Raw genomic sequence first — 115,343 nt, 5'->3', positions numbered from 1 at the left:
TGAGGAGTTTGTCCTTCATGAGTGTGCCTACTTTTGCTGGGTCGAGTTGTTTGAAGCTGTCGTGGCTTGTTAAGATGACGACTGCTGATGCGTCTTTTAGGGCTTCGTCTAGGTCTTGTGTTTGCACGTCGATGTTGTTGGATTTGATGTGCGGGTCATATGCTGAGACAGTTAGGCCTTTTTCTGTCATTTGTTCGATGACGTCGAGTGATGGGCTTTCACGCATGTCGTCGATGTTGCCTTTGAAGGCTAGTCCTAGTACAGCCACTTTCGGATGCTCCGCATTCAATGCTGACAACAAATCTACAGTGAGTTGTGCGGTGTATTCTGGCATTCCGTCGTTTGTTTTACGAGACAAGTGGATGAGTTTCGCAAGTTCCGGATTCAGTTCAACAAGGAACCATGGATCTACTGCGATACAGTGTCCGCCTACACCTGGTCCTGGTTGGTGAATGTTGACTCTTGGATGGAAGTTTGCAAGACGAATCGCTTCCCAAATGTCTACGTCGATCGTTTCTGCAAGTTTCGCAAGTTCATTGGCAAATGCGATGTTGACGTCTCGGTATGTGTTTTCCATTACTTTTACTAGTTCTGCAGTTGTATCATCAGTTTCGTGAAGTTGCCCTTTTACGAATGAGCGATATAACTCTGATGTTGCACGTGCTGATTCTTTGTTAACGCCGCCGATGATTCGGTCGTTTGTAACGAGTTCTTCGAATACTTTACCTGGGATGACGCGTTCAGGTGAATGGGATACGAGAACGTCTGTCCCGATTTCTAGTCCTGTTGGAACGAGCTCAGGGATTACGATATCTTGGACAGTCTTTGGTGGAACCGTTGACTCCAAGATAACGAGATTGCCTTTTTCGACAAACGGCGCAATCGATTTCGCCGCTGAACGGATGTATTCAAGATTTGCCGTTTTGTCTGGTTTAATCGGTGACGGAACTGCAAGGATGAAGACGTCTGCTTTTTGTGGAGTTGTCGATACTGTCAACATGCCACTGTCGATCGCTTCGTTCAAATATTCTTGAAGTCCATTCTCTTCTATATGTAACTCTTTGTTACTGATTTTCTTTACGACAGGTTCGTTAATATCGACGCCGTGTACTTGGTGGCCGTGGTTGGAAAACATAACGGCAGTTGGGAGTCCAATATAGCCAAGACCTACGATACAAATGCTTTTTTTCATTGGATTTTGCCTCTTTCCTTCATTAATGGGTAGTGTAATGTTTACTGCGATTTGTCCGTTAACACACGTACGAGAAAGCGCGGCAAGTTGAGTTGCCGTTTGATGCGTTTTGGATCGCTGCACAGTCGGTAGAACCATTCCGTGCCCGTTTTCCTAAAAAATGACGGCGCTCGTTTAACGGTTCCAGAGAACACATCAAAACTGCCACCGACACCTTGAAAAACTAGGACGTTTTGGAGTCGCTCCATGTTGCGGCGAATCCATAATTCTTGTTTTGGACTTCCTAATGCGACGAATAGGATGCGTGCTCCACTGTCATGGATACGCTGGACGAGTGCTTCTTCGTCTTGTTCATAGCCATCCGTCATTCCAGCAATCGGAATACCGGGATAGTCTTTTTGGATGTTCGACACGGCTTTTTCAACGACTTCTTTTTTTGCTCCGTATAAATAGATGGGTTGCTGATCGTCTGCTGCAAATTTTAACAAGCGCGCCATCATGTCTACCCCAGTTACGCGGGATGTAATCGTGCCTTTTTTCAATTTCGACGCAAGCAAAATCCCGACGCCGTCCGCGATTTGGAACGTTGCGCCGTTAATGAGGTCGCGTACTTGTGGATCTTTTTGTGCGGTCATGACCTTTTCAGGGTTGACTGCGATGATTGTCGATTGTTCGTCTTTGCTCATGCGCAAACGAATTTCTTCGATGATTCCTTCGTATGTCAAAGGCGATACGTTCACGCCTAAATAACTCTCTTTCATCTTCGGGTGCCCCCACTCAGTTGCTACTTTCAATTGTCTTAGTATATCAGAAACCACAACAGCTTGCACAGCCTGTTCGTATAGTGCTAAAATTAGCCCGATAGTGTGAACAACCGGGATAATTATTTTCTACTATAATGAGATTGCATTGGCACGGTTTGCAGCTACTTACCGTTCGCTTTCCTAGGGGCTTGACTTCAGCCGCTTCCTTCGCTTTGCTCAGTCCAGGGTCTTCAGCCTTCGCTATTCCCTCAGGAGTCGAACGGACGCTGCTGCAAACCTAAGTGAGTAAGAAACGTCATCTACTAGAGTATCCGTTTATCGAAGCAGAAGGCGGCGACTCCTGCGGAATCAGCGAAGATCGAAGACCCCGCAGGAAGCGTAGCGACCGAGGAGGCTTAGATCAAGCCCGCGGAAAGCGTCCGCCTGCCGCGCAGATAAACACCGTCTACATATATATCTAAGGAGGATTTTCCATTGAAAATTGTACTGTCCGGCTTTTACGGATTAGGAAATACAGGGGATGAGGCGATTTTGAAGGCCATCATCGATAATTTGCGTGCGGAACTGGATAACCCGGAGATTACGGTGTTTTCGTTGTCACCAGAGAAAACGGCGTCGGATCATAGCGTTTCTGCTGTGTATCGTGGATGGCGTCATGGGAATAAGGAAAAAGTTAAAGCACTTCGAAAAGCGGACTTGCTGATTTCCGGAGGCGGTGGGTTGTTGCAAGACACGTACCCGACGAAGTTTCTGTTCGGTCCCCTTCCCTACTACTTACTCATCGTATTACTCGCGAAGCTTTGCGGAACGAAGGTAATGTTCTTCTCTCAAGGAATTGGCCCTGTTACAAGTAACTGGGGTAAGACGTTAATGAAAGGTCTTGCGAATAAAGCAGACTTCGTCACAGTTCGAGACGAGTATTCGAAGACTTACTTGGAGAACTTGGGAGTCACGAAGCCAGAGACTGTTGTCACTGCAGATATCGTATTTGCATTCAAACCAGATGAAGATACTTCAGCGTATGATTCACTCGATTTAACTGGTGACGAACGTTTGGTTGCGGTTGCGCCGCGGCCATGGTTTGAACACGAAGATGCGTATATCGAGAAGTTAGCGTGGACGTTGGATGAATTGATTGAACAACGGAATGTTACTCCTGTATTCGTACCTATGGAGCCGCCATATGATACGAACGTATCGAAGAAAGTACAAGCTCTTATGAAGCATGCGGATCAGACGAAGATTCTTGGTGAGCACTTCACGCCTAATCAGTTCTATAACTTCATTGAACAGACGGACTTGACGATCGCACTTCGCTTGCATGCGCTAATCTTTGCAGCGTTGTCGAATGTCCCTCACGTTGGATTGAGTTATGACCGTAAAGTTGAGAGCTTCTTGAAACGTTCTGGTATGTGGGAGCATTCGTTTGAACTGGGTTCATTTACAAAAGAAGGTTTGTTAGAGCAAGCAATTTACGCGCTCGACAACAGCGAATCCGTGAAACAAAAGATGGCACCGAACGTCCAGGTATTACGAAGCGAAGCAATCCGCAACGTGGATCTACTGCGGGAACAGTTTTTGAATGGAGGCCGTTAAACGGTGAAAATTTTACTGGCAACTGTATATGATTATCCTCATTTGGGCGGATTGTCCGTCCACTTAACTACATTAAAAGCAGGACTTGAATCACGCGGACATGAAGTAGATGTCGTGTCATTCACTGACGTCCCTAAATGGAAGCGTGACGGAATCGTCCGTGGCCCTGCGTTTTTGTTGAACAAAATGAAGCAAGGTAAAGGCTATGTCTGGACGTTGAAGCGTCGTCAGGACGAGCTTGCAATCCTGATTAAAGAAGCGGTATCGAAAAAGGAATACGACATCATTAACGCTCAAGACGTGTTTACGACATTCGCAGCTCTTGAAACGAATGTCCCTGTTGTGAGTACCGTTCATGGCTATTTGACGTTCGAAGGGATCTCAAAAGGTTCCGTGATTGAAGGTTCTCCTGAAGCAGCTGAACTTCAAGAAGCCGAGCGTAAAGGCTATAAATCGACACGGGAAGTCATTACAGTCGATACACGTATTAAGGAATATATTTTGAAAGAAACTGGCGTGACGGGCAATATGATCAAGAACTTCATCGACGTCGAGTCCTTTAAACCTGAAATTGAACGTCGTGCGGAGTTCCGAGATACATACGGATTTTCTCAAGACGAGCTGATTTTCTTCGTGCCGCGTCGTTTGACGAAGAAAAATGGCGTCATGTATCCGATTCTGTCACTCCCTGCTGTCGTTGAGAAGTTCCCGAATGCGCGTGTCGTATTTGCAGGAACTGGCGAAATGATGGAGCCGATGAAACAGAAAGCTGCGGAACTTGGCGTATTGGATCACATTACGATGCTCGGTGCAGTCGACCACTCCGTAATGATGCAGTATTACGCACTCGCAAACGTGGCGCTTGTGCCGTCTATCTATTCGGCAGGTGTTGAAGAAGCGACTTCTATTTCTGCATTGGAAGCAATGGGTTCTGGTGTTCCATTGATTGCCTGTGCGGTTGGTGGACTGAAAGAAATCGTGGATAGCGGAAAAGATGGTTTGCTGGTTGAAGAGCAAAACGTGGAAGAGTTGAGTGACGCGATGATCCGTTTGTTGGAAGATCCGGCATACGGTGAGCAACTTGCTGCAGCAGGTCGTGCTAAGATTATTGAAGAATATTCACACTTTGCAGCTGCTGAGAAATACGAAGCCATTTACTTGAAAGCATTGAAACACTGATTGCGAAGCTCCCTGGTGCGAATCAGGGAGCTTTTCGTCATTTAGAAAGCACGCAGCAGGTTGTTGCGTGATTGGAGGACTTTTATGGGAAAGTTGAAACAGGCGGCGCTTTGGACGGCGATGTTAGCGCTTGTGCTGAAGCTGTCCGGGTTAGTGCGGGAGACAATTGTTGGAGCCAAGTTCGGCGTTTCGCATGAAACCGATGCATATTCTCTGTCATTTGCATTCATCACATTGGTTGTTGCAATGATTTCGACAGGATTTAATAACGTTTTCTTACCGATGTACATTAAGAACCGGAAATCTGGTGAAGCAGGCGACCATAATGCGAACGCACTGTTAAACTGGACGATGATGATCTTTGTCGGTATCAGTTTCATCGGCTGGTTAGGGGTTCCCTACTTCTTGCCGTTATTATATGGCAAAATGACTGCGGAAACCGCGGTGATCGCAGTTCCGATGACGCAAGTGTTCTTTATGTTCATGACCGCTATTGCGTTAAGTGGATTGCTGGACTCCTATTTGCAGTCTCGACGGATTTTCGTCCCTTCTCAAGTTGCTAAGTTGCTCGCGACACTGATGTCGCTCGTTTTCGCAGTACTGTTCAACGAACAATGGGGCATCTTTTCATTAGCATACGGGTTTGTCATCGGAACAATTTTAGGCGTCATCGTCCAACTGTATTACTTGATCCGTTCCGATTATAAATGGCGTTTGGAATTCAAGATGGATATTAAGTTCCGGAATGCGTTCTTGCTGATGATCGTCCCTTCCCTGCTGAACTCAGTAGTCGGGCAAGTGAACATGTTCGTGAACAAGGCGTTTGCGAGTAGTACAGGTACAGGTTCGGTAACGTATTTAGATAAAGCATCGCTTATTGTGAGCATTCCAAATGCGATCTACGCCACAACGCTCGCTGCGATCATTTTCACGCTCATGAGCGAGCAGACGGAAGATCGTGCAAAGTTCAAAGAGACGTTTTTCCGCGGAATGGAGATTTCGCTTGTGACACTGTTGCCGATTGCGGCTGGATTGTTGGTCATCGGAGATTCGGTTATTGCATTCATTTACGAGCACGGTAAATTTACATCCTTCGATACACACAAGACGCATATTGCGCTCATGCTGTACTTACCGTTTATCGTATTCCAAGGTATGCAGCTCATGCTATCGAAGTCGATGTACGCGCGTGGGAAGACCGCAGTCGTATTTCGTATCAGTGTTACGACAATTTTACTCAATTTCCTTATGAACTGGCTGCTGGTCGACCGGTTCGGCTATCCTGCGCTTGCGATTGCGACGTCTGTTGTGAGTGTGTACTTCTTCGCGGTGTCGATGGTTGTCGTGTATAAGGATCTCGGGAAAGTGGAGCTGGCACGGTTCGGCCGGATGGTTCCGCAAGTGCTGATTCCTACTGTGATTATGGGACTCGCTGTTTGGACTGCGAAGGATTTCGTGGGATTAGGTTCATTCGGTCCTGTTGCACAGCTTGCAACGCTTGTTCCGATTGGTGTGGTTGTGTATGCGGGGATGCTGTTTGTGTTTTACCGTGCTGGGTTTAGAAGGTTTGTTGGGTTGTTGAAGCGGGGGTAAATCGGGTATGGAATATTGTGCTTGAGCGGATTTTGGGGTTGCTTGATCACTTTTGTGCTCGCTTGAGCGGATTCGGTGGTGGCTTGATCACTTTTGCGCTTGCTTGAGCGGATTCGGCGGTGGCTTGATCACCTTTGTGCTCCCTTAAGCAGATCTGATGGTGGCTTGATCACTTTTGTGCTCGCTTGAGCAGATTCGGCGGTGGCTTGATCACTTTTGCAACCGCTTAGTGCTGTTGGTGGAAGACTGGCACACCATTCTCGCTCTTTGCGAATGGTGCGATAGACTGCCTCCCTATGAATGAAATAGCCCATAAACAATGGTGAAACATGCATCCATACCACCATGGTACTGGAACAACAACTTTTATCGAAAGGAGTGGGATTGGTGAAGAAATGGATAGTTGGGGTGTTACTGGGGATTCTTGTGATAATTGGTGTTGCGGGTATCTTTTTGAAGGGGACGACGACAGAGCGGGTGTATTCCACGAAGGATGTGCAAGTGGATGTGAAGATTCCGCGTTTTTTTGAACTCTCCTATGAAAAAGATACAGAACGCAGCGTGGAGAATACGAAAGATGTCATTCATACATATTCGGTGAAGCGACTAGGTAAGACGATCGGGTCGTATAAGCTGACGGAACGGACGCTCGGCAATGGTTCGAAGTTTCTATTTGAGCGGTTGACGAATGACGCTCGACTCGGGGTATCCTTGGAAACTGTTTATCACTTTGGTGATTCTGTAAAGGTTGCGGAGAACTCTTGGAATCCTCGTACAGTCAAGCACCCTCACCATGATACGTTCGGAACGGATCCAACGGTGAATCCTTATGGGAAATTGACGATTGACGGCAATGCGAATGTTGCGGAAGCGATTGTCGGGTATTCATTCACATCGAAAGAGCTTGTGAAGGCGTATGATGTCGGAGAAAGTCGAATCCGTGAACTCGACAAGGAAGTGCAAGATGTGAAGGTGACCGATGATGGGTTTACTCGTGGGGCTAAAGCGGGTGGTCATCAGATTGCAGAGTCTTGGGTGTTACTCGCCGATTCACCGTTGTTTGCGACCGTGGACGAAGAGAAGGACTACATAGAGTTCGCGCTTGAAAACCAGTTTTCCCAGTTGAACTGGATGACAATGGATGGCCCATATACGAAGTTGCCGTTTTCGATTGATCCCGGAACGAAGATGGGATATGGTCGCGTGATTGGTCGGATGGAAGACGATGTGGCGCTTGAGTGGTACGGGAAGTCAGAGTCGTTGTTCTTTGAGACGATGGTGCTGAATTCACGTGTGAATTTGCTGAATTACATTGATGAGTTCGGTGGGACTCGCTGGCCGACAGAGTATACGAGTGCGTGGCTGAATAATGCATACGGCATCAAGGCTCCTTATGTGGATACGCGTTATAACGAATACGTGGCGTTTTTCCTGGACGATACGGAGAAGAAGCTCGACGATGAGGTCGATGATTCGAAGTTGTATGTGCCGGTGTATGCGGATTATTTGCTGTCTCGGATTGAAAAAGGCGAAACGATTGAAGCTGGTGATGGATTCATGATCGTCGATTATTTCGATGAGGATCCTGAGACAGATATCCCCCATGCTTCGTTGAATCATGAGCTGGGCGGATTGAAGATTCTGCTGACGGCGTACCGCGAGACGGAAGATGCAAAGTATTTAGATGCTGCTAAGAGCGTCATGAAGGGTATTGAAAGCTTCGGTGCGGATCAAGGTGGTTGGATTCGCGAGAATGGCGATTTGTGGTATCAGGCGCGTCCAGATGGCACGTTTTCTGGCGATGATTATCCGCAGTTGACGTTGGTGGATTTAGTGGAGACGCAAAGTCTGCTGGAAGAGATGGGGATGGAGCGGAATGCGTTCTTCGATGAATTGATTGACGCGAAGATTGGATATTTGAAAGATCAGGGTGAAGAATTGATCGAGAAAGTTACGAAGCATTTGAAACAGGGGTGATGGTGCCCCTGTTTTTTTGTGTGATGCTTGAGCGGATTCGGTGGGCGCTTGATCACTTTTCAGCTTGCTTGAGCGGATTCGAAATGTGCTTGATCACTTTTCGGGTTGCTTGAGCGGATTCGACATGCGCTTGATCACTTTTCAGCTTGCTTGAGCGGATTCACTACTTGCTTGATCATTATTGGCATTTCTTGAGTGTACTTTTCTAACTTCTATGGAACTCTCAGCAGAAAATGTGGGTTTGCGAGAAATCGAAATCTACTTATTCACAATTAAATTATACACAGACGTAAAAAACCCCCTTGAATAGCCATCGCTGTTCGAGGGGGTTTGAGATTTAATTATAATTAATGATATTCACGACGTCTTCGCGGATAAAACCATGATCAACCCCAGCTTTATCACTAAACACTTCATACCACGTTTTGCCGTCGTCACCTTTAACGGATCCGATGACAGTCATCGGGTAGCCAAGACCAATGCCTGAGCTCGAATCTTGGTAAATTCCGTTGTAATGAGGCTTATATGTGAAAAGAATTGGTGCTGATGTGCTTGGTGCTTTGCGGACATTCGTCGCAATCTCAAGGCTTGTGAGTGCGAACTGCTTGTATGCAAATAAGTCTTTTCCGCCTGCTTTTTTATCCAACTCATACATATGCGCGCCTGCTTTTGCGCCCCATGTTGGATCAGATGCATAGTTGACATTGAAGCCCGTTGTTTTGTTACCGAATGCAGCACCCAATGCACGGTTCAACGTGCTGTCCGGATTAATGTAATTCGGATTCAAGAAGGTGTCAACAAGCGCAACAGCACTGTCGCTTGGTTTTTTAAATGTTCCCTTATCCGGACATAACTTTGTCAGTGAATCGTATTTGTATAACCCGAACAAATTGTTGCATGTTTGTGCTGTTTCGCTCATTCCGTAATCGCTCTCGTGTACTGCGAGAGATAGGATCATGAGGGCGTTCATATTACGTTCTTTTTCAAGCGTTTTGAAGAACGATCCAAGTCCTATGAGCTTCGACTTCTTCGTTGCGTCTTTGTACTTGCTTAAGTTCAGGGCTTCTCGCTCAGCTAAGACTTTTTTAATTAGTGAATCTAGTTCTGCTCCTGTATAGCTAGTCGTTGACCGTGCCGATAGGAATTGGAAGTACGGGAAGAACGTACCCACACCCTTACCTGTTGAGTCCATATAATGGACGCCGTCAGGACTATAATATGTCACACCCTGCTTTAAGAAATCTGGTGCTGGCATGATTGGATACGATGCACCTTTTTTGGTCATATAATTATAGGTATAGTGAATGAGCGTTCCCCACTCACTAACGGTGTAGCGATCACGATCTGTTACGAGTTGGATGGGAATAAGATCCACTTCTGAATGCTTTGCGTAACCGACTGTTGCGCCGACTTGCACTTTTACATACTCATCGTTTGAACCAAGATACTTCAGCTCTCTCCCCTGCTGAACATAGGTTGCTTGTTTCTTGAAAGCTGAGTCAAAGTAAATAATTGTATTTGCTTCTTTCCCAGCTGAAGTTTTATTATCTCCAAATGCCATACCGCTTTTCACTCGAATCAATTCGTTCCCGCGGTACATAGCTGCATAGTTATTGGAGTCATTAAATAGATTTGCAGCAGCTAAGTAGGTACTGTGCCCTTTTGACTGTTTAACCAATTTGCCGTTTGTTAGCGTTGCTAGATAGAAGTCATTGCCCTGAGTTGGCGGCTCTGGTGTTTCTGGAATTCCTGGGAGTTCATTTCCTTCAGCCGCTTTCAAATAACGGGAAATGAATGCCGCTGCTTGTTCGCGAGTTGTATTAGATTTCGGCTCAAACCGCATAGAGCCGTCTTTGTTCGGGATACCGCTAATTATGCCATAAGTGATGTTGTAATAGACTGAGCGTACGCTACCGGATGATTGGAATTTGTCCAGATCCGTGAAGTCGATACGTGATTCTTTTAAGTCCATTTGGCTGTAGTTCAAGACGTTCATCATTGTTAGGGATACTTGCTCACGTGTGATTGGTGCATCGGGCTTAAACATGCCCCCGCTATACCCATTCATGAGTCCTGCTTTTTGTACTCTATAGATGTCTTCCGCGAGTTTACTAGTTTTAGGGACATCTTTAAAGTTACCGTCTGCTTCTGGGAGTTTCAATGCACGCGCAATGAATGCCGCGAATTGTCCACGTGAGACGTTTTCTGTCGGACGGTATGTTCCGTCGGTGTATCCGGAGAGGATCCCTTTATCAATCATTTCACGGAGTTCTTTTTCTAGTGTGCGGCCTGTCAGTTCATCGGCATGTGCAGGCGGTGCTGGGATGACAAGGGTCATGATCAAGAGAATCGCGGTAAGAACAGCTGCCAGTTTTGTCATTGAACGAAGTGATTTCATATGTTCAGTTCCTCCTTCTAGTTGTGTTTTTTTGAGTAAAACAAGTAATGCCGCCCTTCGCGAGAGCTTGAGGGCGGCATTTTGTTTTGTTAACGCAGTTCAGCAACACTGTAAAGAGCGGCTGAGAATTGAGCTCGTGTTGCGTTTGCAGCAATCGAGAATTTCGGTGTTTGGAAGACTGTTGTCTTGTCCATTTTCTTTAAAGCACCGATTGCTTCGGCTGCACGGTACGTGACAGGTACGTCGAGGTACGGTGGTTTCGTTAGGACTGAAGCGGTTGTTGTCATGCTGAATGCACGATCCAAGATGATGGCAAGTTGTGCTTTCGTTAATGGATCGTACATGCCGAATGAGCCGTTTTCATAGCCACTCAGGATTCCTGCGTCACTCATTGCGGAGATGTCCTTTGCAAAAGCGTGCGTTGCTGGGACGTCGCTATAAGTAAGTGGGAATCGTGGGCGTAATTTCAATACGCGGTTGATCATCGTTGCAGCTTGTCCTCGTGTCACTTGCGTTTCAGGTTGGAACGAGCCGTCTGGGAATCCGCTGATGATTTTTTGCGTGCTGAGTGTTTCGATTGCTTCGTACGCCGGGTGTTTCACCGCTACGTCACTGAAAGATGTAGGCGGAGTCGGTGTTGGCTTTGGTGGTGTCGGTGTTGGAGCGACTGGCTTTGTAGGCGGTGTCGCTGTGATGCCCGACACACGTTTTGCTCCTGCGTATTTCGGTCCCCAGTATGGGTTCGTGTCTAGATTCGAAATTTTAACGCCGCTAGATTCTGCAGATATGAAGTTTCCGTTTCCGATGTAAATACCTGTATGGGAAATACCAGGCTTGTATGTATTTTCAAAGAAGACGAGATCTCCAGCTTGCAAGTTTTCACGGGCAACTGACGTCCCGACATTGAATTGTGTTTCTGATGTACGTGGCAACGAGATGCCGAAAAACTTGAAAACGTAAAGGATATAGCCTGAGCAATCAAATGCAGCAGGTGTGGAGCCACCGAATGAATACGGGGTTCCTTCGAATTTTTTGGCATAGGCAACGATGCTGTCCCCTGAAGCGGCTTGGCTTTTTTGAGGGGCTACTGTGAACACGCTTGCAAAAACTAAAATGAAGGCCAAAAAGACTACTAGTTGCTTTTTCATGTCCCACCTCGATTTAGGATGATTGACTGCTTCCAACGTCTATTTACCTAGAATTCTTTCTATGACTATATCGTATCAGAAAAGACTGACACGGAATATTACATTTGTGTTACAAGAATAGTAGATTGGTTTATTTTCATAGAATTGTGGATATAATGAATAGTTTTGAGTGGTTCATATATGTGTGGGAAATGAGCGGTTTTTTGCGTGGAGCGGGGTTAGGCACAGAGTTAGCGTTTATCGGAAACTCTTGTGGCCCCACTCTCCCTCACTAAATGCGGAGCGAAGCACACCAATTAGTCTTGGTTTGGGAATGGGGAAAGATGGATTGGTCGCGAGTTTGATAATTGTGTGACGTGGATATTTTTCCGCAAGAACGGGACGGTTGATGCGCATGAACGGGCGTGTTGGCCGCATTTCGCATGAAAAAACCGTGCGGCCAAGGGGGCTCTGCACGGTTTTGGTATTTATTTGAACAAACTTGGGTTTTCGGCACCAGCTAGGAAGACGCTGTAAGTAGCACGACTCATGGTTTCTTGTGGCTTGAATGTGCCGTCAGGGAAACCTTTTGTGACACCTGATTGTGTTAGCGCGAGTGCTGCTTCGTAGCTTGATACTTTAGTCGTCATGTCTTTAAATGGTGATTTTTGTTTTGCATCGTATTGGAGACTGAATGCTTTTTGAAGAAGTAATGCCATTTCGCCTCGTGTAACGGGTTGGTTTGGACGGAATGTACCGTCCGGGAATCCGCCGAGTAATCCTTTTTCACGTGCAGATTGGATGTAACCAGATGCAAAGCTGTTCGGATTGACATCTTTAAATTTCGTTTTTCGCTTTTCTCCGTTCAATCCTGAGGCACGCCCCATGATTGCAACCGCTTCTGCCCTTGTGATTTTCCGATCGGGTTTGAATAAGTTGCCTTCGAAACCGTAGATCAGTTTTTTATCCATCAAGTAGGCAATTTGTGGCGAATACCATTTCGATCCTGAGACATCTTTATAACTCGTGCCCTCAATCTTCACTACGAGGTCTTCTTGGATTTGCTTGCCTGCGTTTGTCATGATGGCATACTTTCCTTTGTACGTCCCTGGCAGTAAGTACGTCTCCCATTTTCCTGGAGATTGCTCAGTAATTGTGCGATCTCCGATTTTCAATTGGCGGGTTCTCGTTTTGTCCGCGTTCGATAATTCGAATATAACTCGCCCATTTTGTGTATATTGCGTCATCATTGGAATCTCCTCGACCTTTGATGGATATCTGACGAGTCCATAGCCGAAGTGTCGGTCGCGTCCTTTTGCACCTAGGTCTTCAGCAGAATTTGCCAATATCGAGCGCAATCGCACGTTAGTCAATTCAGGGAAACGCTCTTTTAAAAGGGCCGCGATTCCTGAAACGTGTGGAGATGCCATGGATGTCCCTGATAATTCGTAGTAGCCATCTTTTTTCCCATCATCGTCAAGCGCTCGTGGATACGTGCTTAAAATGTCGACTCCTGGGGCTGCGAGTTCTACTTCAGGTCCAATCGAAGCTTCTAAAAAGCGTTCTTTGTTGTAGTTAATGGCAGTTGTTGCGATAACAGTCGGATACTTTGCTGGGTATTGGACGGAGTCTTTCAAATCGCCCGTTTCTTCGTTCCCCGCTGACGCAACGATAATCATGCCTGTAGCATACGCTTTCTCAAGCATTAGTTTGAGTGCTGGATCATCTCGGTTTGTGGTAATGCTCATATTCAAAATGTCGATTTTGTGGTTTATTGCCCATTCGACACCGTTAATGATGTCGATGGTGCGACCTGAGTCCTCGGAATTGATGGCTTTGATGGCATACAAGTCTACACCTGGTGCGACACCCATTGTGCCGTTACTTGCTTTAGCTGCTGCCAGGATTCCTGCTACGTGCGTCCCATGACCAAGGTCGTCATTATAGGGCACAGTTCCTTCAGCGCACTGGTCTTTAGGTAAGGCACAAAAACCGCCTTTGACATTAAGCTTGCTATGCGTGACATCGATTCCGCTATCAAGAATCGCAACGCGGACGCCTTTTCCTGTATATGGAGTAATCACTTCCGGCGTGGTGTTGATGAGGGTAAAGCGTTTTGGGTACGTAATTTGGGAAGGCGGTGTTGGTGTAACAGCGGTTGCTGCGATTCCGTATTCCCGGTTTGGATAAATGTTGACGTCTGGATAATGAGTGCGAATTTCTTCAACTTCTTGTTGGGTGAGCTGGACTTCTCCGAGTGGTGCATGTTTAAATTCCTTCGATACGGAACTCACTTCTTGACTAATTGACTGCAAATCGGCGTCCGATCCATGGAGCAACCAGTCTGTTCGTTCTTCAGCGTGCGCTTGCATGGGAAGTACCAAACCTAGGGCCAAGATGACTGCAAAACCTAACTTTTTCACATGATCACTCCTTTATGTACGATATGATTCCTATACCCTGTATCAGTCCTTTTCGTGCACGTGTTTAGAAAAAAATTCCACTCGATCTTATGAACGAGTGGAATGGGCGTGTTTAGTGAAGTTTGCCACTCGGCGTAGCATTTACTGTGCTATACAAAGGCAAAACATCTTTTCTATTTTCATAATAATAGTAATAGTCGAGTGTGGCAAGGAATAATCCTTTTGCCATCTTTTCACGACCTGCTTCTGTTCCCATGATGCCCGTGTCTTTTTTGTTTGAGATGAACCCAAGTTCCGCGAGTACAGCAGGCACTGTGTTCTCTCGGAGTACAGCAAGATTTTTGATTTTCACTCCACGGTCTGTCAATCCCCATGCTTCAAGCTGACGGTTCTGCACATATTTGGCAAGGGCTTTTGACTGGGATACGTTTGGATTTACTGCTGCCGAACGTGTGTAATAGTACGTTTCTGTTCCGTTAGCAGATGCGTCTGTAAAGGAATTTGTGTGAATGGAAACAAAAATATCACCTTTTCCTTTTGATGCATAAGCACCACGCGCGGCAGGCGAAATATAAGTGTCAGTTGTGCGAGTCATTATAGCTTTCATCGGCACTTTATCGTAGTACTTTTCCATCTTTTTCGCAACGTTTAATGTAATGTTCTTTTCGATATATCCATTGCCTGAACTACCTGGATCCGATCCACCGTGACCTGCGTCAATGATTACACTAATATCACTCAATGGCTTTTTTCCTGGAGGTGTTGGATCCGGCTTCACTGGCGGTGTTACTGGTGGTGTTGGATCCGGTTTGTCAGAAGGCTTGTCCGACTGCAAGTAGGCCGTGTGCACAAAACCTTTTACATTGTCAGATGTGATGTACGCCCAATCTCCGACAAAATAGGCATACGAGACAATTTTACCTGTCGGGATGGAACCGATTGACGGATAAGATGTATTCGGACCAGTACGGAGGTTCAACTTCGATCCGTCTTTAGTGTCTACATAGAGATTCCGGTCAAATTTCTCGTTATCCGCTGTACGGAAGTCTGCGTTAATGCTACGAGATAGAAATACTGCAAAGTCACCGCGTTTGATTGTTTGAGCTTCACCAAATGTTCCGTCCGCGACTCCAGATGCGATTCCTTTTTTCATTAGTGAACTAGCTGCTGCACTTACCGAACTTGTATTATAATCGAAAGTGCGTCCGATAAAGAGAGCCATTTCTCCACGACTCAGTGTCTTGTCTGGTTTGAAACTACCATCCGTATAACCAGAAATGATTTTTTTGTCGACAAGCTGCTGTATGTAGCCGGAAGCAAAATTGTTTTTTCCAACGTCCTTAAAGTTTGTCGGACGCTGTTCTCCGTTCAAGTTCAGTGTACGTCCAAGCATGGCTGCTGCTTGTCCACGCGTTACTTGTTGCTCCGGGGCGAAACGAGTTTCAGAGACTCCGCTTGTGATCCCGCCTTCGACAAGATAATAGATTTCAGCCTGTGCACGGTGAGTCGTTCCGACATCCGTGAAGTTGGCTGCGGCCTTGGAATCTTGTCCGAATGGGACAAGCGCTGCGAGAGATAATGTAAGACATACTGCGAGTTTCTTCAAAATTACAATCCTCCAAATATTTGTCGTTACCGTAAAGGATACAACAATTCTTTGTATTTCTCTATGTTTCTATCGACCTAAATTGGGGTATGTTAATAGGTTATCGTTCTTTCACTCTAGCTATTCTGTCCTTGTTTTGTTTGCTAGCTTGCTGAAAAGCTTTGTGGGACGCATTTTGTAGAAAACGCCGGATCATCTTACTAGGGATGATCCGGCGTTATTTTTTATCATTTTATTTAGTTTTTTGCGCCTTCAACTGGAACTTTATATCCATTTTGTTGAGTTTCAAGAGAAGTGTCGATAATGCGACCTTCGACTTGTGGATTGATTTTGTCGCCTAGTGACTGCAAGTATTCGATTAGGTTTTGTGTGTCTGAGAATCCAGGGTCTGATACACGGCCTTCGCTAGATGCTTTTTCAAACACTTTGTAATCATCTCCACCGCGTGCTGTGAAGGAGTTTGTTGCGATGTAGACGGTTTTAGTGTCTTCCAGCGCTACATACTTGTCGCCTTCTTTGACAAGCACTTCAAGCACACGCTCTCCTGATTTTTTCGTGCTGTCGTAAGTGAATTTCATGCCGCCAACGTGAAGGAAACCGCCATCTTCTTTTAGTCCTTTGCCGCCGTCAATCACCGATCCGCCTACGCTGCGTTCAAGCGCTTCTTTTACTTCCTTGCCGTTCGACTTAATGATTGCCAGTGGGTTTCCGAATGGCAGTACCTGCATGACACTGCCGACAGAAATGTCACCGGCTTCAATGCTCGTGCGAATTCCCCCACCGTTCTGCACAGAAACAACCGTCTCTTTATCCATACCTGGTAGTGTTTTCGCTTTTGTCAGCATTGCGTCTGCGATCAAGTTTCCAAGGTTCGTTTCGTTGTGGCGGACACTGGATGTGCCTTCTGCGTTGGAGTCACGCGCACCGCTCAAATCGACTTCAGAATTAACGCCAATCGATTCTTTCTTCAGTTCTTCCTTCCCTGCTTTGAATGGTGCAAGGACAGCTTCTGCTTTTGGATCAGCTTTCATAGTCTTCGCATCAATCTTTACAAGTTCACCATGGTTCCAGTAGATTTCGCCCTTAGTATTGAACTTCACATCTAGTGTTCCGAGGTAGTCTCCATACTGGCCAGCTTGGACGATTAGCGTTTTGCCACCATTTTCGTTAGCAATGGTAATCGGCTCTTTTAGTGGTGTATGTGTGTGGCCGCCCACGATAACATCAATGTCGGGTACCGCTTTTGCTAGCGCCTGATCGCTTCCTTCTGGAGAGGCTTCATCCACTCCAACGTGGGTCAATGCGATAATTTTGTCGACACCTTTCGCCTGAAGTGCCGCAACTGTTTCTTTCGCGCGGTTAATGTAGCTGAGTACTTCGACATCTCCCGGGCTTGAAATGTTGACAGTGTCTTCTGTTGTCAGACCGAACATTCCAACTTTCTGACCATCAATATCGACGATAGTGCCGTCATAGATTTCCCCGCCACTCGCATTATCCGCAATGCCACCTTTGTAGAGGTCCTTCAGTTTCTGATCCCCTTTGAAATCTAGGTTCGCGCCGAGCACTGGAAACTTTGCTCCTAGAATGTAGTTGCGTAGTGCCTCGTGTCCTACGGCGCTACCACCTTCGTCAAATTCATGGTTACCGAAAGTAACAGCGTCAAAGCCAAGGTAGTTCATCATCACAACGTCGGCTTGTCCTTTATATTTGTTCCAGTAAAGGTCGCCTGAGAAGACGTCTCCACCGTGGAGTAATAGGTTGTTTTCATTTTTGGCACGCAATTCGTTCACAACTGTCGAAATGTACGGGAAGTTGTCTAGGTATGCGTGGTGGTCATTCATGTGCATCACCATGAGGTCGAAGTAGCCGAATTTTGCGTTGCCTCGGTTGAGGAATAGGGCAAGTTCGCCACGTGTGACGGGCATGGATGTACCGAATGTTTTGCTATCTTTTCCGCTAGCGATTTTTTCGTCTACGAGTGCTTGCACGTATGGTGCGAAGCGTTTGTTGACGTCTGTAAATTGTGTTTCAGTTAGTTTGCTGTCGGCTTCGATTTTTGCAGCTTTGACGATCATGGCTGCTGCTTCACCACGTGTTAGGTGTTCGGAAGCTCCGAATTTCGTTGTGCTTTTCCCACTAACGATTCCGTTTTCAGCAAGAGCATCTACTGCCCATTTTGCGTTTTTAGGTACGTCTGTGAAGCCTGAATCTTTGTATACGCCACCCGGCTCAAGACCCATGACTTTTGCAATGAAGATCGCTGCGTCAGCGCGTTTGACTGATGATTTTGTGTCGAATTTTGTTTCGCTTACGCCTGATGTTACGTTATTTGCCCATAGGAAGTTGACCGCGTCTGCATAACGCTCAGAAACGTCGGTGAATTTCGAGGAGTCGGCTGATGCGCTTGGTACCGCCAGTGCAGTTGCGACTGCTGCCGCTGTTATGGTCGTTGCCATGAATCTAGTCTTCTTCGTCATTCGAAATTGCCCCCTAGAATAGTAGTTTGGACATGCATGTCTATCATATCAGTTTCAGAGTGTTACGACTAGTTGTATTTGAATTATTTGAATAGGGAACTAGGAGGACGGTGTCTCTCTTCGCTGCGGCCGGACGCTTTTCGCGGGCTTGATTTCAGCCTCGGCCCTACAGGACGTAGGTCATGCAACCGTTGCGACAGGACGTCGCGAACTTAGGTTGCCTCGGTCGCTTCGCTTCCTGCGGGGTCTTCAATCTTCGCTTATTCCGCTGGAGTCACCGGCCTGCGCTCCGTTCGACAGAGTGTGGGAGGACAGATAATTATATTGTAGATAGAAAGAATAGAGAAAATCCCTCGGGGCTGTGGTGGCTCCGAGGGATTTGTTTAGAAACGGAAGGGTTCGCGTTTTACGGCTAGGCTTCCGAGGATATATGCAATTAGGGACAGGACTACTGGGATGGTGACGGTGTGGACTCCTAGTAGATTGCCGTATTCCTGGTTGTAGAAATGGATGGCGATGTAGCTACCGATTCCGGTGATCATGGATAGAAGCGCACCGTATTTGTTGCCGTGTTTCCAATAGAGTCCTAGGACGATTGGCCAGATGAAGGCAGCTTCTAGCCCTCCGAATGCGAATAGGTTCAGGAAAATCAGTAGGTCCGGCGGTTGCAGGGCGAGTAGGAATACGATGATTCCGAGTACGCCGGTTATGCCGAAGCTGAGTATTTTGACCTTTTTTTCGGGTGCGTCTGGTTTGATGAAGTTGAGGTAGACGTCTTTGACGATTGCTGAGCTGACAAGTATCAGAAGCGAGTCGACGGTGGACATAATAGCCGCCATGGGTGCCGCGAGGACGATGCCGGCTAGCCATGATGGTAAAACTTCAAGCGCGACTAGCGGGATGACTTTATCCCCCACTTCGATCCCTGGCATGACAGGGCGCGCGAATATGCCGATCAAGTGCATGTTAAGCATGATAAACCCGGTGACTATAGTACCGATCGCGAGTGCTCTGTGCATGGCACGGGAACTTTTGTAACTCATTGTCCGAACGACCATTTGCGGAAGGCCAACGACCCCGACGCCGACGAGAATCCAGAAACTTGAGACATAGGCGGCGGTTAGGCTGCCGTCTGCACCGAATGGCGTGACAAGGCGAGGGTTTTCATTCAACAAATCTTGCAAAATGGCTGGAACTCCGCCACCCGCGATGATGACACCGATGAGTAGAATGAGTGTCCCGACAACCATGATAGCGCCTTGGACGGCGTCGGTGAGTGCGACGGCGCGGAATCCCCCGATTGTGACGTAGACGAGGACGCTGACCGCGAAGATAAAGAGCGCAGTCGTATAATTGAGTCCCGTGAGCGATTCAATGAGACGTCCGCCGCCTACCCATTGCGCTGTCATTGCGGAAAATAGAAAGACGATGATGGCGATTGCTGAGAGAATTGCGACGGCTGGGCTGTTGTAACGTGCTTTCAGGAAGTCGATCATCGTGACCGCGTCGTAACGACGGCTCAGGATGGCGAACTTTTTACCGAGTACGAGTAGGACGAAATAGCCGGTGACGACTTGGGTCATGGCAAGGAGCGCCCACCCGAAGCCAACGGTGTATGCGGTTCCTGGGCCGCCGAGGAAGCTGGATGCGCTTCCGTAAGTCGCGACCATGGTCATCGCGAGGACGAAACCGCCTAGTTCACGGCCGCCCAGGAAGTAGTCTTGCAGGAAGCTGCCGCCACTGCCCATTTGTTTGGAGGCGATGAACCCGATGGCAAATATTGCGATCAGGAAGATAATGAGCGGGATGAGTACGCCGATGTTCATGATTTCGGTCCTTTCTGTGCGGGTTTATCCGAAAAATTAGGTGGATTTGGATGGTACGTCGGGTCGTCGTCTAGCGGCATGTCGGTGAGGACGAATTTCGCGAGAACGACGGTGATGATGCTCATGAGTATGAAGCCGACGACGCAGCTCCAGAAGAACCAATCGGGCAGGCCGAGTATATATGTATATTCTTCAACGGGGCGACCGCCAAGTCCATAGGCGAAGCCGAACCACCAGATGAAGTTGAAGATGGCGAGCGCGAGGCCAATCCATGCTTCTTTATGCGCTGTTTTGAAGCGCGGGTCTTGTTTGTGTTCGTCGGATTGTGGTGCGTTAGGTGTGTCCGGTCGCATGGCGGTACCTCCTTTTGGTGAGTGCTGGGTTTTTGTTGAGTATATCCTATTTTGTGGATGGGGGGTAGGGGGAATTTGGTGTGTTTGAGCGGATTTGTGTGGGGGCTTGATCACTTTTGGGGCTTTCTTGAGCGGATTCTTGGGATGCTTGATCACTTTTCATGGTGCTTGAGCGGATTACGCTTGGGCTTGATCACTTTCAGGCTTGCTTGAGCGGATTGGGCACTTGCTTGATCAATTTTTCCAAATTCCACAGGTCTTCCGCTCGAAAATGCGTCGCGGAGCGGCGCACTCATATCAATCTTGGTTTTGGTTTTGGTTTTGGTTTTGGTTTTGGTTTTGGTTTTCGGGCATGGGAGAGACTAATTGGTCGCGAGTTTGTGTTGGGAGGATATAAGTTAAAATCCGCGGTCATGGAGATGGGCTATACTTGAGCTGATTTAGGTAGCGCTTGAGCAGATTTGCGTGGGACTTGATCACTTTTCGAGTTGCTTGAGCGGATTGGGCACTTGCTTGATCAACCGTCGCGGTTTCAGTGGTTTGCTTACTAAAATATAAAAACCCTGCCACAGCAGGGTTTTTACTTGGTGCAATACTGATAGATTGCGGCGGTTGCGAGGCAGTCGCCGAGTGCGTTGTGTGCGTCGTGTTCAATTTGTAGATATTGTGTGAGTGTTGTGAGTTTGTGATTGGGTGTGTCTTTAATTTTTTGGCGTGCGATTTTCACCGTGTCGATGACGGTGTATTCTGGGATGGACACTCCGTTTACACCTTCGAGCGCATACAGGAAGCCCATGTCGAATGAGGCGTTGTGCGCGATAATCGGCAGGTCCCCGATGAATTCGATCAGCTCACCAAGCTTTTCATCTATCGGCGGCGCTTCTTCTACCATTTCATTGGTAATTCCCGTCAGGCGGGTAATTGTTGGTGAAATGTAGCGCTTCGGATTGATGAGGACGTCCATCTGTTCATCTTTCCAGTGGTCGAAATAGCGGATTGCCCCAATTTGAATGATTTGGTCAGCACCCGCTCGTAATCCCGTCGTCTCAAAGTCGAGAACAACGTAATTGTTCACGGGTTTTGTGCTTTTTTTATATTTTTGTGCAGTCGTTTTGCGCGAACGATTCGGCTGCTCGGCCTTTTCCTGTAACAACCGAATCGCTTTTTCATGGATATCCAAGTAGTTGCTCCCCCTCTACGAACCTATTATGGCTAGTATACCCTGGAACGACCGCACAAAACAGACACCATGTGTAATTAGCAGAGTGTTACAGACGTTTTTTGTGGAAATGAATAAGGGTTCCTATTAGAAAGACAAGCCCTGTTCCCATTGCAACTAGGAATGGAGTCAGCAATTTCTTAGGTGTCACTTCCCCTATCAACATCTGTGGAGGTGCAGTCAGCAGTTGAAGTGGATTCCAAGACGCAGTATTCGGGAAGATCCCGATGATGAACAAGGCGATAACTACCCCGACTGTCACCAAAAGACCGCCATATGCGGATGCAAAATAGGTGTTGCCCCATAGCGTGACGATGAAAATTAGAATTCCGAAAACATAGACGCAACTTGCGGCTAATAATACGTGCTCTAAGATGCTTTGATCCCAGTAAAAGGCAGTGTAGCAGTATGTGATGCTAAAAGTCAGCAGGAATGCAATCGTCCAATAGAGAAGCCCCATGACCAATTTTGTGGTAATCACGGTGCTGCGACGTAAGCCTTTAGTGAGCAATATGATGAGTGTGCCTTTTTCGAGCTCCTTCGACATCATTGTACTGAACAATAAGATGAAAACAAGCAGACCCATTTGTGAGAAATTGCTATAAAATTGTAACCACGAATCCAGCGCTGTCGGCTCTGGTAGATTGAGTACCGTACCTTCTGGCATGAATTTCTCCATAACGGCTGGTGTGATTTTGGCGGTGAATGGGTTTAAAATGCCGATCACTGAAAAAATGAGGACTGTGAGAAGAAGCTTGTAGGATTTCACACTTTCCGTCCATTCCTTCTTAAGAAAACCGAGCCATTGACTCATTTCAGCACCTCCATTACGACTTGTTCGAGCAGTTTTTTGTGAGCATTCATCGATTGGATAATGAGACCCCGTTCGGTGAGATCACGCATGAATTGTAGTCGTTCGTCGTCGTTCGATAATCGGACAACAAGGGATTCTCCCTCTATAGACATGCTGTAGGCGAGATTATTTAATGTCGATAATGCTTTCTCTACCGAAATGGTGAACGTGAAAACGAATTGATGGTCTACTTGCTGCTGCAGAGCAGAGAGTTCATCTTGAAATATGATAGTTCCCTCGTGCAACATAGCGACGCGGTCACAAATTTGCTCAGCATCCGATAAAATATGTGTAGAAAAGAAAACCGTTGTTTCGGATTTGGCAGCTTTTAATATGGATAAAATCTGTGCGCGTCCTACTGGATCGAGCGCTGATGTGGGTTCATCGCAAATCAGTAGTTTCGGTCGGTTAAGGAGTGCTTGCGCAATCCCGAGTCGCTGTTTCATGCCTCGTGAGTATGTCCGGATCGGCGATTTAGTTTGGCTGAGTCCTACTAGTTCAAGTAGTTCTTCGATACGTTTCTTGCGTTCTGATTTCGGCATATTCGTGATGACGGCGCATAGTTGTAAGTATTCACGTGCAGAGTAGAATGGATAAAATTCCGGAACGTCCGGTAAGTAACCGATATGCGCGTTCGATTTTGTTTCCCCAAATGTGACCGGCTGACCGGCGATTGTAATTGTGCCCGAAGTGACGGGCAGCAATCCTAGCATGCATTTCATGAGTGTTGTTTTGCCGGCACCGTTTGCACCGACGAAACCGAAAATGGTATTTTCCGGGATATTCAGATTGACTTTTTTCAGGACTTCTTTTGTCCCAAAGCGTTTTGTAACGTTATTTATCTTAACGACCATCTTCGTCTCCCCTTCCCGCTACAAAATAAATGATTGGACCAATAAACTGAATGAAAAGTACAATGAGCAGCCATATCACTTGGTTCCCGAACCGATAATGAGGATGGCGAATAACGTGAATCGCAGAAAATATGGCGAGTCCGAATTGTATCAGAATGATCGGGATTAGGAATGGTAAGTATTCAATGAATAACTCCAGATCTGTGTTCATTATTTCCCCTCCAATCCCCAGCGTAATTTTTCTTTTAGCGCACGCATCTCTTTGTCCTTTTGGTACGGCTCAAAAAATTGGGCGTTCATAACCTCGATGGCGGATTGTTTGATGAGGTCGTCGTTGCGAAGTGCGTTTTTGCCTAGATCCAATTGCTCCAACCATCCTTCCAATAAATTAAAGTAGGAGTCCCCTCGGAGGGCGATCGGCCATAGATCATGGATGCATACCTCTACATAATTCTCTAAGTATTGATACAGTAACTCTCGATTGTGTGTGTTAGCGGCCACTTGCGCAACGCTTACGTAAAATTGCAGGCAAATGTTTGGGTGCAGTTGCTTCAGTTCGTAAAGCTCGATTAATCCATCGATCCGGCGAATGGTTTCATCAAAAGCAGATGTGTCTGATGCCGTCAGTCTTAGATAAATCGGACTGCTGCCGACGAGTTGGAGAATGCTTTGGTACATCAGCACTTGGATAACGCGGGTTGCTTCCTCTTTATTACCGAGTTGTTCGTGGGCGGTGGCGAGAAGCACTTCGTCACCGATGCTCGGTTGGATGACTCCATCTAGGAGCTCGAGTGTTTTTTGTGGATTTGCTTGCATGAGTGCAACGTTTGCTTGCAAGGAGTTCACTTGTCTCAGCACCCAGACATCTTGGCTAACCTGTCGAATTCGCTCGAGCCACTGGATGATTTGGTTCAAGATAATCGTACTGTCTTCTGCAAGGTGATAATGGTTAAGCATAAGAACACTCATTTGTAGGAGTAACGATGGATGGTGATAGTGCGTTTTCACTTGGTTCTCAACCTCTTGGAACACGAGTGGAAACGGTTCTTTCCCAAACTTTTGCGAGAAGTCATTATAAAGTTCTTGGATTTTTTGCTTGGATACTTCCTGTTCATAGCTGAGCAGTTCATCGACCGTGATGTCAAAGTAGGCTGCAAGTTTCGGGAGCAATGTAATGTCGGGATAACTTTGCCCTTTCTCCCATTTCGAGACGGATGCTTTTGTGACTTGGCAATGCGTGGCCAGTGTTTCTTGCGTAATGTTTAAACGCTGACGTTGACGAAGTATAATGGAGCCGATTCGGAGCATGGTGTCTCCCCCTTTTATATTCTCTCTTCAGTATATGTTAATCGGCGGGAGATTCAATCTACTCATGGTTGATATACAGAGTGGCAGGTCAACTGTTGGGTTACTTAGTGTGATGGGAGAGGTTGAGTTGCCTCGGAGAACGTGCGGGTTGCCCCGGGAAATGGGCGGGTTCATTGCTGAAACGAGCGGGTTGCTCGCGGAAATGGGCGGGTTGCTCGCGGAAACGGGCGGGTTCACTGCTGAAACGGGCGGGTTGCTCGCGGAAACGAGCGGGTTGCTCGTGGAAACGGGCGGGTTCACTGCTGAAACGGGCGGGTTGCTCGCGGAAACGAGTGGGTTCATTCCCGAAACGAGCGGGTTGCTCGTGGAAACGGGCGGGTTCATTGCCGAAACGAGCGGGTTGCTCGCGGAAACGGGCGGGTATCCTTAGTTAGCTGTCGTTCAAAAGGCAAAACGTGGACATCGAAAGCCTTTATACTCTCATTTTTCATCACTAAATGCGTAGCGAAGCGGAGCACACCAATTTGTCTTGGTTTTGAAATGGGGAAAGTCCGATTGGTCGCGAGCTTGGAAGTGGACTGGAGTGGGTATGTTTCCGCGGGAATGGAGCGATTTGACCGGGAACACTATCGAACGCTTCCCGTGCTAAAACACGCAAAAAGGCTGCTCATGGGCAGCCTTTTTACTTTACTTCTGAACAATCACGTAGCTTCCTGCAGCTTCGATCTCAAACTGCGCTTCGTTCTTTTTCACTTTGACTTTTGATGATTTGTTTGTGCTCAAGTTGAGGGCTTCTGCTTTCTTCAACTTTTTCGCTGTTGCTTCATCTAATTGGATGGCAACTGCGATTTCTTCATCGAACTTTTTGATAGCTGATTTTTGAGCAGCTTTCCCTTTAGCGAAGTCGATTGTGTAGACGTCTGAAACTGCATTTTTCACTGTAGATGATGACGATGTGCCAACTGTAATCACTGCGTCTCCGCCAGTGCGTTTCATTAACTCTTCCACAGCATCGTCTTCAAATGTGTACACTGCGTTGCCTGCTTTTAAGACCAGGTCTTTTTCGGACTTCTCGATTTGCTTTAACACCGCTTTTGAGAATTCCACGTCCATCGTGCCTTCAGCGGCTGGTACATCAATGATGATTTGCTTTGCTTTTTTGTCTCCGATGAATGAAGCAATCATATCTTCAGTCACCACAACAGCTTTCGGTGCAGCGGCTTCCACGTGAACTTTAACAGTCGTTGTGAAGTCGCCGAGTGTGACGCTAATTTCTGCATCCCCTGCTCCGACTGCCGTGATTTTACCTTGGGATACTTTTGCAACGTCTGCATTATTGGACTGGTAGGCTGCGTTTGTTGTCACGTCTTTTGTAGTCGATGTGCCGTCTGCTTTCGTCGTTGTTTCGACGAGCTGAACAGAAGCTGTGTCCCCCACTTTCAAGGAGACACTGTCCTTATCCAACGAATACGTAATGATTGGAGCGGGCTCACCTTTTACCGTCAAGTAAACGAGCAGGCTTTCACCGTTGGGCAAGACGACTTTCACTTGCGTTTTACCTGGTGTGCGCGCGCTGATCAATCCTTTTTTAACCGTTGCAATTTTGTTGTTCACGACGCTGAAACTGCTTGCGCCTGTTACGTCTTTTTCAGTGACTTTGCCATCTGGAGTAACTGTCTTCTCAGTTACTTTGATTTGCGTTTGCTGATTTACTTGCATCTTCACGTCTGTTTTATCCACTGAATACGTGACGATGTTTTGTGGAGGTGTGACGACTTCTAGGTAAACGAAGATCGTGTCTTCTCCTGGAATCATGACACGGACTTGTGTTTTACCTGCTTTATGCGCAGTTACGAGCCCTTTTGAAACCGTTGCGATTTTGTTGTTCACAACATTGAAGCTTGTCGATGGCGTGAAGTCTTGTTCAACAACTGTTCCATCTGGCTTAACTGTCGTCTTTTTAACAGTAAGTTGTTCTTGTTGACCTACACCTAATTTAAGAGTGTTCTTATCAACCGAATAGGTCACAACGTCTTGTGGAAGATCTTTCACTTCTAGATACACGAAGCGAGTATCTTGGCCTGGAATCATGACGCGGACTTGTGTTTTGCCTGCTTTGTGTGCAGTTACAAGACCTTTGTGGACTGTAGCGATTGAATTATCGACCACATTGAATTTTACTGACGGTGTTACATCTGTTTTCACGACTGTACCGTCCGCTTTCACCTTAGTTTCAGTGATTGTCAGCTGTTCTTGCTGGCCAACACCGAGTGATAGGTTTTTCTTGTTAACTGCATAGCTGACTTCTTCTTTCACAGGTTCAGCAGTTACTGTAACTGGAACCGTTTGTGTAAAGTCATTGTATGTGACTGTGATGTCCGCTTTACCAGCATCAACTGCTGTCACTTTTCCGTTTGAAACTGTTGCAACCTCTGCGTCGCTTGAAGCAAATGTTGCTTCTGCAGTTACATCGCGGTCTGTTGACGTACCGTCTGGCTTCGTTGTTGTTTCTGTGACGAGAAGTTGAGCTGTGTCGCCCACTTTCAAGTCAAGCGCAGATTGATCGATAGAAACAGAGACAGTGTCCACTGGCTCTTCGACTACTGTGTAGATGACTTCTTGTGCTTTGTTACCAGCAGCGTCAGCATATTTCACAGTGACATTGTTTTTGGTTTTATCAAACGTTGGAAGGTTAACTGTGAATGAGCCATCCTGTTCAAGTTTAACTGCACCCGAGTCAACAACCGCTTCCCCTGCTGTCACTTCGTATGTTGCTGCTAGTTTTGTGTTGATGTCGTAGCCCATTCCGTATTTCACGAGCTCTTTTTGGTAGTCGACGTACTTGTCGATGATTTTACCAGTTGCTTTTCCGTCAGCAACGGATCCTTCGATTGTGCCTGCTGTCGATTTCACAACAACCGGTCCAACGTAATCAGAGATCACTGGAGGATTGCCTGATACAGTTTCCGCGGTGAAATCAATTGTATACAAGCCATCCGGAATTTGTGCTTTGCCAGTGCCATCCCACGGTGTGTATTGCCCCGCAATCGGAAGCTGGTAAGAGCCTGCTCCAAGTGAAGTGCTGGCATGCAAGTAGCCGATATAGCCATCCTCGTACACGCCACCAGTTGGATCCATGATGTTCCAAAGTTCGATGAAGTTTGTAGCAACATCACCTGTGATCGTGAAGTACATCATTGCGTTGTCATTCACGCCATCTCCGTTGAACGACAGATCTGTTTTCGTGATTTCCATATCTTGAATTGCGACTGCAGATGCGCCACCAAAGTCCGCAGCGAATGGTAATGAAAGATCATTGCCATTTCCTTCGATGTGAATGTACCCGAGGATTTCATCCCCAGCTTTTGTCTCTGCTTTAGAAGCAGTTAGAGTTACGTTCAATAGCTGTTCGCCATTTAGTGTGAACTCGGATTTGTCGACTGTCACTTTTGCGTCGCCGAATCCTTTTGTTACGTCAACGGAAACTGAGTAGTCGCCGCCAGCTGATTTCAAATCTTTCACTTTGATTTGCTTTGTGACGTTCAGGTTTTTATCCAACTTTTGAGGACCGAATGTAACGGTTCCTTTTAAGTTTTCAACTACCGTTCCGTCATTGTTTGCTGTGTCAATCGCATAAGCAAGTACATCTGCGTGTGCCGCTTTGTAAGCATCAACGCGTCCTGCTCCTTGTGCGAAGACGTCATATTTCTTCGTATCTAGCAATTTAGCAGTGTTTGAAAGAGCTACTTTTACGTCAAATGCGTTCCATGTTGGATTCGCTTGTTTCACGAGTGCTGCGATTCCAGCAATGTGTGGAGTTGCCATTGACGTACCTGTTTTACGTGAGTAGGCTTCGTTGTAATCTGCTTCCGGATAATCGTTCCCGTACATTGGGATTGTTGACATGATGTTTGTTCCAGGTGCCGATACGTCTGGTTTAATGTCAAAGTTCGGTGTGGATGGACCACGTGAACTTGAGTCATTGACTTCATCACCTGTTGTTTTAACGTTTGAGAATTGATCGAACGAAATTGTACCTGGTGCTGTTGCAAGTGCCGCACGAAGTGCATCTCCGTCAGTAACAGACATATCAAATGTCGGGATGAATTCGAATGCATCACCTAGGAATACGTCTGATTTGTTCGGTGCATTTGTACCGCCAGCAAAGTTGTGGACGATAATAGCTGCTGCTCCGTTTTCCTTAGCCGCTGCGACTTTATCGACAAACGCGATTTCTCCACGAGCAACGAGTGCCACTTTGCCTGATACGTCAAGATCTGCGTAGTCTTTTTCAGCACCAACGCCAGGGACTGCAACGAGGTCGTAGTTACCTGTCAATTCGGATTCTACGTTTTTACCGAACGTCGTTGCCATCAGGTCATTCACTTTGTTGTATGTGAAGTCACCTGCTGTTACATTAACGTTTGCTTGGTAATGGACTTCCGGATTTGTTGTATTTCCTACCGCAATTCCGAGTCGTGATGTTGCAGGTGTGCCCATTGTGCCTCGGTTCGGTCCTGCGTTGCCCGTTGCGATGACAGAAATCGTGCCTGCAAGCATTGCGTTGTTGATGGCGAAGGATGCACCATCTGTTTCAGAGTTCGCGCCACCACCAAGTGATAGGTTGATCACGTCGATTTTCTCGATGACTGCTGTGTCGATTGCTTTGATGATGCCAGAAGTTGCACCACTACCGTAAGCGCCTAGAACGCGGTATGAGTAAAGGTCAACTTTCGGTGCAATTCCTTTAATGCCGAATTCGTTGTTACCTTGTGCAGCAATTGTGCCTGCCACGTGTGTTCCGTGAGTCGTATAGAATGTGCTACCACGCTCGTTCACTTCCGGTTTGTTAGCCGGACGATCGAGTGGAGATGTTTCAGAACCATCGTCATCTGCGCGTGGACGTGCATAGTCACCGCCTACGTGAGGAACGAAGTTTTTACCACCTTTATAAACGGCTTTCAAATCAGGATGTGAAGAGTCAATTCCAGTATCGAGGACCGCGACTTTGATGCCTTGTCCTTCAATTCCTTCCTCCCATAGCTTGTTAATGCCGAGGAATGGAATGCTTGTGTCCATCTTTGCATCTACTTTCGGGTCCACTTTTTGAAGGCCTTCTTGTGCATAGACTGTTGTGTCGGGTTCGACGTATTTCACGCCGCTTACTGTTAGGAGTTTCTTGAGGTCGTTCGCTTGAACTGTTCCGGAGAGACCGTTGAGGACTGTATCGTATGAGTAAGCTTGGTCGAATTTGACGTTTTTGACCGTCATTTCTTTACGAGCTGTGTTTTGTTGAGCTTTGATTTTTTCTTTTTTGTTAGCGATTTCAGATTGTGTCATCTTCTTTCCGTTTAGCTTCTTGATCCCTTGTTCAAGGCCAACTGCTTTTTCGGATAAATGAATGATGACGGGAACTTGTTGACTGCCATTGAGATCCTGCAGATCCTTATGGAGTCGTGCATCCCCTTCCAGCAAGCTTGTCTGTTGTGCAATCGCAGCTTTTTGCTGGAGTACACTCTCATCTGTCGGATTCGGCTTGAACGGCTGTTTCAACAGCGCTGCGTTTGCAGTGCCAGCGAACGGCAGAATAAGCGAAAGGACCAGGATGAGTGTTAGAAATGTACTTAGAAATTTCGTGAATTTCTTTTTGGTCAATTCCTCTTCCCCCTTTTCATGGTTGTTGTCAGACTTAACTAAATTAAGTGACAGAATGACAATATCATAGTTTGGAAGATTTTAGAACGGCTTGAGGACAAGGTTTTGAGTATTTAACACTATTTTCTGAAAAATCGTTCGATAGGCATCCATTTGGGTCATGTGGAGTAGTTCGTTGGAGGGGTTGAGTACTTCGGAATTCGTGATGAATGTAGGGTGATGTGGGGGTAGGAAGTTTGACGGAGGTGATTGGTGTTGGATTGGGCGGGGCGTTTGATGGGTTGTAAGGGTGTCAGTTTGGGGAAACGAGCGGGTTGCCGCGCGAAACGGGCGGGTTACTCTCGAAAACGAGCGGGTCGCCGCGCGAAACGGGCGGGTTGCTCGGAATCGAGCGGGTCCCACTCGAAAACGGGCGGGTTGCTCTCGAAATCGAGCGGGTCCCACTCGGAAACGGACGGGTCGCCCTCGAAAACGGGCGGGTTGCTCTCGAAAACGAGCGGGTTGCCCTCGAAAACGGACGGGTCCCACTCGGAAACGGGCGGGTTGCCCTCGAAAACGGGCGGGTCGCTCACTGAACCAATCAGAGCCCCCTCACCAAAAGGATCATCTCCACAAAAAAGACACTTCGCAAAATTACGAAATGCCATAACTTATATCCTCCCCTAGCTTACTCACTTACTTCACAGCAAAACTCATAGATAGTTGCCGTAGCACGACAATCCGTCAAGCCGCTCATTGAGTGTTCCTTCGCACCTAGTAAAAACGCCAATTTCCTCATCTTCTCTTCATCATTTAACTGACTAGCTACTTTTCGTGCTAGTTTACTTGTATCCACCACAGTATATTTTGGTAAAATAACTGACGAAAAGTCCTGAAGTGACTCTAAAAAGCCCATTTCAAACGAACTGTCGTGAATGACAATAGGGAGCTCTCCGATATATGAGACTAGTGGCTGAATCACCTCTTCCATAAGTGGTGCATTCTGAATTTCCACATTTGAGAGGCCAGTTCGCTGTGTTACTTCAATGGGGATATGTCGTTGAGGATTCACTAGTGATTCAAAACGATCTTGTTCGACATGATTTATATATCGAATCGCTAGCACATCAATTATTTTATCAGCACCTGCCCGCATACCTGTCGTTTCGAAATCCAACACTATATAATCCTCGTGGCAATCTTCGGTGGTAAAATAATTACTACTTTTCGATTGCTTTCTTACACGATTGTTTTTTTGCATCGGTTGCTGGTTTAACAATGTCTGAACTATCTTTCTCTGAGATTCCATTAGTTGCACGTCCCTTGCTATAAATATGAATATCCTTTTCCCGAATTTCCAAATAATATGCATGAAATCAATATGTTTTCAAATAATTTTATTTTTCATACTTGTTCTGCGCAAGCTACCTTACTGTTAGCATTACCCACTATTAAATTTTTCAAGCATAAAAAAACTGTCCGGCTCATCAGTTATCACTGATAATCCGAACAGTCTTCCCTATCATATCGCTCTATCCACTTAAGGCTGTTTTAACAATAATACTTTAAAGTAGTTTTTCCAACCGAATGCTTTCCACTCTGCTTTTGTTGGCATGTCCAAAGGCATCGGAAGGAAAACACGCGGTGCACTTTCCTGATCACGGATGGATTTGTCGTATATGACTACATCCCCCGCTGCCAGACCCTCTGTGACAACCGAGCGATTGAGATATTCAAATGGTGTTGTAACATCTGTTGCTGATGCATAACCTTTTTCGTCAAGTCGCCAGACGAAAGCTTGATCTTTGCCAGCATCCGTCAGCCACTTCGTCCGGACTGCTGCGGCGTTTTGAGCAACATTTGTTGTAATGACAGTATTCACATGAGTACCAAAAGGAGCTGGTACTTCCTCGTCATTCGCTTTCAATCGAACTTTGTAATACGCTAATGGATTGGTTACTTTCTTATCCGCAAGTGCTTTGTAGGCATCTAAGAATTCGTTCGATGTTGCAGGAACCTGATCAATCGATTCAATCGCACCGTCCAAAGTTCCTTCTGTGCCCTTTGCGTCTAATACAGCTGGATTTCCGTTCGCAATCTTGCTCCACTCTTCGTCTTCTGCATACGTTTCAACCACTTGCTCATTGCTATAAATGACAACTTTCGGCTGATCGCTCTCGCTAGTAATACGAGCAACGACGCCATCTGTTGGGCTAACTAGTGCAGGACTTGATGAGTTTTGTTCCAACTGGGATTCGACCACTTTCAGACGACGTTCCGTATCTGCTAAATCACGCTCTGCTTCCGCGATTGCTTGTGCATATGAACCGGTTTGGTTCACATCGACTTTTACATCTACATTCAGCTCTACTTTTGTATCGTCATTTGTCCGTGTACGATCTGATTTCGATGAATTGGAGCTATTTGTTTTGTCTCCTGTTTCAAGATCGGAAATTGTCGAACGGATTGTACTTTGCTGAGTCTGCAGTGCTTCTTTTTCAGATTCCCAAACTGCACGTTGACCGTCAGCTTGTTCTGTCTGTAAAGTTGCGAGTTCTTCACCTGCTGTGACCGCGTCGCCCTCGCGCACGAGCCAACTATCGATTGCATTGCTGTCGTTCATATAGACTATAAAGGTTTCTGCCGGAGCGACCAAACCATCTTTAGGCATGACTTCTTTGTATTCTTTGACCGCCAACCGTTCGTAATTGCTCACATAGACTGATTTTGGTATAACGCTTTTCTCTGAATACATTAAGTAGAGATTGAGCGCAACAAAGACGCTAACAACAATTGCGATTGCTACATTAGTAGTTTTGTTCATTACGAAGCGCCTCCTTGCATGACATAATTGAAGAGGCGTTCAAATGGAATGTACCCGATCGCCGCTGTTAGTAAAGCGAACAAAATTTGCAAGCCAATCAAGACTGCGAGTAAACTTTTCCAATTCATTGTCTTTGTATATGAACGGATGAAACTAAATTGCAAGCTCACGATGAGTGCAGAGATGATTGTTAATTGATTGAGGAACATGACTAAAAACCATGTGTCTAAAAACGTTGCTGATAACGGACCGAATGATAGAAATGAAACGTTTGCCGCTTCCCCTTTTACAACAAACACAAGGAACACTAGAGCTTTTTCTATGAGGAGAATGCCTGTTACCAGTAATTGCAAAGGCACAATACGGCGTACAGGAATCGATGTCAAAAGGCCAAGGATATAGGATACAAAAAACAAGTGAAAAGCTATGTAGATAACTGCCCATATAATAGAACCGATCACTGAGACAATCCGCGCAATTGTATAATCGCCATCTGTCGCAACAGTGAGCATCGGACTAAGTGATTCAGTTGTCATTCCCCATATGTCGCGTAATGCATAGAGTATGATGCCCGAAAGAAAAAGGAAGACAATTCGTCGGTTGAATCCGCGCATTGCCGAATTTTGGTGATTTATCGCGAGCTGTGATGGATTCGTTACATAGCGCCAGAACGAAAAGTTGAAAAACATGGGATAATTCCTTTCTTGTCAAAGATGGGAAACGGATTTCGATAATAACTTCCTATCCTCTACTTTAGCAAAATCTACAAGATTTGCAAAGAATTCATGTGAAATTCATACAATCTTAGACAAATTAATAAACTACAAATTAAAAAGGAGTTTCTAAGTGACCTAAATGTGGGTAATGAATAACTAAATAACAAGTTGACTATACTACCTAACATTTCTGACAGCCCCCTCGGAAATTTCTTGTTATTTCCCGGGAAATCGACAAAAGGAGCTGAGTACCATGGAAAATAATACACGAACTCAAAAGATGGCATACATGTCTTGGCAAGATATTGCTTTTGGACTTCTAGGTTCAGCACTATTTGTCGTGCTACTAATCATTTTCACATGAACACAGTGTACTTGATGCTTACGAAACCACTTTAAAAAACACCTATCATTTTAACATTTGATAGGTGTTTTTTATGTGGCATTATTCAGTTTGTACATTTGGTGTGCGCAATCCTTCCGTCAGTTCAGTGAACAGTAGTTTATTATTGTTTTCCAGGGCGTAGTCAATCATTCTCAATCGATTTTCCAGTTCCATTTCCCCGATCAGCTGCTCGATCTCACGCGCTTGCGGTTCGGATAACTCCGGGGCTAAGTGGAAGATACCTTCTAACACACTTGATAAATGATGGTGTAAGTCAGAAATCAGCAACAATTGATACAGCGGTAATCGGATGAACCGGCTGCCTCGCTGAAATACAAATACTTCACCTAAGTTTTCGACTTGTAAGCTTTTCATGTTGATGACGATTTCTTTTCCTTCAATCGGGACAAATTGAAAGACCTCTTGACCTTTCAGAATCGAAAAGTACTGATACGCAAACACTAATCGCAGACGGAAATCTTCTTTACTCGTATAAAATGGAGTCATTCGTTTAACTGATAGCATCTGGATCCCCTCCGAATTTGAATATTCCGATTATTTATAGTTTATCACATCCAAGCTCTTTTTGTGAATGACAAATGCCTGCTGTATTGAACTATATGTAACTGGAGCAGAAGCTATTTCACTAACTCATCACTCTATCCTTCGATTTGGTGGAAACATGCAAAAAGACATGCTATGCGACGTGAATTCCTCAATTCCCAGTTCACTTAACGCATCTAACACAGCCTCCGCCATTTTCTTATTCGAGCGGTCTACCTGGTTAAATGTAATGAGATTTTTTGAATAGTCCATTGTAATTGAGTCAAAAAAAGATTCTCCTACAGTCGCCGAAATGACATACAATGTCTGACGTTCTCTCACATCTATGATTCCATCCGAACTTGCAGGTTGTAGCTTCGTCTTGAGCGAGCTAACTCGCTCGGTCACCATTTTTTTTAAACCAGGTATGTAGACTACCATTTGATGAGTTATAATCTCCAACTCCTTTCCGCTATTAAAGATGATACTTTCCATATCATCCTGAAATTATGTAAAACTACTTATATTTTTACGGATACTGTTTTATTTTCATCCAAATCCAACGAAATGTTTAAAAAATTTCACGTTTTGTTGGATTCTCTATAAATCTCCCCCTTCTACTTTACGGTAAAACAAAAAGTGGAGGGAATGGTCATGGAACGCAAGGATAGAAACTTTGGGAAGCAATTTAAAGAGTACCGAGAAGAATATTTGGAAATTAAACAATTGGAAGCCGCTGAGCGTCTATCCATCTCATCTTCTGCCCTATCCAACTACGAACGGACTGATCGGGATTTAACTCCCGACATGCTCGCTGAAAAATGAAACGTACCTTTGACATACCAGATGATTACTTCATAGCGATGCTGATGGGAGAGCCATTGAGGGACGTCCAATCACCCCATTCTAAATCAGCCGGGAAAACAAGTGAAATACGAGAGCATTATCGCGATCAATTCATCGAACACCATCGTCAGTTGTTAGAAGAGAGCAATGAACTTCGTGAAATGATTGCAATTGCAGCATCACTCTCTGCAAAACAGCGTCGCATCTATTTAATTCGATGAAATCCAATCTTGCAGTATTTAAAAGTTTAGTCGCAAAAAGTGAGCAATCTGCTACTCCCCTTCACCCTTCTGTAAAGGAATGATGAAGGGTTTTTTCTTTTCCTGCATGTGATGATTTACGAAGGTCGCTGAACTGATGTATAATAGAAAGAATGCTTTGTCTAGGGAGTGGTTTTATTTTGCGCGTCGCTGCAGAACGTATTTCGTATTTGCATGAACGAGAAATCGAAAAGATGATGAATGATGTCCACTATACATTTCGCCCGGATAATCCGGATCAGTCGGAGCTCATCCGAAACGCTATTACGGCTGTTCGAAGGGGTGCTATTTCGTCGTATCGTTATTCCCAAGATGACGGTGAAGTGCTCGCCCAACTCAATGATCGAGCTTCGGAATTTGTAAGGTTTTCATTTGACGAGCAAACGTTGAGTTGCACATGTGGTCGTAAGGGACGTTGTGTCCACCAACTTACTGTCGTATTTGACTTATACTCACAATTCCACTCATTGACAGAGTGGTTTCAAGAATGGAGAACGTCTGAAAAAGAGCAACTTGTCTTGAAAGTTACCGATCGTACACCAGAAGCGTGGGATGCCGTCTTGACACGAGTGACCGCGCCTCTTCGTAAACTTACCTTATCGACCAATTCTTCTGTGTTCACATATGAATGTGCAGAAATCGAGAATCGCGTTAAACCACTCATGCCGTTTGAATATGAGTGGAAGCCACTGTTTGAATTATTCTATCGTCTTCACCTAGTCGATGCGGCTTTCGAGTACGCCTCTTCAATACTTTCATCGAGTCACTCCCAGCATTCCTATGGGACTTGGCAAATTACCACATGGCTGAACGACCAAATTTCCGATATAGAAAAATTAGCTGGGACTTTCAGTAACAAACCGAAGTTATTTGAAACAGACCCGTTCATGAAACGTTTGAAAGAGATCGTTCACTCTGTTTGTATCCATCAAACAGGCTTATTTCCTTATCGCTTCCGCATTTATGAAGCCATTTGGGGACAGCTTTTTGTTGATCGTAACGAGAGAGAATTCGAGAAACAGCAGTTGACTCAAGATGCTTCTGCTGATGCTCGTCTGTTTGCAATGTATTTTGCGATTATCGAAGGACGCGGAGACGTGCTGGAAAGCGCTCTTGCTGAAGAAGATCAGCCTGATTTCGGAAGTTGGATGATGCTTGCGAAGTTTGCGCTGGCTGAGGCGCTTGCACCCACTGCCGCTTCGATTGCACGCGGACTTTACCCCTCTATTGAAGGGTATTTCAGTGAAAAGAAAAGTCGGAGTGAACAGCTTGCTGCTGCACATGAAATCGATATGCTCCTTGCGAACGGTGATTTTTCTGATGAAGAGCGGGAATCCGTATTTGCAATGTACGGTAAAATCGGGATACCACGTTATTGCGATTTTCTGATTGAACGTCAGCGATATCAAGAATGGGCAGCACTCTTGCATCGGTATAACGTACCTTATGACAGTGTCGAACAAGCGGATTTGAAAATCGTGTTGGCTGAGCAACCTGCCGCTGCACTTCCTTTGTTACATGATTACGCTCAGCAATTCATCGCGGAAAAGAATCGATTGAGCTACCGTCGGGCTGTTAAACTGTTTAAGCGCATGCGAACTGCTTCTAAAAAGAGTGGTCATACAGAATTTTGGAACCGTTATATTCGAACAGTGCGGGATAAATACCGTCGGTTGCGCGCGTTAATTGAAGAAATGGAGAGGGGTAATCTTGAATTATGAGATCAGCACATCGACTTGCACGTGAGTTACAACTGACCATCCAGCCTACAGATCGTGGTAACTTTGCGATTTCAGCTGCAGATGACTATGGAACTACCATACCTGCTGATCGCCTTGTCTCCTTTTTCTTTTTCGCCGATGATACGTCATTGTTCGGATTGACGGTCCCTATTGAGGATGACACTGTCATTTTACATCCCCATGAGTGGGTCCAAGCATTGAGCGGAAACCGCCATCCTTTTGTTGAGTTTACGGGTGCTACCGAGCAGGATGTCGCTAAGTTAGAAGCAGCTGAAGAAGCAGCTACACTTTGGCATTCTAAGGATTTGTGGTCCTATACGGAACCAGACGCGGAGCAAGTTATTCACTTCGCCGGTGACGCGGCAGGAATGTCGGAATCCGCCGCTCTTTTGACGAAACAAGCAATTGCCAGCAAATTTCAAACGCTCGGAGTTCGAGCGGATATGGTACCTGCTTTGTTGCCTCATTTAAAAGCTTACGGCTGGCCAGGTGAGACAAAATCCGATATTCCTGTACGACCTGCACTCCGACTGACTGAACCGGATTCGGAACGGACTGAAGATTGGTTACTGGAAACGGTTATATTGAATGAACGCGGGACACAATGGTTGCCTGCAAAATCGAAATTGAATACTTCTATTGAAAGTGCGCTTCCCGCGAAGTGGAAGCCATATGCTTCTGCCATTACAGAGCAACAATCCGAAATGATTTCGTTCCTACAATCGCTAGAGCCTGAGATTGAAGATAGGTTTCTCCATATGCCGATGAGTGATCCCGAAGTCCGGATGTTCATCCAGCATGACTTGCCATTGTTCCAATCGTTCGGACTTGCGGTGCTCCTTCCCTCTTGGCTGAAAAGCGTAACTGAAACGAAAATGAAAATACGTACAGATGCAGGTGTTCAGTCATACAAATCTGCGGCCGGGTTAGACGAAGTTCTTTCGTTTAACTGGAGTTTCTCACTTGCTGGCAACGAAATCGACCGGGATACGTTTCAGAAAATGGTGGATGAAAACCGTGAATTCATCCGTACTGGAGACGAATGGTTCCATATCGATCCGACTTGGTTGAAGCGGATTAAAGAGTTGATGGAGCAAGCAGATAATGGGGAGTGGACTGTGAAAGATTTACTGTTCCAAGAACTCCCTGAAGAGATCGTTCCGAGCGAAGACGATGAGCTTGAAGACGATCCGCTACTCGCGTTCACGATGCAACATTCTCTGCGCCAATATGTAGATCAGGTGATGGATAAAAAGGGATTGCCTCACGTTCAAATTCCTGAACAGTTGCAAACTGAACTGCGCCCATACCAGCAGGAAGGTTTCAACTGGCTCATGTTCATGCGAGAGCAACATTTCGGTGCATGCCTTGCTGATGATATGGGACTTGGTAAAACGGTTCAGCTTATTAGTTACTTGCTTAAGGTGCATTCACAACCGGACACGACACCGTCACTCATCATTTGTCCGACCAGTGTGCTTGGTAACTGGCAAAAGGAATTGGAACGTTTTGCGCCTTCGCTAAAAGCTGCCATTCACTATGGACCCGGTCGCTTGAAGGAAGATCAGTTCAGCGCATTTCTAGCTCAGGAAAAACCTGATGTCGTGCTGACGACTTACGGTACAGCAACTCAAGATAGTGAATTTCTCATTGAATTTCCTTTTGCGAGCATCACGTTGGATGAAGCGCAAAATATTAAAAACATGCAAACGAAGCAATCTCGAGCGATTCGGAAACTTCGGGGTGGTCATCATATCGCGTTGACGGGGACACCGATTGAGAACCGACTTGCGGAGTTATGGGCAATTTTCGACTTCATCCATCGAGGATATTTCGGTAGTTTCCGGAAATTCACGGATGACTACATTATTCCAATTGAGCGGGATGATGACGAACGGACAAAAAGTCGTCTGCGTTCTAAAATCCACCCATTCTTGTTACGAAGAACGAAAAGTGATCCAGACTTACAGCTCAATTTACCGAAGAAGCTAGAGCAAAATGAGTATGTGCCACTTACAGGTGAACAAGCTGCAGTTTATGAGAGCTTTATTGAAGAAACGAAATTCAAGTTACAGACACTTTCAGGATTTGAGCGGAAAGGGCTCATTTTGAAAATGTTGAGTAGATTGAAGCAATTGTGTAATCATCCTGCTCTGTTCTTGAAAGAACCTTTTACGCAAGCTGATGAAATGTTGTCGAGATCTGACAAACTGGAGCGAATTGTGAAATTAGCTGCTGAGATAGCGAGCAATGGCGAGCAATGCTTGATCTTTACCCAGTATATTGGAATGGGACAACTCATCCGTCAATGTTTGGCTGAGCTTTATGGATACGAAGTACCATTCCTGACAGGAAGTATGCCGAAGGGTCAGCGTGATCACCTGGTCGAAGCGTTCCAAAAAGGGGAATTCCCGATTTTCATCCTATCCTTGAAAGCCGGTGGAACGGGGCTGAACTTGACAGCTGCGAATCATGTTTTGCATGCGGATCGTTGGTGGAACCCTGCTGTAGAAAACCAAGCGACCGACCGTGCATATCGCATAGGTCAGGAGAAGTTCGTGCATGTCCATAAATTCGTGACAATTGGGACGATAGAAGAAAAAATTGATAAAATGCTTGAAGAGAAAGCCGCGCTGTCTGCGGATCTTATCCAGTCCAGCCAGTGGTTAACAGAGCTATCTGATCGAGAACTGGACGACTTACTATCATTCGGCTAACCAATATTTTAATCCGCAAATCACACATGTGGTTTGCGTTTTTTTATGTAAAGATGCGGTTAGACGTGACTGATTCGCTTGATCTGCAATACCCTGTGTAGCTCACTCTCTCTCTGTTCCTGCTCCACCACGTCTAACCGTTCGTTTAAATTTGCGACCAAGCGGATTAGCTGTCCAATTTGCAATTCCATACGCAGAATTATTTTTTGTTGAGATTCCATGTTATTCTCTCCTTTTAAGCAATTTCGCTGCCGGATCACCAAGAAGCGGTCTCTTCTGACCCGACGGCAAAATAGCGGTTAGTTGGTGGTCGAAACCACCACTCCTCATGCGTACTGCTGAGTTGTTAGTCGTGCCTGATCACTTTTAACAACCTTTGCTCAACTTGCTACCTAGGGTCTGAAGGAATCCCCACTCCTAAAAACCCCCCTACTATCAATTATTCTTCCCTCATCATTTGTACGAGCCGCTCTCCACGGGCACTGCACGTACAGTTATCTAGTCGTTCCTTTTGGTTTGTTGTGTTTTATCATTCCTCCTATTCTGTCTCTCTTCCAATGTTTTTGGGCAACTCATTAGAAGATTGGTAACGTTTCTTTTTGTTGTGAAGGTAATTCGAAATGATCCGCAGCGGAATTTCTTTGTGAATTTGCCGATGCTACTTGTGATTGGCCCCTTTCTGCACGTCCTTCCGAAGACGGTTTCTTCGTCACCAGGAATCGGACATCCTCTCCCACTACTTCAGTGACAAATGCGCGGGTTCTGTCTTCACGCTCATACGAACGCGTTTGAATTCGTCCACTTACACCTACCAGAGACCCTTTACCACAATGTTTTACGGTGTTTTCTGCGGTACGTCCCCAAATGCTACAAAGAATAAAATCCGCATCGATGTCTCCTTGCTGGTTTTTAAAGCTACGATTGACAGCGAGAGTAAAGCTGGCTTGCATCCGCCCATCCCCTATCTTTCGAATATCTGGATCTTTCGTCAGTCTACCGACAAGTGCCACATGATTCACCTAGTTCCCTCCTCTCTTTGAATTGCTTTCATCATACGGACAACCTCCGGATTAAACAAATGTACATATTCCACATTTGGAGGTTTTTCCAATGCTGAAGTTGAAGTTTGAAATGGAATAATTTGTATCTTCCGCATGAAAATGCTTAGGAGAGTGCGCTTTTGAATTGTGTTCATTTGATGATAATTCGGCTTTGCCCATATTTCTAAGAGAATGAGCCGTATGTGGTATACTGGGGAAAAAAGGGGGATTTGGACGGGATGAAAACGTTTAAAATGATTTCCTTCGGTTTGCTGACTGGGGATGAAGCAGATTATTTGCCCATGCTAGATGGCATCATTATTAACCAAGAGAACAGCCACCGTATGTGGATATTAGAAATGTTTTTGGATATGGAGTATAAAGAACGCTTTGAAAAATTGAAAGAAGAAGAGACACACATTGAAGCAAAAGTAGTAATTTCTTACCCTGAAAATGAGCCTGCTGCCTTTGTTCTTGCGGTCGACACCGTCCATGAGATTGGAGATCGTGTTTCCGTCTTATTGAAAGGTCGTTTGAAGCGTCAGCGATCAGAATATGCGGAACAGTTGCTAAGTGAGTTATTGGATCTCGGTTTTGAAGGGCAAGCGTTGTTAGAACGATTCGAAAACGACATGCGCGCAAGACCTCGTTTAAAAAAGAAATAAAGACATGCAAAAACCACGGGAATGTTCAACCCGTGGTTTTATTTGCATGATTTCCCGCATTACTTATCTTTATCATCTTTCGGAGATCCACCGTTGCTACCAGTTCCTGCGCTATTCCCGCCTCCTGGTGTACTATTTTCTCCCATCGTACCGCCTTCTCCACTGCCAGTTCCTTCTAGCGTATCGTCTTCAACGCCATCGCGATTCATGACACCGTCATTCATCCCATCGTTCCGATCGTCTTCCAGTCCATCAAGATTCGGACCTGTTGTATCGTCAGGCGCATTGCCTTCCATATCCGGGGTCCAGTCACGTGCACGCTCGTCCATATCGTCGTTCAAGTCTTCCATCGGTGTCTCGTTTTTGTCTGGGATGTCGTCGTTGTTGGTACCACACCCAGCCAGTACGAAACCTGCAACAAGTGCTGCCGGCAATACTTTCTTCAACATGAAAAATTCCCTCCTTTCAAATAGCTATCCAACATAGCTTGGCTTGAAAAGAAGGAACTATCCATTATTTTTTATGCGTTGTTACGTTTTTTCAACTCAGCTTCGACGAATGCAGCTTCCGCCTTACACTCATAGAAATATTGTGTGTTGAGCGTCTCTTGCAATTGTTGAATCGTCGCAATCTGCTCTTCAGACGGCGGCTCACTTAGCACTTTTTGAATGACTTCATTGATACGAACTGCAATCTCCTCATGAAATTGAGTTGCGTGTTTGACGTCATCTGGAATTTTTTCATACCAAAGCGCTTTTTCGGTAATGTACTCGCTCCATCGCTTCATGAAGTCTACCATGTCATAGCGGTCCGGGTTCCATTCGATCTCCGTCATGTATTGTTCAAAGGTCTGTGTAATAGACCTCGTGATGCTGCTCTTTAGGTTGGGTGAAAGACTTTTGAACATTCTCGTTTAGTACCTCCCACGATGTACATGCTAAAGTAACTGCATGTTTGATTGGCTTGTTGTGCATAATCGCACTTGCCAAATTGTGTAAACACAATATATAAAATTTTAGCGGATTTTTCTTCCAAATGCAATTCTTAACTAAAAATCACTCTTTAGCACCAAGTGCGAATGTGATTTCCGCTTCACATGCAATCTCACCTTCGACAGTCGCTTTCGCTTTGCCTTTACCAATGGAACCACGCATACGTGTGATCTCCACTTCAAGTCGGATTACGTCTCCAGGAACAACTTGTCTCTTGAATCGGCAATTATCAATTCCTGCAAAAAAAGCAAGACGGCCTTTATTTTCTTCTTTTTGCAAAATCGCAACAGCCCCGACTTGCGCTAGTGCTTCTACAATCAGTACGCCTGGCATGACCGGATACCCTGGAAAGTGGCCATTAAAGTAGTTTTCGTTAATGCTTACGTTTTTTATCCCTACCGCACGCGCGCCTTCTTCAACTTCAAGAATTCGGTCAACCAATAGGAATGGATAGCGATGCGGAATGATAGCTTGAATTTGTTCAGCTGTCAGCATAGTGATTCTCCTTTTAGGGTTCCCTATAGTCTATAGTTACTTCTCTTTTCCACTCATGATATCAAAAATATGCGACCATGTGTCTTTTTGGAAGATATCGCTTGCAGCTCCGTCACCTAGCACGCTAAAACCAATAACTGCACCGAGGACCGCAGCAACTATCAATAACAGAATTACCAAAATGACGCGCACATATATAGGAAGAATGCGGATTTGTACCCATCGAACTGGCTTTGTCTCCGCCACTTCTTCCGTTTCCGTTTTCTCTTTACGCTTTGTCCGTGTTTTTTGTACAGCTTCTTCTTTTTTCACAGGTTTCGCTTCAGCTTTTCGCTTACTGCGCGTTACTTGCTCGTTGTTAGATGCGGATTGAACCGTTGCTGCATGGGTTGCCCGAGCTTCCGTCCGACTTTTTGCAGCTGGTTTATTCGGCTCAGAAGACGAATGGGACGGGATGTCTGTATTTCTTTTTTCATCTGTCATATCAATACTCCCCACTTAGCTCACCGGATATTATTGACCAGGCCGAGCATCTGATCAGCGATAGAAACCGTACGTGAGTTGAATTGATACGCTCGCTGGACATTGATGAGGTCTGTCATTTCTTTCTGATAGTCAACATTGGACCCTTCAAGAGCACCTTGCTGTATACCGACTTCCGTGCCATTTATTTCTGTTAAAATATCGGCTTCAGTTACATTTAAGTCTTCCAAATTAGCTGGAAGTGTCAAATGCGTCGAGGAAAGTCGCGTCATCAGGTTAGGACGCTCAATTAGAGTAACTGCCAATTCAGCTGTCTGCTCTGCTCCATTTGCCGAACTTGCAACTAGAGTGCCGTCCGATTTCAGCTGAACTGAATCCACAGGTCCATTAAACGTGATTGCATTGCCAGCACGATCTGCAACAGCATTTCCTTCGCCGTCAACAAGCGCCACTTGGTTTCCCTGACCTGGTGTAAGGTAGAAGTTCCCTTGACGTGTATACACTGTCTCAGGACCATCTGCGCCTTGCACAATCACGTTGAAATATTGCTTTGGTTCAGTAAGAGCGAAATCGAGATTTCTTCCTGTTTGTTGCAAAGTTCCTACTTTCCAGTTCATTTGCGTTTGACCTAGCATCGCACCAACACCGTAGCGTATGCCTTCAGGTGATTGTCGCGGTGCTGTATCCGCTTTGTCATTGTTGAATTGCTGATACAACATTTCCTGAAAACTTGCCTGATTGGATTGGTAACCATGTGTTCCTATATTGGATAAATTATTTCCGATGATATCCAGGTTGTTTTGCAGTTGGTTCATGGTATTGACAGCTGTTGTCATCGTACGAATCATTTAGTTTGACTCCTTTCGCTTAAGCGAAGCTTGCGATTATCCATTGACACGACCAATTTCCGAGACCGCTTTTTCCATACTGCGGTCATACGCTTGCAACACTTTCTGATTAGCTTCAAATGCTCGGTAAGCGGTCATCATATCCGTCATCGTTCGCGATGCATCTACGTTCGACTGCTCGATGAACCCTTGTTTAAATGAGTAACTGACCCCTTGAGCACCATTTGCGTCCGGCAATTCTTGTTGTGCATAAAACAGTCCGTTATCACGTTTCACAAGCATGTCAGGATTCGCGGCGTAGCTGATTCCGAGAGTTGCTGCTTCCATTTCACCGTATTTTATGATGCCGTCTTCCGTAACTTGAAAATCGTCGTTTGGCAATTGGATGCGCTGTCCATTTTGGTCAAGCACATAATTTCCAGCCGAAGTCGTTAAGTAGCCTTCCGGATTCAAAGCGAAGTTTCCACTTTTCGTATAAGCACGTTCACCATCTGATCCTTCAAGCGTATAAAAAATGGCGCCAGGTTTACCCGTATCCGTATTGACAGGTAATGTTCCGTCGACAAGTGCGACGTCCGTTGTCAGTTCTGTTTCCCGTAGTTGTCCTTGGGTGAATAGTGGCATGGTCTCTTGTAAATACGTCCCTGTTGAAAGGGCACCAATCGGATTCATGCCTTTCATTTGAAAGCTATTTTGGACTGGCACTTTCGTAGTTTCCAGGTTAGATAAGTACATTTCAGGAAATGATCTTATGGATGATTGATCTGTTTTAAAGCCTGGAGTATTGGCATTGGCCATATTGTTGGAAAGTAATTCTGTTCTGCGCTGTTGCGCAATCATTCCAGATCCTGCTGTATAAAATCCACGGAACATGTGCCCGCCTCCTTTTTAGGTGTGTTGCAAATGATCCAGTGGCTATGCGTTAAGATTGATTACGTTTTTTGTCTAAACTATTCAGCATAATGCCTGTCCCTTTAGCGACACACCCAAGTGGGTCATCTGCTATGAAAACTGGTACTTTCAATTCTTCTGCTAGCAGTTGGTCCAGTCCTCGTAGTAGTGCTCCGCCCCCAGTTAAGATGATGCCTCTATCAATGATATCGGCTGATAGTTCAGGAGGCGTTTTCTCCAGAACATTTTTAGCTGCGTGGAGGATCCAGGCAATGGATTCTTCCATCGCATTTGTGATTTCCTTTGAATGGACTGTGACAGTTCTAGGAAGCCCTGAAACCATATCGCGTCCACGAATGTCCATCTTCTCATCGTGACTGTCAGGGAAGACGGAAGTGACGGTCATTTTAATGGTTTCCGCAGTGCGTTCACCAATTAATAGCTTATGATTCTTTTTAATATGTTGGATAATGTCTTGATCGAACGTATTGCCTGCGATTTTAATGGATTCGGATGTGACAATGTCTCCCATGGAAAGAACCGCGACATCTGTTGTGCCGCCTCCGATATCAATAACCATGTTTCCACTAGGTTGATAAATGTCCATTCCGGCTCCGATTGCAGCCACTTTAGGCTCGGCTTCAAGAAACACTTGTCGACCACCTGATTTTTGGACAGCTTCTTTAATTGCTTTCTGCTCCACACTTGTAACGTCTGTGGGACAGCAGATCAAGATGCGCGGTTTAGAAAACCAGCCTTTGACGTTCAGACGATCAATGAAACCTTTAAGCATTGCTTCAGTGCTATCAAAGTCAGCAATGACACCGTGTTTCAATGGTCGCATTACCTGGATATTACTAGGGGTTCTTCCAATCATCAGTCTTGCTTCTTCTCCAACTGCTATTAATTCACGCGTTTTAGTATCGACCGCAACGACCGATGGTTCGTTCAGTAGAATCCCTTTTCCTTTTACATGTATTAATACATTTGCCGTTCCCAGGTCAATGCCGATATCTTTCGCAAACATCTCATCCCTGCCCCTTCCATTCTTTCAACCGTTTACATGCTCTCCTAACTTAACATTTTATCACAGTGTTCCGAAAAAGAACATAAAAAATCGCTATTTCCCGTGCTTTGTGACGGTTTGAAGCCTGTTAGTTCGGTTTATATCAACTGTACCAAAAAAACGGACTGCGTCAGTCGCTAGTCCGTTTCTGTTGCTGCTGATTCATTTAGTCTTCGTTGTTCAATTTTCCATTTTTGACGCGTGGCTTCACCGCCTCGTAAATGTCGTATCGATTTGTGATAGGCCAGGACTTTTGCAACTTCCTCAGATAGATGAGCATCTATATTAGGTAGACGCTCTGTCAGGTCTTTGTGTACAGTGCTTTTGGAATACCCCGTCGCTTTTGCGAGCGCTCTCACAGTGAGGCCAGTTTCGATGAGCAGGTTGCCGAGGCGAACGCAGCGCCTCCGAATTTGTTCGTGCACACCCTCTTCCTTTCCCGTCAGTCCATTTGTTCTTTCACTGTATGCGACGGAGCGGTGTGCTATTCCTTTGTATTGAGGTCTTCTTTCTGTTCGGGCACGTTCTCGATCACGTGTTGCGTTTTCTTCGACACTTGGTGCGAGTTCTCGATCACAGAGTGCACTTTACCAATCAACTCTTTGCACTTCTCCATCACATAGCTGAGTTACTCGCTATCGGGACACAATTCAACTGCATTAAGGGATTAATTGGGTGGTTATTTCAGTTGGATCAAGTCTGGGCAAGGGTGGAATGATCACTTTCCTTGAGTTATGATCACTTCCTGAGGTTTATGAGCACTTTCCACAAGTTATGATCACTTCCTGAGGTTTATGAGCACTTTCCATGAGTTATGATCACTTCCTATGATTTATGAGCACTTTCCGCAAGTTATGATCACTTCCTGAGGTTTATGCGCACTTTCCATGAGTTATGCACTTCCTGAGGTTTATGAGCACTTTCCACAAGTTATGATCATTTCCTGTGATTTATGAGCATTTTCCATGAGTTATGAGCACTTCCTGAGGTTTATGAGCACTTTCCATGAGTTATGATCATTTCCTATGATTTATGAGCACTTCCCTTGAGTTATGAGCACTTCCTGTGATTTATGATCACTTTTCATGAGTTATGATCACTTCCTGTGATTTATGAGCACTTTCCTTGAGTTATGAGCACTTCCTGAGGTTTATGAGCACTTTCCTTGAGTTATGAGCACTTCCTGAGGTTTATGAGCACTTCCCCCAAGTTATAAGCACTTCCAGAGATTTATAAGCACTTTCACAACTTTCACCACCATCACCGATTTTTTCGCACAAAAAAACCTGCCGGGAGATGGCAGGTTGGTTCAAAGAGTTATTTAAAAGGCCAAGAAGGAACGGGGATTCACAGCTACGTCGTCTTTTTGGACTTCGAAGTGCAAATGGACGCCCGCTTGTGGGTTCCATTCGTTTTCTGCAGTTTGCGCTAAGGCTTCACCCTGCTGGATCTCGTCACCCTCTTTTACGAGAATACCAGTGACGGAACGGTAGATCGTTTTCAAGCCATCTTTGTGAGAGATGACAATCTCACTGCCTTTGAATGGATCTGAGACAATTTGTTCCACTTTTCCACTCATCGCTGCGAGTACTTCGAACGGTTTGCCGTCGACTGCAATCGTGACGCCTTCGTTTGTAACGTAGGTCTGTTTAAATACGAGTAGTGCGTTTTCACGACTGGATGCGTCAGCTTTTGCATCATAGAAGTCTTGAATAATAGCAACTTGGTCAAGAAGTGCTTCGTCAAACGGATATTTCAGTTGTTCGTTTGATGCGTTTGTTTCCAATGTGACTTCTTCTTTAGCCTTTTCTTTGTCTACAGCTGCCTGCTCACCGGCGTCTGGTTTCGTCAATGCATTATATCCCCATACCATTCCAACGAACAACAGGGCGAAACTTGCATAGATAGATGGCCAGAACCAGTTGCTTTTCGTGCTCTTGTTTTTCTGAGAAGGGGCGTTCGGTTTTTTTTCTTCTCTCATTTATGATCACCTCACTCGCTATTCTCTGCAAGTTAAGGATTTTTTAAACATTCCTCTTTCGATTTTTCAAAAGTTTTTATTTCTGTACCTGTATAGTAGTGTTTCACAATCTGTTCTGCGGTCCAGCCCTTTTTAGAATAAGCTTCAGCTCCATTTTGGCTCATGCCAACGCCGTGGCCGTATCCTTTTGTAGTAATGTGGACAATTTCATTGGTCACATCGTACCCTATATTGAAGTCTGTAGATGGAAGTTTTAGTTTTTCCCGAACTTCGCGGCCGCTAGTTTCGAATGTGCCTGATAGTACGCTTTGGACACGCCCCGTCTCATTCCGGACGAGCTGGAGCGCACGAAAATCGGCTTCTTTCCATGAGGTGCCAAGCTTTTTATTCCACTCAGAAAGAGGCATATCGACAGTACGTTCCACTTCTTCAGATACAGTTTGTTCGTCGGGGCTTTCTACACTTTGTAGATATGGTATGGAATTGCCTGTAAAATTCTCAGCAGTTTCCGTTTGACCATTTGATGTAGAGAAGAACATGGCGGTAATCATTTGTTCGTCGTGTACGATCACCTTGCCTGCTGTACCTTCAACAGCTTGTCGAATTTTTTGTTCGTTTTCTTTGAAGTTTTTGCCCCAACGTTCTTTACGATCTTTTTCGTTGGAATAGACTTGTGCAGTAACATCACGACCGATCGGTTTTGTGCCTTCTGCTGTTTCTTTGAGTGCATAGGTGCGCGCTGCAATCGCTTGTGCTTTGAGGGCTTCCAGTGAGTAAGCGACTGGCATTTCAGACGCAACGACACCGATAATGTACTCTTCCAGTGGCAGTGGCTTGTCCTCTCCTTCTACTGTAATTTCGGTCTCACAAGCTATTTCCTCGGGTGGCTTAGCGTCTAGTGGTCTGTTGTACTTCAAGTTTAGAAGTACAGGTATAAAAAATAGGAAAATGATGAATACTACTAATAGTCGTTTGTCCATGTTGCATGGTATGTTCGTTTTCAATCAATTATGAGGATGTTTCTGACTTTCACATAATTGGAGTCTTTCGTGACTCAGCGACACCAATCGACACAAACTCCCAAATGCACCTAACTTACATTTGAATATAAGTAAACAAAAAAACTGCCCCTCGCAAAAGGGACAGCTCTCATCGATATTATGAATGCACGATTTCTGTGTCAGCTGTTTCAGATTCGCTAGAGACACGGCTGATGTCTGCACCAAGTGCCTTTAGTTTCTGGTGGAAGTTGACGTAGCCACGATCTAAGTGAATGAGTTCAGTGACTCTCGTAACGCCTTCAGCGACAAGTCCAGCAAGGATGAGTGCAGCCGCAGCCCGAAGATCGGTTGCTGCTACTTCAGCGCCTTGTAATTTTGACGGTCCGTTCATAATGACAGAACGTCCTTCGATTTTAATGTCAGCATTCATGCGACGGAATTCTTCCACGTGCATGAAACGGTTTTCGAAGACTGTTTCTGTTAATACGCCAGTACCTTCTGATTTTAACATGAGTGCCATCATTTGTGACTGCATGTCTGTCGGGAATCCAGGATGTGGCATCGTCTTCAAGTCAACCGATTTCAATGGATGTTGTGCTGTGATGCGAAGTCCTTCATCAAGTTCAGTAATGACAACGCCCATTTCCTGTAGCTTAGAAATCAATGCTGCATTGTGCTCAGGCAACGCGTTTTCAATCGTCACGTCTCCACCTGTAATTGCTGCCGCAACCATGAATGTACCCGTTTCGATACGGTCTGGAATGATGTGGTGAACTGCACCAACTAATTTCTTTACACCTTCGATACGGATAACGTCCGTTCCAGCACCGATGACTCTACCGCCCATTTCGTTGATGAAATTCGCAAGGTCAACAATTTCAGGCTCTTTAGCCGCATTTTCAATCAATGTCGTTCCACTAGCGAGTGCAGCTGCAGTCATGATGTTCTCAGTTGCGCCAACACTAGGGAAGTCGAGATAAATTTTTGCACCTTGAAGACCGTTCTTTGCTCGTGCTTCAACAAATCCGTGTCCAAACGAGATATCTGCGCCCATTGCTTCGAATCCTTTTAGATGCTGGTCAATAGGACGGGATCCGATTGCACAGCCACCTGGCATTGCAACACGTGCAAAACCATTGCGCGCAAGAAGTGGACCCATTACCAGAATGGATGCACGCATTTTACGCACGTATTCGAATTGCGCTTCACTCGTAAGCGTCTCAGTGGAATCAATGATTAGCTCGCCAATTTCAGGTTTATATTCTGTTTTTGCATATAAGCTTTTTAGTACTTCATTAATTGTGCGAACATCCGAAAGATTTGGTACTTCGCGGATGACATTGACGCCCTCAGTAGCAAGCAACGCAGCCGCGAGTATCGGCAACACTGCGTTCTTCGCTCCTTCTACCCGCACTGTACCGTGCAGTTGTCGCCCACCATTAATTATAATTTTATCCAAAACAAGCCCCTCCGACTCAAAGTTATAATTCGTTCTTAAGCGTGACAAGTTTACATATCCAAAAATCCATTAATTATACTAGTAAAAATCATCCAAACTCAGTCCATTGTACAACGACACGCCCTAGTTAACAAGCGCCATTGTGACCCTTTCCGACAAAAGATAGCTGTAGTCTAAATTATGTACAGGTGGGATGTCCTGTGTGGGTATTTTACAATTTCTTTATGACTGCCATATTACAAAGAGGTTACATTCAACTTTGTTCCCCAGTGCTGAATCCGGTAAACCTATCTCATCATATTCTAATGAAGTGATTCGTCTCATTGCCCCAGAGGCATCCGTTGTCTTTGCGGCGATAAGACGGATCATCCAAAGATGAAAGGAAGTCTCCCCGACCAATAGGATATGTCTAAAAAGAAATTTGATACTGAAGAACCGATGGCAATACTCAACAAAATAAATAATAATTGTGTTTGAAATACGCGATTTTTACGAATGATAGCTTGTGGTAAAATCGCCTGCAGGGCAAAAAATGATACCCCAACAAAAAAAATATGTGACCCAAGTGCTAGTAATGGATTGACGCCAAGTGCGTCCATAGTCATCTACTCCCGATGCGTACTTCTAACGATGAAGTACGTTTTTGGTTGGCGTTAAAAAAATCGGACAGAAGATTCTCCTCTGTCCGATTTACTCGTATCCGACTTACATGCCGGAAACTTTAATACGGTTAATGGCCCTACGTAAATTAAGTTCAGCCATTTGATGCTCCAGCTTGTTCTTAGTCTGCTGGAGTTCAACTTCTGCCTTACGTTTCGCAAGTTCAGCACGTGCTAAGTCAATGTGAGAAGCGAGTTCTGCACTTTGCGCAAGCACTGTGACAACATCCGGACGGACTTCTAAGAAGCCGCCGTTTACTGCCACGTGTTCTGTTGAATTGCCGTTTTTCAGACGAAGTGCGCCGATGTCAAGTGGAGCTACCATCGCGATGTGGCCCGGTAAAATACCAAGTTCACCCGTTTCGGTAACAGCTATCACCATATCCGCTTCTGTTTCGCTGACAGGGCCGTCGGGAGTGACGATATTAACTTTTATCTTCATAATTTCCCCTCCTGGTCCCTTTTATTAGACTTCTACGCCCATTTCTTTTGCTTTAGCCACAACTTCTTCGATGCGTCCAACAAGTCGGAATGCATCTTCAGGAAGGTGGTCGTATTTGCCTTCAAGGATTGCCTTGAAGCCTTGTACAGTTTCAGCAACCGGCACATACGAACCTTTTTGGCCCGTGAATTGCTCGGCAACGTGGAAGTTTTGTGACAGGAAGAACTGAACACGACGCGCACGATCAACGATCTGCTTGTCATCTTCACTCAACTCATCCATACCTAGGATTGCGATGATGTCTTGAAGTTCACGATAGCGCTGCAACGTTTGTTGTACTTGTGTTGCCACGTCATAGTGTTCTTTACCTACGATATCTGAGCTAAGTGCACGTGATGTCGAAGCAAGTGGATCCACCGCTGGATAGATACCCATCTCAGATAGTTTACGCTCAAGGTTCGTCGTTGCGTCAAGGTGAGCAAACGTCGTTGCAGGAGCTGGATCTGTATAGTCATCGGCTGGTACATAGATCGCTTGGATCGATGTAACAGAACCTTTGTTAGTTGAAGTGATACGCTCTTGAAGCTGACCCATTTCAGTCGCCAATGTCGGCTGGTAACCTACCGCAGATGGCATACGACCAAGCAAGGCAGAAACTTCAGAACCGGCTTGTGTGAAACGGTAGATGTTATCGATGAAGAGCAGAACGTCAGCGCCCTGTTCGTCACGGAAGTGCTCCGCCATTGTTAAACCAGTCAAGGCAACACGCATACGTGCACCAGGTGGCTCATTCATTTGACCGAAGACCATTGCCGTTTTCTTAATAACGCCTGAGTCTGTCATTTCGTAGTACAAGTCGTTACCTTCACGAGTACGCTCTCCAACGCCGGCGAATACTGAGATACCGCCGTGTTCTTGTGCGATGTTGTTGATCAATTCCTGGATAAGTACAGTTTTACCTACACCTGCACCTCCGAAGAGACCGATTTTACCACCCTTGATGTAAGGAGCAAGTAAGTCAACAACTTTAATACCCGTTTCAAGAATTTCTACTTTCGTAGAAAGGAATTCAAATGATGGTGCTTCACGGTGAATCGGATCACGTTGGATATCTGCAGCTAACGGCGCTCCAAGGTCGATTTCCTCACCAAGAACATTGAATACTCGTCCGAGTGTAACGTCTCCAACAGGTACTGAGATTGGCGCGCCCATATCTGTTACTTCTTCGCCGCGTCTCAAACCATCTGTAGAGGACATTGCAATCGTACGTACAGAATCGTCTCCAAGGTGCAAGGCCACTTCAAGTGTGAGCGTTTCCGCTTCAGCACCTGGGCGATTGATTTGGACTTTCAGGGAGTTGTAGATCTGTGGAAGTTGTCCGTCTGCAAAGCGAACGTCAACAACTGGACCCATTACCTGAAGAATTTGTCCTTTACTCATGCTTTTCCCTCCTGTCGTACTGGTACGTTCGTTTTCGTTACGCCTATTCGAGTGCTGCAACGCCGGCAACGATTTCAGTGATTTCCTGGGTAATCGCAGCTTGACGTGCACGGTTGAATACGAGCGTCAAGTCATCTATCAAATCAGTTGCATTATCTGTAGCAGTCTTCATCGCAGTCATACTGGAAGCATGTTCGCTCGCTTTCCCATCAAGGACCGCACCGAAAATGAGGCTCTCCGCATATTGCGGCAATAAGGATTCAAGAATCACTTCAGCAGAAGGTTCGAATTCATAAGATGAGCTCACTCCAGACGGTTCTAGATCAGTAAGTGGAAGCAATTTCCGTTCCGTCGGCTCGTTGGAGATGGCGGAGACGAAATGGTTGTAATAGAGATACAACTCATCGTAATTGCCTTCCGTGAACATGCCAACAGCTTTATTCGCGATGTCTTTTATTTCTTCGAACGAAGGGTGATCAGATACACCTACAAGGCTCTCTTCAACTTGGAATCCGAGACGTTTAAAGAAATCAGTTCCTTTACTTCCGACTACGAAGAGCACGATTTCATCTTTAGATGCATGGCGAGCTTCGATTGCACGCTTCGCTTTACGTAAAATGTTGGCGTTATATCCTCCAACAAGTCCACGGTCAGATGTGACGATAATGTATCCCGTCTTCTTGACTGGGCGAGTGACGAGCATCGGGTGTCCAGAGTTTTGAGAGACAGAAGCGATAGATCCGACTACTTCTTCAATTTTGTCCATGTACGGTACGAATTTCTTCGCGTTTGCTTCCGCACGGCTCAATTTTGAAGCAGAGACCATTTGCATCGCTTTTGTGATCTGACGTGTACTCTTCGTCGATTTAATGCGCTGTTCTACCTCGCGTAATGAGGCCATTGGCTATTCACCACCTTTTAGTTTTAGTCCCGTAATCCGTTACTTAACTTATTGTCCAGAAACCGCAAAGTTCTTTTTGAACTCATTGATCGCTGCTGCAAATACATCATCTGCAGGTAGACCTTTCGTAGTACGGATCGTTTCCAATACGTCTGTGTGGTTGCTTTCAAGCCAAATCGTGATTTCACTTTCAAAGCGAAGAATATCTTTAACTGGGATATCGTCTAGGAATCCGCGAGTTAGTGCGTAAAGGATTACGACTTGATGCTCAACCTTAACCGGCTTGTTCAAGTCTTGCTTTAAGACTTCAACAGTACGGTGTCCACGGTCAAGTTTCGCTTTAGTAGCTGGGTCAAGATCAGATCCAAACGCAGAGAACGCTTCAAGTTCACGGAACGCAGCAAGGTCAAGACGCAGTGTACCTGCAACCTTTTTCATTGCTTTGATCTGTGCAGATCCACCTACACGGGATACGGAAAGTCCAGCGTTGATCGCTGGGCGTACGCCTGAGAAGAATAGATCGGACTGAAGGAAAATCTGACCATCTGTGATGGAGATTACGTTCGTCGGAATGTATGCAGAGATATCGCCTGCTTGTGTTTCAACGAATGGCAATGCTGTGATTGAACCGCCACCAAGGGAGTCGTTCAATTTTGCAGCACGCTCGAGTAAACGAGAGTGTAAGTAGAATACATCACCTGGGTATGCTTCGCGACCTGGAGGACGGCGTAGCAACAACGAAAGTTCACGGTATGCAGCAGCTTGTTTAGAAAGATCATCATAAACGATCAAAACGTGCTTGCCTTGGAACATGAACTCTTCACCCATTGTAATACCCGCGTATGGAGCTAGGTAAAGAAGTGGTGCTGGTTGGGAAGCAGAAGCAGTTACAACGATTGTATAGTCAAGCGCGCCGTGTTCACGAAGCGTTTCAACAACACCACGAACTGTAGATTCCTTCTGACCAATTGCTACATAAATACAGATCATATCCTGATCTGCTTGGTTAAGAATTGTATCGATCGCTACAGTAGTTTTACCTGTTTGGCGGTCACCGATGATCAATTCACGCTGTCCACGACCGATTGGTACAAGTGCGTCAATCGCTTTGATACCTGTCTGAAGTGGCTCATCAACCGATTTACGAGCCATAACGCCTTGCGCTGGGCTTTCGATTGGACGAGTTTTTGTTGTGTTAATCGGACCTAGTCCATCCACTGGTTGCCCAAGTGAATTGACGACACGTCCAATCAATTCTTCTCCAACTGGAACTTCCATGATACGGCCTGTACGACGTACTTCATCGCCTTCTTTGATGTCTTTGTATGGTCCAAGGATAACGATACCTACGTTGTTCGCTTCCAAGTTTTGCGCCATACCAAGTACACCTGTGGAGAACTCAAGGAGTTCGCCGGCCATGACATTGTCGAGACCATGAGCACGGGCGATACCGTCACCTACTGCGAGAACAGTACCTACTTCGCTAACTTCCATCTCAGACTGATAGCCTGCAATCTGCTGCTTAATCAGTGTGCTGATTTCTTCAGCTTTAATGCCCATGTATGTCACCCCTCATCTTTCAAGATTTTAACCGATCAACGTACGCTCTAATTTAGCAAGCTTGTTGCTAATACTGCTGTCGAAGATTCGGTTTCCGATCTGAAGGCGAATGCCTCCGATCAATTTCGGTTCAATAATTGTTTGAATCTGAAGCGACTGTTTGCCAACTTTGTGAGCAAACGCGCTGGAAATTGCTGTTTCTTCCTGTTCAGTTAGTGGACGGATTGCATAGACTGTCGCTTCCGCAACACCGGATGCGTCGTTTGCTAACTGGTGGAAGTCTTCGAGAACGTTGCTAAGTTCGTCCATACGATCAGCATCAAGCATCACATATAGTGCATTAAGCAATAACTCTTGCGCACCAGGCAGGATGTTAGCAATCAATTCCCGTTTTTTGATCAATGACAGTTGTGGTAAGCTCATAAGTTCCCCGAAGCCATTGTTGTCGTTGAGTGCTGCTTGGAGCTCCCGAACGTCAGTATGAACTGCGAGTAACACGCCTTGTTCCTGAGCTGCTTTGAACAGCCCAGTTGCATAACGTTCCGCTACGATAGAACGGCTCATCGGCCTTCCCCTGCCTTCACAATCGTTTCTTCGATCAATGCGCGGTTATCCTCCTCGGATACTTCTTTGCCGAGTACTTTAGACGCTGCCATGATAGAAAGAGATACGAATTCTTCGCGGACAGCCGCGATTGCTTTTTCTTTCTCTGTTGCGATTTCGAGCGCTGCGTTGTCTTTCATACGACTCACTTCTGCGCGTGTCGTTTGAATGAGTTCCTCACGCTGTGCTTCGCCTTGCTTTTTCGCGTTTTCAACAATTACTAACGCGTTTGTATGTGCTTCTTTCAAAAGAGCACGTTGCTCTTCCAACAATTTCTGTGAGTCTAGACGACTTTGTTCAGCCGCTTCGATTTCATTTGCAATCATTTCAGCACGCTGATCCATAATCCCCATCAACGGTCCCCATGCGAATTTCTTCAAAAGAAGCATGAGAATTGTGAAGAATACTACTGTTGCAATGATATCACCTAAGTTCAGCCGTTGGTTCAGGCTGGATAAGAATCCTGAGTCAGCATTGCTTGACAAAAGGACGAAGGTATCCAAAAACACGATTGTTTCACTCCCTTCAAAAACTTACGTCTGATGTACAAACGTTTTGGTTAGAATGATTGGTTCGAGCACATGACATGCTCAATATTAGCTGACATAAACGAATGGCGAAGGATCGATCTTTTTCCATTCTTCGCCATTGTTTAAAGTTCTTATAAAGTGGTTAGATAAGAGAGGGAGTTAAACAGGCTGACAAGACCGCTATGCAGCCCAGGCCCTATCCATACTCGTTAGCTACCTAGATTGGTTCTGACTGAATTACTTGTTCATAACGATGAAAGCGATAACTACAGAAATGATTGGCAATGCCTCAACCAATGCAACCCCGATGAACATTGTTGTTTGAAGAACGCCACGTGCTTCTGGTTGGCGAGCAATCCCCTCAACTGTCTTTGAAACGATCAAACCGTTACCGATACCAGCGCCGAGTGCGCCAAGACCAACTGCGATAGCTGCTGCTAATAGACCTAATGAACCTGTCATAGTGTTATTTCCTCCTAGTATTGTTTGGTTTGGTAGAGCGTGTTCACCCGCATGCGGGCTTTATGTTTAGTGGTCCGTCGACACTTTGTGCGACATATAAACCATCGTCAACATAACAAAAATGAATGCCTGGATTGCCCCGATGAAGACCGAGAATCCTTGCCAAGCGAGTGCAGGAACGATTGCTCCGATAAATCCACCGAAGCTGCCCACTGCGAGCGATGCGAGAAGTCCAATCAGGATCTCCCCCGCAAAGATGTTACCGTAAAGACGTAGACCGAGTGTCAACGTATTTGCGAATTCTTCAATGATTTTCAGTGGTAGCAAGAAAGGCATTGGCTGAAGGTATGTTTTGAAATATCCTTTTGTGCCAAGCATCTTTACACCATAGAAGTGCGTCAAGATAATAACAGTTGCTGCCAACGTCATCGCAATGACTGGATCGGCTGTCGGTGATTTCCACCAAAGCACTCCATCCCATTTGATTGAGAAAGGCAGACCAAGCATGTTTGCAACAAACACGAACATAATAAGCGTGATGCCGAGTACGTGGAAACGGCCGCCTGTTTTCCAGTCCATGTTGTTTTTAATGATTCCCTTCACGAAGTCCATGACCCATTCCATGAAGTTCTGCATGCCTGTAGGTTTCATTTGCAATCTCCGCGTTGAAAGAACTGCAATGATGAAAACGACGAGACATGTGACGAAGAGCATCAAAATGTTTGCCGGGTTGAAGCTTATACCGAAGAGGACAAGTTCCGGATTTGCATGTTCCACGTTTCGTTCACCTCCCTTTTGTGATCAGTTTAAGAATGATGCTTCACATGATAAAAGATCCTATCGAAAAACAATAGGGCATATGGAATCATCAAACCAATCACAGTACTGATCAGATTGAAGTTTTCTGGCATCGACATCGCGATGGCGGCCGCAGCCACTCCGGAAGCGAAACGCAATCCCGAACCGAGCGAAACCTTTTTGCCCTGATCCAGTTTCTTGTCGAATTGTTCCATTCTACGGATAAGTATCCAAAAATTATACAATCCGAAGATTAATCCTAGCAAAAGACCAGCAAAAATCTCCTTCGCTCCCGTAAAGGCCCAGCCTAGTATCAGCAATGCGAGCAAAAAAAATAGAGCTCTCTTTTGCCTTGCGAAAATTTCCTGCATTGTCTGCATGGTAGGTGAGTCTCCTATTACGATAAGTTTAGTTAGAAACTGAAACGTTCGACTTTCCTTTTACAAGTCGAACAACGAGCGGGTTCGCAGGTTGGTACGCGTTGGCTTGTCCGAGATGTACGGCAACCACTTACTGATCAGATGTCTCGGAATAACCGGGACTAAGAATGGTAAGAAAAGTGCCGCCTGCTTGGCATTCACCAGGACACGTTGTCCAACGTATCGCACAGATGCCCATACTTCCTATGTGCGATAGGCTACGAGTGATGATAGAACTTAGCCAAAAAAATCAAGCGGTTTTAGCTGATTTATCTATGTATAAACCCTATCATTATTACCCTCTGTAAGCATACAATAGCGATATTTTGATGTCAATTGATTCCCGTGAAATTCTTCACAAACTAAAGGTACTGTCAAACAATCGTCACACTTTCATAGTAAATCGTTGTATTTCTGAAAATTAGGGAATTCCCTTAGTGGTTTCCTTTGAAAAACGTCGGGCTCATGGGTTTTATTTCCGAATCCAATAACCGTTCTCTTTAAGTTTTGAATATACATTCCCCTACAAGAAATCACTTGGTTTTCCTATCCTCTAGCAAATCCTCCATCCTCCATTTTTATAGCTAGCCCCTTTTTACTAAAAGAATAACTAAAAGACTTTGTTTTTAGTGTTAACCCTATAGAGTGTGGCAATTAGGTAGAATTTTTATACGCAGTCAAACAAATAAAGCAGAGGCGTGTGTGCCTCTGCTTTTCATGTAATCTATTTCGATTAGTTATTTTGTTCGTTCAGATATTTCTTCAAAGCTTCTACGATTCGTTCAGATGCATGTCCGTCTCCATAAGGATTGGACGCTTTTGCCATGGACTCGTATGCAGTTTGGTCTGACAGGAGTTCGTCTGCCAAGTTGAAAATTGTATCTTCGTCGGTTCCTGCTAATTTGAGTGTTCCCGCGTCGATTCCTTCTGGACGTTCTGTTGTGTCACGAAGGACGATGACAGGTTTGCCGAGAGAAGGGGCTTCTTCTTGGATGCCGCCTGAATCGGTTAGGATAATGTGTGACCGGGCAGCAAAGTTGTGGAAGTCCACGACTTCGAGCGGCTCGATTAAGTGAATTCGGTCGTTATTCCCTAGTAATTCATCCGCAACTTCTCGGACTGCAGGGTTCATGTGTACCGGATAGATTACTTGGATGTCAGCATGTTTTTCGAGTAAGCGGTTGATGGCACGGAACATGTTACGCATCGGATCGCCTAAGTTTTCACGACGGTGTGCTGTTAGTAAGACCAATCGGTCATCACCGAGTTTCTCAAAAATAGGATGGGTATACGTGCCATCGACAGTTGTGTGCAACGCATCGATTGCTGTATTCCCTGTGATGTAGATCCGGTCTTCCGGCTTTCCTTCATTAATAAGGTTCTGAGCCGATTTTTCCGTTGGTGAGAAATGAAGGTCTGCAAGGACACCCGTCAGCTGACGGTTCATCTCTTCTGGATATGGAGAGTACTTGTCCCATGTACGAAGACCAGCTTCAACGTGTCCGACTGCGATTTTGTTATAAAATGCTGCGAGACTGCCGATGAATGTAGTTGCTGTGTCACCGTGTACAAGTACGATATCCGGTTGTGCTTCTTTCATGATCCCGTCAAGCCCTTCGAGTCCACGTGTTGCAACGTCGATAAGGGTTTGGCGATCTTTCATAATGTTAAGATCGAAATCAGGTTTGATGCCGAACGTTTTCAGCACTTGGTCCAACATTTCACGGTGCTGCGCAGTTACGGTTACAATCGATTCGATGTCTTCTTCATGCTTTTGCAATTCGAGAACGAGTGGAGCCATTTTAATAGCTTCCGGACGCGTTCCGAAGATCGTCATTACTTTCCATTTGCGTTTCAAAGCGTTCACGCCTTCCCCAATTATTTGGTTCCGAACAAACGGTCCCCAGCATCGCCGAGGCCTGGAACGATGTAGCCATGATCGTTGAGTTTTTCATCAAGTGCTGCGATGTAAACGTCCACGTCAGGGTGTGCATCTGTAAATACTTTTACGCCCTCAGGAGCTGCAATGAGACACATGAATTTAATGTGCTTCGCTCCACGTTTTTTCAATGAGTTGACAGCTTCTACTGCTGTTCCCCCTGTAGCAAGCATCGGGTCCACGACAATCAATTCACGTTCCGATACGTCAGAAGGCAACTTCACGAAATATTCGTGTGGTTGAAGAGTTTCTGGATCGCGGAATAAACCGACGTGACCGACTCTTGCTGCTGGGATTAGTTTTAGAATTCCATCTACCATACCAATACCTGCGCGTAAAATCGGGACGATTCCGAGCTTCTTCCCTGCAAGTACGTTCGATTTCGCCATGCAAACCGGCGTTTCAACGTCTACTTCCTGGAGGGGGAGCTCTCGCGTGATTTCAAAAGCCATCAATGTTGCAACTTCGTCTACGAGTTCGCGGAATTCTTTTGTTCCTGTGTTTACGTCGCGGATGAATGTAAGTTTGTGCTGTATGAGCGGGTGATCGAATACGTGTACTTTAGCCATTAAAATCGCTCCTTTTACTTTGTCCAATACAGTATAACAGAATGATGGCGTGAACGGTTGTCTGGCGTGAAGTTTGGAATTCGCGGAACATTTACACGGTTTTATCGTGGCGATTCCGCTTTGTAATTCACTTGGGCCGGATTGTACGACACTCATCGGCGGTTCTCGATCACGTAGTGCACTTTACCAATCAAATCTTTGAATTTCTTCATCACCTAGCTGAATTTCTCGATAGCGGGACACAATTCAACTGCGTTAAGGGATTAATTGGGTGCGCTTCGCTTGTCGAGGGATGGGCTTCTTCGTTGTGATCGGACATTTTTAGGTAGACTACGCTTTCGATCAGTCACGGGAGAATGTCCGACATTGGAGGGAGGTTATTCATCACATATGGAATTTTCTCCATCACTTAGCTGAATTTCTCAGACACTTAGCGAAGTTTCTCGATAACGGGACACAATTCAACTGCTTTAAGCAATTAATTGGGTGCGCTTCGCTAGCCTAGGGAGGTCTATATAAGCCGCTCGGGTGAAATCTGGCATATCTTGGATAGTATCGGCCAAGTTCTAAATTGAATCGTGCATCTGGCGTGAGAAATCGGTCAGATTTTGTGAAGAATCGGCCACTTGAACGAATTCATAGGCAGTTACACACTATTCCACAGAGGGTTTATCAGCAGTCCCGGTTCATTTCTCTACCCAACAAAAAACCGCCATCTTAAGGATGGCGGCTCTGTTAACAATTATGCATACAATGCATGCTTATCAGTTAGTGCTTTTACGCGTTGTTTTGCTTCTTCTTTCACTGCATCGTCTTCGTGGTTCTTCAAGAGTTTCGCGATGATCGCTCCGACTTCTATCATGTCGTCTTCTTTGAAACCGCGTGATGTCACTGCTGGTGTACCGATTCGGATACCTGAAGTAACAAACGGGCTTTCTTTATCGAATGGAACCGTGTTTTTGTTGACAGTGATTCCGCATTCATCCAACACATGCTCTGCAACTTTTCCTGTTAAGCCAAGGCTCGTCAAGTTCAATAGAAGCAAGTGGTTGTCCGTACCGCCAGAAACGATGCCGATGCCTTCAGCAACAAGTGCTTCACCGAGAGCGACTGCATTCTTTTTCACTTGCTGAATGTATGTCTTGAACTCTGGCTGTAACGCTTCGCCGAATGCTACTGCTTTTGCAGAAATGACGTGCATCAATGGGCCACCTTGCACACCTGGGAAAATCGTTTTGTCGATTTTTTTGCCGTATTGCTCTGCAAATTCTTCATTGATCAGAATGAGTCCACCACGTGGTCCGCGCAATGTTTTGTGTGTTGTAGACGTAACGAAATGCGCGTGTGGTACTGGGCTGTTGTGTTCGCCGACCGCTACAAGTCCTGCGATGTGCGCCATGTCCACCATTAAGAATGCGCCGACTTCATCCGCAATTTCACGGAACTTCTTGAAATCGATTTCGCGTGGGTATGCACTTGCACCTGCTACGATCATCTTTGGCTTGTGCTCGAGTGCTTTTTGACGGACGTCTTCGTAGTCGATACGCTCGTCCTGCTCGCTTACACCGTACTCAACAAAATTGTACAGCTTTCCTGAGAAGTTGACTGGACTTCCGTGTGTCAAGTGACCACCGTGTGAGAGGTTCATCCCAAGAACGGTATCGCCTGGCTCGAGTACTGTGAAGTAGACTGCCATGTTCGCCTGTGCCCCTGAGTGTGCTTGAACGTTTGCATACGCTGCACCGAATAACTCTTTAACTCGGTCACGGGCGATGTTTTCAACAACATCGACGTGTTCGCAGCCGCCATAATAACGCTTACCTGGATAGCCTTCTGCGTATTTGTTCGTTAAGTAGGAACCTTGTGCTTCCATGACCGCTTCAGAGACAAAGTTTTCTGATGCAATCAATTCGATATTAGCGTTCTGTCGATTCTTTTCTGCCATTATTGCTTCAAAAACAGCACTATCTTCGCGTTTCACATTGCTCAAATCCATGTTCATTTCCCCTTTAGCGTCTATTATTCTTACTACCCTCAAAGCTTGATGCCCTGAGTTATTCGTACTGCGCTCGAACTCCTCCGATTAGTTTCGGACGAGTGGTTGCACAGGTAACGACAGCTTCACCAATCTGTTTAACGGATGTGCGAATCGGGACTGCAACCGGTTTCAATTGCATGCCAATCAAAGTTTGTCCAATGTCGATCCCGGCGTTTGCACGGACGGATTCGACGACGACCGCATCATCAAAATGCTCGAACGCATAAGCGGACATTGAACCACCTGCAGTCCGAACGGGCACGACAGAAACAGGTTCAAGTGCAAATTTTTCCGCTGTTTTCCGCTCGATTGTGAGGGCACGGTTAATGTGCTCGCACCCTTGGAAAGCAAGGTGCAACCGATGAGTTGCAGCAAATTGAGAGAGGGGTTCATAGAGCGCCTTCGCTACGTCGAGCGTCCCGGCTGTACCAATTCGTTTGCCTGCCACTTCAGAAGTGGAACAGCCTACGACAAAAAGAGTTCCTGGTACTGGGGTAGCAAGTTCCGCAAATTCTGCGAGTGTTTGTTCCAACTGCAATCTCCATAAGATATACGCGTCCATGTCACACCCTCACTTTCTTTAGTTATTTTCGAGTTCCATCAACTTTTCGATGCGGCGTTCGTGTCTACCGCCTTCGAAAGGTGTTTCCAGCCATGTTTGAACGATTTCGCGGGCAAGGCCTGGACCGATAACGCGCTCTCCCATCGCTAATACGTTAGAGTCGTTATGACCTCTTGTCGCTTTGGCGCTGAATACATCGTGAACGAGTGCGCAACGGATTCCATTTACTTTATTGGCGGCTATGGACATTCCGATACCGGTCCCACAAATGAGGATGCCTTTATCGAATTCGCCGGATGCGACGCCTTTAGTTACGGGTGCTGCGTAATCTGGATAGTCGACGGACTGGCCAGATTCCGGACCGAAGTCTTCGAAGTCAATGTTTAGTTCTGTTAGTAGTTGTTTGATTTCATGGCGTAAGTTGTTGCCGCCATGATCGGAAGAAATCGCGAGTTTCATGTGCGTCCCTCTTTTCATAATATACTTACAACTAATTCTATCACTGTTCCTAAAAAAAACACAGTGCGAAGTAATGTGATAGATTCTTCTGGTTTTCCGATAAATTTGGAATATGAATTTCCATACTAGACCGAATTTTATCCATAGAAAAAGCCGGCGCATGGCCGACTTTGTTATTGGGAAGTATCGAATTGGCGAATGACACCATAGAGGGCTTCAGACTGCCCTTTGAGTTCACTTGCTAGGACACTTGTTTGTTCGATTGAATGCGCTTGTTCTTCGGTTGCCGCTTGTACCTCTTCAGCGCCTGCTGAAGTTTCTTCTGCAATCGCTGCGACTTCTTGCGACTGATGAGCCGTTTGTTCAATTTTGCTGAGCTGATGTTCCACAAGCTCTGTAATTCCAGTGATGGAACCTGCCATATCAGTAACTGTCGTTGCCATCGCAATAATACTTTTGTTTGTTTCGTCTGCTCGTCCAGCTTCTTGAGCAGCGGTTTTCACTTGTGCTTCTATTTCTTTCACGACTTTCGTGACATCGGACTGTATTGTACTTACGAGACCGCCAATCATTTGAACAGATTTTGCACTTTCATCGGCCAGGACACGGACTTCTTCCGCAACGACTGCGAAGCCTTTTCCATGTTCTCCTGCACGTGCCGCCTCAATGGAAGCATTCAATGCTAGCAAATTTGTCTGATCTGCGATGTTGCCGACGAGTTGAACGATTTCGCCAATCTTTTGTGCATTTCTATCGAGGTCACGGATTGTTAAAAGGGAGTCTTCGCTTTGTGTGGACATTTCACGAATTCCACCTACAAGTGTCCGGTACGCATCGGTTGTCCGTTTCAATTCAGCAAGCATGTCGTTCGATTGCTTTGACGATTGATCGGCACGATTATTGACATCTGAAGCGAGTGCGCGGATGTCTTCCATCGCTTCGGCCGTCTCTTGGATCGCAATCGCTGACGCTTCCGCACCCGAAGAAATCTCGATGATTGTCGAAGCAATCGCATCTGCCTGATTAGAAGCAGACCCAGTTTCATTGTGTAAAATTTCTACGGAGCGTGACGTTTTTTCAAAATTTGTTTCAATCTGGCCAACAATTCCTCGTAAGTTGACAACAACTTGTTGGAACGCTTCTGCAACGGAACGGATTTCATCAGACGAGTTCGGTAATTCTATGTCCGTACCGATTTTCCCATCCGCAATCCGCATCGCTTCCTGTTCAAGTCGTTGGAGCGGTTTCGTTAAGATTGTACTGAAAAGCGCTGCGAGTACAGCAGACCAAAAAATCCCCATTCCATATGTCATAATTCCGAACCAGGTCGGATTTGCATTCGGGAAAAATTGAGGTTGTAAGAAGTTAATGAACACTGCACTTGTTGAATACGTCACAATCGCAAGAATCGTCACGAATATGACGAGTTTCCATTTCAATCCGAACTTTTTTTTCGTCTCTCTCATTTCTGTTCCCCCATTAACTTGCGCGCTAGCACATCGATCTGATCGGACAACTCTTCAAACGTCTGTTGATAAACTCCGAGATTCCCGCCAAAAGGATCATGAACGTCGTATTGGGCGGCTCCTACATACTCTTTCAATGTAAGTATTTTGTCAGAACCGTTACCAAAGGCATTTCGAAGCGTTTCTCGGTGGGATACCGTCATTGTAAGAATGAGATCTGCCCATTCCAAGTCCTGTTCTGTAAAACGTCGTGAGGTCGGCGTTACCGGCATTCCATTTTCCTCTAGTAGTAGTCGGGAATGATTGGATATGAAGGCACCATCCGTTGCATAAACACCCGCTGAACGAACCGAAACCCCTTCTAGTTGCTTCGATTTCAATATTCCTTCCGCTAGCGGACTTCTACATGTATTTCCTGTGCAAATAAAGCAAATATTCATCATAATCACCTGTCTTCATCATAACCGATTTATCCCAAAATCGAAACAGTTTTTTTAAGAAACCCATGACAATATCCCCATTCCGATTAAAATAAGCCCGGCAAGTTTTCGTAAAGTTGTTCTATAACGCGGCTTGATTGTTAAGTTCGTACGCAATGCAAAGTAGGAAAGAACTAATGACATCATCCCCGTTGAGACGATGAAAAGCCATTTATTTAAATGCATTAATCCAAAAGACATACTTACAGAAAATCCATCCAAACTAACTGCAACGGCAATCAGAAGAGGACCCGCTACTTTGGATGCATTCGGATCTTCTTCTTGCAGTATCATATGTAATCCAATTAATCCCAGTAACACACTTGAGAGAATTCCGCTCCATTCCGAAAACAGTTGAGCAGAAAGTTCCCCCGCCATAAATCCAAGTAGAGGGAACGCAACATTCAAGAACGCCGTCCACAGAGCAATTAACCATTTCCGTTTTCGAACGTGCAGCAGTGTGTAGATGACGAGGATATCGATTGTTGTCACGCCAGCTGCAATGATTTCTACCAATAGAAGAACCTCCCCAAAGTTTACGCCAGTCCATCTTATGCGGCGCCAAGGGAGGCCATTCACGAAAGTTATTTAAATTGTTTTCGTAATCTTATTGTGCATCCGATTTTATATTCGAAAACCTTTTCCCGTCTGCAGCCTTTTTCAGCCGATTCATGACAGCTAGACCCATTCCTTCAGAAGGGACTTCCACCGCCAATATCACATCTGCTTCAGTTTCATCGCAATTTCGAAGGGCGTCATAAAGATTCGCTGCCAGCTGATGAGGATCTCCGTACGCACCTGTCGCAAAATACCAGGATGGCTTGTCCGTTTTCAATTCATCAGGTCCGATAACCGCAACTTTTTTACCTTCGTTCATCAAATCCTGCACAGCTTGTTCAATCTGTTTTGCATTTGGTTCAATTAACCAAACTGGTGCATCTGGAGAATAGTGCATGTATTTCATACCCGGAGCACGTGGCGCTTCCGATTCTTCTACACGTATTTCCGATCGAACAGGGCCAATAACCGACTCTATCATTTCGGCAGTGACCCCGCCAGGACGCAAAATGGCAGGTGGCGTTACTGTCATATCAATGACCGTCGACTCCACCCCAACACCTGTTGCACCACCATCTAAGATGAATGGAATTCTTCCATCTAAGTCTCGCGCGACGTGACTCGCTTTCGTCGGACTCGGTTTTCCGCTTCGATTTGCACTCGGTGCTGCAAGGGGGCCACCAAGTAGTCGCAACAACTTCAGCGCAACTGGATGATCTGGCATACGCAGTCCGACAGTCCCTCTTCCAACCGTGACACTTTCTGCGATGACGCCTGGCTTTTCATTGAAAATCAACGTTAGCGGGCCTGGCCAAAATGCTTCCATCAACCGGAGCGCACTTCCAGGGATTTCTGCCGCATACTCGTTCACTTCTTCTTTAGTTCCTATATGTACGATCAGTGGATTGTCAGAAGGGCGGCCTTTTGCTTCAAAGATCCGTTTTGTTGCACCTGGATCAGTGGCAAGGGCTCCAAGGCCATACACCGTTTCTGTTGGAAACGCTACAAGACCTCCATTTCGCAAACAATCCACAGTTTGTTGATAACTATCTATGTTATCAACATCTTTATCCACTTTTAACGTTCGAGTGTTCATAAATTCATCCTCCTTTTCAACGCTTCTAGCAAAGTTATCCACAAGTATCTATGGATATCCTTATTCGAACCAAGAAGTTATCCACTCCCATACGAAGAATTTTACTTCTTCTTCATTCTCTGCAGTCTCTACCTTCTCTTCTTCCGGGTAACAAACTTTTGGAAAAATGGAACACCACCAGTTCGCGCCGCGTCCACTTCCAATCGTCAATACGTATGCGTCATAAATATCTTGTGGATAAATCTCAAAGCCCACTCGCTTTGCTGGAAACAGTGCGTTTTTTCGTTCAAGAGTAACGACACGATCGGGTGAATGCAAGTTTGCAGCAGCTAGCATTTCTACTTCAAGCTCTTCTAGTTCGCTTAGCAACTCTTCTTCAGTAGTCGCTCGTGCAATCGCACCTGCGATCATTGGCTCAATTGCTTGTTGAATACGCATTTTGATCGCTTGATCTGCAGGAGCATCCGAGTGTGCGAGAATACGATAGCGAATTGGCTCTTCACTTGTGTGCTCTTGAAAGAGTGTGAGAATCGCTTGAAGCATAACAAGTATTAAAATGAATTCTATGAGAGCGATTACTCGCTTTCTCCATTTATAGTTCGGTTCAGTTGTCAAAATCGGTTGTTGTGCGAGCTGTGGATAATCTGGTAACATGTCATCCCCTCCTGACCTCATTGTGGACAGGTTCAGAAGAGTTTATTCACTGAATCTCACAAAATATCATTCGATCTTTCCCATTCATATCTTGGACGGCTTCAATCTTACTTTTCGGAAAAGCATTTTGAAAGAGTCGTTGAACGGAGGATGCTTGTAAATAGCCAATTTCCAGACCAATCAAGCCGGGTTTCTTCATAATAGCAGGTAGTGTTTCCGCAAGCTTTCGATAGAGTACGAGACCATTTTCTTCAGCAAAGAGCGCACCATGCGGTTCGTAATCCAAAACGGTAGGCGACATGGATGATGCTTCGTCCAACCCTATATATGGTGGATTGGATAACACGATATCCCACTTTTCGTTTTGTAGAGGTTGCGCCAAGTCCCCTTGTACAAAGGTCACTTGAGAACCGTTCTGCTCCGCATTTTGGCGGGCAACCGTGAGTGCTGCTTCACTAATATCAGTAGCAGTCACTTGTGCATTCGGACATTCAAGTTGGAATGTCACTGCAATTGCACCACTTCCTGTACCAATATCCGCCACTCGTATCGGCTCATTACCGAATAGCTTAGTTGCTCGATGCATAGCTCCTTGGACCAGTTCTTCCGTTTCAGGTCTCGGAATGAGTACGTCTTTTGAGACGATAAACGGCCGTCCGTAAAACCATTCTTGCCCGATGATATGCTGAATAGGTTTACCGGTTAACAATTCCGATGAGAGATCCTCGAATTGGAGCATCTGCTGTTCGGTCAGCGGTTCGCGCAACTCAGCAAGAAGGGACGCTCGAGATTTTTGCGTAACGTGCTCTAGAAGCAAAAACGCCGCGTTGACGTCCAACCCTTTACTAGCAAGTCGCGCCTCTAATCGTTTTAGCGTTTGTTGGATCGTCTCAATCATGGGCTTCCAGACTTTCTAATCGACGCGCTTGGTCTTCTAGCGTAAGTGCTTCAATCACTTCATCCATTTTCCCTTCGATAATCTGATCCAGCTTTTGAATGGTGAACCCGATCCGATGGTCTGTGACTCGATTTTGTGGGAAGTTGTACGTTCTTATACGCTCTGAACGATCTCCAGTGCCTACCGCAGATTTCCGTTTTTCATCGTATTCCGCCTGCGCTTCAGATTGGAATTTATCGTAGACGCGTGCACGTAAAACTTTCATCGCTTTCTCTTTGTTTTTGATTTGCGATTTTTCATCCTGACATGAGACAGTGATGCCTGTCGGCAAGTGAGTGAGCCGAACTGCAGACATGGTCGTATTGACGGACTGACCTCCAGGACCTGATGATGCGAATGTATCGGTTCGGATGTCTTTGTCATGCAGGTCGATTTCGACTTCTTCTGCTTCAGGTAAGACGGCTACAGTGGCGGTAGATGTATGGATACGACCGCCTGATTCCGTTTCCGGGACACGTTGGACTCGGTGTGCTCCATTCTCAAATTTCAGTTTCGAAAATGCTCCATTCCCGCTAATCATGAAGATGATTTCCTTGAAACCGCCCAGTTCAGTCGGAGCAGAGTCCATTACGTCAATTTTCCAGTGATTGAGTTCTGCAAATCTGCTATACATGCGGTAAAGTTTGGCGGCAAATAATGCAGCTTCGTCTCCACCTGCGGCCCCACGGATTTCCATGATGACGTTTTTGTTGTCGTTCGGGTCCTTTGGTACGAGCAACAACTTCAATCGACCCTCGAGTGTTTCAATAGTCGCTGAAAGCTCTGAAAGTTCAGCTTTGATCAGCTCTTCCATATCGGCATCCGTGGATTCTTCGAGCATTTCTTTGGCGTCTCGTTTCGCTTCTATTGCGTCCTTGTACTCCCTATAGGCGTCTACGGTTTCTTGTAAGTCCGATTGCTCTTTGGAATAGGTTCGGAGTTTGTTCAGGTCGCTGACAACTTCTGGATCACTCAGCAATTCGTTCAGTTTTTCGTATCGATCTTCAACTGCTTGGAGTCTGTCATACATAATCGATTCACCTCTAATTAGTTTGGTCTTAGTGTTATTGTACGGTATTGCTGCTCGCAAATATACAGTGCACATGTCGCAAGCTGATTGTGTGGATAGATTTTGTTGGATAAAGTAAGGAAGAGACAATCTGCTTAGCAGCTTGTCTCTTCAGCATGTTGTTATTTAGCGGTTGGTTGGATGGAAATCCCTTTTGGTACATCGTGGTGCATGCGACATCTGGGTTCGTATGCCTCCGACGCCCCAACTAAGATAATGGGGTCGTCAAAGCCTGCGGGTTTCCCGTTGATGAGACGTTGAGTTCGGCTTGAAGGTGAACCACAGATCGTGCAGACCGCTTGTAATTTCGTGACGATTTCCGCAATCGCCATCAGTTTCGGCATTGGGCCGAATGGTTCTCCTCGGAAGTCTTGATCGAGACCGGCGACGATCACTCGAAACCCGTGGTTTGCGAGTTCCATAACGGTATCGACAATTCCATCATCAAAAAATTGAGCTTCATCTATTGCAACGACATCACAATCATCCGTTACTTGTGCAACAATATCAGCTGAACAGGAAACCGGCATCGCAATGACGGTTGTCCCATTATGGCTGACGACCGCTTCTTCACTGTACCGGTTGTCAAGTTCCGGTTTGAAAACAGCGATTTTTTGTTTAGCGAATTGAGAGCGTCGGATCCGGCGAATCAGCTCTTCAGATTTCCCTGAGAACATACTTCCGCAAATGACTTCAACCCATCCGCCTTGCATCGAAACGTACATGGTGAATCCCCTTTCGTCTATCTGAAAAATAAGGATAAGTGCTCGTAAAACCAAAATTCCCGCCCGGCGCAAGTGCACCGGACGGGAACTGGAAAGCCGTTCTTACTTGCCTTCTTCTTTGAGGCCATATTTCTTGTTGAAGCGGTCGACGCGGCCGTCCGCTGCAGCAAATTTCTGGCGTCCAGTGTAGAATGGGTGGCATTCTGAACAAACTTCTACTTTAATGTCTTCTTTGACAGAACCTGTTTCGAATGTGTTACCACAAGAACATGAAACAGTTGATAGTTTGTAATCTGGGTGAATTCCTACTTTCATCGGTCTCTCTCCTCTCGCCCTGAACCATCTGGTACAGAGTTTTTATTCTGGTTGGCTTTCGCCTTCCCAGTAAAAGACAGATGCCTTACACGACCCGTGTATGTCAGTCGTATATGAATCATATGAGTTAATCTTATCAAATTGTGTGGCTGTGCGCAAGGTTTTTGTTTGAGAAATTTGGTGAGTAGACTGGGTTCATTTCCGTTTCAATGTTTGGCTATCAACAGTGTTGATCTACACTTCAGACAGGCGCGATCCTACAGGATGTAGGTCATGCAACCGTTGCGACAGGAAGCCACGCAATTATGTTGTTTTCTTTATCAATCCCCTAGCAGTCGCCGTCTTTCGTTTCGATCAACGGTAATTGTTTGCGCTTGGCCAATCGCTTTAATCAAAGAATTCACATCATGTGTATCGTTTGAGAAGATATTGCTCGTGACGCTCCGTTTTCATTTGCAAAACCGGACTGTGCGACGCCTTCCGCTTTAGGAGGAGTCTTTGTTTAAGATTAAGGTCCCTACTTATGAGAAGTTTGCTCATAAATATCGGAAAATGATCATAAAAACGGGATTCTGCTCATAAACGCTGTAAAGTGATCATAAATCTTGGATTACGCTCATAAATGCCGGAAAGTGATCATAAAAGCAAAATAGTGCTCTTAAATCTTAAATAGTGCTCATAACCTTGCCGTCAGCTATACGTATCAATGAAATTCCACGCATAACTCCTTAATCCGGAGATAAAAGCAGGCAGCCATCTATTGGCCGCCTGCTTTTTGTTAGAGTAACCCTTTTCCATTACGCTGGTTTTTCATATCGCCGTTTAGTTTTTCGAAGAATTCGGCGTTGGATTTGGATTGTCGGAGTTTCTTTAGGAAACGTTCAGCGAAGTCGGGGGCGTCTGAGAATGTTTTTCGGATTGCCCATAGTTTTTCGAGTTGGCCCGCTGGGACGAGGAGTTCTTCTTTGCGGGTTCCTGAACGACGGATGTCGATGGCCGGGAAGATTCTGCGTTCTGCGAGTGTGCGGTCCAAGTGCAGTTCCATGTTGCCGGTTCCTTTGAATTCCTCGTAAATGACTTCATCCATTCGTGAACCTGTGTCGATGAGGGCCGTTGCGAGAATCGTCAAGCTACCGCCTTCTTCTAAATTACGTGCCGCACCGAAGAATCGTTTCGGACGGTGGAACGCAGCTGGATCGATCCCTCCGGACAATGTACGTCCGCTTGGTGGAATAATCAGGTTATAGGCGCGTGCGAGACGTGTGATAGAGTCCATGAGAATGACAACATCGCGTTTATGTTCTACGAGTCGCATCGCACGCTCCAGTACCAATTCTGCCACTTTTACATGGTTTTCAGGAACTTCATCGAATGTGGAGCTGACGACGTCTGCATTCACTGAGCGCTCAATGTCTGTTACTTCTTCTGGACGTTCGTCGATGAGTAGGACGATGAGTTCTGTATCAGGATGGTTTGTAGTGATTGCATTTGCAATTTCTTTTAGCAACATCGTTTTACCCGCTTTTGGCGGTGCGACAATCAGGCCACGTTGTCCAAAACCGACTGGAGATACTAAGTCCATGATTCTTGTGGATAGATTGCTTGAATCTGTTTCCAACTTAATATGACGCGTCGGATAAAGCGGTGTTAGCGCTGGAAAGTGGACGCGTTCTCTTGCGACTTCAGGGTTTTGCCCGTTGACCGCTTCGACTTGCAGGAGACCATAGTAGCGTTCGTTCTCTTTTGGTGGGCGTACCTTCCCTGTGACCTTATCCCCGTTTCGTAAATCGAATCGGCGGATCTGGGAAGCTGAAATGTAGATATCTTCAGAACTCGATGAGTAGTTGATCGGGCGTAAGAAGCCATAGCCTTCAGATTGAATGATTTCTAGTACGCCTTCCATGAAGAAGAAGCCTTCTTGTTCAGCACGTGATTTCAGTATGGAAAAGATGAGTTCTTTTTTTGTCAGTTTGCTGTAATAGCTAATTTTATATTCCTTGGCAAGTGCATAAAGCTCTTTGAGCGTCATGTTTTCCAAGTCAGCTAAGGTTATCATTGTCATTATTGGCACCACTCTTTTAAAGTTTAGGATTCATATGTTTTGGGGGTGCAGCAATTGCTGCTGGGGTACAAAAGAATTGCCCGGCTGAAGTGCCGGGCAATTTAGGGGTTACTTAGTCTTTCATCACAAGATGAGGTTTTTTGTCCATGCTATGACGTCCTTCAACAAAACGGATAGTACCAGACTTAGAGCGCATTACGAGTGAATGCGTTTTAGAGTGGCCACCTGTGAATTGTACGCCGCGAAGGAGCTCGCCATCTGTTACACCAGTTGCTGCAAAGATTGCGTCGTCCCCTTTTACGAGGTCGTCCATGTAAAGGACTTTGTCGACATCGATGCCCATTTTCACGCAACGCTCTCGTTCAGCATCATTCATAGGAATGAGTTTCCCTTGGATTTCTCCACCCAGACATTTCAGTCCTACTGCTGCAATAACGCCTTCAGGAGCTCCGCCAAGTCCGAAAAGAATGTCGACGCCTGTACCTTCGAATGCTGTGTTGATAGCACCCGCTACGTCTCCATCGTTAATGAGCTTGATGCGAGCACCCGCAGCACGGATTTCAGCGATGATGTCTGCATGTCGTTCACGATTTAAAACGGTTGCCGTGATTTCGTTTAATTTCTTGTTTTTCGCTTTTGCAACAGCATTCAAGTTGTCAGTGACTGACGCATTAATGTCAATTTTACCAACACACTCAGGGCCCACTGCAATTTTGTCCATATACATATCAGGGGCATTCAGGAGATTTCCTTTGTCCGCGATAGCGAGAACCGCAAGTGCGTTCCAACCGCCCGATGCTACGATGTTTGTCCCTTCAAGTGGATCGACTGCAACGTCTACGAAAGGTCCAGTGCCTGTTCCAAGCTCTTCTCCAATGTATAACATTGGCGCTTCGTCCATTTCACCTTCACCAATCACAACAACGCCTTGCATCGGAATTGTATCAAACACCGTGCGCATTGCCGTTGTTGCTGCGTCATCCGCTTCGTTTTTCAAACCTCGTCCCATCCAGTGCGATGCGGCAACTGCCGCTGCCTCTGTCACACGTACAAGTTCCATCGATAAACTGCGTTCCATCTCTAGAATTCCTCCCGTTTTCTGCTAGTTGCAGATTGTGTAACTGTCTCAATCGTTCGCTCTATTATAGCACACGTTTGAATGAGCACTAAACTGTTTTATAAATTGCTTTGAGCGTCATCTTCATCAGGAACTTCCACTTTTTGAATGGATGCACCAAGACCATGCAGTTTTTCGATTAAACCACCATAGCCTCGTTCAATATGTGAAATCCCTTGAATTTCAGTTTCCCCTTCAGCAATCAATCCCGCAATGACAAGCGAAGCACCAGCACGCAAATCACTCGCCTTCACTTTTGCTGCATGGAGCGGTGTGGGGCCATGAATAATCGCAGAACGTCCTTCGACCTTACTACTTGCGTTCATCCTACGAAGTTCATCAATCTGTTTGAACCGTGCTGAATAGATCGTATCCGTAAGCATTGAGGCTCCATCCGCTTGAGTGGATAGTACGCAAAACGGTTGTTGCAAGTCCGTTGGAAATCCTGGGTAAACGAGCGTTTTCACATCAACCGCCTTGAGCGCCTTCGTTTTTGGAATGAAAATCTTTTCTTCCTCTTCTTCCACAACAACGCCCATTTCCCGGAGTTTCGCTGTTACTGCTTCCACGTGGAGTGGAATAACATTCTCGATTGTGACACCATCACCAGCAGCTGCTGCCATAATCATGAACGTCCCGGCTTCAATACGGTCCGGAATGATGGTGTGACGTGTGCCGTTTAGGCTCTCAACGCCTTCAATTCTAATTACGTTCGTACCTGCACCTTTAATGTTGGCACCCATGTTGGATAGCAAGGTTGCAACGTCAATAATTTCGGGCTCTTTCGCTGCGTTTTCAATGACGGTTTTCCCCTTCGCGAGTACCGCAGCAAGCATGATATTGATCGTCGCGCCAACGCTGACGATATCCAGGTAGATCTTCGCACCCTTCAGCTCATCTGCGCGCAAGTAGATTGCGCCATGTTCGTTTGTGACTTTGGCTCCGAGTGCTTCAAAACCTTTAATGTGCTGATCAATCGGGCGGGGTCCTAAATGACAACCACCAGGTAATCCGATGACCGCTTTTTTAAATTTCCCGAGCATGGCACCCATTAAGTAATACGAGGCACGTAACTTTTTCACGTTACCATTCGGAAGCGGCATGGAAATCATTTCAGAAGGATCGATGGTCATCGTTCCATCTTGAAAATCTACGTTGCCTCCGATATCTTCGAGCAAGTTCTGTAACGTATGGACATCGGAAATTTCGGGCAGTCCTTCTATCGTAACTGGGGAATCCGCTAAAATGGACGCAGGAATAAGTGCAACTGCACTGTTTTTCGCTCCGCTAACTTTAATGTTTCCCTTTAGAGGGGTGCCGCCTTGTATTTTATATACTTCCATTTCAATCTCCTTTACACAATCACTTGTTGTCGCGGGCTTCCCAATCCTTCAAGAATTGTTCAATCCCTTTGTCTGTCAGTGGATGGCTGAACAGTTGCTGCAATACTTTAAATGGAACTGTTGAGATATGAGCACCTGCAAGTGCACCATTTGTAATCTGTTGTGGGCTTCGGATTGATGCTGCAATAATTTCTGTGTCAATGTTGTGGATCGTAAAGATATCTGCAATTGTTTCGATCAATGCTAAACCATCTTGACCGATATCATCGAGTCTGCCGATGAACGGAGACACGTATGTAGCTCCGGCACGCGCTGCCATCAATGCTTGGTTTGCACTGAAAATCAGCGTTACATTCGTCTTGATGCCTTCAGCCGCGAATACCGAACATGCTTTTAAGCCTTCAGGAGTCATTGGCAATTTTACAGTAATATTCGGTGCGATGGCTGCAAGTTCACGACCTTCTTTAATCATGCCTTCAGCATCGAGTGCAATAACTTCTGCACTAACTGAACCTGGGACAAGTGCCGTAATTTCTTTTAACCGATCGTGGAAAGAGATATTCTCTTTCGCCACGAGTGAAGGGTTTGTTGTTACTCCAGACAAAATCCCCCAACTGTGGGCTTCTTTAATTTCTTCAAAATTCGCTGTATCGATGAAAAATTTCATAGTCCGTGCTCCTCCTTAAATTTGAAAAGGAGGAGATTCATCCGTTTCCGGAATGTCTCCCCCTATAGGTTTTGTCTAGTCATTTACGCAAGAAACGCTCAGTAGGTTACGCTTTTTGAGAACTACCGAATTCACGCATTTTCTCCACAACTGTTGCTTGAATCGCTTCACGCATAGGTGAGAGGAATTTACGTGGATCGTAAACTTCTGAGTCAGCCGCTAGCACTTCACGTACTTTCTTCGTTCCTTGAATTTGGTTTTCAGTGTTAACGTTGATTTTTGATGTTCCTAGTGAAATGGAACGCTGGATATCTTTTGTCGGTATTCCAGTTCCACCATGTAAGACGAGTGGAAGATCCGATTGGTTCGAAATCTCTTCCATTTCCTTGAATCCTAGATTCGGCTCACCTTTATAAGGACCGTGTACAGAACCAAGTGCTGGTGCGAGGCAATCGATGTTCGTTTCATCAACAAGACGTTTACACTCTGCAGGGTCTGCATACATGACGCCTTCTGCAATTGTGTCGTCTTCCTGACCACCGACTAGGCCTAGTTCCGCTTCAACGGAAACGTTTTTAGGATGCGCATATTCCACGACTTGCTTTGTAATCGCAATGTTTTCTTCGATAGGCTTTGCAGAAGCATCAATCATGACGGATGTGAATCCAGCGTCAATTGCTTCCTTACACTTTTCAAGACTCGATCCATGATCTAGATGAATCGCAACCGGTACTGTGATTTTGTAGTCGTGCATAAGACCCTTAACCATGTGAACGACTGTTGTAAAACCACCCATGTAACGTGCTGCACCTTCAGATACACCTAGGATGACTGGCGAATTTTCAGCCTGGGCCGCTTGTAGAATCGCTTGCGTGTATTCTAGGTTATTCAAGTTGAATTGCCCGATTGCATATCCTTCCCGCTTACCTTTAATCATCATTTCTTTCATTGATACGAGTGCCATGTGCAGTTCCTCCTTCGAATATGGAAACGGATCGCGTTCGATTTATTTTTTGATGTATTCCACCTTCATCATATCAAAAAAACCGGTCCACTTCCACTTAGGAAGTAGACTCTAGGTTTCTCGTAACAAATGATTAATGGTATGTCGTACTTGGTGGATGTCAAATGGTTTTGTGAAATAGTGGTCAGCCTGATGTTGCGCTTCCGAATCAGAAGCTTCTATTACGTCATATGCTGTCATCATGACAACTGGTAGGTTTGGTCTGTCACTTTTTACTTGTTTCAGGACTTCATCCCCATTCATTCCAGGCATTTTCATGTCTAATAGGATGCAGTCCGGTTCGTCGTTCTCTACGCGAAGTAACGCCTCTTTACCAGTTGCGGCAAGGACGGTTTCATAACCTTCTTTTTTGAAGACTTCATCGAGCAACAGACGAATACCAGCTTGGTCATCTACGATTAACAACTTTTTCAAACTGCCCACTCCCTTTAATATATAGTCACTACTTTAGTCCGAATTAAATTAGTTTGAATATTATTAGTAATTTGACAAAAAGGTAATAATTCCTGCTTTTATCGCTAAATGATTTCTAATTCACTATACTACTTATGGAGGTGTAGTTATGAAAATGTTGACGACACAAATTGCAGGTCTCTTGCAAAGGACTGCAACAAACCATGAAGAGGCGATCGAAGACACCGCTAGACTGCTTGCTCAGGCAGCTGTTGGCGATGGGCGTGTGGTATTGGTAGGAATAAAAGAATTGAAAGGAGTCGTGATCAACGCAATAGAAGGTGCTGAACCTTTTACTAACGCGACTCAGTTTTCTAAGGATCTTGAATTAGGTACTATGGATCGTGTTTGGCTGTTTACACGAAGCTCGGTGGATGAAGATGTTCTTGAAATCGCAAGAGATTTAGCAAAACAGAACGTTGCGTTTGCAGTTGTGGCATCAGAGAAAGCAACGGATAAGAATGAGCTGTCGGAGCTTGCAGATATCTATATTTCAACAGGAATTTCCAAAGGCTTGTTGCCAAACGATGAAGGTGGACGCGTCGTGGAACCCCACTTGCTTGCATCGTTGTTTGTTTACGAAGCCGTGAAGCTTTCTTATGATGAAATGTTGATGGATATTTAATGGAGTTTTAATAATATTAGGGGATTTCGGATCAGGTTTGTGGGGCTTCCTGTTGTGCTTGAGCAGATTCAGCTTTGCTTGAGCAGTTTTCCGGCCTGCTTGAGCGGATTCGGCTTTGCTTGAGCAGTTTTTCGTCCTGCTTGAGCGGATCCGGCTTTGCTTGAGCAGTTTTCCCACGCGATTGAGCGGATATTCCCCTTCCCGATATTAATTCATAAAAACCCCCTATTCTGCATCACGCGGAATAGGGGGTTTGGCTTTCATTACTTTTGGTGAGCAAGTGCAGCTTTCACGAAGCTCTTGATAAGCGGTTGTGGAGCTGTTGGACGTGATACGAACTCTGGGTGGAACTGGCATCCAATGAAGAACGGATGACTTGGTACTTCGATAATTTCTACGAGACGCTCGTCCGGGCTAATTCCTGAAATGACCATACCTGCGTCTTCAAACTGCTTTTGATAAGCAGTGTTGAATTCGTAACGATGACGATGACGCTCTTCAACGAGGTCCTTACCATACGCTTCATATGCTTTTGAACCTTTTTTCACTTCACATGGATAGCTTCCTAGTCGCAATGTGCTTTCGTCTTCGCGTCCGTTACGGAAGTCCGGGTGCAACAAGAAGATTGGATCCTTGGTATGTGCATCGAATTCTACTGAATGTGCATGTCCAAGACCCATCACGTCACGTGCATATTCAACTGCTGAGAGTTGCATGCCAAGACCTGTTCCAAGGAACGGAAGATCATTTTTACGTGCATAAGCAATCGCATGGATCATTCCATCTACTCCGCGCTCTCCGAAACCAGCTGGTACGAGCAATCCGTCTACGTCTGATAGCAATTCTGCTACGTTTTCAGCAGTGACTTCTTCAGAGTTAATCCATTTAATGTCAATATCTGCATCAAACGCATACCCTGCATGATACATTGCTTCCACGAGAGAAATGTACGCATCTTGCAATTCCACGTATTTTCCAACGAGTGCAACGCGAACCGTTTTGGATAGGTTCTTCACGAGACTAACGAGTTTTTTCACTTCGTCCATTTCAGGTTGCTTCACATCTAAACCAAGGTAATCGACAACGATATCGTCCATCTTTTGTTCATGCAAACGAAGTGGCACTTCGTATAATGTTTCTGCATCTCTCGCTTCGATGACTTCTTCCGGCTTAATGTTACAGAACAACGAAATTTTATCTTTCATTTCCTGCGGGATTGGATACTCGCTTCGCAAGACGATCATATTCGGTTGGATACCTAGGCTACGCAGCTCTTTCACACTGTGCTGTGTAGGCTTTGTTTTCATTTCTCCTGCCGCTTTCAAATAAGGAACGAGTGTATTGTGGATGTACATGACATCATTTTTGCCTAGGTCCGTTTTCATTTGACGGATTGCTTCAAGATACGGTAATGATTCAAAGTCACCGACACTACCACCGATTTCTGTAATGACGACGTCTGCATGCATTTCTTGTCCTGCACGCTTAATGAGTGTTTTAATTTCGTTCGTAATGTGTGGAATAACTTGAACAGTTGCTCCGTTATACTCGCCATTACGCTCTTTTTGAAGAACGAGTGAATACACTTTCCCCATCGTGATATTAGAATATTGGTTTAGATCGATGTCGATAAAACGCTCATAGTGACCGATATCGAGATCTGTTTCTGCTCCGTCTTGCGTGACAAACACTTCGCCGTGCTGAAGTGGGCTCATCATAGTCGGATCAATGTTAATATATGGATCGAATTTCTGCATTGTCACTTTCAAGCCACGATTTTTAAGAAGTCTACCGAGTGATGCTGCATTTATGCCTTTTCCGAGTGAGGAAACGACACCGCCTGTAATGAATATATATTTCGTCATGAATGATTCCTCCAATGTGTGTAGTAGTCGGGAAAAGCTAATTTCTATATGGTGCAATAACGAAAAAACGCCCCTGCTGCAGTATTCTCTGCAGAAGGAGCGCTTAAACATCCGTTCGTTTGTCCTTTAAAAAGGAGCCCAATTAGATTGTATAGCGGATGACTTTAGAAGTCAAGGAATGATTATAATTCTTCTTCCTCTTCCTCTTCTTCCTCTTCGTCTTCTTCATCTAAATCGATGTCTTCATCAGGAATGATTTCAAGACCTTCGGCAGGATCTTCGACTTCATCTTCGTCAGAATCTACTTCATCGTCGTCATCATCATCTTTTTCATCGCCGAGTTCTTCATAGTCTTCTTCGAAGATTTCATCCTCGTCCAAGTCATCCAAGTCTTCCAACTCGTCATCATCGTCATCGTCTGAAGCTTTTTTCTTTTTCTTACGAGTTTTAACGACAGGTGCAGTTTCTTCTTCAATCTGGTCGACTGGGTACCATTCACGAAGTGCCCATCCGCCGTCGTTCATAGCCATGAAACGACCGTCGATGTTGATGTCTGTGTAGAATTGGGGAAGGCGTTCTTCCATTTCTTTTTTGCTGATTCCTGTAAGACTACGGATTTCATCCATTAGTTTTTGAAATGTAATAGGTTCGCGACGATCTTCAAAAATCGCAAAGGTAATGTCGATCAGTGATTCCTCAAGTAGTTGTTCTTTTGTCATGTTTTTATAGTCCATGAGATGCACGCCCTTTCTGAAGCTTTTTTCATGTATTCGACTGGTGCTTTGTTACTGTGTTTTTCTATTCATGCGGAAACGCTTGAATTCTTTCCAGCTGATCACGAGTAAATAGACGGCCGCGAGCAGGAAGGGAACTGCACCAAATCCTTCTCCGTATAGGAGATAGGTTAGTACGATTAGTGTGATTATGATAACAAGATGAAGTGCCATCTTCAACTTCCGCACCCCTTTTCGGCCATTCTTTATAGTATACTCGGGTTTTGGGTTTAAAATCCACTGAAATTCATTTTGTTTGTGAATAAATTCATGTGGGCTAGTAGGACTGTGTTGAACTGCACTTCAGACGGACGCTTTCCGCGGGCTCAATCTCAGTCTCCTCAGTTCGCTTCGCTCCTTGCGGGGTCTTCGATTTTCGCTGATCCGCAGGAGTCGCCGTCTTTCGTTTCGATCAACGGTTATTCTGGCTATATAGGATATTCTCTGGAAGTTTTGAGGAGAGTGGATCTCTTATAAACTAAAGATAAACATAGAAACCACATATAGCGAGCAGCCTCTACGTTAAGCGGATGGATAATAGAAAACGCTGCTAATTCCAATTCCGCAAATCGCATGCGAAAAAGCACCAAATAGAGCGTGGGGTTCCCGCGCTCTTTTGGTGTTTTTGTTACATATTACGACGGTATTGCCCGCCTACTTCGTATAGGGCGTTGGTGATTTGACCGAGGCTTGCGACTTTTACGGTTTCCATGAGGGCCTCGAAGATGTTGCCACCTGAGATGGCGAGTTGTTTTAGGTCTGCTAGTGCTTGTTCTGCCTCGCTGCTGTGAGCGGATTGGAACGTACGCAGGTTTTTGATTTGTGTTTCTTTTTCTTCTTGTGTTGCGCGTGCGAGTTCCATACTGTCGATGTCTTCTTCAGATGGCGGGTTCGGGTTCAAGTAGGTGTTGACGCCTATGATTGGGAGCTCGCCTGAATGTTTCTTCATCTCATACAGCATGGATTCTTCTTGAATTTTGCCTCGTTGGTACTGTGTTTCCATTGAACCAAGGACCCCGCCACGGTCGTTGAGTTTGTCGAATTCTTGAAGGACTGCTTCTTCGACAAGATCCGTCAATTCTTCTGCGATGAACGATCCTTGGAGCGGGTTTTCGTTTTTCGAAAGTCCGTGCTCTTTTGTTATGATCATTTGGATCGCCATTGCGCGACGCACAGACTCTTCCGTAGGTGTCGTGATCGCTTCGTCATACGCATTGGTGTGGAGAGAGTTACAGTTATCTTGCAATGCCATGAGTGCTTGCAATGTTGTACGAATATCATTGAAATCGATTTCTTGGGCGTGAAGCGAACGACCTGACGTCTGAACGTGATATTTCAGCTTTTGGCTACGGTCGTTAGCACCGTATTTCTCACGCATTGCAACTGCCCAGATGCGACGTGCAACGCGACCAATAACTGTGTACTCCGGATCGAGACCGTTCGAGAAGAAGAACGATAAGTTCGGTGCGAAGTCATCGATGTTCATGCCACGGCTCAAATAGTATTCGACATACGTGAAGCCGTTTGCGAGTGTGAACGCAAGTTGCGAAATCGGATTTGCTCCGGCTTCAGCAATATGATAGCCCGATATGGACACAGAATAATAATTACGTACTTTTTTGTTAATGAAATACTGCTGGATATCCCCCATCATACGAAGTGCAAATTCTGTTGAGAAGATACACGTATTTTGCCCTTGGTCTTCTTTAAGAATATCGGCTTGCACCGTTCCACGGACTACTTTCAGCGTTGCTTCTCGAACTTCCGTGAATTCGTCAACCGATAAGGCGCGGCCGAGTTCTTCTTCCTGTTTCTTCACTTGCTGATCAATCGCAGTGTTCATGAACATCGCTAAGATAATCGGCGCTGGACCGTTGATGGTCATTGAAACGGAAGTCGATGGCGCACAAAGATCAAATCCAGCATAGAGCTTCTTCATATCCTCAAGCGTACAGATGTTAACGCCAGATTCCCCTACTTTTCCGTAAATGTCTGGGCGTTCGTCAGGATCTTCTCCGTAAAGTGTTACCGAGTCGAATGCTGTAGATAGACGTTTCGCATCGTCGTCTTTCGACAAGTAATGGAATCGGCGATTGGTACGTTCCGGCGTACCTTCTCCCGCGAACTGACGTTTCGGATCTTCCCCTTCACGTTTGAATGGGAATACGCCTGCTGTATACGGATATGAGCCTGGTACGTTTTCTTTGTATACCCAGCGAATAATCTCGCCGTAGTCTTTGAACTTCGGTAACGCCACCTTAGGAATTTTTAAACCGGATAAGCTCTTTGTCGTGAGCGCTGTCCGGAGTTCTTTATCCCGGATTTTCGTGATGAATTCGTCTTTTGCATACGATTCTTTCAACGTGTTCCAGTTATCCAGAATACGTCTAGATTCTGCAGTCATCTCGTTGCGCACATTGTCATGGAGCATTTCAAGGGATTTCACGAGTGCATCTTCAGGTGACTTTTCTCGCACTTCTGCGAGCGCTCCTTCAAGCTGATACATTCTCGTTGCAAGATGGGCTTGCTGTTCTGCGTGTTTATGGTAACCACGTACCGTCGTAGCGATTTCACGTAAGTATTGCAGGCGGTCGTTCGGAATGATGACGTTCTGTTTCTGTGTTTTCACGAATTCAGTGTAAGACGTCGTCCAGTCGCTTCCACATTTTTTATTCAGCGTATCAACGATTGCAGCGAATAGCGTATTCGTCCCTTTGTCATTGAATTGGCTCGCGATTGTACCGTAGACAGGCATTGTTTCCAACGATTTATCAAATAAAAGGCGGCTACGTTGGTACTGCTTCTGAACTTGGCTCAATGCATCTTCTGAGCCTTTTCGTTCAAATTTGTTGATGGCAATCAAGTCTGCAAAGTCAATCATGTCGATTTTCTCGAGTTGTGAGGGTGCCCCGAATTCGCTCGTCATCACGTACATCGATACGTCAGAGACTTCGTCGATTTCTGCGTCCCCTTGCCCGATCCCGCTCGTTTCCACGATGATCAGGTCATAGCCCGCTACCTTGACGATATCAAGCACATCTTTCAATGCGCCGGAAAGTTCCGTACGGGAGCCACGTGTTGCAAGACTGCGCATGAAGACGCGCTTATTGAAGATTGCATTCATCCGAATCCGGTCACCTAGAAGCGCACCGCCCGTTTTTTGTTTCGTCGGGTCAATGGACAGAATCGCGACTTTTCGATCCGGTAGTTCATGAAGGAATCTGCGGATTAATTCATCTGTTAGAGAACTTTTTCCGGCTCCTCCTGTTCCCGTAATCCCGAGAACCGGCGTTCCTTTGGATAGTTCACGCGCGCGATTCAGTAGAGTCGATGCTTTCTCGTCTTGATCATCATAATGCTCTTCTGCATACGTAATAAGGTTCGCAAGCAGTTCGGGCTTTGTCGTTTCGACTTGCTCCAAATAAGCCATTTCGTCCTTCACTTCCGTCGCGTAATCGCACTCTTCGACCATGCGATTGATCATCCCTTGGAGGCCGAGTTTGCGACCATCCTCAGGAGAGAAGATCCAGGCGATGCCGTATTGGTGCAGCTCTTTAATTTCTTTCGGGATAATGACGCCGCCCCCGCCGCCGTAGATTTTAATATGACCCGCGCCGCGTTCCTTCAACAAGTCATACATGTATTTGAAGTACTCGACATGCCCACCTTGGTACGATGAAATCGCAATTCCTTGGACGTCTTCCTGGATTGCAGCGTTCACAACTTCTTCTACAGAGCGGTTGTGTCCGAGGTGAATGACTTCTGCACCCGTCGATTGTAAAATGCGTCGCATGATGTTAATGCTCGCATCGTGCCCGTCAAATAGACTTGATGCCGTCACAAATCGCACGTGATGTGTCGGTTTGTAGATCTCTTGTTGCGTTTCTGCTGTTGCCATATTCGTGCACCCCTTTGCTTTGTTTTCCATTCCCCATTCATTAATTGCTAGCAGGCTTCACTAATCCGTTCAGTAACTGGTCGGTTTGAAATTCAATATAGCCATCTAATGTATACATCTGTTTCAGTTCCCATCTACGGAATGCCCACATTTGCCCTTGGATCACGATGTGGTGTGCCGCAAGTCCGATGCTGTTTTCCGTGATGCGTAGCTCCCCAGCATCTGAGCATGCACGAAGTAGAGTTTCGAATAACCCTGTCATTCCACGTTCTTTTTCCAGCACATATTCGAGCGCATTTTTCGGCAGCGATTTCGATTCCTGGTACATGACGACGAATTCATCAGACAAATCATCGATTAGCCTGTAATAGACGTCGATTGCACGGGTGAGTCCGTCAATCGTCGCTTCTTCGTCCGCAATTCCCGAAAGACGGTGCTGCACTTCGTTGTAAATCGTGTCACAGACGAGGTACAGCACGTCTTCTTTCGTACGAATGTACTCGTATAGCGTGCCGATACTAAATCCTGCTTCTTTTGCGATTTCCCGTGTCGTCGAGCGGTGGAATCCTTTTTGTTTGAACAACCGGACGGCGCCTTGGATAATCTGGTCACGCCGCTTTTCGATTAAATCGCCATCTTTTACAGACGACTTTACTTGATGTTTCAGTTCCATCATCTGACCCCCTTTTTACTTCGTCAGCATACGGGAGATGACGAGGCGTTGCACTTCTTGCGTGCCTTCATAGATTTGCGTGATTTTAGCATCGCGCATAAAGCGTTCGACTGGATAGTCTTTCGTATATCCGTATCCACCATAGACTTGAACCGCTTCTGTAGTGACCTTCATCGCCGTGTCGCCCGCCATGAGTTTCGCCATTGCGGAGGCTTTTCCGTATGGTAGGTTGTTGGACTCGAGCCATGCAGCTTGGTATGTCAATAGACGAGACGCTTCTGTCGCCGTCGCCATGTCTGCAAGTTTGAAACCAATCCCTTGGTTCGCAGCGATTGGCTTTCCGAATTGTACACGCTCTTTTGCGTAACCTGTTGCTGCGTCCAGTGCACCTTGAGCGATTCCGACTGCTTGAGCTGCAATTCCGTTACGTCCACCGTCGAGGGTTTTCATCGCGATGATGAAGCCTTGACCTTCTTCACCGAGCATGTTTTCTTTCGGCACACGGCAGTTGTCGAAGATGATTTCTGTTGTTGGTGATGAACGAATGCCGAGCTTTTTCTCTTTTTTCCCAACAGAGAAGCCTGGATAATCTGCTTCAACGATGAATGCAGTCGTCCCTTTGTGCTTCGAGTCTGCGTCAGTTACCGCAAAGACAATATAGATGTCAGCGATGCCACCGTTTGTGATGAAAATCTTCGAGCCGTTCAAGATATAGTCGTCACCATCGAGTTTTGCTGTTGTTTTCATGCCGCCAGCGTCGGATCCTGATTGAGGTTCTGTCAGCCCATACGCACCGATTTTCGATCCTTCAGCCATTGGACGAAGGTATTTTTGCTTTTGTTCTTCGGTACCATATTTAAACACTGGCCATCCAGCGAGTGACGTATGGGCAGATAGAGTTACCCCTGTTGACGCACAAACGCGTGACAGTTCTTCGACTGCGATAACGTATGCGAGGTAGTCGCTTCCGATGCCACCATATTCTTCTGGCCAAGGAATCCCCGTAAGTCCAAGTTCCGCCATCTTCTTGAATAAGTCCATGTCGAAGCGTTCTTCTTCGTCACGTTCAGCTGCTGTCGGTGCGACCTCGTTTTCTGCAAAGTCGCGGACCATTTTGCGGATCATTTCGTGTTCTTCAGAAAGTGTAAAGTTCATGGTGAGTTCCTCTTTTCTATTGGATTCGTGGCTTGCTTTAGTGGATTCATGAGTCGCTTGATCAGATTCGCGGCTTGCTTGAGCGGATTCGTGGCTCGCTTGATCACTTTTCCGCTGGCTTGAGCGGATTCGTGGCTTGCTTGATCACTTTCCCGCTTGCTTGAGCGGAACCGCGGCTCGCTTGATCACTTTCCCTCTTACTTGAGCGGATTCCCAGCTTGCTTGATCACTTTCTTCTTGCTTGAGCGGATTCGTGACTCGCTTGATCACTTTTCCTCTTGCTTGAGCGGATTCTCGGCTCTCTTGATCACTTTTCCGCTGGCTTGAACGGATTCGTGACTCGCTTGATCAGATTTTTTTATTTATAGGAGATAGCCTGACAGATTTGATTGCCACCACGGCTCTCCTAATTTACTAATTACTTCGTAAGATTCTTGGAAATTACGATGCGTTGGATTTCGCTCGTGCCCTCGTAGATTTGAGTAACTTTTGCGTCGCGGAAGTAGCGCTCCACGGGATAGTCTTTCGTGTACCCATAGCCACCAAATACTTGAACGGCTTCGATTGCGTTGTCCATCGCCGTTTGGGAGGCAAAAAGTTTAGCCATGGATGCTTCTTGTGCGCATGATTTGTTTTCAGCACGAAGTTGAGCTGCTCGATAAACGAGTAAACGCGCGGCTTCTGTAGCGGTTGCCATATCTGCAATTTTGAAGCCGATCCCTTGATTTGCAGCGATTGGTTTACCGAATTGGACACGCTCTTTCGCATAGTCAGTAGCAGCTTCAAGTGCTGCTTCTGCGATACCAAGTGCTTGTGCTGCGATACCGATTCGTCCGACATCGAGGTTTTCCATGGCGATTTTGAAGCCTGCATTTTCCTCCCCAAGCAAGTTTGCTTCAGGTACAAACATATCTTCGAATGTGAGCTGGACGGTACGAGAACCGTGCATGCCCATTTTGTCTTCGTTTTTCCCGATAATTAATCCCGGAGTATCACCATCTACGATGAAAGCCGAAATGCCATATGATCCTTTTGATGGATCAGTTGCGGCGAAGACGATGTAAACGTCCGCTTCCCCACCATTTGTGATGAATACTTTTGAGCCGTTCAGGACGTAACCGCCGTCCTTTTTCACAGCTCGCGTTTTCAAGGAGCCTGCGTCTGAACCCGATGCAGGTTCTGTCAGACAGAATGCGCCGAGTAATTCGCCAGCTGCCATTCTTTTTAAATATCGTTCTTTCTGTTCTTCTGTTCCGAAGTATAGAATCGGGTTGGTACCTACGGATGTATGTACAGAAAGAATGACTCCGACCGTTGCGTGCACTTTCGAAAGTTCGTGGATTGCACTAATGTACGAGACGAAATCCATGCCAGCGCCACCATACTCTTCAGGAACGGTAATCCCCATGAGTCCGAGTTCCCCCATCTTCTTGAGAATTTCTGTCGGGAATTCATCCGCCTCTAAGTTTGGAATAAATGGTTCGATTTCCGCTTTTGCAAAATCCTTTACCAGTTTGCGCATCATCTGTTGTTCTTCGGTGAAATGGAAATCCATAAGTTAGTCCCCTTTTATGAGTACGAGTAGAAGCCCCGCCCTGATTTTTTGCCGAGCCATCCAGCATTAACGTATTTACGAAGTAGTGCACACGGGCGATATTTCGGATCGCCATAGCCTTCTTGCAGCGTTTCCATAATGTACAGGCATGTGTCGAGTCCGATGAAATCTGCGAGTTGAAGTGGTCCCATTGGATGGTTCATCCCAAGCTTCATAACTTCGTCGATCGCTTCTTTCGTTGCGACACCTTCTTGGAGTGTGAAAATCGCTTCATTGATCATCGGCATAAGGACACGGTTTGCAACGAATCCTGGGTAGTCATTCACTTCCACAGGTACTTTACCAAGTTTGTTCGTCATGTCCTCGACAGCTTGATATACGGCGTCTGATGTAGATAAACCACGAATAATTTCAACGAGTTTCATAACCGGTACGGGGTTCATATAGTGCATGCCGATGACTTGTTCTGGACGCTTCGTTGCCGCTGCGATTTCTGTGATGGGCAATGATGATGTGTTCGTGGCAAGAATCGTGTGCGACGGTGCAATTTCGTCCAGTTGTTTGAAAATGGATTTTTTGATGTCCATGTTTTCTACTGCCGCTTCGATGACAATATCAACGTTTTTAGCATCATTGATATCAAGTGATTTCGTGATGCGACCAAGGACAGCTTGTTTTTCATCTTCTGTCATACGCTGTTTTTCTACGTTGCGAGCTAGGTTTTTCTCGATAACTTTGATGCCTTTTGCATAAGATTCCTCTTTGACATCATTGAGGGTCACATTGAATCCTGCTTGCGCACAAACTTGCGCGATGCCGCCACCCATTTGACCTGCGCCGATTACCATTACGTTTTGAATGTTCATGTATGTTCATCCTTTCAGGTTGGTGTTGATTGGTGGTGCGTGCTTTCAAGGTTCAGATGAAATGTTGTTAATCTGGCATACTCGAAATGCTCATAAACTTTTGATTTTGCTCATAAATATTGGATTGTGATCATAAACCTCCGCACGCGGCGGAATCCAATCGCTCACGGGCTCCACAATGTCGCGCAAAGTGCTCTTAACCAATCAAAACCAAGATTAATTGGTGTGCTTCGCTTTGCGAAGCATTTTCTGTAGAGAGGAGAAGACATTTGGCTCCTTCATTGAAGCCAATCCTTGCCACTCTCGGAGATTGTGATCATAATCTCAGATTCCGCTCATAAACGCTTCAATGTGATCATAAAACTTCAAAACTGCTCATAAAACCCGGAATGTGATCATAATCTCCGAATCCCGCTCATAAACTTCCCGCGCGACAGGTTTGCTCGCCTTGCTATTTATTGTTTAGGAACTTCAATCATAATCGCGTCGCCTTGACCTCCACCGGAGCAAATCGCTGCAACTCCGATCCCGCCACCACGGCGTTTGAGTTCGTAGGCGAGCGTCAAAATGATTCTCGCACCGCTCGCTCCGATTGGGTGACCGAGTGCGACTGCGCCGCCATTGACGTTCACTTTTTCCGGATCGAGTTTTGCAATATCTGAACTCGCGAGTGCCACGACTGCGAATGCTTCATTGATTTCAAATAGGTCGATGTCTTCGATAGACTTACCTGTTTTCTCAAGGATTTCATTGATGACCAGTCCTGGAGTTTGCGGGAATTTTTCAGGCTCTACTGCAACTTCTGCGTGGCCAATAACCGTTGCGAGAACATTTTTCCCTTCTCGCGCTGCTCGCTCGTCACTCATTAACACGAGTGCACACGCACCATCGTTTACACCAGGTGCGTTCCCCGCAGTGACAGATCCGTCTTTACCGAATGCCGGGCGCAGTTTCGCCAACACTTCGAGTGACGTATCTCTTCGTGGCGCTTCGTCTGTGTCAACAACAATTGGATCGCCTTTACGCTGAGGAATTTCAACAGGGGTGATTTCTTCAGCAAATAGTCCTTTTTCTTTCGCAGCTACAGCCCGTTGATGACTCCGAAGTGCCCACTCATCTTGGCGTTCACGCGTCACATTGAATGCTTCTGCTGTTGAGTTTCCGAATGTACCCATGTGCACATTTCCAGGTGAAAATGAATCGGAAAGTCCGTCATAAATCATGCCATCGACGAGTGTTGCGTCACCCATGCGTAAGCCGAAACGACCTTTTGGCAAGTAGTACGGTGCGTTCGACATGGACTCCATGCCACCTGCAACGATGACCTCTTCATCACCTAGGCGGATAAGCTGATCGCCAAGTGTTACACTGCGCATGCCAGATGCACAAACTTTGTTTATGGTTTCTGTTTTCACTTTCCATGGAAGACCGGCTTTTGTCGCTGCTTGTCTTGATGGAATTTGTCCTTGTCCTGCTTGTAAAACAGTCCCAAAAATCACTTCGTCTACATCACTTGCTTTGACACCCGAGCGTTCCAGAGCGGATTTAATCGCAGCTCCGCCTAAATCACTTGCAGTGAGGGTTTGCAGTGCGCCCCCCATTTTTCCAAAAGCAGTTCGTGCGCCGTCAATCAATACTGTTTTAACCATTTTCATCATCCTCCAGTTTTTTGATAGCGTTTACATTTCGGGTTACAAGGAGCGACTGAACGCTCGCTCGATGAGGTTTCATCAGAAAGGGGAAGCACTGGTGCTCCCCCTCAGTTTGATTTGTTTTATAATTCTGTTCTGTTCGACTGTCTTAATTGTAGGACAAATCTGTCAGTCTTGCAATCTTTTTTCACTGTAAAACAGGTTCCAGTTCAGACTCGGATCCGTCTGCAATACCTTCACCGAATACAGAACGCTCGAGAAGTTCAGCAATGTCATACGTGCCGACTGTTTCTTCCACTTCAATCGCTTTCGTTCCGTCAGACAACATCGTTAAGCAATACGGACACCCAGAAGAAATGATTCCTGGTGTCACTTCCATCGCTTGCTCCGTACGAGCGACGTTAATGCGGTGTCCAGCGTCTTCTTCCATCCACATGAGTCCTCCACCGGCGCCACAGCACATGCCGTCTTGGCGGTTTCGTTTCATCTCAACCAAGTTAACGCCTGGAATCGATTTCAAAATTTCACGTGGTGCATCGTAAACGTCATTGTAACGACCGAGGTAGCACGAATCGTGGAACGTGATCGTTTCCTCGATTGAATGTTGTGGCTTCAACCGTCCCTGTTGAACAAGTTCATGTAACAGTTCGGTATGATGATACACTTCCGCAGTGAAGCCGAAGTCTGGATATTCATTTTTGAAAATGTTGAATGCGTGCGGATCGATTGTGACAATCTTTTTCACTTCCGCTTTTTCGAATTCAGCGATGTTTGCAGTCGCAAGCTCTTGGAATAGGAATTCGTTCCCGAGACGACGAGGTGTGTCACCAGAGTTCTTTTCTTTGTTACCAAGAATTGCGAATGAAACCCCTGCTTCGTTCAACAAGTGAGCGAAGGACAACGCGATTTTTTGTGAGCGGTTGTCGAATGCACCCATCGAGCCAACCCATAGCAAGTATTCGAAGGATTCGTCCGCTTTTTTCAGTTCTTTTACCGTTGGAATCTTAAGATCCGGACGTGCGTCACGCCAGTTCTCTTTCTCTTTACGGTTCAGTCCCCATGGATTGCCTTGGCGTTCGATGTTCGTCATCGCGCGCTGTGCATCCGCATCCATTTTTCCTTCCGTCATCACAAGATAACGACGAAGGTCTATGATTTTATCAACATGCTCGTTCATAACTGGACATTGGTCTTCACAGTTACGGCACGTTGTACATGCCCAAATTTCTTCTTCCGTGATGACATCGCCAATCAATGATGGATTGTAAATGTCGTCCATTGTTGCCCCTTCAAGACCAGCTGCAAGTGCGATCTGATTGCCTTTTGTGTGACCAAACATGAACGAAGGAACCCACGGCTTCTGTTTCGTAGTCATTGCACCTGTGTTCGTCAAGTTATCGCGTAGTTTTGTGATTAAGTCCATCGGTGACAGCATTTTCCCTGTTCCCGTGGCTGGACACATATTCGTACAGCGACCACATTCTACACACGCATACAAGTCAATCATTTGTAGTTGTGTGAAGTCCGTGATTTTACCGACACCAAGTGTTGGCATTTCATCTTCATCTTCGATTTCTTCAAGCGCTTCAAAATCGATTGGCGCAAGTTTTCCACGACGGTCGAAACGCATCATGTACGTATTGACAGGACCTGCGATCAAGTGCGCGTGCTTCGATTGCGGCACGTACACGAGGAATGTGAGCAATGTCAGCAAGTGAATCCACCATGCGACAAAGAAAATCGCTGCTGCAGCCGTTGGCGATAGGAAACTGAAAACGGTTGCAATTCCTGACGCCATAGGTTCTGTCCACGTCGTTGCGTGACCATGCCAGATCATGTTCATGCCATTTGCAACAAGTGTAGAAATCATTAGGGATCCGATGAAGATCAGGACAAGCCCTGACTTCCAGCCGCGCTTCAAGCGTGTTAGTTTTTCCATGTAACGACGGTAAAATGCCCAAACGACCGCTACGAGGATGACCGCAACAACAATCTCCTGGAAGAATGTGAAGAATGGATAAATCGGTCCAAACGGTAAGTGAGAATCCGGTTTCAATCCTTTCCAAATAAGGTCGATTGCTCCGAATTGAACGAGTAGAAATCCATAGAAAAACATCACGTGGATGGAACCACTTTTCTTATCTTTCAATAGTTTCTTTTGTCCGAATACGTTCACCCATACTTCTTTCAAGCGTTTTTGTACATTGTTATCAAAGTCTTCTTTTTGCCCGAGTCGGATGAATTGCGTGCGTGTTTTGATCAAATATGTAAACAGCGCCAGCCCATATGCGACGATGCCTAGGAATAAAACCCAATTGGCGATTAATAAAGGTGTCATGTTGTCCTCCCCTTTTTTTGTATGTAGTGAATGTTCTTACTAGTCTAGATGAATTGAGGCAATTTGTCGATGCGTTATTTACTAGTTTAAGATATGAATGAGCATTCAGTCAATTAAAATTTTGAAATGCTGGTGAATTCTGATGAAGGGAGGGGTGGTCGCCATGGGGCGCGTATTTGCCAATAGGTTGCATCGCGTGTACTTATTGAGGATGAAGTTTATGAGCACTTTTCGGGAGTTATGATCACTATTCAAGTTTTATGAGCGGTTTTCTGGGGTTATGAGCGCTTTCCTATGTTTATGATCACATTTCTAGTTTTATGAGCACTTTCTAGTGTTTATGAGCATAATTCGCGATTTATGATCAAATTCCTCTTTTCTTGAGCACGCACTAAGATTTCAACGGCCAGCGAATGTGCCCAATCACACACAAACCTGCACGAAATAAGCGAAGCGCTACCAATCAATCCCTTGAACTGCAGATTTTCAATAGCGCTTACAATGTCATTCTATAGCATGCAGCAACGGACCAAAATGGAGCTTGGCATCTGCTAGTTTGCCGGAAGCAATTTGCAGCAGCACAACAGTCGCTGGTCCCGCGGAGCAAGTTACGTCGAGGGGACTTGTTATTTCGCGAGTCCGATCCTCCGTAATTTTCTGCCATTCCGCCAAAACTCCACCTGAACCAACTGGCCAAATTCGCTGGATGAGACCATTACGACGTGCTTCGTCGAGGACAGCTAGCGACGCGATTTCAGTCTCCTTTGTGAGTACCTCTTCACCTACGAGGGGCGTACCGTATGTATACCAGTTTCCGTTAGAAACAATAGACTCGTAAACCCGCTTCCCTATCAGTGTTACAGCAACAGCAGATTGTCGAAGTGTCATATTAGTTTCGCTGCTGCCGCTGATTGGCGGCGAGACTCCACCGATTTCATCGAACACGTCACGAATTCCTTCGCAATACCGGTCCCAGCTCATGTCTCCGCTAAAATTATGTAATAAGACCGCTTCCGGTTCAGCACCCGCTGCCCATTGTTCAAGCAGGGCAACGCGGGTTGCGAAACGCGCTGTAATCCGGTCTGGAACAGCAACGAGGTCATCTAATTTCTCGCCGATACCTCCAGAATTATCTGTCGTGACAATCCAGTCACCGAGCTGAATCGCATTCCGGTACGCAGTCATTCGCTTGCGCTATCCTTTTTGTCTTTAGCACCTGTTCGGAATACTTTTGCACTGCGGACGTATTCGTTATCCGAAACGTTTGCACGCTTGTTCACAATACGCGCTGCGACGAACAAATAGTCCGAAAGACGGTTCAAGTAGCGCTGGACAGTACCAGGTACGTCTTCTTCATTTTTCATAAGCGTCACGGTGATCCGTTCTGCTCGGCGAGTGACCGTTCTACAAATGTGAAGTGACGCAGCTGCATGTGTTCCTCCTGGTAGGATGAATTTCTCAAGTGGTGGTGTCTCTTCCATCAGTTCATCAATGCGTTGTTCGAGAACTTCAATTGGCTCATCCGATAATTTGTAATGGCGCTCTTTCATGACGTTCGCGAGATCTCCACCACCATCGAACAATTCGTTCTGAACCGCTTCAAGGTCGTCAAAAATGTCTTGGCAAGTTTCTAAATCAAGCTCCGCCATCGCTTTTCCGATGAATGAATTCAGTTCATCGATTGTGCCATAGGCTTCAACGCGCAAACTGTCTTTGTCCACACGTCCTCCGATTAAACTCGTTTGACCTTTGTCCCCAGTTTTCGTATAGATTTTCATGAAAAGTCTCCCCTTTATTTCAGTTTTTGTGGGATGCCATACCAAATTCGTGTGACTCCCTCTGCCACTTTCATTAAATGCTGATTCAATCGGCCGCATGCATCGCGGAGTGCTCGTTCACGCGCATCCATTGGGACGATTCCTCTGCCAATGTCTGTAATGATAAACGTTACGTTTTTCCCTAGTATGGCGTTGAGTAAATCATGAATGGCTTTTTCTTCATCGTCAAGTTGCGTAGCCATCCACTCTTCGACGTTACATATAACAGCTGATTGGTGGTCAGGTAGCTCGTTCAACCGCATCAATTCAAGCGGCGCTTCATCCCCAAACCATATAGTTTTCGCAGGCATCATTTCCCTGACAAATTTCCGTTTTCCGTTAGCCGATCCACCGATAACGATGTGCATCGCTGTCCCTCCTTCCACTGTTCCTCTGAATCCCAGTGAAACCGGTAGATTGCACCATGCGGGACGGCCCATGACCAAAATCCTCGTTGTTCAGGTGCAAATCGTGTTAGTAACAGTCGGATTGGGCCGCCGTGCGTGATGAGTTGCGCACCTGAAGGCAATTGCTGAAACGCCTCAAGTACACGTTCTTCTACTTGTCTCAACGATTCGCCTCCAGGAGGTGCAATCGTCGCCGGGTCCTCCACCCAACTTCGGTAATGATTATTCTTTTCAAGCTGCACATACGTTTTCCCTTCAAATTCACCAAAATTACATTCCCGGAACCGTGCATCTGCTAAATAGGTCGCGTTCGGAAACAGCAACGCCGCGGTTTGTCGCGTTCGCAACAAATCACTTCCGTAAACTGCGACATGCTCGATATCTATTGGCCTTACAGGACCAGGAATAATGGATTCGTCCGTCCACCCGACGTATTGTCTTTTGCCATTACCGACTGTCGGCAAATGACGGATTACAACAATATCAATACCGCTAACCATAGTACAACCTCCATTCCTTCAATGAATGCCCCACTTAAATCACCTGTCACACCTCCAAAGTTACGAACGGTCCACGATCGATACAGTAAGAGTGAAAGGCCGATTACACTTACAAAAACCATCGGTAGAAAGGCAGTTTCCAAAACAATTCCGATGGCAATTAACCCTGCCACCATGCATACAATTGTCCAACTAATTAGCGGTCCACGATTCAGTTTTCCAAGAAAGAAATGCGCCATACCGCTTTCTTTTGCTGGTTGGGTTGTGACAAAGTAGATCACCATTGCACCTCGTGCGAAAAATGGAACTGCAACGAGGACGTAAACACTTGCTTGATTGGTTGCGATTAATTCCTGGAGTAACGCGAACTTTAAGAGGATGAATACGATTAGCCCAAGAGTTCCGAATGCGCCAATTCGTGGGTCACTCAAAATTTCATGACGGCGATTTTGATCGCGATAAGAAAAATAGGCATCACTCGTATCCGCAACGCCATCCAAATGCAATCCACCCGTTAGAGCAATTCCAACAACTAGCGCTAGAACGCTTGCGAGAAGTGACCCGAATCCAAGCCATTCACTTACAAGAAGACTCGTAGTCATTGAAAGGCCGATCAATGCACCGACAAACGGCAACGCACCATACATCGCTGTGATATGACGAAGTTCCATCGGCAGTTCTTTTCGGATCGGAATGCTTGTGAAAAACTGAAGTGCTAGAAAAATTCCGTTCATCGGCACGCCTCTTCTATTCCGATAATCTCTCTCAGTAATGACCAATCTATATGCTGACGGACGTGTTCAGACCATGCATCATAATGATCTATCCCACTCGGTGCTTGTGTTTTAGATCGCGGGGTATCTTCTTCAGCTATTCCGTGATCGATTTTATATGGCAGCACTCCCAATACCGGAATCCCTGTGTAGGATTCGATAAATTCAACACCCTCCTGAAATCCCTCGGGATCACCTTTGAATTTATTAATAATTATCGCCTTCATACGATTTCGTTCGGATGGTTGTAGCAATTCGAGGGTACCGACGATTGACGCAAAAACACCTCCACGATCGATGTCCGCAACGAGAACGACGGGAACGTCCGCCAGTTCAGCAACTCTCATGTTTACAATATCTCGCGCGAGTAAATTCATCTCCACTGGACTTCCTGCACCTTCAATCACAATCGCTTCGAACGACTCATTTAAAGAATCGAGTGAACGTTCAATCGCCTGAATCGCCTGCTCGTAATACACACCTCGATATGCCATGCCACTGACAGGTTTGAGTGGTTCACCACAGAACGTCCCAGCCAGTGTTCCGTCTGCTCCAGGCTGTAAAATGATCGGATTCATGTCGGCCGTTGGTTCAGTGCGAGCAGCTTCTGCTTGGATAAATTGCGCCCGGCTGATTGGTATTCCGTCTATTGCGCGCTCAGTATAAGGGGATAAATTCTGGGACTTAAACGGAGCAACACGTATGCCTTCATTCGCAAGCAATCGGCATAGTGCTGTGCAAACAAGACTTTTCCCAACGTCTGAAGCGGTTCCCATGACCATGATCCCTTTCATCACTGCGTCCCCCTTTGTTTATGAACAATCGGCAAACCACTATCCATTTCAATCGCGGTATCTGCTTTCGCAACGATTGCTTGGTGCAATTCGCCGAGTGTATGTGTATACGTACGTGTAATTTCCTCTGTCTTTAGTGGTTCATCGAACACTTCGTTTGAAACGATGATGAGTTGGTTCGTGAGATTTTGAATACGCTCGATTGTATCTAGCAACGAAGTAATCTTCTGATCCATGCACTCTGGCTTCAAAATACAGGGCGTCCCGGTTTCCCAGCCTTCAAACGCTTCGTTTCCTAGCCACGTCGTTACACAGTCCCAGATTACATGGTCATGCGGTTGCAAGTTTGGCAACACATTCTCGAGATGAGTTGGCTGCTCAATCGTTGTCCAGCCATCATCAGCTCGATCAGATCGATGACGTGCAATCCGTTTTGCCATTTCGTCGTCGGTTGCGGTGCCTGAAGCGATGTATACGAGTCGACCACCTGTCCGTGTTGCTTCTGTTCGAGCAAGCTGTTCGGCGTAGGCACTTTTTCCACTTCGAACCCCTCCACTAATGAATGTCAGTGTGCCCTGTTTTTTATCCAAAAAAGGTACTAATGCATCACGCAAGGTCTCCATGTCGCTAGCGGATTTCATGCCAATACGGAGCCAACGTCCATCAAGTCCTTTGAAGTTTTCGGTATGGCGGAGGACGATGCCTCGTGTGAGCAAACTATTGAAAACATCTTGTGCCGCTATATGTACAGGGGGCTTGAATAGAATGAAGTTCGCGACAGAGTCGATGACTTTGCAACCGCGTGCTGTTAAAAAGTTCGTCATCTTCAATCGTTCTTCCGTTGCTTGCTGAATCGCGCGCTCACGGTAGTCCGCTTGCTGCAGACAAATCGTCCCGAGCTGTGCCGCAATCGCATTGATGTTCCAATGGGGTGCATTTCGTTTGATCGCGTCAATTCGATTAGGACGTGCGACCGCATACCCAAGTCGGATGCCTGGAATCGCGTATAATTTCGTCATCGAGCGAACGACGATCACATTCGGGTAATTCTTGACTTCCGGAATGAATGACAAGGCTTCATCGACCCAATCAATGAATGCTTCGTCCAAAATAACGTCACAGGCAACCGTTGCCGCATGTTGAATGAGCGATACTAATTCAGTTCGTTTCGGTAAAAAGCCCGTCGGATTATTCGGTGTGCATATGTATAGGACGTCCGCGGTTTCCATTGCGATTATAAGTTCGTCAATTGGTAACGCGAACCCGTTTTCTTCGCTCGCTTGGACATGTGTAATGCTCGCACCCGCCGCGGTTAAAGTTGCTTCGTATTCGGAGAATGTTGGATGGACAATGATTGCTCGTTTACCCCGATATCGATTAGCGATGAGTGAGAGGATTTCAGCCGCTCCATTGCCGAGAACAAGTTGCTCGATCCCTATTCCATGAAAGTCTGCGACTGCTGTGCGGAATGGTTCACCGTTCGGATCTGGATATCGGGAAATCTTTGGAAGAAGCTCGTTCCATCCTATTTGAATCGCTTCAGGAGGGCCAGCGGAATTGCAGTTTTCACTGAAATCGAGCATTTTCGCTGGCTGCTCGAGATTCAATATTTCGTATAACTTGTGCGGGTTTGCACCATGGTTAGGCAATGGCATAGATAATCCCTCCGATGATGATGCCGAGTGTCCAAACGCCGTATGTTGCGCGTTTTAGTTGGACAAGTGTTTGGTCGATATGAACGGCTGTGAGTTTTTGCAAGTTCGGACCAAATTTTGGCCGACGAGATGCGACACCTTTATATATATTTGTACCACCAAGTTGGATACCAAGTTGCCAGGCTGTAGCAGCTTCCAAATAGCCACTGTTCGGACTCGGATGCTTCTTTGCATCTGTTAGCCAGCCTTCGAATCTCTCGCGAAGTGGTATGCCTCCTACATTCTGCGAAAGAATGAGGATGAGAAAGCCTGTTATTCTAGCTGGAATGTAGTTCAGGATGTCGTCAGCACGTGCAGATGCTGTTCCGAATTCGCGATAGCGGTCGTTTTTGTAACCGACCATCGAGTCCAATGTATTCACTGCTTTGTACAACCATAACCCCGGAGCTCCGAGAATGAAAGCGAAGAAAAGGGGCGCTGTGACACCATCTGAGATGTTTTCAGAGACCGTTTCTACGACGCCTCGCGTGACTTCAGATTCGTTCAATTCATGTGTATCTCTCCCTACGATCCACGACAACTTTTTGCGGGCTTCTTTCATGTCGCCTGCTTCAAGGGGCATTGATACGTCGAGCGCTGCGGTGCGCAAACTTTTTTGGGCAAGCCCGATTGCAATGAATATACTTTCTGTTGCAACACCGACTGCTGGATGACACCAATAAGCTGCGACTGTCAAGCTTGCAAAGAGTAAGAATGTCGGCAATACGACAAGAACTAGCAGGACAGCCCCTTTTGCGGTTCGTTTACTCCCTGTGTTCAGCAAGTTGGTGAGTTTCGAGATATACGTTCCGAGCCAACGGACAGGGTGTGGCCAGTTTTTGGGATCACCGATGAGCTGATCTAGATAGAATCCGAGAGTGACGGCGAATAGATGCGCTAATATCAGCTCTTCCATCCCTTCGCCTCCTTGTATGTCTGGATGGCACGGATCGTGCACTCATAGACTCCAGTCCCAATCAATTTACCGAGGGGTGTGATGGGTCCTGCGTAAGGGAGTTCTGGTCCTATTTGTGTTGCAGCAACGAGTAAACTGTCCGTTGACGTTCCAGTTGCTTGAGTTCCCGTTAGTGGGTCAAGCACCTTTTCCGTCTGAAGCGCACGTGTTTTCGCTTCGGTCGCGGTGATCATCGCTTGGATAAATGCCTCATCGGAAAGCCGACCGTTGACGATAATCCAAGTGTTGATGGTACCTACATTCGCTTCCCTTTCGCGTGCTTTTGAGACGTCGACTGCATTTCCAACGCCCGCTGTTACAGCGATGACGATTGAAATCCCTTTATCTGCAAAGCTAGCAATTTCAGCGTGTAGTGTTTGCACAGCAGTCATCATGCCGACTGTATCTGTCAGATGATGGCCCCGTTTTTCTAGATAGTCTTCCATTTCCTTTTTCACGTCATCACAATCATAATTTGCATCGACATGGCGATTGACGAATGTCGTGTACCAGCCCGTTCCTGGATTATGTACTGCGGATGAAACCGTCTTGAGTGATTGGTATGCGTGAAATTGCACGCTATCTGCTGTGACGGTGAACTGAGTTTCATCCACAACAAGAGACTCTTCTACACTACCATTCATGGATGGTAACAACGTCATTTGTGGTTTCGGTAACTCCGGATGGGCTTGCGTTTTGACAGCCGCTTTGTAGACGGACTGGATAATCGTTTCCCGCACGACGTCTTGCGGCAATCCGATTTTTGCGATTTCGCCATTTTCCATGAGCAATAATCGATCGCAATAGAGCGCCGCTAAGTTGATGTCATGGAAGACGGAAACGATGGTTTTCCCTTCGTCAACTGCGAGACTTCGAACAGTATCGAGCAGTTGTTGTTGGTAGGCGATGTCGAGATGGTTCGTCGGTTCATCCAACAACAGAAGTGGAGCTTGTTGCGCTAAGGCTTGAGCGACAAAAACCCGCTGTTGTTCTCCACCTGATAACGATTCTATGAGGGTGTTTGCATAACGCGCAACCCCCGTCCTTTCCATTGCGTGGTTTACGGCTGTTTCGTCTTCAGCGGTCCACGAGGAGAAAAGCCCCGTTTGGTAAGGGTAACGGCCGAGTTCTACGGTAGCCTTAACGGTATGCGAAAACGCATGTGCGTGCATTTGTGGAAGGACCGCGACGTTGCGTGCAAATTCTTTAGGTGAGTAACTATCTGCATCTTTGTCCGCGATTTTAACGGTTCCTGCTTGGTTCGGTAGGATGCCTGAAATCATTTTGAGAAGCGTCGATTTCCCACTTCCGTTCGGTCCTAGAATGCCAAGTATTTCCCCAGGTTGTACGTCGAACGACACGTTTTTAACGATCGGTTCTTTGCCATATCCACCAGTTATCCCTTGTACGTGCAACATCACGCAGTCCCCCCTTTCCGTTGTCGATAAAAGATAAATGCAAATACTGGTGCGCCGATGAAAGCGGTGATGACGCCAACGGGTAGTTCTGTCGGCGAAATAATCGTACGGGCAATGAGGTCACAAATGATGAGTAACGTTGCCCCATTCATGAACGATAGTGTGAGTAGATGACGATGGTCAGATCCCCAAAGGAGGCGTGTCATATGGGGTACGACGAGTCCGACGAAACCGATTGTACCGGAAACGGATACCGCTGCACCGGTTAGGATCGAGCCTCCGATTAAGATGACGAGCTTTCGCCGTTTGACGTCAACGCCTAAGTGCTTCGCTCGATCTTCTCCGAATAGCATCGCATTCAGCTCTCTGCGGTTCATCCACAAAAGAAACGAACCGATGATTGTGAATGGAAGAATCATATTGATGTAATTCCATCCTCGCATCGAGACGCTTCCAAGTAGCCAGCTAATGATCTGACGTAATTCTTCACCTGTAAGCGCAATCATAAGTGATAATACGGAACCGAGGAATGAGCCGAATATGATTCCTGTTAAAATAATGGTTTCCATATTGAGACCGCGGTCTACGAGTTTAGCGAAGCCGAGGACGACAAACATCGTAATTGCGGCACCCACCATACTGAAAACAGGGAGTGTGTAGAGTCCAAGAAATGGAATATTAATGCCGAAAAAGAGTGTCATCACAGCACCTACAGAGGCGCCGGATGACACTCCGAGGGTGTATGGATCTGCAAGCGGGTTTTTGAGTAACCCTTGAAACGCAGCACCAGCAATGGCGAGTGACGCACCGACGAGTCCTGCAAGGATGACGCGCGGCATTCTGATTTTCCATAAAATATTGGTCGCTGTCGTGTCCGCCCCTTGGTTCCAAAGCGTGCTGATTGGCACGTGAACGGATCCGATGGATACACCGAGACCAACTGCCGTCAATAGGACGGCAGCTGAAACGATGTAGGCAATCAGAGGTTTTCTCACTTGAAGGCCTCAGGATAGACTGCTTTTGCGACTTCTTCCAGTCCTTCAGAAAGTCGTGGACCTGTTCGGCTAGTTAAGTTCGAGTCTACTTGTACAACTTGGTCTTCTTTGACAGCTGTAATGTCTGCGAAACCATCACGCTTTTTCACGCTGTTCACGACGTCTGGTGTGTAGTCGTGCATGATGACCATAACATCTGGATTTTGTTTAACGATTTCTTCAGGGCTAATCATGACCCATCCTTCTTCTGTCACGACGTTCTCAGCACCGATCTTATCGAGAATTTCTTGCATGAATGTATTTTTACCAGGTACGTAGATTTCAGGTACGTCAGATGTCTCTACAATTACACGTTTTGGAGTTTCGATGTCGGCAGTTTTTGCAACTACTTCATCGACTTTTGCTTTCATGTCTGCGACGATTTTTGCTGCTTCTTTTGGCTTGCCAGTTGCTTCACCAATTGCTTCTATCGTGCTATAAGTTTCATCGAAGTTCATAGCATTTTTCACGATGTAAACGGGAATTCCAGCATCGCGGATTTGTTGATAGCCTGCTTCAGAACCAGGAAGTGACATTTCATGTCCGAATACAATTTCTGGATTCATAGAGATGATTTTTTCGATGTTGAGGTTCATATCACCGATTTTTTCTTTTTCGTTTGCTGCTTCCGGGAAATCGGAATAATCATCGACTGCAACAATTTCGTCGTCGAGTCCAAGTGCAAAGAGAATTTCTGTGTTGCTTGGAAGTGTAGAGATGATTGTTTCTGGTGCTTTTTCAAGTGTGATTTCTACACCAGTAGTATCTTTTATTGTCATTGGGTAGGTAACCGCTTCGGTATCTTCACTTGCCTCTGAACCAGATCCGTTATCTTTATCGGATTGCTCTGTTGTTGCTGTGTTGTTGTCAGTTCCTTTGTCCTTGTTGTCATCTGCTCCACCGCAAGCGGTTAGGAGCAGGACAGCAAGTACGGCTGTAAGCCACAGTTGCCACATCTTTTTCATGAGTTGTTTCCCCCTATTTTGTCCAAACAAAAATCCCCCATTGTGTATATGGAGGATGAGCGCATTGGAAATGAGGCGGATTTCGCCAAATTTCACCATGTCTATCCTCGTAGATCTCGGGTGATTACCGAAAAAAGGCAGGTCTCCTGGCTTGTGCATCGAGGCTTATTCCGCGCCTTCCCGGTGGTGTCCGGTGGCAGTAGCGAGTAAGCTAGCACGTACAGTGGCGGGACCGCGCCGGATTGGAACCGGCTTCCCTTTTAACCTCGATTGCTCAAGGCACCTTTTTCTTGTTTGTTATGTAATTTGATACATTCCTATTATACAGAAGTGTCTGGAAATGTCGAGAGGGTGCTGGCGAATAATGTCATGATGTGTGGATGGTGGAAGTTTTGGGTTGTCCGACACTTATTGCGATTGGTCCAACACTTGCATTGTTTTCTCGGACACTTAGGCTAGTTTCTCGGACACATGTGAGTATTTCTCGATCACTTAGCAAAGTTTCTCGATAACGGCACACAATTCAACCTAGTTTAAGGGATTATTTGGGTGCGCTTCGCTTGTTTTTTAAAACAAAAAACCCTCCACGTCAAATGGAGGGCTCAAATCAGAAAATTACATACGTTCTGGTGCTGCGACGCCAACAAGTTTCAAAGCATTGGCAATCGTTGTGCGAGCTGCTGTGATCAGCGCTAGGCGTGCTTCAGATAGCTCACGATTCTCATCATCTAATACTTTTTCCGCATTGTAGAAACTATGGAATGTGGATGCAAGTTCCTGAATGTACGTCGTGATGCGGTGCGGTGCGCGGAGGCGCGCTGCGTCGCTGACGAGTTGTGGGAAGTCCCCGATTTTTTTGATCAAATCGATTTCTTTCTCTGCTTTCAACAACGATACGTTGGCAACAGATGCGGATACGCCTTTTTCTTCAGCAGCACGTAAAATCGAAGAGATTCGTGCATGTGCGTATTGCGCGTAATACACTGGGTTTTCATTGGATTTAGAAACGGCTAGATCCAAGTCGAAGTCCATTTGTGCATCACCTGAACGCATCGCAAAGAAGTAACGCGCTGCGTCTAAGCCGACCAATTCAACGAGTTCACGAAGTGTAACGGCTTTACCAGTACGTTTACTCATCTTGAACTTTTCGCCATCTTTATAGAGCTGTACCATTTGCGCAACTTCCACTTCTAACGTATCGCGGTCATAACCAAGTGCTTGAATTGCCGCTTTCATACGTGGAATGTAGCCGTGGTGGTCTGCACCCCAGATGTTGATGAGCTTATCGAATCCACGATTCAATTTGTCTTCGTGGTAGGCGATATCTGGCATCAAATACGTGTACGAGCCATCGTTTTTAATAAGTACACGGTCTTTGTCGTCCCCAAACTCAGTCGAACGGAACCATGTCGCGCCTTCTTCTTCAAAGACGTGACCATTTTCGCGAAGCTTGTTCAACGCTACGTCAATTTTACCGTCTTTGTATAGAGATGTCTCTGAGAACCAGACGTCAAATGGGACACGGAAGTCTGCTAAATCTTGCTGCAATTTGCCGAGTTCGATCTTCAGGCCGTATTCACGGAAGAATGCATAACGCTCTTCATCGGACATGTGCACAAATTTGTCGCCATTTTCTTCAACAAGTTTCTTAGCAATTTCAATGATATCCGGACCTTGATAGCCGTCTTCCGGCATTTTTTTCTCGAGTCCTAGTTCTGCAAAGTAACGTGCTTCTACTGAATACGCCAAGTTCTCAACTTGTTTACCAGCATCGTTAATGTAGTATTCGCGGGATACGTCGTAGCCTGCAAAGTCGAGAATGTTGCATAGCGAATCTCCTAGTGATGCACCACGAGCATGTCCTAAGTGAAGGTCACCTGTTGGGTTCGCTGATACAAATTCCACTTGGATTTTTTCATTTTTGCCCGAGTCATTGCGACCGTATGCTGCTGATTGGTCGATCACTGTTTTTACAACGTCATCTAGGTAATCCTTTTTCAAAACGATGTTCATGAACCCTGGGCCTGCAATGTCGATTGTCTCGATGGATGTACCCGTTTTATCCAATTTCTCAAGAATTGCTTCTGCAACCGCACGCGGAGGCTTTTTCGCTAATTTAGTGAGCTGCATCGCAATGTTCGTTGCGTAATCGCCGTTTTCTTTGCTCTTTGGTGTTTCCAGCTTGATGGCTGGTATTTCTGTCTCTTCTACTAAGCCTGTCGCTAGAACTGCGTTGTGCAAGGCGATCTTAACTTCGTGCTGGATTTGTTCTACTGCATTCATAGTGTTCCCTCCGCATAGTGAATAGTTAGTTGGTAACTGCCAAGCAAGGATTGTTCAGAGTGCATGTCGTAATGCACGTGGAATTCGCCTGCTGTTTGTTCAGATTTAATGGAAAGTGCTTTTGTTACTACAATTAGGTCCATCTCGAGTGGTCCATTGGCGTATGTCCCAACACGCTTGCCGTTCAATTCAAATGGTAGTCGCATCCGGATGGCCCCTGTCCGCATAACGAGTGCGTCTTCTGGGTCTAGCTTGATCATCGTTTTTATGAGTTCACGATTCTGCTCTTCTTCATAACGCAAGTACCGATTGCCTGCTTTTTCAACGATTGTTCCTTCTATTTCGAGCTCATATTTATCGGTTTCCTGTCCGGGATGTTGGATTGCCGACTTTAGTTTAATCTTTACCGGCACAGCCGAATTTTGCGTTCCCATCCGCTCACCGCCTTTAATTTCATATATCTCTCTATTATAGCCTTCCAACAGTCCTTTTTTCAATCATTGCTTGACAAGATGCGTTTTTTCCAAGTCTTCCGTTTAATTTGCCCTCACCTTTCGCATACTACTTTTTAAAGAGTGTCGAGGAGGTTGGGATGAGATGCGGCGAACGGACTATGTAAAAAAGAATAAACGCAGAGCACGGTTCCGTTTCGCCGGGCTGGTCGCAATTACTGCTGCAACCGCACTGTTTACAGTGCTTGTCTGCCTGAGAGTGTATGCACAAATTGCCGGCGCGCCTTCGTTAAGCGTTCCTGAAGCATCTGTTTTTATGGACCGTAATAATAAGGAAATCGGTGATCGTTTTTCGGGCGAGCGACGTTACTGGGTCGATATTGACAACATGTCTCCTTCCCTAGTGGACGCGTTCATCGCCGTAGAGGATAAAAACTTTTATAAGCATAACGGTTTTGACTACAAACGGATTGGCGGTGCGGTGCTAAAAGACGTCAAGGCTCGTCGAAAAGTAGAAGGTGCGAGTACGATTACGCAACAGTATGCAAGAAACTTGTATTTATCCAATGAAAAGTCATGGACCCGTAAGGCGAATGAAGCGCTCTACGCATACCGGATGGAGTTATTTTACGATAAAGAAAAGATTTTAGAAGGCTATTTGAATACTGTGTATTTCGGACATGGAATGTATGGTGTGGAAGCAGCAAGTCGGTATTTCTTTGCGAAATCAGCGAGCGAACTGACGTTGGAAGAAGCCGCCACAATTGCAGCGATTCCGAAAGGTCCTTCGATTTATTCCCCAGTAGCAAATTTAGAAAAATCTACAGATCGAAGAAAAATTGTTTTGAGATTGATGGAAGAACAAGGGTTCATATCCTCGGAGCAAAAAGATCGTGCGGCAAATCAGAACCTAGCGCTAAAAGCAGAAGATTGGTCAAGTTCTAAAGATGTCGCTCCCTACTTTTTGAATGAGGTATGGCAAGAGGCTGAAAAAATCTTGACCGACAAGGGACGGTACCCTGCTGAAGGCGGGTGGACCATTAAGACGACGCTTGACTTGAAGCATCAAAAAACCGCTGAAGATGTTATTGCGAACAAGATGCCAGAGAATGAGTTACAGGTCGGATTCGTTGCGATGAAACCTGAGACGGGTGAAGTGACAGCGATGGTTGGAGGCCGGAGTTTTGCTGGTAGTCCGTTTAACCGGGTAACCCAGGCGAAGCGGCAACCTGGTTCTGCGATGAAACCCATTTTGTATGCGGCGGCTTTGGAAGACGGGTTTAATCCCCTTACGTATATCTCGACAGAGCGGACAATTTTCACGTATGACGATGGACGTTCTTCATATGAACCAAGCAACGTGAACGGCAAATTCGGGGATCACCCGATTTCGCTTGCGCAGGCCGTTGCGGTGTCGGACAACATTTACGCCGTGAAAACGCTGGAAGAGGTTGGATACAAAAAGTACAATGCAATGGCTGAGAACCTCGGGATTAATGTAAAGTTTCCGGAGTCTCCTGCAGTAGCACTCGGGACGTCTTCTGTGACGCTGTTTGAAATGACGGGTGCGTATAATCGAATCGCCTCCGGTGGAAAGAAAGTGGAACCCGTGATGATTTTATCCATCGAAGATTCTCGTGGAAAACTTGTATACGAGCATCCTGAACAAACAAAAAAGCGGGCGATGACAGAGCAGAACGCGTTTGTGTTGACGCATTTATTGACCGGCATGTTTGACCCTGTTTTCAATGATTATTTGACTTCTACAGGTATTTCAATGCGAGCGAAGCAATCTCGTCCTTATGCCGCTAAGTCAGGAACGACGATATCCGATCAATATTTGATTGGTTATTCACCAACGCTGACTGCGGGTATATGGACAGGCTATGACGTCGGGAAACAGTTAGAAAATGCAATCGATAAATCTGTGTCGAAACAGATTTGGATCGAATTTATGGAAGGTGCCCATGAGGGATTGCTGTCTGAGCCCTTTCTTCCACCGAAGGGCGTGAAAGGCGTGACTGTGGATATCGAAACGGGTGGCTTGGCGGTTGAAGGGTGCAGCAAGCAGCGGCTTGTTTATATGAAAGAGAAGGACGTTCCGAAGCAACTTTGTACGGATAAAACGTTGCGTGAGTCACGGATGACTGGTTCGAAGAAAGAGAAGGAGTTCGAGTTGTTCCCATTTTCGTTTTTTGAGTGATGTTGGAATGAGAGAGGGGCCTTGTTGAACGGGCGGGTGGCCCGCGGCAACGAGCGGGTTCCTCGTGGTAACGAGCGAATTGGTTCCTCCAACGTGCCTATACGCAATTGATTGGGCTTAGCAAGAGCCGCTAGAATTCTTCACACCTTTTCACTAGAAAAAACTTCCTTTTCACAACAAAAAAAGCTTCCTGCCTGTTGGGTCTAACGGGCGGGGAGCTTTTTTGTCGGGCGAACCCGTGTGTCCTAGCTTAGCAATTGCAAGCTATCCTTATTTTACTTCGTTTTGTCGAGACATTCAACTACCTATTGTCGATTTTCAGTGATTTTTCGACCTATTTCATAAATGAGGGGACGATTCACTGAGATCGATGTGAAGTTTTGGTTCACTATTACTCCACATATCTTCATTGTGCGTTTTCAGGAAGTCCGCTAGCACTTTTTTCGACTTTCCATCCATATTATCTACGATAATGCGGCGCTTCATGGATTTATCCATCAAATTCACGTGATCAGCGAGCACCTTATATCCACGGCGTTTTTCACGGTTGACAATCATTTCACAAGACGTGACTCCCGCATAATACGGTCCGTTTTCATTGAAATCGATTGTGACCCAGACGAGCCAGTAGAGCTTGCCGCCTTCAGAGTCTTCTCGATTTGTTGTGAACTTGATACCCCGCTCGATGTCGCTCTTCGCATGCATGGCGCCGATTTCGATGGAAGCTAGCTCTTCTCCTGTGTCAACCATGACGGGTGTGATGTTTTCCAACGATAGCGATCCGATGCCGAATCCTTTATGGCCATCTGTTGGGTCGTTCTTTATAATGGTGAACCCTAACTTTTGTTTCGGTTTTTGTTCGTCTGCCATTTCCGCAAACCCCTTTCTATCTGGTAGTATATCTACTATACCGAAATTCATGGAAAGGTGGAAATTGTATGCCGTATGTAACTGTAAAGATGTTGGAAGGTCGCACGGAAGAACAAAAGCGTGCGATGGTGGAAAAAGTGACGGAAGCGGTCATGGAAACTGCCAATGCACCACGGGAAAACATTGTGGTGTTCATCGAAGAAATGCCGAAGAATCATTATGCCGTTGGTGGCAAACGATTAAGTGACCAATAAGAAAAGCCGGATGTAGCAAGGAACCCCTTGCGCATCCGGCTTTTTAGTGGCATGAATTACGCGACAGCACAGGCTGACATTTCTGCGATGAATGCAAATGCAGCATCCATTTCCTCATCTGAGAAATTCAATTTGTTCTTGACGATACGGACTTTTTCGATTTGCTCAGTGCGCTCAAGGTGATCAAAATAAAGCAACGTAGAGACGAGTTCCAAGAAGCGTGAACTTTGGTCATTCAACTTGCTGATGCATGGCGCAAGGGAGGCTACTGGAGCGTCTCCCGTTTCTGAAAACTTAAGTCCGTCTTCGGTTACTTGGTACGTGTATTGGACGTATGACCCTTTGTCTGTGCACGTTTCAGCCAAAAATCCCATTTCGCAAAGCTCTTCGACGCGCAACGTCAGCTCCTCTGAATAGGGGCCGTACATGTGCAATTCGTATTTCTCTACAAAGGAAAACTCCATTTTTTTCAATATGTAGACCATCTTCTGTAGTTTCTTTCTTCCATTGACTTCATCCGCCAGGGAAATCATCTGAACGATTTTCGCGTGTTCCGCAAGCATTGCGCACGCTCCTTTCTAGCCTCTTACTAGCTGTAAAATTTCCTTATAGAGAGGATTGTCCTCTTGCCCTGCTTCAAGTATGTCTTCAGGGAAATAGATTTTGTGGTCCGTACGGCGCTTGCCGGAAATGGCATCGACGATATCGGATGACCGTGACAGTTCGCTCAACTCCCCATTTGGAAGTTGTAAGTAGATTGGAACGCGTTCGTTTTCTTCTCCTGGGCGATAAAAATCATAAGGTAAATCGGAAGAAGAGTCCGTAACTAAATAATATTCGGGATCAATGCCTGCTTCTTTGAACAATGAATCGAGTTGACCAATTTTGCGATATTCTTTCGCAGGATCGAACTCGGCATATTGAAATAGCTTGCGATTAATGAATCGACGACATAAGTCAGATAGAATTGGGTCTTGTTCTTTCATCCAAAGCTGGAAATATGTAAATAAGACTCCTTCGTCCAACGAGATATAGTCTTCGAGTGTAATGGTTTTATCGAAAAAAGACCGGAATGGTACAGGGTCTTGTAGGAACCGATAGCCATCTTTATATAGCGCTTTTGCGCGGTGCAAAATCTTGATGAGAATCACTTCTGCACTGCGGGAAACGGGATGAAAATAGACTTGCCAATACATTTGGTAGCGACTCATGATGTAATCTTCGACGGCGTGCATGCCGCTTGACTTGATGACAACTTGTTCTTCTGCAGGACGCATGACGCGCAAAATTCGCTCCATATCGAAATGTCCATATTGAACGCCTGTATAATAGGCGTCCCGCTGCAAGTAATCCATACGGTCTGCGTCGATTTGGCTGGATATCAAACTGATAACAAGCTTGTCCTTGTATGTTTTACCGACGACATCGGCTACACGTTGTGGAAACTCAGGACTGACGCGGCTTAACACTGCATTCACTTCCGTGTCTCCTAACAAAATCGCTTGTGTAAACTTCTCGTGGTCCAAATCGAATACTTTCTCGAACGCATGTGAAAACGGTCCATGACCGAGGTCATGCAGGAGTGCTGCACACAGTGCGACCAGCCGTTCATCCTCATTCCACTCGGGACGTCCTCCGAAGCCGCTATCGATGATGCGACGGACAATTTCATAGACGCCGAGCGAGTGTTGGAATCGACTATGCTCTGCTCCGTGGAAGACGAGATACGTTGTGCCAAGCTGCCGAATTCTGCGCAGTCGCTGAAATTCCCGGGTGCCAATGACATCCCAAATGACGCGATCTCTCACGTGAATATAGCGGTGTACCGGGTCTTTAAACACCTTTTCTTCTGCCAGTTTCTCATGCTCGTACGACATTTCGCACCTCCGTTCAACGTTTATCTAGTATACCAAAAATCAGCAAGTTCGACAGCTGCAAATGGCACATTCGAAAAAGATGAAAGTATCAATCTTTTGTTCTGTATAAAATTCTCGCGTGCTGTCCATGCTGTCAGTAGAAAGAGAGAACGAATTATTAGGAGGCATTGGAGATGGTTAAAATTAGACAAGATGCATGGTTGGAAGAAAACGACACGTTATTGGCAGAGACGGTACTACGACATGTGCGAGAAGGCAGCACTCAACTAAGTGCATTTGAAGAAGTCGGGGATGCGTTGAATCGAACTGCAGCTGCATGTGGATTTCGTTGGAACGCTGTTGTAAGACAAGACTACGAGAAAGAATTGTCACAAGCAAAGAAAGAACGGAAGCAAGCTTTGCGAGTACTTGGTACAGACTTCAAACGTCGTGCGACACCTCTTTACTCGGTTCAAACGAATGAAGATGACCAACGCGCGGTGTCTGTTCCGCTTTCTGCACTTTCCATGGATACCGTTATTGCATTCTTAATTCGCATGCATCACTCAGGTGGTATTAACAATGATGCGCTGCGTTGGCAGCAAACTGCAAAAACTGCTCAGTCCCGTGTCACAGAGCTTGAAAAAATGGTAGAGCGTCTGAAAAAAGACAACAAAACCATTCGCGATGACTATGAACAATTTGTTGAAATTATGAATCGAGCTCGTCGTCTTGTAACGTTGAACGAAGAAGGCGAACATACCGCTCCCGCTTTCAAAATGGAGCAAAACGGAAATTTAATCTCGAAAGAACCCCCTATTCATTAAAATAGGCGGTTCTTTTTTAATGTTTTTGTTATTCTCGAGCAATCATTTTGGCGTTACGTTCGACGACACGATTCAAATAATACGTGTAAAGTTCCATTTCCTCGTCACGGAAACCGCCAGATTGTACGTTTTCTGCAAGCATATTCAACTGTTGTTGAATTCGCAAGTTAACATCTTGGACAGTAAGCGGCTGGTCGAGTAGTTCGGATAACGATGCCATTGTTTCCGGCTGAATCACAGGGTAGGCAAATTTCGTAATCTCTCCTCCTAGTCCAGTTTCATACAATTCTTTCACGATTGCTGCTCGCTCGCTACCGCTGTCTTCAATACATAGATAGACTTGGACGGCGACGCCTTGTCGTAATCGACGCTGGGAGATTCCAGCGAACTTCTTCCCATCGATGCTAAGATCATAACTTCCTGGACAATACGATCCTACGATTTCATAGGCCTCAATCCTGTCACCTGTTTCCGGAAATAGCATGCGGATAAATTCCAGCATGACGTCGTAGCCTACCGAGATATCGATTGAACCACTCTGTTCAGATAATACGATGGAAATGTTGAGCACACCACTATCGAGGACGACCGCAAGTCCACCTGAATTTCGGACGATTGTTTTATATCCTGCCTCGTGGATGGCTGGTAATGCGCGTTCTAGATGTGGGAGTCGATGATCCTGAACGCCGAGAACAATTGTATGATCGTGCACCCATGTACGGACGGTTGGTGCACTTTGTAGTTGACCGACTAGCTGGCAAAGTGTATCGTCTGCTGCGAACGATTCTAATGCAGATCGATTTTTAGCCGACAGGGATTCATCTATATAACGCCATGTCGGGATGGATAAATAGGATTCAATTGCTGTCATAAGTAGACTCCTGTATGTGAATGTTTTTGTTTGATTATCCTCAGTCTACACCACAATTCGTTCCTCTTCCACTTGCTGTGCGGTGTCGAATTAGTGACATCCGGTGTCTTGGCTGAATTGAAGTTGTCCGTTATGGTACACTGAGAAAAGAACGGCTGCCTCGGGGGTTTTTCTCCGTCCACCCGTACGAATCTCAATTTAAAGGAGTTCGATTTCTCATGATTGAAGCAGCACAAACGCTGGATGGCTGGTATGTATTACACGACTTCCGTACTATGGACTGGACCTCTTGGAAACTCATTTCCAAGGAAGAGCGCCAGCACGCAGTTGACGAGTTCGTCGCGTTTCTAGACAAGCTGAACGTTGCGGATGAAAACAAAACAGGCAGCCATGCATTTTATACAATCGTCGGTCAAAAAGCCGATTTCATGCTCATGACGTTGCGCCCAACGATGGACGAATTACAACAGCTTGAAGCAGAATTCAATAAACTCACCATCGCAGACTTCACCCTTCCTGCGTATTCTTACGTATCCGTAGTGGAACTCTCTAACTACCTGGCTGGTGGAGATTCGGATGAAGATCCATACCAGAATCCATACGTTCGCGGACGTTTGTATCCTGAACTTCCACGTAGCCAATACGTCTGCTTCTACCCTATGGACAAGAAGCGCGAAGGCGACGTCAACTGGTACATGCTCGATATGGATATCCGTAAAGAAATGATGCGCAGCCATGGCTTAATCGGCCGTAGCTACGCTGGCAAAGTGAAGCAAATCATCTCTGGTTCTGTCGGTTTCGACGACCACGAGTGGGGCGTTACACTATTCGCGGACGACGTGCTTCAGTTTAAGAAATTAATCTATGAAATGCGTTTTGACGAAGTGAGCGCGCGCTACAGCGAGTTCGGCGAGTTCTTCGTAGGAACAATTTTACAAGATGACACACGCGCAGATTTCTTCGCGGTGTGAAGGTAGTTTAGATTGTGAGCCGCCTTTTGGGGTATCCCCAGGGGTGGTTTTTTTGTGGTTATGAGAAGATTTTTGGGGTTTATGAGCACTTTTCAGAAGGTATGATCACTTTTCGCGATTTATGAGCACTTTCCAGAGGGTATGATCACTTTTCGCGATTTATGAGCACTTTTCAGAAGTTATGATCACTTTTCGTGGTTTATGAGCACTTTTCAGAAGTTATGATCACTTTTCGAGATTTATGAGCACTTTTCAAAGGGTATGATCACTTTTCGTGGTTTATGAGCACTTTTCAGGGGGTATGATCACTTTTCGCG

General features: G+C 45.8%; 107 protein-coding genes and 1 riboswitch (1 of these 108 running past the window's edge). Of the genes, 16 read left to right on the top strand and 91 right to left on the bottom strand.

Annotated elements, in window-relative coordinates; translation table 11 throughout:
* Together N693_RS0115015 and N693_RS0115010 are read right to left on the bottom strand one after the other, a co-directional pair.
* Positions 1-1,192, bottom strand: the 5' portion of a protein-coding gene (locus N693_RS0115015) for a nucleotide sugar dehydrogenase (RefSeq protein WP_025785655.1). It extends 83 nt beyond the left edge of the window; the window shows 1,192 of its 1,275 coding nt (coding positions 1-1,192); its start codon is at positions 1,190-1,192; its stop codon lies beyond the left edge, outside the window.
* A gap of 41 nt (positions 1,193-1,233) precedes the next feature.
* Positions 1,234-1,953 carry a WecB/TagA/CpsF family glycosyltransferase gene (locus N693_RS0115010; RefSeq protein ID WP_025785654.1) on the bottom strand — a complete coding sequence of 240 codons (720 nt, stop codon included), beginning with the start codon at positions 1,951-1,953 and terminating at the stop codon, positions 1,234-1,236.
* A gap of 477 nt (positions 1,954-2,430) precedes the next feature.
* On the opposite strand from N693_RS0115010, the gene csaB reads away from it, so the two are divergent.
* The 4 genes from csaB (at position 2,431) to N693_RS0114985 (ending at position 8,301) form a co-directional block, all read left to right on the top strand.
* On the top strand, positions 2,431-3,552 hold the full coding sequence (gene csaB, locus N693_RS0115005) for a polysaccharide pyruvyl transferase CsaB (RefSeq protein WP_025785653.1): 1,122 nt from the start codon (positions 2,431-2,433) through the stop codon (positions 3,550-3,552).
* A gap of 3 nt (positions 3,553-3,555) precedes the next feature.
* On the top strand, positions 3,556-4,731 hold the full coding sequence (locus N693_RS0115000; protein WP_025785652.1) for a glycosyltransferase family 4 protein: 1,176 nt from the start codon (positions 3,556-3,558) through the stop codon (positions 4,729-4,731).
* An 84-nt stretch (positions 4,732-4,815) separates the two neighbouring features.
* Positions 4,816-6,324 (top strand): murein biosynthesis integral membrane protein MurJ, encoded by a 1,509-nt coding sequence (murJ, locus tag N693_RS0114995; RefSeq protein ID WP_025785651.1) that lies wholly within the window; start codon positions 4,816-4,818, stop codon positions 6,322-6,324.
* Between the two features lie 387 nt (positions 6,325-6,711).
* Positions 6,712-8,301, top strand: a complete 1,590-nt coding sequence (locus N693_RS0114985) for a hypothetical protein (RefSeq protein ID WP_025785649.1) — start codon at positions 6,712-6,714, stop codon at positions 8,299-8,301.
* Positions 8,302-8,638: 337 nt separating this feature from the next.
* Here N693_RS0114985 and N693_RS0114980 read toward each other — a convergent pair whose 3' ends face one another.
* From N693_RS0114980 to N693_RS0114950, 7 genes are all read right to left on the bottom strand, one after another.
* Complete coding sequence (locus N693_RS0114980) at positions 8,639-10,699, bottom strand: S-layer homology domain-containing protein (protein ID WP_025785648.1); 2,061 nt, start codon at positions 10,697-10,699, stop codon at positions 8,639-8,641.
* An 89-nt stretch (positions 10,700-10,788) separates the two neighbouring features.
* Positions 10,789-11,847, bottom strand: a complete 1,059-nt coding sequence (locus N693_RS0114975; protein WP_025785647.1) for a C40 family peptidase — start codon at positions 11,845-11,847, stop codon at positions 10,789-10,791.
* A 467-nt stretch (positions 11,848-12,314) separates the two neighbouring features.
* Positions 12,315-14,249, bottom strand: a complete 1,935-nt coding sequence (locus N693_RS0114970) for a S8 family serine peptidase (protein ID WP_025785646.1) — start codon at positions 14,247-14,249, stop codon at positions 12,315-12,317.
* Positions 14,250-14,361: 112 nt separating this feature from the next.
* Positions 14,362-15,855, bottom strand: a complete 1,494-nt coding sequence (locus N693_RS0114965; RefSeq protein WP_025785645.1) for an N-acetylmuramoyl-L-alanine amidase — start codon at positions 15,853-15,855, stop codon at positions 14,362-14,364.
* Between the two features lie 236 nt (positions 15,856-16,091).
* Positions 16,092-18,335, bottom strand: coding sequence for a 5'-nucleotidase C-terminal domain-containing protein (locus tag N693_RS0114960; RefSeq protein WP_025785644.1), 2,244 nt, complete (start codon positions 18,333-18,335; stop codon positions 16,092-16,094).
* A gap of 383 nt (positions 18,336-18,718) precedes the next feature.
* Entirely contained in the window at positions 18,719-20,161 is a 1,443-nt protein-coding gene (gene panF / locus N693_RS0114955) for a sodium/pantothenate symporter (RefSeq protein WP_025785643.1), read from the bottom strand.
* Positions 20,158-20,514: a YhdT family protein gene (locus tag N693_RS0114950; protein WP_025785642.1), complete on the bottom strand. Its 357-nt coding sequence runs from the start codon at positions 20,512-20,514 to the stop codon at positions 20,158-20,160. Before N693_RS0114950 ends, panF begins: the two co-directional genes overlap by 4 nt.
* A gap of 161 nt (positions 20,515-20,675) precedes the next feature.
* Between N693_RS0114950 and N693_RS20405 the strand changes: the two genes are divergently transcribed.
* On the top strand, positions 20,676-20,948 hold the full coding sequence (locus N693_RS20405; RefSeq protein ID WP_037593428.1) for a hypothetical protein: 273 nt from the start codon (positions 20,676-20,678) through the stop codon (positions 20,946-20,948).
* A 146-nt stretch (positions 20,949-21,094) separates the two neighbouring features.
* On the opposite strand, the gene N693_RS0114945 is transcribed toward N693_RS20405, so the two are convergent.
* The 5 genes from N693_RS0114945 to N693_RS0114925 form a co-directional block, all read right to left on the bottom strand.
* A complete protein-coding gene (locus N693_RS0114945) occupies positions 21,095-21,694 on the bottom strand; it encodes a PolC-type DNA polymerase III (RefSeq protein WP_025785641.1) in 600 nt (199 codons plus the stop codon).
* An 88-nt stretch (positions 21,695-21,782) separates the two neighbouring features.
* Positions 21,783-22,547 (bottom strand): ABC transporter permease subunit, encoded by a 765-nt coding sequence (locus N693_RS0114940; protein ID WP_025785639.1) that lies wholly within the window; start codon positions 22,545-22,547, stop codon positions 21,783-21,785.
* Positions 22,544-23,440, bottom strand: a complete 897-nt coding sequence (locus N693_RS0114935) for an ABC transporter ATP-binding protein (RefSeq protein ID WP_025785638.1) — start codon at positions 23,438-23,440, stop codon at positions 22,544-22,546. The genes N693_RS0114940 and N693_RS0114935 overlap by 4 nt, the downstream gene beginning before the upstream one ends.
* On the bottom strand, positions 23,430-23,651 hold the full coding sequence (locus tag N693_RS0114930) for a PLDc N-terminal domain-containing protein (protein WP_025785637.1): 222 nt from the start codon (positions 23,649-23,651) through the stop codon (positions 23,430-23,432). Before N693_RS0114930 ends, N693_RS0114935 begins: the two co-directional genes overlap by 11 nt.
* A complete protein-coding gene (locus N693_RS0114925; protein WP_025785636.1) occupies positions 23,651-24,748 on the bottom strand; it encodes a helix-turn-helix domain-containing protein in 1,098 nt (365 codons plus the stop codon). The genes N693_RS0114930 and N693_RS0114925 overlap by 1 nt, the downstream gene beginning before the upstream one ends.
* Positions 24,749-24,812: 64 nt before the next feature.
* Here N693_RS0114925 and N693_RS0114920 point away from each other — a divergent pair, with 64 nt between their 5' ends.
* Positions 24,813-25,178 (top strand): hypothetical protein, encoded by a 366-nt coding sequence (locus tag N693_RS0114920; RefSeq protein ID WP_156028936.1) that lies wholly within the window; start codon positions 24,813-24,815, stop codon positions 25,176-25,178.
* Between the two features lie 257 nt (positions 25,179-25,435).
* Here N693_RS0114920 and N693_RS19345 read toward each other — a convergent pair whose 3' ends face one another.
* From N693_RS19345 to N693_RS0114880, 7 genes are all read right to left on the bottom strand, one after another.
* On the bottom strand, positions 25,436-30,403 hold the full coding sequence (locus N693_RS19345) for a S8 family serine peptidase (RefSeq protein ID WP_025785634.1): 4,968 nt from the start codon (positions 30,401-30,403) through the stop codon (positions 25,436-25,438).
* Between the two features lie 335 nt (positions 30,404-30,738).
* Entirely contained in the window at positions 30,739-31,050 is a 312-nt protein-coding gene (locus tag N693_RS0114910; RefSeq protein ID WP_025785633.1) for a hypothetical protein, read from the bottom strand.
* A gap of 20 nt (positions 31,051-31,070) precedes the next feature.
* Positions 31,071-31,691, bottom strand: a complete 621-nt coding sequence (locus N693_RS0114905) for an exonuclease domain-containing protein (RefSeq protein ID WP_025785631.1) — start codon at positions 31,689-31,691, stop codon at positions 31,071-31,073.
* 231 nt (positions 31,692-31,922) lie between these two features.
* Positions 31,923-33,206, bottom strand: coding sequence for a hypothetical protein (locus N693_RS0114900; RefSeq protein ID WP_025785629.1), 1,284 nt, complete (start codon positions 33,204-33,206; stop codon positions 31,923-31,925).
* Complete coding sequence (locus N693_RS0114895; RefSeq protein ID WP_025785628.1) at positions 33,206-33,895, bottom strand: hypothetical protein; 690 nt, start codon at positions 33,893-33,895, stop codon at positions 33,206-33,208. The genes N693_RS0114900 and N693_RS0114895 overlap by 1 nt, the downstream gene beginning before the upstream one ends.
* Positions 33,896-34,367: 472 nt before the next feature.
* Positions 34,368-34,832: a hypothetical protein gene (locus tag N693_RS0114885; protein WP_025785626.1), complete on the bottom strand. Its 465-nt coding sequence runs from the start codon at positions 34,830-34,832 to the stop codon at positions 34,368-34,370.
* A 129-nt stretch (positions 34,833-34,961) separates the two neighbouring features.
* On the bottom strand, positions 34,962-35,345 hold the full coding sequence (locus N693_RS0114880; RefSeq protein ID WP_025785624.1) for a hypothetical protein: 384 nt from the start codon (positions 35,343-35,345) through the stop codon (positions 34,962-34,964).
* 159 nt (positions 35,346-35,504) lie between these two features.
* Here N693_RS0114880 and N693_RS20285 point away from each other — a divergent pair, with 159 nt between their 5' ends.
* The 4 genes from N693_RS20285 (at position 35,505) to N693_RS0114860 (ending at position 40,415) form a co-directional block, all read left to right on the top strand.
* Positions 35,505-35,675 (top strand): helix-turn-helix domain-containing protein, encoded by a 171-nt coding sequence (locus N693_RS20285; protein WP_156028935.1) that lies wholly within the window; start codon positions 35,505-35,507, stop codon positions 35,673-35,675.
* Positions 35,672-35,917 carry a hypothetical protein gene (locus tag N693_RS0114870; protein WP_025785623.1) on the top strand — a complete coding sequence of 82 codons (246 nt, stop codon included), beginning with the start codon at positions 35,672-35,674 and terminating at the stop codon, positions 35,915-35,917. Before N693_RS20285 ends, N693_RS0114870 begins: the two co-directional genes overlap by 4 nt.
* A 179-nt stretch (positions 35,918-36,096) precedes the next feature.
* On the top strand, positions 36,097-37,677 hold the full coding sequence (locus tag N693_RS0114865; RefSeq protein WP_025785621.1) for a hypothetical protein: 1,581 nt from the start codon (positions 36,097-36,099) through the stop codon (positions 37,675-37,677).
* The gene (locus N693_RS0114860) at positions 37,674-40,415 is read left to right on the top strand and encodes a DEAD/DEAH box helicase (protein WP_025785619.1); all 2,742 of its coding nucleotides are present in this window, start codon (positions 37,674-37,676) and stop codon (positions 40,413-40,415) included. Before N693_RS0114865 ends, N693_RS0114860 begins: the two co-directional genes overlap by 4 nt.
* Before the next feature lie 59 nt (positions 40,416-40,474).
* Here N693_RS0114860 and N693_RS20400 read toward each other — a convergent pair whose 3' ends face one another.
* Together N693_RS20400 and N693_RS19340 are read right to left on the bottom strand one after the other, a co-directional pair.
* Complete coding sequence (locus tag N693_RS20400) at positions 40,475-40,636, bottom strand: hypothetical protein (protein WP_172643599.1); 162 nt, start codon at positions 40,634-40,636, stop codon at positions 40,475-40,477.
* A gap of 354 nt (positions 40,637-40,990) precedes the next feature.
* The gene (locus N693_RS19340) at positions 40,991-41,434 is read right to left on the bottom strand and encodes a single-stranded DNA-binding protein (protein WP_025785617.1); all 444 of its coding nucleotides are present in this window, start codon (positions 41,432-41,434) and stop codon (positions 40,991-40,993) included.
* Positions 41,435-41,694: 260 nt separating this feature from the next.
* On the opposite strand from N693_RS19340, the gene N693_RS0114845 reads away from it, so the two are divergent.
* On the top strand, positions 41,695-42,120 hold the full coding sequence (locus N693_RS0114845) for a YwpF family protein (RefSeq protein WP_025785616.1): 426 nt from the start codon (positions 41,695-41,697) through the stop codon (positions 42,118-42,120).
* A 59-nt stretch (positions 42,121-42,179) separates the two neighbouring features.
* Here N693_RS0114845 and N693_RS0114840 read toward each other — a convergent pair whose 3' ends face one another.
* The 41 genes from N693_RS0114840 to N693_RS0114640 form a co-directional block, all read right to left on the bottom strand.
* Positions 42,180-42,569 (bottom strand): hypothetical protein, encoded by a 390-nt coding sequence (locus tag N693_RS0114840; RefSeq protein WP_025785615.1) that lies wholly within the window; start codon positions 42,567-42,569, stop codon positions 42,180-42,182.
* Positions 42,570-42,640: 71 nt separating this feature from the next.
* Positions 42,641-43,027, bottom strand: coding sequence for a hypothetical protein (locus tag N693_RS0114835; protein WP_025785614.1), 387 nt, complete (start codon positions 43,025-43,027; stop codon positions 42,641-42,643).
* A 148-nt stretch (positions 43,028-43,175) separates the two neighbouring features.
* Entirely contained in the window at positions 43,176-43,607 is a 432-nt protein-coding gene (fabZ, locus tag N693_RS0114830) for a 3-hydroxyacyl-ACP dehydratase FabZ (protein WP_025785613.1), read from the bottom strand.
* Between the two features lie 36 nt (positions 43,608-43,643).
* On the bottom strand, positions 43,644-44,090 hold the full coding sequence (locus N693_RS20025) for a DNA-directed RNA polymerase subunit beta (RefSeq protein ID WP_081760243.1): 447 nt from the start codon (positions 44,088-44,090) through the stop codon (positions 43,644-43,646).
* A gap of 20 nt (positions 44,091-44,110) precedes the next feature.
* Positions 44,111-44,938, bottom strand: a complete 828-nt coding sequence (locus N693_RS0114820; RefSeq protein ID WP_025785611.1) for a flagellar hook-basal body protein — start codon at positions 44,936-44,938, stop codon at positions 44,111-44,113.
* Between the two features lie 36 nt (positions 44,939-44,974).
* On the bottom strand, positions 44,975-45,811 hold the full coding sequence (locus N693_RS0114815) for a flagellar hook-basal body protein (RefSeq protein WP_025785610.1): 837 nt from the start codon (positions 45,809-45,811) through the stop codon (positions 44,975-44,977).
* A 49-nt stretch (positions 45,812-45,860) separates the two neighbouring features.
* A complete protein-coding gene (gene mreB / locus N693_RS0114810) occupies positions 45,861-46,856 on the bottom strand; it encodes a rod shape-determining protein MreB (RefSeq protein WP_025785609.1) in 996 nt (331 codons plus the stop codon).
* 176 nt (positions 46,857-47,032) lie between these two features.
* Positions 47,033-47,320, bottom strand: a complete 288-nt coding sequence (locus N693_RS0114805) for a sporulation transcriptional regulator SpoIIID (RefSeq protein ID WP_025785608.1) — start codon at positions 47,318-47,320, stop codon at positions 47,033-47,035.
* Positions 47,321-48,216: 896 nt separating this feature from the next.
* On the bottom strand, positions 48,217-48,876 hold the full coding sequence (locus N693_RS0114800) for a M23 family metallopeptidase (protein WP_025785607.1): 660 nt from the start codon (positions 48,874-48,876) through the stop codon (positions 48,217-48,219).
* A 32-nt stretch (positions 48,877-48,908) separates the two neighbouring features.
* Entirely contained in the window at positions 48,909-49,856 is a 948-nt protein-coding gene (gene spoIID, locus N693_RS0114795) for a stage II sporulation protein D (protein ID WP_025785606.1), read from the bottom strand.
* Positions 49,857-50,034: 178 nt separating this feature from the next.
* Complete coding sequence (gene murA / locus N693_RS0114790) at positions 50,035-51,336, bottom strand: UDP-N-acetylglucosamine 1-carboxyvinyltransferase (RefSeq protein ID WP_025785605.1); 1,302 nt, start codon at positions 51,334-51,336, stop codon at positions 50,035-50,037.
* Positions 51,337-51,701: 365 nt separating this feature from the next.
* Complete coding sequence (locus N693_RS0114785) at positions 51,702-51,935, bottom strand: DUF1146 family protein (protein ID WP_371257567.1); 234 nt, start codon at positions 51,933-51,935, stop codon at positions 51,702-51,704.
* 106 nt (positions 51,936-52,041) lie between these two features.
* Positions 52,042-52,440, bottom strand: coding sequence for a F0F1 ATP synthase subunit epsilon (locus N693_RS0114780; RefSeq protein WP_025785603.1), 399 nt, complete (start codon positions 52,438-52,440; stop codon positions 52,042-52,044).
* A 21-nt stretch (positions 52,441-52,461) separates the two neighbouring features.
* Positions 52,462-53,877, bottom strand: a complete 1,416-nt coding sequence (gene atpD, locus N693_RS0114775; protein ID WP_025785602.1) for a F0F1 ATP synthase subunit beta — start codon at positions 53,875-53,877, stop codon at positions 52,462-52,464.
* A gap of 43 nt (positions 53,878-53,920) precedes the next feature.
* On the bottom strand, positions 53,921-54,778 hold the full coding sequence (gene atpG / locus N693_RS0114770) for an ATP synthase F1 subunit gamma (RefSeq protein ID WP_025785601.1): 858 nt from the start codon (positions 54,776-54,778) through the stop codon (positions 53,921-53,923).
* A gap of 48 nt (positions 54,779-54,826) precedes the next feature.
* Positions 54,827-56,338, bottom strand: coding sequence for a F0F1 ATP synthase subunit alpha (gene atpA, locus N693_RS0114765; protein WP_025785600.1), 1,512 nt, complete (start codon positions 56,336-56,338; stop codon positions 54,827-54,829).
* Positions 56,339-56,365: 27 nt separating this feature from the next.
* A complete protein-coding gene (locus tag N693_RS0114760; RefSeq protein WP_025785599.1) occupies positions 56,366-56,902 on the bottom strand; it encodes a F0F1 ATP synthase subunit delta in 537 nt (178 codons plus the stop codon).
* The gene (gene atpF / locus N693_RS0114755; RefSeq protein ID WP_025785598.1) at positions 56,899-57,450 is read right to left on the bottom strand and encodes a F0F1 ATP synthase subunit B; all 552 of its coding nucleotides are present in this window, start codon (positions 57,448-57,450) and stop codon (positions 56,899-56,901) included. Before atpF ends, N693_RS0114760 begins: the two co-directional genes overlap by 4 nt.
* A gap of 258 nt (positions 57,451-57,708) precedes the next feature.
* Positions 57,709-57,933 (bottom strand): F0F1 ATP synthase subunit C, encoded by a 225-nt coding sequence (gene atpE, locus N693_RS0114750; RefSeq protein ID WP_025785597.1) that lies wholly within the window; start codon positions 57,931-57,933, stop codon positions 57,709-57,711.
* A gap of 66 nt (positions 57,934-57,999) precedes the next feature.
* Positions 58,000-58,710 carry a F0F1 ATP synthase subunit A gene (gene atpB, locus N693_RS0114745; protein WP_025785596.1) on the bottom strand — a complete coding sequence of 237 codons (711 nt, stop codon included), beginning with the start codon at positions 58,708-58,710 and terminating at the stop codon, positions 58,000-58,002.
* 29 nt (positions 58,711-58,739) lie between these two features.
* On the bottom strand, positions 58,740-59,111 hold the full coding sequence (locus N693_RS0114740; RefSeq protein WP_025785595.1) for an ATP synthase subunit I: 372 nt from the start codon (positions 59,109-59,111) through the stop codon (positions 58,740-58,742).
* Between the two features lie 772 nt (positions 59,112-59,883).
* On the bottom strand, positions 59,884-60,987 hold the full coding sequence (wecB, locus tag N693_RS0114735) for a non-hydrolyzing UDP-N-acetylglucosamine 2-epimerase (protein ID WP_037593441.1): 1,104 nt from the start codon (positions 60,985-60,987) through the stop codon (positions 59,884-59,886).
* A 41-nt stretch (positions 60,988-61,028) separates the two neighbouring features.
* Positions 61,029-61,658, bottom strand: a complete 630-nt coding sequence (gene upp / locus N693_RS0114730) for a uracil phosphoribosyltransferase (RefSeq protein WP_025785593.1) — start codon at positions 61,656-61,658, stop codon at positions 61,029-61,031.
* Positions 61,659-62,400: 742 nt separating this feature from the next.
* Entirely contained in the window at positions 62,401-63,654 is a 1,254-nt protein-coding gene (gene glyA, locus N693_RS0114725; protein ID WP_025785592.1) for a serine hydroxymethyltransferase, read from the bottom strand.
* Between the two features lie 58 nt (positions 63,655-63,712).
* Positions 63,713-64,258, bottom strand: coding sequence for a TIGR01440 family protein (locus N693_RS0114720; RefSeq protein ID WP_025785591.1), 546 nt, complete (start codon positions 64,256-64,258; stop codon positions 63,713-63,715).
* A gap of 18 nt (positions 64,259-64,276) precedes the next feature.
* The gene (gene rpiB / locus N693_RS0114715) at positions 64,277-64,717 is read right to left on the bottom strand and encodes a ribose 5-phosphate isomerase B (protein WP_025785590.1); all 441 of its coding nucleotides are present in this window, start codon (positions 64,715-64,717) and stop codon (positions 64,277-64,279) included.
* A 173-nt stretch (positions 64,718-64,890) separates the two neighbouring features.
* Positions 64,891-66,183 (bottom strand): methyl-accepting chemotaxis protein, encoded by a 1,293-nt coding sequence (locus N693_RS0114710; RefSeq protein WP_025785589.1) that lies wholly within the window; start codon positions 66,181-66,183, stop codon positions 64,891-64,893.
* Complete coding sequence (locus N693_RS0114705) at positions 66,180-66,623, bottom strand: low molecular weight protein arginine phosphatase (protein WP_025785588.1); 444 nt, start codon at positions 66,621-66,623, stop codon at positions 66,180-66,182. Before N693_RS0114705 ends, N693_RS0114710 begins: the two co-directional genes overlap by 4 nt.
* Positions 66,624-66,677: 54 nt before the next feature.
* Entirely contained in the window at positions 66,678-67,178 is a 501-nt protein-coding gene (locus N693_RS0114700; RefSeq protein WP_025785587.1) for a manganese efflux pump, read from the bottom strand.
* Positions 67,179-67,269: 91 nt separating this feature from the next.
* Positions 67,270-68,316 carry an L-threonylcarbamoyladenylate synthase gene (locus N693_RS0114695; protein WP_025785586.1) on the bottom strand — a complete coding sequence of 349 codons (1,047 nt, stop codon included), beginning with the start codon at positions 68,314-68,316 and terminating at the stop codon, positions 67,270-67,272.
* Positions 68,317-68,376: 60 nt separating this feature from the next.
* A complete protein-coding gene (locus N693_RS19335) occupies positions 68,377-68,970 on the bottom strand; it encodes a stage II sporulation protein R (protein WP_025785585.1) in 594 nt (197 codons plus the stop codon).
* 46 nt (positions 68,971-69,016) lie between these two features.
* On the bottom strand, positions 69,017-69,868 hold the full coding sequence (prmC, locus tag N693_RS0114685; RefSeq protein ID WP_025785584.1) for a peptide chain release factor N(5)-glutamine methyltransferase: 852 nt from the start codon (positions 69,866-69,868) through the stop codon (positions 69,017-69,019).
* The gene (gene prfA, locus N693_RS0114680) at positions 69,861-70,937 is read right to left on the bottom strand and encodes a peptide chain release factor 1 (protein ID WP_025785583.1); all 1,077 of its coding nucleotides are present in this window, start codon (positions 70,935-70,937) and stop codon (positions 69,861-69,863) included. The genes prmC and prfA overlap by 8 nt, the downstream gene beginning before the upstream one ends.
* Positions 70,938-71,098: 161 nt before the next feature.
* Positions 71,099-71,701, bottom strand: coding sequence for a thymidine kinase (locus N693_RS0114675; RefSeq protein WP_025785582.1), 603 nt, complete (start codon positions 71,699-71,701; stop codon positions 71,099-71,101).
* Between the two features lie 102 nt (positions 71,702-71,803).
* A complete protein-coding gene (gene rpmE / locus N693_RS0114670; protein WP_025785581.1) occupies positions 71,804-72,016 on the bottom strand; it encodes a 50S ribosomal protein L31 in 213 nt (70 codons plus the stop codon).
* Positions 72,017-72,794: 778 nt separating this feature from the next.
* On the bottom strand, positions 72,795-74,078 hold the full coding sequence (gene rho, locus N693_RS0114665; RefSeq protein ID WP_025785580.1) for a transcription termination factor Rho: 1,284 nt from the start codon (positions 74,076-74,078) through the stop codon (positions 72,795-72,797).
* Positions 74,079-74,190: 112 nt separating this feature from the next.
* Entirely contained in the window at positions 74,191-75,156 is a 966-nt protein-coding gene (gene glpX, locus N693_RS0114660) for a class II fructose-bisphosphatase (protein WP_025785579.1), read from the bottom strand.
* Between the two features lie 98 nt (positions 75,157-75,254).
* Positions 75,255-76,538: a UDP-N-acetylglucosamine 1-carboxyvinyltransferase gene (locus N693_RS0114655; RefSeq protein WP_025785578.1), complete on the bottom strand. Its 1,284-nt coding sequence runs from the start codon at positions 76,536-76,538 to the stop codon at positions 75,255-75,257.
* Between the two features lie 19 nt (positions 76,539-76,557).
* Positions 76,558-77,205 carry a fructose-6-phosphate aldolase gene (gene fsa, locus N693_RS0114650; RefSeq protein WP_025785577.1) on the bottom strand — a complete coding sequence of 216 codons (648 nt, stop codon included), beginning with the start codon at positions 77,203-77,205 and terminating at the stop codon, positions 76,558-76,560.
* A 106-nt stretch (positions 77,206-77,311) separates the two neighbouring features.
* Positions 77,312-78,169, bottom strand: coding sequence for a class II fructose-bisphosphate aldolase (locus N693_RS0114645; RefSeq protein WP_025785576.1), 858 nt, complete (start codon positions 78,167-78,169; stop codon positions 77,312-77,314).
* Positions 78,170-78,280: 111 nt separating this feature from the next.
* Positions 78,281-78,652, bottom strand: a complete 372-nt coding sequence (locus N693_RS0114640) for a response regulator (protein ID WP_371257566.1) — start codon at positions 78,650-78,652, stop codon at positions 78,281-78,283.
* 139 nt (positions 78,653-78,791) lie between these two features.
* On the opposite strand from N693_RS0114640, the gene N693_RS0114635 reads away from it, so the two are divergent.
* Complete coding sequence (locus tag N693_RS0114635; RefSeq protein WP_025785574.1) at positions 78,792-79,307, top strand: DUF2529 family protein; 516 nt, start codon at positions 78,792-78,794, stop codon at positions 79,305-79,307.
* A 263-nt stretch (positions 79,308-79,570) separates the two neighbouring features.
* Here N693_RS0114635 and N693_RS0114630 read toward each other — a convergent pair whose 3' ends face one another.
* The 23 genes from N693_RS0114630 to N693_RS0114515 all read right to left on the bottom strand — a co-directional run bounded on the left by N693_RS0114630 (position 79,571) and on the right by N693_RS0114515 (position 107,156).
* Entirely contained in the window at positions 79,571-81,172 is a 1,602-nt protein-coding gene (locus N693_RS0114630; RefSeq protein ID WP_025785573.1) for a CTP synthase, read from the bottom strand.
* A gap of 182 nt (positions 81,173-81,354) precedes the next feature.
* The gene (gene rpoE, locus N693_RS0114625; RefSeq protein WP_025785572.1) at positions 81,355-81,906 is read right to left on the bottom strand and encodes a DNA-directed RNA polymerase subunit delta; all 552 of its coding nucleotides are present in this window, start codon (positions 81,904-81,906) and stop codon (positions 81,355-81,357) included.
* Positions 81,907-81,957: 51 nt separating this feature from the next.
* Complete coding sequence (locus tag N693_RS20280) at positions 81,958-82,125, bottom strand: hypothetical protein (protein ID WP_156028934.1); 168 nt, start codon at positions 82,123-82,125, stop codon at positions 81,958-81,960.
* Positions 82,126-82,573: 448 nt separating this feature from the next.
* Positions 82,574-85,843: a fused isobutyryl-CoA mutase/GTPase IcmF gene (gene icmF / locus N693_RS0114615; protein ID WP_025785571.1), complete on the bottom strand. Its 3,270-nt coding sequence runs from the start codon at positions 85,841-85,843 to the stop codon at positions 82,574-82,576.
* A 40-nt stretch (positions 85,844-85,883) separates the two neighbouring features.
* On the bottom strand, positions 85,884-86,516 hold the full coding sequence (locus N693_RS0114610) for a TetR/AcrR family transcriptional regulator (protein ID WP_025785570.1): 633 nt from the start codon (positions 86,514-86,516) through the stop codon (positions 85,884-85,886).
* A 15-nt stretch (positions 86,517-86,531) separates the two neighbouring features.
* The gene (locus N693_RS0114605; protein WP_025785569.1) at positions 86,532-87,671 is read right to left on the bottom strand and encodes an acyl-CoA dehydrogenase; all 1,140 of its coding nucleotides are present in this window, start codon (positions 87,669-87,671) and stop codon (positions 86,532-86,534) included.
* A gap of 418 nt (positions 87,672-88,089) precedes the next feature.
* On the bottom strand, positions 88,090-89,226 hold the full coding sequence (locus N693_RS0114595) for an acyl-CoA dehydrogenase (protein ID WP_025785568.1): 1,137 nt from the start codon (positions 89,224-89,226) through the stop codon (positions 88,090-88,092).
* Positions 89,227-89,240: 14 nt separating this feature from the next.
* Positions 89,241-90,092: a 3-hydroxybutyryl-CoA dehydrogenase gene (locus N693_RS0114590; RefSeq protein ID WP_025785567.1), complete on the bottom strand. Its 852-nt coding sequence runs from the start codon at positions 90,090-90,092 to the stop codon at positions 89,241-89,243.
* A 455-nt stretch (positions 90,093-90,547) separates the two neighbouring features.
* Positions 90,548-91,741 (bottom strand): acetyl-CoA C-acetyltransferase, encoded by a 1,194-nt coding sequence (locus tag N693_RS0114585; protein WP_025785566.1) that lies wholly within the window; start codon positions 91,739-91,741, stop codon positions 90,548-90,550.
* A 190-nt stretch (positions 91,742-91,931) separates the two neighbouring features.
* Entirely contained in the window at positions 91,932-94,082 is a 2,151-nt protein-coding gene (locus N693_RS0114580; protein WP_025785565.1) for a heterodisulfide reductase-related iron-sulfur binding cluster, read from the bottom strand.
* A 504-nt stretch (positions 94,083-94,586) separates the two neighbouring features.
* Positions 94,587-95,267, bottom strand: a complete 681-nt coding sequence (locus N693_RS0114575; protein WP_025785564.1) for a hypothetical protein — start codon at positions 95,265-95,267, stop codon at positions 94,587-94,589.
* Positions 95,264-95,860, bottom strand: a complete 597-nt coding sequence (locus N693_RS0114570; protein ID WP_025785563.1) for a cob(I)yrinic acid a,c-diamide adenosyltransferase — start codon at positions 95,858-95,860, stop codon at positions 95,264-95,266. Before N693_RS0114570 ends, N693_RS0114575 begins: the two co-directional genes overlap by 4 nt.
* Positions 95,861-95,874: 14 nt before the next feature.
* Complete coding sequence (locus N693_RS0114565) at positions 95,875-96,267, bottom strand: bifunctional adenosylcobinamide kinase/adenosylcobinamide-phosphate guanylyltransferase (RefSeq protein ID WP_025785562.1); 393 nt, start codon at positions 96,265-96,267, stop codon at positions 95,875-95,877.
* Positions 96,210-96,806, bottom strand: coding sequence for a histidine phosphatase family protein (locus N693_RS20020; protein WP_025785561.1), 597 nt, complete (start codon positions 96,804-96,806; stop codon positions 96,210-96,212). Before N693_RS20020 ends, N693_RS0114565 begins: the two co-directional genes overlap by 58 nt.
* Entirely contained in the window at positions 96,779-97,540 is a 762-nt protein-coding gene (gene cobS, locus N693_RS0114555; RefSeq protein WP_025785560.1) for an adenosylcobinamide-GDP ribazoletransferase, read from the bottom strand. Before cobS ends, N693_RS20020 begins: the two co-directional genes overlap by 28 nt.
* Entirely contained in the window at positions 97,537-98,373 is an 837-nt protein-coding gene (locus N693_RS0114550; RefSeq protein WP_025785559.1) for a cobyric acid synthase, read from the bottom strand. The genes cobS and N693_RS0114550 overlap by 4 nt, the downstream gene beginning before the upstream one ends.
* Entirely contained in the window at positions 98,373-100,028 is a 1,656-nt protein-coding gene (locus tag N693_RS20470) for a bifunctional adenosylcobinamide kinase/adenosylcobinamide-phosphate guanylyltransferase (RefSeq protein ID WP_025785558.1), read from the bottom strand. The genes N693_RS0114550 and N693_RS20470 overlap by 1 nt, the downstream gene beginning before the upstream one ends.
* Positions 100,015-100,983: an adenosylcobinamide-phosphate synthase CbiB gene (gene cbiB / locus N693_RS0114540; protein ID WP_371257565.1), complete on the bottom strand. Its 969-nt coding sequence runs from the start codon at positions 100,981-100,983 to the stop codon at positions 100,015-100,017. Before cbiB ends, N693_RS20470 begins: the two co-directional genes overlap by 14 nt.
* A complete protein-coding gene (locus N693_RS0114535; protein WP_025785556.1) occupies positions 100,971-102,440 on the bottom strand; it encodes an adenosylcobinamide amidohydrolase in 1,470 nt (489 codons plus the stop codon). The genes cbiB and N693_RS0114535 overlap by 13 nt, the downstream gene beginning before the upstream one ends.
* Complete coding sequence (locus N693_RS0114530) at positions 102,440-103,420, bottom strand: FecCD family ABC transporter permease (RefSeq protein ID WP_371257568.1); 981 nt, start codon at positions 103,418-103,420, stop codon at positions 102,440-102,442. The genes N693_RS0114535 and N693_RS0114530 overlap by 1 nt, the downstream gene beginning before the upstream one ends.
* Positions 103,421-103,431: 11 nt before the next feature.
* The gene (locus N693_RS0114525; RefSeq protein WP_025785554.1) at positions 103,432-104,439 is read right to left on the bottom strand and encodes an ABC transporter substrate-binding protein; all 1,008 of its coding nucleotides are present in this window, start codon (positions 104,437-104,439) and stop codon (positions 103,432-103,434) included.
* A gap of 118 nt (positions 104,440-104,557) precedes the next feature.
* A riboswitch (cobalamin riboswitch) is annotated at positions 104,558-104,741 on the bottom strand.
* A gap of 313 nt (positions 104,742-105,054) precedes the next feature.
* On the bottom strand, positions 105,055-106,722 hold the full coding sequence (gene argS, locus N693_RS0114520) for an arginine--tRNA ligase (RefSeq protein WP_025785553.1): 1,668 nt from the start codon (positions 106,720-106,722) through the stop codon (positions 105,055-105,057).
* Positions 106,719-107,156, bottom strand: coding sequence for a DUF1934 domain-containing protein (locus N693_RS0114515; protein WP_025785552.1), 438 nt, complete (start codon positions 107,154-107,156; stop codon positions 106,719-106,721). Before N693_RS0114515 ends, argS begins: the two co-directional genes overlap by 4 nt.
* A 163-nt stretch (positions 107,157-107,319) precedes the next feature.
* Here N693_RS0114515 and N693_RS0114510 point away from each other — a divergent pair, with 163 nt between their 5' ends.
* Positions 107,320-109,377 carry a transglycosylase domain-containing protein gene (locus N693_RS0114510; protein WP_025785551.1) on the top strand — a complete coding sequence of 686 codons (2,058 nt, stop codon included), beginning with the start codon at positions 107,320-107,322 and terminating at the stop codon, positions 109,375-109,377.
* Positions 109,378-109,716: 339 nt separating this feature from the next.
* Here the strand turns inward: N693_RS0114510 and N693_RS0114505 are convergent, their stop codons facing one another.
* Positions 109,717-110,247 carry a YwhD family protein gene (locus N693_RS0114505; RefSeq protein WP_025785550.1) on the bottom strand — a complete coding sequence of 177 codons (531 nt, stop codon included), beginning with the start codon at positions 110,245-110,247 and terminating at the stop codon, positions 109,717-109,719.
* 68 nt (positions 110,248-110,315) lie between these two features.
* Here N693_RS0114505 and N693_RS0114500 point away from each other — a divergent pair, with 68 nt between their 5' ends.
* On the top strand, positions 110,316-110,501 hold the full coding sequence (locus N693_RS0114500) for a 2-hydroxymuconate tautomerase (protein WP_025785549.1): 186 nt from the start codon (positions 110,316-110,318) through the stop codon (positions 110,499-110,501).
* A gap of 56 nt (positions 110,502-110,557) precedes the next feature.
* Here the strand turns inward: N693_RS0114500 and N693_RS0114495 are convergent, their stop codons facing one another.
* Positions 110,558-111,064, bottom strand: a complete 507-nt coding sequence (locus N693_RS0114495; protein WP_025785548.1) for a YwgA family protein — start codon at positions 111,062-111,064, stop codon at positions 110,558-110,560.
* A 15-nt stretch (positions 111,065-111,079) separates the two neighbouring features.
* Entirely contained in the window at positions 111,080-112,378 is a 1,299-nt protein-coding gene (locus N693_RS0114490; RefSeq protein WP_025785547.1) for an HD domain-containing protein, read from the bottom strand.
* Between the two features lie 173 nt (positions 112,379-112,551).
* Here N693_RS0114490 and N693_RS0114485 point away from each other — a divergent pair, with 173 nt between their 5' ends.
* Complete coding sequence (locus N693_RS0114485; protein ID WP_025785546.1) at positions 112,552-113,184, top strand: RsfA family transcriptional regulator; 633 nt, start codon at positions 112,552-112,554, stop codon at positions 113,182-113,184.
* Between the two features lie 28 nt (positions 113,185-113,212).
* On the opposite strand, the gene N693_RS0114480 is transcribed toward N693_RS0114485, so the two are convergent.
* Positions 113,213-114,055: a lipoate--protein ligase family protein gene (locus tag N693_RS0114480; protein WP_051508753.1), complete on the bottom strand. Its 843-nt coding sequence runs from the start codon at positions 114,053-114,055 to the stop codon at positions 113,213-113,215.
* Between the two features lie 218 nt (positions 114,056-114,273).
* Between N693_RS0114480 and hemQ the strand changes: the two genes are divergently transcribed.
* Positions 114,274-115,026, top strand: a complete 753-nt coding sequence (hemQ, locus tag N693_RS0114475; RefSeq protein ID WP_025785544.1) for a hydrogen peroxide-dependent heme synthase — start codon at positions 114,274-114,276, stop codon at positions 115,024-115,026.
* Positions 115,027-115,343: the final 317 nt, after the last annotated feature.

The organism is Sporosarcina sp. D27 (assembly GCF_000586555.1).
In the GTDB taxonomy this organism is placed as follows: Bacteria; Bacillota; Bacilli; order Bacillales_A; family Planococcaceae; genus Sporosarcina.
Note: the sequence above shows the minus strand (reverse complement) of the source record. Positions and strands in the feature narration are given on the sequence as shown.

What these genes read in the sequence shown, in the direction of transcription:
- N693_RS0115010 (WP_025785654.1), bottom strand. Translation starts at nt 1,953, where the DNA reads ATGAAAGAGAGTTATTTAGGCGTGAACGTATCGCCTTTGACATACGAA.
- murJ (WP_025785651.1), top strand. Translation starts at nt 4,816, where the DNA reads ATGGGAAAGTTGAAACAGGCGGCGCTTTGGACGGCGATGTTAGCGCTT.
- N693_RS0114980 (WP_025785648.1), bottom strand. Translation starts at nt 10,699, where the DNA reads ATGAAATCACTTCGTTCAATGACAAAACTGGCAGCTGTTCTTACCGCG.
- N693_RS0114975 (WP_025785647.1), bottom strand. Translation starts at nt 11,847, where the DNA reads ATGAAAAAGCAACTAGTAGTCTTTTTGGCCTTCATTTTAGTTTTTGCA.
- N693_RS0114960 (WP_025785644.1), bottom strand. Translation starts at nt 18,335, where the DNA reads ATGACGAAGAAGACTAGATTCATGGCAACGACCATAACAGCGGCAGCA.
- panF (WP_025785643.1), bottom strand. Translation starts at nt 20,161, where the DNA reads ATGAACATCGGCGTACTCATCCCGCTCATTATCTTCCTGATCGCAATA.
- N693_RS0114950 (WP_025785642.1), bottom strand. Translation starts at nt 20,514, where the DNA reads ATGCGACCGGACACACCTAACGCACCACAATCCGACGAACACAAACAA.
- N693_RS20405 (WP_037593428.1), top strand. Translation starts at nt 20,676, where the DNA reads ATGGTGCTTGAGCGGATTACGCTTGGGCTTGATCACTTTCAGGCTTGC.
- N693_RS0114940 (WP_025785639.1), bottom strand. Translation starts at nt 22,547, where the DNA reads ATGAGTCAATGGCTCGGTTTTCTTAAGAAGGAATGGACGGAAAGTGTG.
- N693_RS0114935 (WP_025785638.1), bottom strand. Translation starts at nt 23,440, where the DNA reads ATGGTCGTTAAGATAAATAACGTTACAAAACGCTTTGGGACAAAAGAA.
- N693_RS0114930 (WP_025785637.1), bottom strand. Translation starts at nt 23,651, where the DNA reads ATGAACACAGATCTGGAGTTATTCATTGAATACTTACCATTCCTAATC.
- N693_RS0114925 (WP_025785636.1), bottom strand. Translation starts at nt 24,748, where the DNA reads ATGCTCCGAATCGGCTCCATTATACTTCGTCAACGTCAGCGTTTAAAC.
- N693_RS0114920 (WP_156028936.1), top strand. Translation starts at nt 24,813, where the DNA reads ATGGTTGATATACAGAGTGGCAGGTCAACTGTTGGGTTACTTAGTGTG.
- N693_RS0114910 (WP_025785633.1), bottom strand. Translation starts at nt 31,050, where the DNA reads ATGGCATTTCGTAATTTTGCGAAGTGTCTTTTTTGTGGAGATGATCCT.
- N693_RS0114905 (WP_025785631.1), bottom strand. Translation starts at nt 31,691, where the DNA reads ATGGAATCTCAGAGAAAGATAGTTCAGACATTGTTAAACCAGCAACCG.
- N693_RS0114900 (WP_025785629.1), bottom strand. Translation starts at nt 33,206, where the DNA reads ATGAACAAAACTACTAATGTAGCAATCGCAATTGTTGTTAGCGTCTTT.
- N693_RS0114895 (WP_025785628.1), bottom strand. Translation starts at nt 33,895, where the DNA reads ATGTTTTTCAACTTTTCGTTCTGGCGCTATGTAACGAATCCATCACAG.
- N693_RS0114885 (WP_025785626.1), bottom strand. Translation starts at nt 34,832, where the DNA reads ATGCTATCAGTTAAACGAATGACTCCATTTTATACGAGTAAAGAAGAT.
- N693_RS0114880 (WP_025785624.1), bottom strand. Translation starts at nt 35,345, where the DNA reads ATGGAAAGTATCATCTTTAATAGCGGAAAGGAGTTGGAGATTATAACT.
- N693_RS20285 (WP_156028935.1), top strand. Translation starts at nt 35,505, where the DNA reads ATGGAACGCAAGGATAGAAACTTTGGGAAGCAATTTAAAGAGTACCGA.
- N693_RS0114870 (WP_025785623.1), top strand. Translation starts at nt 35,672, where the DNA reads ATGAAACGTACCTTTGACATACCAGATGATTACTTCATAGCGATGCTG.
- N693_RS0114860 (WP_025785619.1), top strand. Translation starts at nt 37,674, where the DNA reads ATGAGATCAGCACATCGACTTGCACGTGAGTTACAACTGACCATCCAG.
- N693_RS20400 (WP_172643599.1), bottom strand. Translation starts at nt 40,636, where the DNA reads ATGGAATCTCAACAAAAAATAATTCTGCGTATGGAATTGCAAATTGGA.
- N693_RS0114845 (WP_025785616.1), top strand. Translation starts at nt 41,695, where the DNA reads ATGAAAACGTTTAAAATGATTTCCTTCGGTTTGCTGACTGGGGATGAA.
- N693_RS0114840 (WP_025785615.1), bottom strand. Translation starts at nt 42,569, where the DNA reads ATGTTGAAGAAAGTATTGCCGGCAGCACTTGTTGCAGGTTTCGTACTG.
- N693_RS0114835 (WP_025785614.1), bottom strand. Translation starts at nt 43,027, where the DNA reads ATGTTCAAAAGTCTTTCACCCAACCTAAAGAGCAGCATCACGAGGTCT.
- fabZ (WP_025785613.1), bottom strand. Translation starts at nt 43,607, where the DNA reads ATGCTGACAGCTGAACAAATTCAAGCTATCATTCCGCATCGCTATCCA.
- N693_RS20025 (WP_081760243.1), bottom strand. Translation starts at nt 44,090, where the DNA reads ATGACAGATGAAAAAAGAAATACAGACATCCCGTCCCATTCGTCTTCT.
- N693_RS0114820 (WP_025785611.1), bottom strand. Translation starts at nt 44,938, where the DNA reads ATGATTCGTACGATGACAACAGCTGTCAATACCATGAACCAACTGCAA.
- N693_RS0114815 (WP_025785610.1), bottom strand. Translation starts at nt 45,811, where the DNA reads ATGTTCCGTGGATTTTATACAGCAGGATCTGGAATGATTGCGCAACAG.
- mreB (WP_025785609.1), bottom strand. Translation starts at nt 46,856, where the DNA reads ATGTTTGCGAAAGATATCGGCATTGACCTGGGAACGGCAAATGTATTA.
- N693_RS0114800 (WP_025785607.1), bottom strand. Translation starts at nt 48,876, where the DNA reads ATGAGAGAAGAAAAAAAACCGAACGCCCCTTCTCAGAAAAACAAGAGC.
- spoIID (WP_025785606.1), bottom strand. Translation starts at nt 49,856, where the DNA reads ATGGACAAACGACTATTAGTAGTATTCATCATTTTCCTATTTTTTATA.
- N693_RS0114785 (WP_371257567.1), bottom strand. Translation starts at nt 51,935, where the DNA reads ATGGACGCACTTGGCGTCAATCCATTACTAGCACTTGGGTCACATATT.
- atpD (WP_025785602.1), bottom strand. Translation starts at nt 53,877, where the DNA reads ATGAGTAAAGGACAAATTCTTCAGGTAATGGGTCCAGTTGTTGACGTT.
- atpG (WP_025785601.1), bottom strand. Translation starts at nt 54,778, where the DNA reads ATGGCCTCATTACGCGAGGTAGAACAGCGCATTAAATCGACGAAGAGT.
- atpA (WP_025785600.1), bottom strand. Translation starts at nt 56,338, where the DNA reads ATGGGCATTAAAGCTGAAGAAATCAGCACACTGATTAAGCAGCAGATT.
- N693_RS0114760 (WP_025785599.1), bottom strand. Translation starts at nt 56,902, where the DNA reads ATGAGCCGTTCTATCGTAGCGGAACGTTATGCAACTGGGCTGTTCAAA.
- atpE (WP_025785597.1), bottom strand. Translation starts at nt 57,933, where the DNA reads ATGACAGGTTCATTAGGTCTATTAGCAGCAGCTATCGCAGTTGGTCTT.
- N693_RS0114740 (WP_025785595.1), bottom strand. Translation starts at nt 59,111, where the DNA reads ATGCAGACAATGCAGGAAATTTTCGCAAGGCAAAAGAGAGCTCTATTT.
- wecB (WP_037593441.1), bottom strand. Translation starts at nt 60,987, where the DNA reads ATGACGATCTTCGGAACGCGTCCGGAAGCTATTAAAATGGCTCCACTC.
- upp (WP_025785593.1), bottom strand. Translation starts at nt 61,658, where the DNA reads ATGGCTAAAGTACACGTATTCGATCACCCGCTCATACAGCACAAACTT.
- glyA (WP_025785592.1), bottom strand. Translation starts at nt 63,654, where the DNA reads ATGGATTTGAGCAATGTGAAACGCGAAGATAGTGCTGTTTTTGAAGCA.
- N693_RS0114720 (WP_025785591.1), bottom strand. Translation starts at nt 64,258, where the DNA reads ATGGACGCGTATATCTTATGGAGATTGCAGTTGGAACAAACACTCGCA.
- rpiB (WP_025785590.1), bottom strand. Translation starts at nt 64,717, where the DNA reads ATGAAACTCGCGATTTCTTCCGATCATGGCGGCAACAACTTACGCCAT.
- N693_RS0114710 (WP_025785589.1), bottom strand. Translation starts at nt 66,183, where the DNA reads ATGAGAGAGACGAAAAAAAAGTTCGGATTGAAATGGAAACTCGTCATA.
- N693_RS0114705 (WP_025785588.1), bottom strand. Translation starts at nt 66,623, where the DNA reads ATGAATATTTGCTTTATTTGCACAGGAAATACATGTAGAAGTCCGCTA.
- N693_RS0114695 (WP_025785586.1), bottom strand. Translation starts at nt 68,316, where the DNA reads ATGAACACTCGAACGTTAAAAGTGGATAAAGATGTTGATAACATAGAT.
- N693_RS19335 (WP_025785585.1), bottom strand. Translation starts at nt 68,970, where the DNA reads ATGTTACCAGATTATCCACAGCTCGCACAACAACCGATTTTGACAACT.
- prmC (WP_025785584.1), bottom strand. Translation starts at nt 69,868, where the DNA reads ATGATTGAGACGATCCAACAAACGCTAAAACGATTAGAGGCGCGACTT.
- prfA (WP_025785583.1), bottom strand. Translation starts at nt 70,937, where the DNA reads ATGTATGACAGACTCCAAGCAGTTGAAGATCGATACGAAAAACTGAAC.
- N693_RS0114675 (WP_025785582.1), bottom strand. Translation starts at nt 71,701, where the DNA reads ATGTACGTTTCGATGCAAGGCGGATGGGTTGAAGTCATTTGCGGAAGT.
- rpmE (WP_025785581.1), bottom strand. Translation starts at nt 72,016, where the DNA reads ATGAAAGTAGGAATTCACCCAGATTACAAACTATCAACTGTTTCATGT.
- rho (WP_025785580.1), bottom strand. Translation starts at nt 74,078, where the DNA reads ATGACAATGATAACCTTAGCTGACTTGGAAAACATGACGCTCAAAGAG.
- glpX (WP_025785579.1), bottom strand. Translation starts at nt 75,156, where the DNA reads ATGGAACGCAGTTTATCGATGGAACTTGTACGTGTGACAGAGGCAGCG.
- N693_RS0114655 (WP_025785578.1), bottom strand. Translation starts at nt 76,538, where the DNA reads ATGGAAGTATATAAAATACAAGGCGGCACCCCTCTAAAGGGAAACATT.
- fsa (WP_025785577.1), bottom strand. Translation starts at nt 77,205, where the DNA reads ATGAAATTTTTCATCGATACAGCGAATTTTGAAGAAATTAAAGAAGCC.
- N693_RS0114645 (WP_025785576.1), bottom strand. Translation starts at nt 78,169, where the DNA reads ATGGCACTCGTATCAATGAAAGAAATGATGATTAAAGGTAAGCGGGAA.
- N693_RS0114635 (WP_025785574.1), top strand. Translation starts at nt 78,792, where the DNA reads ATGAAAATGTTGACGACACAAATTGCAGGTCTCTTGCAAAGGACTGCA.
- N693_RS0114630 (WP_025785573.1), bottom strand. Translation starts at nt 81,172, where the DNA reads ATGACGAAATATATATTCATTACAGGCGGTGTCGTTTCCTCACTCGGA.
- rpoE (WP_025785572.1), bottom strand. Translation starts at nt 81,906, where the DNA reads ATGGACTATAAAAACATGACAAAAGAACAACTACTTGAGGAATCACTG.
- icmF (WP_025785571.1), bottom strand. Translation starts at nt 85,843, where the DNA reads ATGGCAACAGCAGAAACGCAACAAGAGATCTACAAACCGACACATCAC.
- N693_RS0114610 (WP_025785570.1), bottom strand. Translation starts at nt 86,516, where the DNA reads ATGGAACTGAAACATCAAGTAAAGTCGTCTGTAAAAGATGGCGATTTA.
- N693_RS0114605 (WP_025785569.1), bottom strand. Translation starts at nt 87,671, where the DNA reads ATGAACTTTACACTTTCTGAAGAACACGAAATGATCCGCAAAATGGTC.
- N693_RS0114595 (WP_025785568.1), bottom strand. Translation starts at nt 89,226, where the DNA reads ATGGATTTCCATTTCACCGAAGAACAACAGATGATGCGCAAACTGGTA.
- N693_RS0114590 (WP_025785567.1), bottom strand. Translation starts at nt 90,092, where the DNA reads ATGAACATTCAAAACGTAATGGTAATCGGCGCAGGTCAAATGGGTGGC.
- N693_RS0114585 (WP_025785566.1), bottom strand. Translation starts at nt 91,741, where the DNA reads ATGGTTAAAACAGTATTGATTGACGGCGCACGAACTGCTTTTGGAAAA.
- N693_RS0114580 (WP_025785565.1), bottom strand. Translation starts at nt 94,082, where the DNA reads ATGACACCTTTATTAATCGCCAATTGGGTTTTATTCCTAGGCATCGTC.
- N693_RS0114575 (WP_025785564.1), bottom strand. Translation starts at nt 95,267, where the DNA reads ATGACTGCGTACCGGAATGCGATTCAGCTCGGTGACTGGATTGTCACG.
- N693_RS0114570 (WP_025785563.1), bottom strand. Translation starts at nt 95,860, where the DNA reads ATGAAAATCTATACGAAAACTGGGGACAAAGGTCAAACGAGTTTAATC.
- N693_RS0114565 (WP_025785562.1), bottom strand. Translation starts at nt 96,267, where the DNA reads ATGCACATCGTTATCGGTGGATCGGCTAACGGAAAACGGAAATTTGTC.
- N693_RS20020 (WP_025785561.1), bottom strand. Translation starts at nt 96,806, where the DNA reads ATGGTTAGCGGTATTGATATTGTTGTAATCCGTCATTTGCCGACAGTC.
- cobS (WP_025785560.1), bottom strand. Translation starts at nt 97,540, where the DNA reads ATGAACGGAATTTTTCTAGCACTTCAGTTTTTCACAAGCATTCCGATC.
- N693_RS0114550 (WP_025785559.1), bottom strand. Translation starts at nt 98,373, where the DNA reads ATGAAAGGGATCATGGTCATGGGAACCGCTTCAGACGTTGGGAAAAGT.
- N693_RS20470 (WP_025785558.1), bottom strand. Translation starts at nt 100,028, where the DNA reads ATGCCATTGCCTAACCATGGTGCAAACCCGCACAAGTTATACGAAATA.
- cbiB (WP_371257565.1), bottom strand. Translation starts at nt 100,983, where the DNA reads ATGGAAGAGCTGATATTAGCGCATCTATTCGCCGTCACTCTCGGATTC.
- N693_RS0114535 (WP_025785556.1), bottom strand. Translation starts at nt 102,440, where the DNA reads ATGTTGCACGTACAAGGGATAACTGGTGGATATGGCAAAGAACCGATC.
- N693_RS0114525 (WP_025785554.1), bottom strand. Translation starts at nt 104,439, where the DNA reads ATGAAAAAGATGTGGCAACTGTGGCTTACAGCCGTACTTGCTGTCCTG.
- argS (WP_025785553.1), bottom strand. Translation starts at nt 106,722, where the DNA reads ATGAATGCAGTAGAACAAATCCAGCACGAAGTTAAGATCGCCTTGCAC.
- N693_RS0114515 (WP_025785552.1), bottom strand. Translation starts at nt 107,156, where the DNA reads ATGGGAACGCAAAATTCGGCTGTGCCGGTAAAGATTAAACTAAAGTCG.
- N693_RS0114510 (WP_025785551.1), top strand. Translation starts at nt 107,320, where the DNA reads ATGCGGCGAACGGACTATGTAAAAAAGAATAAACGCAGAGCACGGTTC.
- N693_RS0114505 (WP_025785550.1), bottom strand. Translation starts at nt 110,247, where the DNA reads ATGGCAGACGAACAAAAACCGAAACAAAAGTTAGGGTTCACCATTATA.
- N693_RS0114500 (WP_025785549.1), top strand. Translation starts at nt 110,316, where the DNA reads ATGCCGTATGTAACTGTAAAGATGTTGGAAGGTCGCACGGAAGAACAA.
- N693_RS0114495 (WP_025785548.1), bottom strand. Translation starts at nt 111,064, where the DNA reads ATGCTTGCGGAACACGCGAAAATCGTTCAGATGATTTCCCTGGCGGAT.
- N693_RS0114490 (WP_025785547.1), bottom strand. Translation starts at nt 112,378, where the DNA reads ATGTCGTACGAGCATGAGAAACTGGCAGAAGAAAAGGTGTTTAAAGAC.
- N693_RS0114485 (WP_025785546.1), top strand. Translation starts at nt 112,552, where the DNA reads ATGGTTAAAATTAGACAAGATGCATGGTTGGAAGAAAACGACACGTTA.
- N693_RS0114480 (WP_051508753.1), bottom strand. Translation starts at nt 114,055, where the DNA reads ATGACAGCAATTGAATCCTATTTATCCATCCCGACATGGCGTTATATA.
- hemQ (WP_025785544.1), top strand. Translation starts at nt 114,274, where the DNA reads ATGATTGAAGCAGCACAAACGCTGGATGGCTGGTATGTATTACACGAC.